Consider the following 95,911-nt stretch of genomic DNA (forward strand, 5'->3'; position numbering starts at 1 on the left):
TACTCACAAGCACCCACACGAATTGCTTGATTCGATTTGTTAAAGAGCGTTTGGTTAAGAGCTTTTCGTCTCAACCGAGGCGCGCATTTTACGCTTTCCTCAGAGCCTGTCAAGCGTTTATTTTGAAGTTTTTTGCGAGAAACTCGTTTAGCTTCAAACACTTGGCTCGCTGCGATCTCTCGTAGCGGGAGGCGAATCATACAGCACTTAGAAGCACTGTCAACCACCTTTTCAACCGCTTTCGATCATTTGATCGTAGCCCTTACAGTACCTTCAGAATTGTCTAACTCATTGAATTTCAAGGAGTTTGTCGTTCCGTTGTCGCTGGAAGTGGGGCGCATTATAAGGGGATTCGAGAGGGCGTCAACCTTTAATTTCAAGAAAGTGAAATATAAGGGGGAAAGACCGTATCGGGGCTACCAGTGTTCGCCACAACAGTTTCAGCGCCTGTGAGACCGAGCGCCGCCCGCGCGGCGCTCGATCTCACAGACACCAGAGAAACAAAGGCGGGCCCCTCTACTGCCATTGCTATCTCAAGACAGGCCCTTGGCAGCCCCGCCCCACTCTCAAACCGCCCGACCCTGCTTCCTGGCAACCCTGGGAAGCACCCGCGCAACAGCAGGAATCCGCAACACCATCAACACAGCCCCTATAGACGCATAGATCGCCCACTCCCGAAGGTCCGAGCGCACGATCCACAGGAAATGCAGCAAGCCCAACCCAAGCACCGCATACACCAACCTGTGCAGCTTCTTCCACCGCGCCCCAAGCCGCCGCTGGCTGTACCGGTTAGAGGTAACCGCCAACGCCAGCAAACCCAGGAACCCCAGCGCTCCCACAATAATGTATGGCCGCTTGCTCAGTTCCACCGCCAACTGCCCCCAATCCAGCCCCAGAATGAAAAACAGGTAAGCCAGGATGTGCAGCACTATATAGGCGAACACCCACAACCCCAGCTGCCGGCGAACCACAATCCAGCCAGACCAGCCCGTCAGCTTCTGCAGTGGGGTCATGCTCAAGGTCACCAGCAAAAAGGTGAGCGCCCCAAGCCCAAGGCGGTCCATCATGATCTTCCCGGGATCAGGCCCCAGCAGGTTCATCGCCGCTTCATATAGCCACCACACCGGAAACAGGCAGCCCACGACAAAGATGGCCAAGCGAAACCAGGGGTAACGCATCAGTAGTTCTTCCGCAGATCGAGCCCGGTATACAGCGACGCCACTTCATCCGCATAGCCATTGAACATCTGAGTCTCCCGCACGTTAGGGCTGAACAACCCGCTGGGCAAGCGACGTTCGCGCGCCTGACTCCAGCGCGGGTGGTCGACTGTCGGATTCACATTGGCATAGAAACCATATTCATCCGGCGCCAGCCCTTCCCAGGTAGTACCAGGCTGCTCCGCTACCAGGCTGATGCGCACAATCGACTTGATGCTCTTGAAGCCATACTTCCAAGGCACCACCAGACGCAACGGCGCGCCGTTCTGATTGGGCAGCTCCCGGCCGTACATACCCACCGCGAGAATTGCCAGCGGGTGCATCGCCTCATCCAGGCGCAACCCTTCTCTATAAGGCCAGTCGATCAAGGCAAATCCTGACCGCTGCCCGGGCATATGCTGAGGATCCTTCAGCGTTTCGAAACGCACATAACGCGCCCTCGAGGTCGGCTCGACCTGCTTGAGCACCTGAGCCAAAGGGAACCCCAGCCACGGAATGACCATCGACCACGCCTCTACGCAGCGCAGCCGATAGATCCGCTCCTCAAGCTGATAGGGTTTGACGAAGTCCTCCAGAGCATAGCGTCCGGGTTTGCCAACCTCACCGTCCACCACAATGGACCACGGCTCGGTCTTCAGGCTGTCGCCATTGGCCGCCGGGTCTCCCTTGTCGGGCCCGAACTCGTAAAAGTTGTTGTAGTGGGTGGCATCCTTGAACGGCGTGATCGCCTCGTCCTTCACCGTCACCGCTTGCCAGCGCGTGGCGGAGAGCTTGTCAGTGAACCAGGCCGGCGCGGCCCCAGCCTGCACATCGGCATAACGCGACACTTGCGCCGCGCCCACCCCACCCGGTAATGCGCCTAGCGCCAAGCCAGCCAATGAGCCGCCCAGCAGGGTGCGACGGGAAAGGTAAATGCTTTCGGGGGTGATCTCCGACGCCTTGCACTCGGAAGACCTGGGAAGCTTGATAAGCATGAACGGCTCCATAGCACTGAGTAACGGATGTACCAGTAAGACTATGGAGCCGCGAGGTTATTCCAGCGTTAAGTGATTTTCACACTTTGCGACGGCGCGCCTTCAGCAGGAACTGGATCGGCCCCGATGCTGCATAGGCAAGGAAGATCAGCAGAAGGATGCGTGGTGGGTCGCTGAATACGACGGCAAACACCAGCACCACCGCCAGGATCGCCACGAACGGCACGCGTCCCTTGAGGTCCAGCTCCTTGAAGCTGTTGTACTTGATGTTGCTGACCATCAGCATGCCAGCAGCAGCCACCAGCAGCGCCACCAGGAACGACAGCTTGGAGCCCTGGATGCCATAGTCGCTGAACGCCCATACGGTGCCCGCCACCACACCTGCGGCAGCCGGGCTGGCCAGGCCGATGAAGTAGCGCTTGTCGGCGGTACCGACCTGGGTATTGAAGCGCGCCAGGCGCAACGCGGCACCGGCCACATAGATGAATGCAACCATCCAGCCGACCTTGCCCATGTCACCCAGCGCCCAGCCGAAGGCCAGCAAAGCCGGGGCCACGCCGAAGGCGACCATATCCGACAGCGAGTCATACTCGGCACCGAAGGCACTCTGGGTGTTGGTCATACGCGCAACGCGGCCGTCCAGGCCGTCGAGCACCATGGCCACGAAGATGGCGATAGCGGCAAAAGCGAAGTACTTGCTCGCCTCGCGCGGGTCGCCGGCACTCAGGGCGCTCTGTGCGCTCATCGAGCTGATGATGGAATAGAAACCGGCAAACAGGTTGGCGGTGGTAAACAGGTTGGGCAGCAGGTAGATGCCGCGGTGGCGCACCTTGCGGCCTTCGGCGTCATGCCCTTCTTCAACGTGCTCATCGACAGGTAGCAGGCTTTCGGCGTCGGAGGGCTTGTTCGGCTCTTCGGGACGTTCGCTCATGGAGGGTACCTTGCAACAGGATGGAAAATGTTCGACACGGGCCCGCGAAACAGGTTCTGACAGCGAGCCACTGGTCTGCTTTATACCAGAAGCTGGATGCCAGAACGAAAAAACGCGGCCGAAGCCGCGTTTTTCATCTTTCGATAAGACTCAGTTCTTGGTCTTGTCGACGATTTTGTTAGCCGAGATCCACGGCATCATCGAACGCAGTTGCTCGCCGATGATTTCGATGCCGTGAGCGGCGTTGTTGCGACGCTTGGCGGTCATCGATGGGTAGTTGGTAGCACCTTCGGAGATGAACATCTTCGCGTACTCGCCGTCCTGGATGCGCTTCAGAGCATTGCGCATGGCCTTGCGGGATTCTTCGTTGATGACTTCCGGACCAGTCACGTACTCACCGTATTCGGCGTTGTTGGAGATCGAGTAGTTCATGTTGGCGATGCCGCCTTCGTACATGAGGTCTACGATCAACTTCAGCTCGTGCAGGCACTCGAAGTAGGCCATTTCCGGCGCGTAGCCAGCTTCGACCAGGGTTTCGAAACCGGCTTTGACCAGTTCGACGGTACCGCCACACAGAACAGCCTGCTCACCGAACAGGTCGGTTTCGGTTTCGTCCTTGAAGGTGGTTTCGATGATGCCGGTGCGGCCACCACCCACGCCCGAAGCGTAGGACAGTGCGACGTTCTTGGCGTTGCCGGAAGCGTCCTGGTAGATAGCGATCAGGTCAGGGATACCGCCGCCTTTGACGAACTCGGAGCGAACGGTGTGGCCCGGGGCTTTCGGCGCGATCATGATCACGTCGAGATCGGCACGCGGAACCACCTGGTTGTAGTGGATCGAGAAACCGTGAGAGAAGGCCAGGGTAGCGCCCTTCTTGATGTTCGGCTCGATTTCGTTCTTGTACAGCGTGCCCTGGAACTCGTCCGGGGTCAGGATCATGACCAGGTCAGCCGCAGCGACAGCGGTAGCAACATCAGCAACTTTCAGGCCGTGGGCTTCAGCCTTGGCAACGGTAGCCGAACCTTTACGCAGACCGACGGTAACGTCTACACCGGAGTCTTTCAGGTTGCACGCCTGAGCGTGGCCCTGAGAGCCGTAACCGATGATGGCGACTTTCTTACCCTGGATGATGGAAAGGTCGCAGTCTTTATCGTAGAAAACTTTCATGAAAATACCCCTGGTTATATCTCGGCCCCTGCGGAGCCATCGCTAATTTTTAAATTTAGATGCTGAGCACTTTGTCGCCACGGGCAATGCCGGTAACGCCGCTGCGCACGGTTTCCAGAATCGATGCAGTGCCGATCGCCTGGATGAAGCTGTCCAGTTTGTCGCTGGTACCGCTCAGCTGCACGGTGTACACGCTGGCGGTCACGTCGACGATCTGGCCACGGAAGATATCCGTGGTGCGCTTGATCTCGGCGCGCTGGGCACCGGTGGCCTTGACCTTGACCAGCATCAGTTCACGCTCGATATGAGCGCTTTCCGACAGGTCGACAAGCTTGACCACTTCGACCAGCTTGTTCAGGTTCTTGGTGATCTGTTCGATCACTTCGTCATGGCCAACGGTGGTCAGCGTCAGACGCGACAGGGTCGGGTCTTCGGTCGGCGCTACAGTCAGGCTTTCAATGTTGTAGTTGCGCTGGGAGAACAGGCCGACCACACGGGACAACGCACCGGGTTCGTTTTCCAGCAGCAGGGAAATGATGTGCCGCATATCAGGTACGCTCCGTCTTGCTCAGCCACATGTCACGCATCGAGCCATCCTTGATCTGCATCGGATAGACGTGCTCACTGCGGTCAACCGCGATGTCGATGAACACCAGACGGTCCTTCATCGCAAACGCTTCCTCCAGCTTCGGCTTGAGGTCTTTCAGGCTGGTAATGCGGATACCCACATGGCCATAGGCTTCGGCCAGCTTGATGAAGTCAGGCAGCGACTCGACGTACGAGTGCGAATGACGACCGTTGTAGGCCATGTCCTGCCATTGGCGGACCATGCCCAACACACCGTTGTTCAGGTTGACGATCTTCACCGGCAGGCCGTATTGCATGCAGGTGGACAGCTCCTGGATGTTCATCTGGATGCTGCCTTCGCCGGTCACACAGGCCACGTCCTGATCCGGGAAGTTGAGCTTGATGCCCATCGCCGCCGGGAAGCCGAAGCCCATGGTGCCCAGGCCACCGGAGTTGATCCAGCGGTTTGGCTTGTTGAAGCGGTAGTACTGCGCGGCAAACATCTGGTGTTGGCCCACGTCGGAAGTGACGAAGGCATCGCCATTGGTCACTTCGCACAGTGTCTCGATGACTTTTTGCGGTTTGATGACGTTGCCATCGCCCTTGTCGTAAGGGAACAACTCGCCATTGCCACGCCATTCGTCAATCTGCTTCCACCAGGCATCCAGCGCCGCCTTGTCAGGCTGCTCGCCGATTTCCTTGAGGATGCCGAGCATTTCGCTGAGTACGCTGTCGACCGGGCCGACGATCGGCACGTCGGCCTTGATCATCTTCGAGATCGACGCCGGGTCGATGTCGATGTGGATGATCTTGGCATTCGGGCAGAACTTGGCCGGGCCGTTTACAACGCGGTCGTCGAAACGCGCACCGACGGCAAAGATGACGTCGGCATTGTGCATGGCCATGTTGGCGGTGTAGCTGCCATGCATGCCAAGCATGCCGAGGAACTGGCGGTCGGTACCCGGGAAGCCACCCAGACCCATCAGGGTATTGGTAACCGGCAGGTTCAGCGACTTGGCGATTTCAGTCAGGGCTTCGGAGCCACCGCCGAGGATCACGCCGCCACCGGAGTAGACGACCGGGCGCTTGGCAGCCAGAAGCATCTCGGCAGCCTTGCGGATCTGGCCGGAGTGACCGCGGACCGCCGGGCTGTAGGAGCGCAGCTTGACCTTTTTCGGGTAGACGTATTCGAACTTTTCAGCCGGGTTGGTCATGTCTTTTGGAATGTCGACCACGACTGGACCTGGGCGACCGGATTGCGCCAGGTAAAAAGCTTTCTTCAGAATTTCAGGGATCTCGGTCGGGTTCTTGATCATGAAGCTGTGCTTCACGATCGGCCGCGAGATACCGATCATGTCGGTTTCCTGGAAGGCATCGGTGCCCACCATGGTGCTAGGCACCTGGCCGGACAGGATGACCATCGGAATCGAGTCCATGTAGGCGGTGGCAATGCCGGTAATGGCATTGGTCGCGCCAGGACCGGAGGTTACCAGCACCACACCGGCCTTGCCGGTGGCACGAGCGTAGCCGTCCGCCATATGGGTTGCCGCCTGCTCATGACGAACCAGGATGTGTTCCACTTCCGGTTCTTTGAACAGTGCGTCGTAAACATGCAGGAGAGCACCACCAGGGTACCCGTAGATGTGCTTAACGCCTTCGTCACGCAAGAAGCGGACGACCATCTCAGCGCCAGATAAAAGCTCCACGTTGTTCACCTCTAAAACGCCAGAATACCGCCCTCACTGGACGGGTCTTAATAGGTTTACTGCCAAGCAGAGCATGAGCGAACGTCAGCACTGACTGAGCAAGTATTGGGAGATCCCCAGAGTGTTGCGGGGGTTTCCCACCCAGCGCGAGGTAACGCGTTGCGGGGTGTAACAGGTCGGCGCGGGTGTGCACCTCATGATCTGCTTAGCGGGTCTGCTTCTGGCAGTCCCTCTACAGCGGAAGTTGGATTCTTGTGATTCGGCGCCAACAAGTCAAGAAAAATTATTGCCAATTTTTCCCCAAGATGAATTCCTGCCACCACTAAAAATCGCTTCAGCAGCAGAATTAAGAAGATTTCCAATAAAAAGGGCCACAATCTGCGGCCCTAGAAGGAAAAACTGAAGAAATCAGGCGGAAGGAGCGATCAATTGATCAAAAGCTGCCAACAGGCGCCGTAGCTCACGACTTTGCTCCGGCCGGTCGGTAAACACGGTTTCGGCCATGACAAGGATGCTCGATGCATTGGGCAGCGGGTGACCCAGCTCGATGATGATCTTCATGCGGGGCAGGAAGATCCATTGCAGCCATTGCTCGAAACTGAGGGTATCCACGGCGAACGGCACCGTACTGGCCAGTGCCTCGTCGCTTGGCGGCTCGTCATCCCACCAGCCTTGCACCTGCAGTTCACGCTCGATCAATAGCAGGTGGTCGGCAATATCCAGAATGCGTTGCTCGATCATCACGAATTGACCCGCGCCTTTTGCCGGGCCAGCGCAGCGCCAGCGCTGTCACCCTGCTTTTCACGGGCCTGGGCGATCGTGTTCCATAGCTCAGCCTGCAGGCTTGGGCGGCCGTTGGCGTAGGTCAGGGCGCGGCGCGCCAACTGCTCTGCCTGCGCTGCATCACCTTGCGAGAGGCGCACCTGGGCCAGGCGATACAGCACCTGCGGCTCACGCGGAGCAATGCGCTGGGCACGCTCAAGGCTCGAGGCGGCACCGTTGAAGTCGCCGCTGCCCTGCTGCGTCTGCGCAGTGGTCAGCAATGCCAGCACAGGACCGTCCAGTTGCTCGTCGGCCGACAGGCCACCGGCGGCAGCGCTGCGCGGAATACCGGTTGGCGCGCTGGCGCTTTGCGAAGTGCTGTTCATCGCGGCAATGTCGAAAGGCTCATCGGCAATCGGGTTGGGATTGGTGGTCATCGGTGCCGAGCTGACAGGGCCAGGAGTGATCGGCCCTGGAGTGATCGGTGCTGCGCCATTGTTCGCCGGGAACGTCTGGATGGCCGAAGCGCCTGCGCCCTGCGGGATCATCACGGTGACGCCGGAGTCCTCCGGCAGCGTTTGCGCCTGGGCGGTGCCGGTGTTATAGCCACCCGCCGAGCGGTTGGCCGTCACGCGTTCGCTGTTGGACACACGGGTGCTCGAATCGACCACCGGAATATTGCCACGCGGGACGCTGGAGCACCCCTGGAGCACAGCCAACGCCGTCACGGCAGGAAACAGCCACTTGTTCACGTCACACCTCATCAATGCAGCCTGTGCTTAATTCATCCAGCCCTTGACCCAGTCCATTACCGATTCGACTGGATCCTGCTCACCGCCACAGGTTGCGCCGGCCGGCGGCTCACTCCCGCGAATATACGGCATCTGCACCGCTCCCGGACAGCTGGCATCAGACCCATGGCCAGTGTACGGGTCGATCCAGGCCTGCACCACGTTGTCCGGTTGCGGCATGTCCAGCGGCAGCGGGTCGGCCTTCTTCATGAAGCTGGTCCACACCTGCAAGGCTCCGGTGGCGCCGGTAAAGGGTGTCTTGCCGTTATCGTCACGGCCCATCCACACCACGGCCAGCAGATCCTGACTGAAGCCGGAGAACCAGCTGTCCCGCGAGTCGTTACTGGTACCGGTCTTGCCCGCCAGGGTCAGCGAGCGTGGCAAGGTGTTGTACACCGAGCGCCCTGTACCTTCGCGCATTACGCGCTGCATGGCGTTCTGCACCAGGTAAATGGCACCCGGGTCGAAGGTTTGCTGGATCTGGAACGGGTAACGCTTGAGCGGCTCGCCCTCGGCGGTGAGCACGCTGCGGATACCGCGCATCGGCGTGTTGAAGCCGCCGTTGGCGATGGTCTGATACATGGTTGCCACCTGCATTGGCGACATGCCACCAGCCCCCAGCAACATGGCCGGGAATGCTGGCCAATCGACATTCACCCCCAACCGACCAATGGTCTTGATCACGTTCGGCACACCCACTTCCAGGCCGAGCTTGGCGGTCGACAGGTTGTACGAGTTGGCCAGCCCCTGGTACAGGTAGATAGTGCCGTGCGGGCGACGGTCATAGTTTTGCGGGCGCCAGACCTGGCCGTCAGCCCCCTTGACCGAAAATGGCTCGTCCTGCATCCAACTGGTCAGGGTGTACTTGCTTGGCTGCTCCAGCGCGGTCAGGTATACCGACGGCTTGACCAGCGAGCCGATCGGCCGCACAGCATCGATGGCCCGGTTGAAGCCGGCGAAGCCTGCCTGGCGGCTACCGATCAACGCCTGTACTTCACCTGTCTCAGGGTTGGTCACGACCATTGCCGCTTCCACCTCGTCAGCCCCCTTGCGGCCCGACAGGCGCTTGAAGGTCTCCCTCATCGAGGTTTCGGCCTTCATCTGCAGGATCGGGTCGAAGCTGGTAAAGATGCGCAGGCCTTCTTCGGTCAAGTCTTCGTCGCGGTAGTCCTGACGTAGCTGTCGCTTGACCAGGTCGAGGAAGGCCGGGAACGAGCTGTCGGCCAGGCTGCCACGCTTGGTCACGCCCAGCGGCATCTTCTTCGCCGCATCGACTTCTGCCTGGCTGGCCACACCCTGCTCGGCCACCAGGTCGAGCACCAGGTTGCGGCGCGCCAAAGCGCGCTCGGGGTGACGCCGCGGGTTGTAATAGGACGGGCCTTTGACCATGCCCACCAGCAGGGCGATCTGATGCAGTTTCAGCTCAGACAACGGCTGACTGAAGAAGAACTGGCTAGCCAGGCCAAAGCCGTGCACGGCGCGTTGACCGTCCTGGCCGACGAACACCTCGTTGAGGTAGGCCTCAAGGATTTCGCGCTTGTCGTAGTGCAGTTCGAGCAGTATCGCCATCATCGCCTCGGTCAGCTTACGGCTGAGGCTGCGCTCGCTGCTGAGGTAGAAGTTTTTCACCAACTGCTGGGTCAGGGTACTGCCACCCTGGCGCATAGAGCCGGACGAAGTGTTGACCCACATGGCCCGGGCGATGGACTTGGGCGACACGCCGTGGTGGCTGTAGAAGTCGCGGTCTTCCGTGGCCACCAGGGTCTCAAGCAGATACTTGGGTACCTGATCGATCTTGATCAGGATGCGGTCTTCGAGGTTTTTCGGGTAGATGCCGCCGATCATCAGCGGCTCCAGCCGCACCACGTCAAGCGACTTGCCGTTGGCACCGGAGAGGCCCGCTACGTAGTCGCCCGAGAAGCGCACGCGCACGAACTGTGCCGGTTCCATGCCCTCGTAGAACTGGAAGCCACGGGTATTGAGGTCGACGGTATTGCCGTTGACGGACGCAGCGCCCGGACCGTTGGCCGCGCTTTCGCGACGGTAGCCAAGCGCATCGAGCTCGGTGAGGAAGTCGTTCTTGCTCAACTTCTGGCCGGTGAACAGCTCCAGCGGCCGGGCATACACCTTGGCTGGGATGGTCCAGCGCTTGCCGGAGAACTTTTCCTGAACGACGGCATCGAGGTAAACCGCGAAGCCGGCGACGATCACCAGGCCTACCAGGCTGAGCTTCAAAGCCCAGCCCAGCCAGGCGCGGGAGCGGCCGGTCGGGCGTTTCTGAGGGGTGCGGGAATTTCGGGTTCGGGTCATGGCGGCGGATTATACGCACTTTATAAAGGCTGGGCAGACGGCCCAGCGGTAGGCAGGGACGGCACCATTGACCATAATGACGCATTCGAATTCCCTTGCCCCGGAAGGATTTGCCGTGAGCCAAGCTCTTATTACTGCGTTGCAGAACCCTGCCCTGTACCCTCATCCCGTGGATGGGTTTCAGCTCATCGAGACGCATATCTCCTGGGTCCTGCTCACTGGCGAGTACGCCTACAAGGTCAAGAAACCGATGAATTTCGGTTTCCTGGACTTTACCGGGCTGGACCAGCGCCAGCATTTCTGTAACGAAGAGTTGCGCCTGAACCAACGCCTGACCGAAGGCCTGTACCTGGACGTGTTGCCGATCACCGGTAGCGTCGACGCACCGCAGATCGGTGGCGAAGGCGAAGCCATCGAGTACGTGCTGAAAATGCGCCAGTTCCCCCAGGGACAGATGCTCAACACACTGCAGGCCAATGGCGAGCTGAACGCCACACACATCGACCAGATGGCCCGGCAGATTGCCGAGTTTCACCTGCAGGCCCCACGTGTGCCGATGGAGCACCCGCTGGGCACGCCAGACAGCGTGATGGCCCCGGTGGAGCAGAACTTCGAGCAAATTCGCCCATTCCTCAGCGACAAAGCCGATCTGCAGCAACTCGACGCCCTACAGGCCTGGGCCCGCAGCAGCTTCGAGCGCCTGCACGGCCTGCTGGAAAGGCGCAAGGCCAATGGCTTCATCCGTGAGTGCCACGGTGACATCCACCTGGGCAACGCCACCTTGATCGATGGCAAGGTGGTGATCTTCGATTGCATCGAATTCAACGAGCCTTTCCGACTGACCGACGTCTACGCCGACACCGCCTTCCTGGCCATGGACCTGGAAGACCGCGGCCTGAAGTGCCTGGCCCGGCGCTTCATCAGCCAGTACCTAGAACTGACGGGGGACTACGAAGGCCTGGAACTGCTCAACTTCTACAAAGCCTACCGCGCGCTGGTGCGGGCCAAGGTCGCACTGTTCAGCATGCCGGCCGACGCTGATGGCGTGCAGCGTGCCACCACCCTGCGCACCTACCGCAACTACGCCAACCTGGCCGAAAGCTACAGTGCCATCCCGTCGCGTCTGCTGGCCATCACCCATGGCGTTTCGGCAGTGGGCAAAAGTCACGTGGCCATGCGCCTGGTCGAGGCCTTGGGTGCAGTGCGCGTGCGTTCGGACGTAGAGCGCAAGCGCCTGTTCGGCGAACAACAGCAGGCCGACGCCGGCCAGCTGAGTACGGGCATATACGACCAGGAGGCCAGCGCAGCGACCTACCAGCGCCTGCACGAGGTGGCAGCGACCGTGCTGCGCGCCGGCTTCCCGGTGGTGCTGGACGCCACCTACCTCAAGCGTGAGCAGCGCCAAGCTGCGGCAGACGTTGCCAGCCAGACCGGAGTGCCGTTCCTCATCCTCGACTGCCACGCGCCGGAGGCGGTCATCGCCAGTTGGCTGGAGCAGCGCCAGGCCGAAAACAGCGACCCCTCGGATGCCACGCTGGAGGTGATCAAGGCCCAGCAGGCCAGCCGTGAGGCGCTGGATGCGCAGGAGCTGGTGCACAGCACCCGCGTCGATACCCAGGCTGCCGGCAGCATGGATCAGGTGATCGAGCAGATTCGCCAGCGGTTGCCTGGCCTGTAAGTTCGTCATCTTCCTGTGCCTGCCCGCGAAGGGGCAGGCACAGGCCGCTCACCATCCGATGGCAAAAAGCCGCATATTTCCCAACCCCCGCTACACTCCTCTCAGACCTGCTCGCGATTTATCCCCCCATTCCCGTTCAGCCATCGCAAGGAGGCTCGATGAACGATGAATTGCAGCATCTGAAGAACCTTGGCAAGACTTCTGCGCAGTGGCTGCATGCAGCTGGCATCCACAGTGCATCGGATTTGCGCCGCCTGGGCGCGGTGGGTGCGTACCAGGCCGTGAAGACACGAGGGTTCCGTGCATCGAAGGTGCTGTTGTATGCCATTGAAGGCGCCCTGCTGGACATGCACTGGAACGATTTGCCGCTCGAACGCAAGGAAGCACTCAACCAACAATTGGACGCGAAAAACCCTACGCAAAAAAAACCAAAATAATCGGCGTAAAGGGATTGACGCCTAAATGAGAATTGTTATGATTATCACAACTGGTCGCGAGACTGGTTGGATAAGCTAAGAGCCCCTGGTTCGGACTCTCAGATTATCTCCTCATCAGGCTAATCACGGTTATTGACCCGGCAGTTTGCCGGGTCTTTTTTTGCCTGGGCTTTTTCCGGATCAACGCCGCAATTGCGCACAATAATCCTGCTCCGGCATCGCTGCCGTGTACCACACATAGTCAGCCTCGCCAGGCTCGACTCGCTCGCCCACCTCAGCCAGCAGCAATACCTTGCTCTCGTCCGACGCCCCCAGGTCAGCCAGATGCAAGGGTATGCCCAGGTCCTTGCGCACATGGTAAGCCCCGGCAAACAGCAGTGCCGGTTGCGGTGCCGCCTGCAAACGCTCGGCCATGCGCCGGTCGCGCTGCTGCTGAACGGCCAGCATCGCCGGTAACTGGCTTTCCGGCAGCATCCCGCAATGTCCGGCGCGCACCTGTTCCAGCAAGGCAGCCTTTACTGCGGGTGCATTGGACTTTTCGCCCTGCACCGGAGCCGGCTGTCGATAGGCCTGACGCATCTCGGCGGGCGAAAGGTTGGCTGCCAGCAACGACACCCGTTGCTGCAGGGCTTCGGTGACAATCGGCCCGTACAACTGCCAATCCCAGCCCTCCTGCCAGGCCAGCGCCTTGGGCAAGTCTACCGGCAAAGGCTGCCCCACCAGCTTGTCCACCCGTGATTGCTGGCCGGGCTGCAGCATTTCCAGCAACAGACTGCCCTGAGAGCGCTGGCCTTGAAGAGCGCGCAGCAGCCATAGTTGCAGCGCGTGATGGTCAGGGTTGTCGTGCTTCTCGCCGACAAGCACGCGGGGTGCGACAGCCAGGCGCTGTACCAGCTGTTCAGGGCTAATGACCTGCTCATTGGACAGATCGACAATCTTCCCCAGCTCGGCGTGGGTGCGACCTTCGCTGCTCTGCCAGGCGGGCAACGGCGACAGGCTGGCCTGACAACCGCCTATCGCCAGTACCAGGCACAGCGAGAAACCAGACAGCAGCGCGTGTCGCATCGGCAGTTACTCCATGTCATCCACAATTTGAATGGCCTGCCCCGGGGCGGACCTGTCGCGAGACAAGGCCGCTTCCACAGAGGCCGTGCACGGTTCGAGAATCAACGGGTGATGATCAGCGGATGCCCGCGCTCGGGGTGCGCCTGCACCAGTACGTCGATACCGTACACCGCCCTCAGTGCCGCTGGGGTCAGTACCGCTTCGGGCGTGGCAAACGCGTGGCAGCGCCCCTGCTCCAGCAACAGGATACGATCACAGTACCGCGCCGCCAGGTTCAGGTCATGCAGGATCACCAACACTGCAGCACCGCAGTCGGCAAAGCGGCGAACGGCTTCCAGGGTGGTGTGCTGATGTAGCGGGTCGAGCATCGAGGTCGGTTCGTCGAGCAGCAAAGTGGCACCTTCCTCGCCCGGCCATAGCTGCGCCAGCACGCGGGCAAGGTGTACCCGTTGCCGCTCGCCACCGGAAAGCGCCAGGTAACTGCGCTCTACCAGGTGCCAGGCATCTGCCGCCCGCAACGCCGCTTCGACAATTTCCGCGTCGCGTCGCTGACCGGTGCCATGAGGCATGCGCCCCATGCCCACCACTTCCTCGACCCGAAACGAGAAACCCAGGCTGGACACCTGTGGCAGCACTGCCAGGCGCCTTGCCCGTTCCTGCCCGGCCCAATCGGCCAGGGGGCGGTCCTGCAGCGTCACCCGCCCACGGTCGGGCGCCAGTTCACCGCAAAGCACACTCAGCAGGCTGCTCTTGCCGGCACCGTTGGGACCAAGCACACCCACGACCTGCCCCGGAGGCAACTGCAGGTGAATGTCGTGCAGTACCTCATTGCTGCCCCTGCACAGATACAGGCCCTCTACTTGCAACATCAGCCGCGCCCTCGCATCAGCAGGAACAGGAAGAACGGCGCACCGATGAAGGCCGTAACGATACCAATCGGCAGCTCGGCAGGCGCCAGCAGCAGCCGCGCCGCCAAGTCGGCGAACAACATCAGCACACCGCCGGCCAGCAGCGAGGCTGGCAGCACCACACGGTGATCGGGCCCGGCCAGGAGGCGTACCAGGTGCGGCACTACCAGGCCGATGAAGCCGATCAACCCGGCTGCAGCCACTGCAGCCCCCACCCCCAGCGCCGTGCAGAACACCAACTCACGCTTGAGCCGCTCCACGTCAACGCCCAGGTGACGTGCCTCCGACTCCCCCAGCAACAGGGCATTCAGCGCCTTGGCCCGGCGTGGCAGCCACACCGCCACCGCTACCGCCACCAGCAACAATGGCCACAGCCGCTCATAGCTGGCGCCATTGAGGCTGCCAAGGTTCCAGAATGTCAGCGTACGCAAGGTGGCATCATCGGCCAGGTAAGAGAACAACCCCACGGCCGCGCCACCTAGCGCGGTCATGGCCACGCCAGCCAATAGCATCGTGGCGACGTTGGTCTGGCCATCGCGGCGCCCCAGGCGGTAGACCAGCGCAGTGACCCCAAGCCCGCCGACAAAAGCGCAGAACGACAGCAGATAAGGCGCGAAGGCATCCGGCATGCCACCAAACCAGGCGCCGCCAACTATGGCAACCGCTGCCCCTACTGCGGCACCGGCGGCAACGCCTACCAGCCCGGGGTCAGCCAGCGGGTTGCGGAACAGCCCCTGCATGGCCACCCCGGACAGCGCCAGCACCGCGCCCACCGCCAACCCCAACAGGGTGCGCGGCAGGCGGATCTGGCCAAGGATCATCTCGGCCTGCTGCAGGCCATCTTCGGAAACAGGCAATCCCAAAAGACGCAGCCCAGCGCGCAGCGTATCGAGCATTGGCAGGCTGACTGGCCCCAGCGCCAGTGACAGCCAGATCGCCAACAGGCACAACAGGCTCAGGCTAATGAACAACGTACGTGACTGGACCCGTTGTTTCATTGTGCGAAGCTGGCCTGAGCAGCCGGGTAGAAGGTGGCTGCCAACGACTGCAAGGTCGCCGGTAGCCGAGGCCCGAGCCCGCCGACCAACAGCGTCGGGTCCAGTGAGACCAGGCGTTTCTCACGCACGGCCCGCGAGGCAGCCAGCGCGGGGTTTTCTTTCAACAGCGCCTGCAAGGCCTGCTCACCGGCCAGCGCCCGGTCGGAAAACACGATCACATCCGGGTCAAGCGCCGCCAAGGCTTCGTTGGAGAAGTTCTTGTAGCCCTGGTGCGCGGCCAGGTTTCGCCCACCCGCCTGGCCCAGCAGCCAGTCACCGGCAGTGCCTTGCCCGGCAATCAGCGGCTTGGCCCCGGCATGACCGACCAGCAGCAACACCCCAGGAGCCTGCTCCCCGGCCTGGGCCAGCTTGACGTTGACATGCAACGCATCGAGCCGCTGGCGGTAGTCAGCTACAAGCGCGGACGCTTGCTGCTCTGCACCGAGCAACTGCCCCAGGTGCCTGAGGTTTTCATCTACTGCCGGCAGCTCGGCCTTGCTGGAGAACAACTCGACCCGCACGCCGGCCTTGCGGATTTGCGCCAGTACCGGCGGCGGTCCCATTTCCTCGGTGCCCACCAGCACATCCGGGCGCAAGCTGAGAATGCCTTCGGCCGACAGCTGTCGTTGATAACCCACACTGGGCAACGACTTCAACGAGGCCGGGTGCTGACTGGTAGTGTCCACACCGACCAGGCGTGCTTCGCCGCCCAATGCGGTTATCCACTCGCTCAAGGCGCCACCAGCACTGACCCAGCGTTGCGGCAGTTCGGCTGCCAAGGCTTGGGTTGAGAGCACAAGGCTTGCACACAAAGCGAGAAAAGCAGCTGGACGGCGCATCATCGGGTTCCTTCTGAAGACGGGCTGCACGCCTTGTGGCGAGCGGCGGAACTGCGCACCATATACAGCCGGGCGCAGCGAATGCGGGCAATTTGATAATTATTCGCATTGGAGCGTCAAGCCATCACGTGTCTCACGAGCCATCCTTGCCATGCACTTCCTTTGTCCATCCCTCAGCCTGGCCGAGGGCCAAAGCCGCGCCTTCAGCGTAGACGGCCTCGAACTGTTCGGCGTGCGTCGCCAAGGTCAGGTGTACCTGTACCGCAACCGCTGCCCGCACCGGGACATCCCACTGAACTGGGCAGACGACGCGTTTCTGGATGACAGCGCCAGCCTCATCCACTGCGCCCATCACGGTGCGCTGTTCCTGATAGAAAGCGGCGAATGCGTGGCAGGGCCCTGCGAGGGTGAGCAACTGCAGCCCCTGGGCTGCCACGAAGACAGCCAGGGCATCTGGTTCAAGGGGTAAGCAGCACCGGCAAGCGGCGATCAATGACGATACCCTCGGCGTCCAGCCGGGTGCCATAGGCCAGCACCTCCACCCCGTCCGCTACTGCAGCGCGCAGCGCCTGGGCGTAGGCCATATCGATTTCCTCGGCCGGGCGCACAGCGTCGATACCGGTCAGGTTCACGCAATACAGCTGCACGGCCCGCACGCCCTGCCGGGCCAGCGCTGCCAGCTCGCGCAGGTGTTTCGCACCGCGCTGAGTCACCGCGTCGGGGAAGGCCGCAACAGCAGTGTCGGGGTAGCCCAGCGTCACACTTTTGACCTCGACATAGGCCGGGGCACCCTCGAACTCCAGGCGAAAGTCGATACGGCTGCCTTCCTCGCCATAGGCCACTTCGCGCCTGAGTGCAGTGAAGCCGGCCAGTTCAGTGATAGTGCCGGCGCGCAGGGCCTCTTCGACCAACGCATTTGCCCGCCCGGTATTCACGCAGGCCAACCGCCCCTGGGGGGTTTCGCTGATTTCCCAGGTGCCTGGCAGCTTGCGCTTGGGGTCGTTGGAGCGGCTGAACCACACCTGCCCACCTTCACGCATGCAGTTAAGCATGGAGCCGGTATTCGGGCAGTGGATAGTCATCTGCTCGCCGCTGGCCAGTTCGATATCGGCCAGAAAGCGCTTGTAGCGACGCAGCAGGCGGCCCTGCTCGAGTGACGGAGAGAAACGCATCAGCCTTGCCAGCTCTGCAGGCCACGGGCAATGCGCTGCACCGCTTCTTCCAGGCGCGGCAGGCTCTGGGTATAAGCGAAGCGCACATGGTGCCCGGCCAGGTGGCGACCAAAGTCCAGGCCCGGCGTGAACGCCACGTGCTCGGTTTCCAGGAAGTGTCGGCAGAATGCGAACGCGTCACCGCCAAAAGCGCTGATATCGGCATACAGGTAGAACGCGCCTTGCGGCTCGACGGCAATGCGGAAACCCAGTTCACGCAGGGCGGGCAGCAGGTAGTCGCGACGGCGGGCGAATTCGGCGCGGCGCTCTTCGAAAATGGCCAGCGCCTCGGGCTGGAAACAGGCCAGCGCGGCATGTTGGGCCATGCTCGGCGCACTGATGTACAGGTTCTGCGCCAGTTTCTCCAGGTCGGCCACCGCACCGGGCGGGGCCACCAGCCAGCCAAGGCGCCAACCGGTCATGCCGAAATACTTGGAAAAACTATTCAGGACAAATGCCGAGTCGTCGACTTCCAGCACGCTTGGCGCGTCGATGCCGTAGGTGAGGCCGTGGTAGATCTCGTCCACCACCAGATGACCATGCCGCTCATGGGTGGATTTAGCCAGACGGGCCAACGCTTCGCGCCCCAGCACGGTTCCGGTCGGGTTAGCCGGCGAAGCGACCAGGGCGCCGACGGTGTCCTTGTCCCAGTAGCGCTCAACCAGGTCGGCAGTCAGTTGGTAATTCACGTCCGGGCCCACCGGTACCAATTGGGCCCCGCCCTCGACCAGGCGCAGGAAGTGGCGGTTGCACGGGTAACCCGGATCGGCCAGCAGCCAGTGCTTGCCCGGGTCCACCAGCAGGCTGCTGGCCAGCAGCAGCGCGCCGGAGCCACCCGGGGTAATAAGGATGCGCTCCGGGTCGATATTCAGGCCATAGCGCTGCCCATAAAAGCCGGCAATTGCCTCACGCAGTGCCGGCAGACCGCGTGCGGCGGTGTAGCGAGTGTGCCCGGCGGCCAGCGCGGCCTGGCCGGCAGCGACGATGGGGGCAGCCGTGGTGAAGTCCGGCTCGCCGATTTCCAGGTGAATCACATCGTGCCCGGCCGCCTGCAGCTCGTTGGCACGGGCCAGCAGCGCCATGACGTGGAAAGGTTCGATGGCGCGGCTGCGCGCACTGTAGGGTTGGGCCATGACCTTCTCTCAATTGGGTCTAAACTGGAGATTCTACCTCTGCACACCACCGAACGTACCGCTCAGGCCAGTGTCAATTAGCAGGATCGGGCGGGGTAGCGCACCCCCGATCTATCTGGTAAGTTCGGCGGCTCGCAGTCGCAGGGCCGGCGGTCGCCGGAGATGGAGCATCCTGCGCATTGGATCAGATGAGTGAGAGGCGGTCTATTCATGTCCACCCTAGAAAAGCAAAAAGCCAACCAGAATCTTTATGGGGTTGCACCCTATCAGGAGACCAAGGGTGAGGAGTACATGGGTGAGCCCATGCGCAAGCACTTCACCAAGATCCTCACTGGCTGGAAGCAAGAGCTGATGGTCGGCGTCGACAAGACCGTTGACCATATGAAAGAAGAGGCAGCCAACTTCGCAGATCCCGCAGACCGCGCATCCCAGGAAGAGGAATTCGCCCTCGAACTGCGCAACCGCGACCGCGAGCGCAAGCTGATCAAGAAGATCGATAAAACCCTGCAGAAGATTCAGGACGAGGAGTACGGCTGGTGCGAGTCGTGCGGCATCGAGATCGGCTTGCGCCGCCTGGAAGCCCGCCCGACCGCCGACCTGTGCTTCGACTGCAAGGAAATTGCCGAGAAAAAGGAAAAAACGGTCGGCAAAGGCTGATCTTTCTTCCACCTGAACGGGGCGCATCATGCGCCCCGTTTCATTTATATACCCAGCCTGACCATGACCGACTCCAGCTACATCGGGCGCTTCGCCCCCACCCCCAGCGGCTTCCTGCACTTCGGCTCGCTGGTCGCCGCCCTCGCCTCCTGGCTCGATGCCCGCGCCGTCAACGGCCGCTGGCTGCTGCGCATGGAAGACACCGACCCGCCCCGGGAAATGCCCGGCGCGCGCGATGCCATCCTCCAGACGCTGGAACGTTACGGCCTGCAATGGGATGGCGAGGTGGTATTCCAGAGCCAGCGCCACGATGCCTATGCCGCCGTGGTAGACCGCCTGTTCAACATGGGCCTGGCGTACGCATGCACCTGCTCGCGCAAGCAGCTGGAAAGCTACAACGGCATCTACCCAGGCTTTTGCCGCGACGCCGGGCATGCCCGTGAAGGGGCGGCCATCCGCTTGCGGGTGCCGGAGCTGATCTACCGCTTTACCGATCGAGTGCAGGGTGAGTACCAGCAACACCTGGGGCGTGAGGTGGGCGATTTCGTCATCCAGCGTCGTGACGGGTTGTACGCCTACCAGCTGGCCGTGGTGCTGGACGATGCCTGGCAGGGTGTTACCGACATCGTGCGTGGCGCCGACCTGCTCGACAATACCCCGCGCCAGCTGTACCTGCAGGAACTGTTGGGCTTCTCACAGCCGCGTTACCTGCATATTCCGCTGATCGTGCAGCCAGATGGGCACAAGCTGGGCAAGTCGTACCGTTCCCCGCCACTGCAGGCGGAGCATGCTACCCCCCTGCTGTTGCGGGCATTGCGGGCGCTGGGGCAGGAGACGGACCCGGAACTGCTGTTGGCTACGCCGGCAGAGGTGCTGGCAGTCGCGCGCACGCAGTGGCGGCCAGAAGCGATCGCGCAGCGGACCACGGTGCCGGAGGCTGATTTGCGCTGAACCTTTACCGGTCTCTTCGCGGGCGCGCCCGCTCCCACAGGGTCCTCAATAAACCTAGAGGCAACGCTTTACCTGTAGGAGTGGGTTCACCCGCGAAGAGGCCGGCACATTCATTCCTCCTCTCAAAAACAAAAGCCCAGTAAATTCAAACCCTTGGCTAACGCTGTGGATTCCCGCTAGCATCCCCCCTGCCATTTGCGCCAATAATAAGTTCAAGCCCGCAGCGCCCAACCATCGAGGCCAGCATGTACATCTATCGTTTGGTCCTGCTTCTGGTCGTGGGGATCTACCTGTTCTCCCCGGCCATCATGGACTGGTGGATCGAACCGACCGGAGCCTGGTACCGCCCCTACCTGCTCTGGCTGATCCTGATCGTCGTCACCTTCATCCTGCAGAGCCAACGAGATGCCGATGAGCTTTAGCCTGACCCAGATGATCCTGATCAGCGCCGGGTACCTCATGGTGCTGTTCGGCGTGGCCTGGATCAGCGAGCGTGGGCTGATCCCGCGTTCGATCATTCGCCACCCACTTACCTACACCCTGTCGCTGGGCGTTTACGCCAGTGCCTGGGCTTTCTATGGCTCGGTTGGCCTGGCCTACCAGTATGGTTACGGCTTCCTTGCCTGTTACCTGGGGGTGTCTGGCGCATTCCTGCTGGCGCCGGTGCTGCTCTACCCGATCCTCAAGATCACCCGCACCTACCAGCTGTCATCGCTGGCCGACCTGCTGGCCTTCCGCTTCCGCAGTACCTGGGCCGGAGCCTTGACCACCATCATCATGCTGATTGGCGTGCTGCCGTTGCTGGCCCTGCAGATCCAGGCGGTGGCCGACTCGATAAGCATCCTTACCGGTGAACCGGTCAAGGCCCGGGTGGCCTTTGCCTTTTGCACGCTGATCATTCTGTTCACCATCTTCTTCGGCTCGCGGCACATCGCCACGCGCGAAAAACATGAGGGGTTGGTATTCGCCATCGCCTTCGAGTCGGTGATCAAACTGCTGGCCCTGGGCGGTATCGGCCTGTATGCCTTGTATGGCGTATTCGGCGGCCCGCACGAGCTGGAAGTCTGGCTGTTGCAGAACCAGACCGCCCTTGCCGCCCTGCACACACCCCTGCAGGAAGGCCCATGGCGTACCCTGCTGCTGGTGTTCTTCGCCTCGGCCATCGTCATGCCGCACATGTACCACATGGCCTTTACCGAAAACCTCAACCCGCGCTCGCTGGTCAGCGCCAGTTGGGGCCTGCCGCTGTTCCTGCTGCTGATGAGTCTTGCCGTGCCGCTGGTGCTGTGGGCCGGCCTGCGTCTGGGCGCCAGCACCAACCCCGAGTACTTCACCCTGGGCCTGGGCATCGCCGCCAACAACCAGGCATTGGCACTGCTGGCCTACATTGGCGGCCTGTCGGCAGCCAGCGGCCTGATCATCGTCACCACCCTGGCGCTGTCGGGCATGGCCCTTAACCATCTGGTGCTGCCGCTTTACCAGCCCCCGGCCGAGGGCAACATCTACCGTTGGCTGAAGTGGACCCGCCGTGCACTGATCGTCGCCATCATCACCGCCGGCTTCATGTTCTACCTGAGCCAGAACTACCACCAGAGCCTGGCCAACCTGGGCATCGTCGCTTTCGTCGCCACCTTGCAGTTCCTGCCTGGGGTGCTGTCGGTGCTCTACTGGCCAACCGCCAACCGCCGCGGTTTCATCGCCGGGCTGCTGGCCGGCACCCTGGTGTGGATGGTGACCATGCTGCTGCCGCTTCTCGGCAACTTGCAGGGCTTCTACATCCCGCTGCTGGACATGATCTATGTGCTGGACGATACCAGCTGGCACATGGCAGCCATCGCCTCGCTGGCGGCCAACGTGCTGCTGTTCACCCTGATCTCGCTGTTCACCAACGCCAGCAACGAAGAGGTCAGCGCGGCCGAAGCCTGTGCCGTGGATAACGTGCGCCGCCCGCAACGCCGCGAACTGCATGCCGCTTCGCCGCAGGAGTTCGCCACCCAGCTGGCCAAGCCGCTGGGCGCCAAGGCCGCGCAAAAGGAAGTGGAGCAAGCGCTACGCGATCTCTACCTGCCGTTCGACGAACGCCGCCCCTATGCCCTGCGCCGCCTGCGCGACCGCATCGAGGCCAACCTGTCCGGCCTGATGGGGCCGAGCGTGGCCCAGGACATGGTCGAGACTTTCCTGCCGTACAAGTCCGGTAACGAAAACTACGTGACCGAAGACATCCACTTCATCGAAAGCCGCCTGGAGGACTACCACTCGCGCCTGACCGGGCTGGCCGCCGAACTCGATGCCCTGCGCCGCTACCATCGCCAGACCCTGCAGGAGTTGCCCATGGGCGTCTGCTCGCTGGCCAAGGACCAGGAAATCCTGATGTGGAACAAGGCCATGGAAGAGCTCACCGGCATCGCCGCCAAGCATGTGGTCGGCTCGCGTCTGGTCACCATCGACGAGCCTTGGCGCGGCCTGCTGCAAGGCTTCATCAACGTGCCCGACGAGCACCTGCACAAGCAGCGCCTGGCGCTGGACGGCCAGCCGCGCTGGCTGAACCTGCACAAGGCAGCCATCGACGAGCCACTGGCCCCCGGTAACAGCGGGTTGGTACTGCTGGTGGAAGACCTTACCGAAACCCAGGCACTGGAAGACAAGCTGGTGCACTCCGAGCGCCTGGCCAGCATCGGCCGCCTGGCCGCCGGCGTGGCCCACGAAATCGGCAACCCGATCACCGGTATCGCCTGCCTGGCGCAAAACCTGCGCGAGGAACGCGAAGACGATGGCGAAATCATCGAGTTGTCCAGCCAGATCCTTGACCAGACCAAGCGCGTATCGCGCATCGTCCAGTCGCTGATGAGCTTCGCCCATGCCGGCGGCAGCCACCAGAACAGCGAGGAGCCTGTGTGCCTGGCCGAAGTGGCACAAGATGCCATCGGTCTGCTGGCGTTGAACCGGCGCAATTTCGAAGTACAGTTCTTCAACCTTTGCGACCCGGACCACTGGGCCGAAGGTGACCCGCAGCGCCTGGCCCAGGTACTGATCAACCTGCTCTCCAACGCCCGCGATGCCTCGCCGCCCGGCAGCGCCGTGCGCGTGCGCAGCGAGGTTAACGAGCACACCGTCGACCTGATCGTCGAAGACGAAGGCAGCGGGATTCCGAAGACCATCATGGACCGCCTGTTCGAACCCTTCTTCACCACCAAGGACCCGGGCGAAGGAACCGGACTGGGGCTCGCTCTGGTCTATTCCATCGTGGAAGAGCATTATGGGCAAATCACCATCGACAGCCCGGCCGATATCGAACGGCAACGTGGCACCCGGATCCGCGTGACCCTGCCCCGGCATGTCGTAGCGACGTCCCCTGAAATTCGAGACCGTCGAGAGAATTGAATCAATGCCGCACATTCTGATCGTCGAAGACGAAACCATCATCCGCTCGGCCTTGCGTCGTCTGCTTGAGCGGAACCAGTACCAGGTCAGCGAGGCCGGCTCGGTGCAGGAAGCCCAGGAACGCTTCAGCATTGCCACTTTCGACCTCATCGTCAGCGACCTGCGCCTGCCAGGCGCACCCGGCACCGAGCTGATCAAGCTCGGCCAAGGCACCCCGGTGCTGATCATGACCAGTTACGCCAGCCTGCGCTCAGCGGTGGACTCGATGAAAATGGGCGCGGTGGACTACATCGCCAAGCCCTTCGACCATGACGAGATGCTGCAGGCAGTGGCGCGTATTCTGCGCGACCGGCAAAACGCCCCGGCTGCGGCACCACCTGCCGAGCCACGCGCCAGCAATGGCAAGGTTGCAGCGTCCGACAAAGGCAGCGCAGCAACGGCCAATGGCGAAATCGGCATCATCGGCTCGTGCCAGCCCATGCAGGACATGTACAGCAAGATCCGCAAAGTCGCGCCTACCGACTCCAATGTGCTGATCCAGGGCGAGTCGGGCACAGGTAAAGAGCTGGTGGCCCGCGCCCTGCACAACCTGTCTCGCCGGGCCAAGGCACCGATGATCTCGGTGAACTGCGCAGCCATCCCCGAAACGCTGATCGAATCCGAACTGTTCGGCCACGAAAAAGGCGCGTTCACTGGCGCCAGCGCCGGGCGCGCCGGCTTGGTGGAGGCCGCCGATGGCGGCACGTTGTTCCTCGATGAGATTGGCGAACTGCCGCTGGAAGCCCAGGCTCGCCTGCTACGTGTGCTGCAGGAAGGCGAGATACGCCGGGTAGGTTCGGTGCAGTCGCAAAAGGTCGATGTGCGCCTGATCGCCGCGACCCACCGCGACCTGAAAAACCTGGCCAAGGCCGGCCAGTTCCGTGAAGACCTGTATTACCGCCTGCACGTCATTGCCCTGAAGCTGCCGGCCCTGCGCGAGCGTGGCAGCGACGTCAACGAGATCGCCAGCGTCTTCCTCGCCCGCCAGAGCGCTCGCATCGGCCGCGACGACCTGCACTTCTCGGCCGAGGCCGAGCAAGCCATTCGTCACTACAGCTGGCCCGGTAACGTGCGTGAACTGGAGAACGCCGTGGAGCGCGCGGTGATCCTCAGCGAGAGCGCAGAAATTTCCGCCGAGCTGCTTGGCATCGACATCGAGCTGAGCGACCTGGAAGAGGACGACATCCTCGACAATGCCCTGGTGGTGTCCAGCGCGGCCAATGCGAGCCACGAGCCGACCGAAGACCTGTCGCTGGAAGACTACTTCCAGCACTTCGTGCTTGAACACCAGGACCACATGACCGAGACCGAACTGGCACGCAAGCTCGGCGTCAGCCGCAAGTGCCTGTGGGAACGCCGCCAACGCCTGGGCATCCCACGGCGCAAGAGCAACGCTACCAGCGAATAACCCACCTGCGCACCGCACGCCGTAGCCTATGCGGCGTCGGTGAGATCGAGCGCCGCCCGCGCGGCGCTTCGCGGCTAAAGCCGCTCCTACATTTGTTTCGGGCCAGTCCCTCCTGTGCCACGCGCGCACGACCGCCTTGTTGTACGACGCAATCTCGAGCCATGCGCCAAGGCATTCGCGCGCAAATCCCACAGAAAAAATTGGACCGGACAAATGTAGGAGCGGCTTTAGCCGCGAAGCGCCGCGCGGGCGGCGCTAGGTCTCACAGGCGCAGAACGTGTCACGGCGCCCCGCAGGTAACACATCACCTCCCGTAAAAATCTGTTACCCCAGCCTTCCGCCGTAACAGTCCCCGAGGCGTACGGTAACGAAATCCCGACCTTTTCGACCTGCCAAGAATTGCAAAACCCGCTCAAACCCCTGATTTTGCTGGGCTTTCAAAAGTTGGCACGGCACCTGCTATATCTTTGGTACAAGAACAATAACAAGCACTGCAACTCATAATAAGAACAAGACGAAACGGCTCACGCACAATAAAAACAAGATGGCGGAGGCGCAGCTAACTGATTCTTTTGGAGAGGATGCGTGTTTGGGGCTTGCCCCACAACCAGGCAGAGAACAACAAAAACTGCACTAAAAAGCAGCGCCTGAACTGGTTGGATCGACAGATCAACGTGTCATCAGCGGCCAAAGCAATCCGTTTGCTCTTTACCCCCGGTTTGGGGGTCGTCCACAAGTTTCGAGATTTGTGGACAGGGCGCTCAACAAAAACAAGAAGCCCAGCAAAAAAACAATAAGAGCACGCAATGACTTCTTGGGGAGCTTAGGCTCCCCTTGTCATTTCTACCCTTCTGGCAGGCATCCTGCTACCCGCCTACACCATTCCCCGAGTAAATGCTAGAATCCCCGCCCATCATGCGGCCATTCTCCTATTCTTGGCCGAACATTCCTTCACACAGTGCATCCCATGCTGAAGAAGCTGTTCCAGTCTTTCCGCCCGCCCGTACCGGGCCCGCACCACAGGCGCACCACGCCCGAGGTGATCAACAAGAGCCAGCACTCGCTGCAGCGCCACCAGTTCAGCCGTCATGCGGTTAACATCGTGGAGCGCCTGCAAAGCGCCGGCTACCAGGCTTACCTGGTCGGTGGCTGTGTCCGCGACCTGATGCTGGGCATCACGCCGAAGGACTTCGACGTGGCCACCAGTGCCACCCCCGAACAGGTCCGTGCCGAGTTCCGCAACGCCCGCATCATTGGTCGCCGCTTCAAATTGGTCCACGTGCATTTCGGCCGTGAGATCATTGAAGTCGCCACCTTCCGCGCCCACCACTCCGAGGACGACCAGGGCGATGCCCACCGTTCGTCGCATAACGCCAGTGGTCGCATTCTGCGAGACAACGTGTACGGCACCCTGGAAGAGGACGCGCAGCGCCGCGATTTCACCATCAACGCCCTGTACTACGATCCGGTCAGCGAACGCATTCTCGATTACGCCAACGGTGTGCACGACGTGCGCAATCGCCTGCTGCGGCTGATCGGGGACCCGACCCACCGCTACCAGGAAGACCCGGTGCGCATGCTGCGCGCGGTGCGCTTTGCCGCCAAGCTCGACTTTGGCATCGAAAAGCACACCTTCCTGCCGATCCGCGGTCTGGCCCCGATGCTGCGCGAGATTCCACCCGCACGCCTGTTCGAGGAATGCCTCAAGCTGTTCCTCAGCGGCCAAGGTGCCATGGCCTTCGAAATGCTGGTCGATCTGGAGTTGTTCGAACCGCTGTTCCCGGCCAGTGCCCAAGCGCTGGACGAGCGGCCGACCTACACCCACACGCTGATCAGCCAGGCGCTGAACAACACCGACCTGCGCGTGAAACAGGGCAAGCCGGTGACACCAGCCTTCCTGTTCGCTGCTCTGCTCTGGCCTGCTTTGCCGGCCCGTGTGCTGCACCTGCAGAACCAAGGCGTGCCGCCGATCCCGGCCATGAACGGTGCGGCCCACGACCTGATCGCCGAGCAGTGCGCGCGCATTGCCATCCCCAAGCGTTTCACTCTGCCGATCCGCGAGATCTGGGACATGCAGGAGCGCCTGCCGCGCCGCAGCGGCAAGCGCGCCGACATGCTGCTGGACAACCCGCGTTTCCGCGCCGGTTACGACTTCCTGCTGCTGCGTGAAAGCGCCGGGGAAGAGACCGACGACCTGGGCCAGTGGTGGACCGATTACCAGGACGCAAACGACAGCGAGCGCCGCGAGATGATCCGCGAGCTTGGCAGCCGTGACGAAAGCGCCGGCCCGCGCAAACGCAAGCGCAGCGGCAGCAAACGCAAGCGCAGTGGTGACGAGGCGTTCGAGTGACCATTCGTGCCTACGTAGGCCTGGGCAGCAACCTGGACGCCCCTGCCGAGCAGTTGCGTAGCGCCTTGCAGGCGCTCGACCAGGTCGAAGCCACGCGCCTGGTAGCTGCCTCGGCCCTGTACACCAGCGATTCGCTGCTGCCCGGCCAACCGCGCTACACCAATGCCGTCGCCGCCCTGGACACCGCCCTGGCACCACTGGCATTGCTCGATGCGCTGCAGGCCATCGAAAACGACCAGGGCCGCGTGCGCAAAGAGCGCTGGGGCCCCCGCACGCTGGATTTGGACATCCTGCTGTTCGGTGACCAGGTGCTCGACCAGCCACGCCTGAAAGTGCCGCATTACCACATGCATGCCCGCCCCTTCGTGCTGTATCCGTTGGCCGAACTGGTACCGGGCGATTTCCGCCTGGCCGATGGCCGCATCCTCGCGCAACTGCTTGACGACTGCCCGTTCGTCGGCCTGGAACGCTTGTAAACCGGGCGTTCCAGCCTGCATTGCCAACTCGGTAACGCCAGTAACACCCTGATCGTAACAATGCGGTAACAGGGTGATTGACTTCCCACACCTCGCTCACGACTATAGGCGTCCCGTGTGGCACCAAAGTGCCGCATACCCGTATTTAGGCCCGGACGGACCTGTGCCCGAACATCACGCGCGATGATGTGCCGCTCCGGAAGATGACTACACGCGTTGAATGCAGTCGTTTTTTACAGCGCCTGAACGAGGAATTTCCTACATGCCTGAAGTAACCCTTACCACCCTTAACGGCTTCAAGGCCAAGGGTGAAAAAATCACCATGCTGACCTGCTACGACGCGACCTTCGCCAAGGCCGCCAGCCTGGCCGGCGTTGAAGTGTTGCTGGTGGGCGACTCGCTGGGGATGGTCCTGCAGGGCCACGACAGCACCTTGCCAGTAACCACGGCGGACATGGCCTACCACACCGCCAGCGTCAAACGCGGCAACGACGGCGCGCTGATCCTCACCGACCTGCCGTTCATGGCCCATGCCACTCCGGAGCAAGCCTTTGCCAACAGCGCCACACTGATGCAGGCCGGCGCCCACATGGTCAAGATCGAAGGCGCAGCCTGGCTGGCCGAAACCATCCGCTTGCTGGCCGAACGTGGTGTGCCAGTCTGCGCGCACATGGGCCTGACCCCGCAAACCGTCAACGTGCTGGGCGGCTACAAAGTGCAGGGCCGCCAGGAAGCCCAGGCCCGGCAGATGCGCGCCGACGCCATTGCCCTGGAGCAGGCCGGTGCGGCCATGCTGCTGCTCGAATGCGTACCCAGCGAACTGGCGGCGGAAATCACCAACGCCGTAGGCATCCCGGTAATCGGCATTGGCGCCGGCAGCGCCACCGATGGCCAGGTACTGGTACTGCACGACATGCTCGGCCTGTCGCTGAGCGGCCGGGTACCGAAGTTCGTGAAGAACTTCATGCAGGGCCAACCGGATATCCACAGCGCCCTCGTCGCTTACGTCGAGGCAGTCAAGCAAGTCAGTTTCCCAGGCAGCGAACACGGGTTCAGTGCATGAATACAGTCAAGACCGTCCGCGAACTGCGCGCGGCAGTGGCCCGCGCTCGCGGTGAAGGCAAACGCATCGGTTTTGTGCCGACCATGGGCAACCTGCACAGCGGCCATGCAGCCTTGGTGTCCAAGGCTGCGCAGCGCGCCGATTTCGTGGTCGCCAGCATCTTCGTCAACCCGCTGCAATTTGGTGCCAACGAAGACCTCGACAAATACCCACGCACCCTGGCAGCCGACCAGGAGCGCCTGGTGCAGGCCGGCTGCAACCTGCTGTTCGCGCCCACCGTGGAAGAGATGTACCCCGACGGCATGAGCGTGCAAACCCGCGTCAGCGTGCCCCAGCTTTCCGAAGGCCTGTGCGGCGCCAGCCGACCTGGGCATTTCGAAGGCGTGGCCACCGTAGTGAACAAGCTGTTCAACATGGTCCAGCCAGACCTTGCCGTGTTCGGCGAGAAGGACTATCAGCAGCTGGCGGTGATCCGCGCCATGGTGCGCGACCTGAACGTGCCGATCCAGATCATCGGCGAACCCACCGTGCGTGCCGAGGATGGCTTGGCGCTGTCATCGCGCAATGGTTACCTCACGCCAGAGCAGCGTACTGCTGCGCCAGCGCTGTACCGCACACTGCAGCACATTGCAGCGGGCATCGGCCGTGGCCAGCGGGATTTTGCCGCGCTGGTCGCTGAAGGCCAGGCACAACTGAGCGCAGCGGGTTTCCGTCCGGATTACCTGGAAGTACGCCATGCCGTAAGCCTGCGCCCGGCAGTGATCGATGATCGAGACCTGGTGGTGATTGCGGCGGCTTACCTGGGTAACACGCGGTTGATCGACAACCTCTACCTGCATGTGGAAGAGAAGACCGCATAATGGTCTTGGGCTGCCTTGCAGTCCATTCGCAGACAAGCCCGCCCCTACACGTTCAGCTGTAGGGGCGGACTTGCTTGTAAGCCCCCCCAAAATCCCCCTTCCTTAGCCATTCCCAGCGCGTGGCCTTTGCCTATAATGATGCCAGCCTGAACCCGGCAATGGCTGCCGTGTCCAAGCCCTCACCACGCACCAAGGGAACCCCGCGCAATGGCGTATTACCGTACACCCCACGATGTGACGGCCCTGCCCGCCTGGCAGGCGCTTCAGAAACACCGCGACGCCATGCAAAGCTTCAGCATGCGCGAAGCCTTCGCCGCCGATGCCAAGCGCTTCGACCAGTTTTCCCTTAGCGCTTGCGGCCTGTTCCTCGACTACTCGAAAAACCTGATCACCGAGCAAAGCCGCGATCTGCTGGTCAACCTGGCCAATGAAGTGGGCCTGCAGGACGCCATCAAGTCGATGTTCGGTGGTGAGATCATCAACGCCTCCGAAGGCCGCCCGGTGCTGCACACCGCCTTGCGTCGGCCCGTAGGCGACAAACTCAATGTAAACGGCGTGAACGTCATGCCGGAAGTGCACAAGGTGCTCAACCAGATCACCGAACTGGTCGGCCGCATTCACGATGGCCTGTGGCGCGGCTACAGCGAAAAGCCGATCACCGACGTGGTCAACATTGGTATTGGCGGTTCGTTCCTCGGCCCCGAGCTGGTGTCCGAAGCGCTGCTACCCTACGCCCAGCGCGGCGTACGCTGCCACTACCTGGCCAACATCGACGGCAGTGAGTTCCACGAGCTGTCGGCCAACCTGCGCGCCGAAACCACCTTGTTCATCGTCTCGTCGAAGTCGTTCAACACCCTCGAGACGCTGAAAAACGCCATGGCTGCGCGGACCTGGTACCTGGCCCAAGGCGGCTCGGAAGCCGAGCTGTACCGCCACTTCATTGCAGTGTCCAGCAACAAGGCCGCTGCTGTAGCGTTCGGTATCCGCGAAGAAAACATCTTCCCGATGTGGGATTGGGTGGGCGGGCGCTACTCACTGTGGTCGGCCATCGGCCTGCCGATCGCCCTGGCCATCGGCACTGCCAACTTCAAGGAACTGCTGTCCGGTGCCTACACCATGGACCAGCACTTCCAGACCGCACCGTTCGACAAGAACATGCCGGTGCTACTGGCCCTGTTGGGCGTGTGGTATGGCAACTTCTGGGACGCGAACAGCCACGCGATCCTGCCGTACGACCACTACCTGCGCAACATCACCAAGCACCTGCAGCAGTTGGACATGGAATCCAACGGCAAGAGCGTGCTGCAAGACGGTACCCCGGTGAAGACCGACACCGGGCCGGTGATCTGGGGCGGCGTGGGCTGCAACGGCCAGCATGCCTACCACCAGTTGCTGCACCAGGGCACCCAGCTGATTCCGGCCGATTTCATCGTGCCGGTGGTGAGCTTCAACCCGGTGGCCGACCACCACCAATGGCTGTACGCCAACTGCCTGTCGCAGAGCCAGGCGCTGATGCTGGGCAAGACCCGCGAGGAAGCCGAAGCCGAATTGCGCGGCAAAGGCCTCAACGAAACGGACATCGAAAAGCTGGCCCCGCACAAGGTGATCCCGGGTAACCGCCCGAGCAACACGTTGGTGGTCGAGCGCATCAGCCCGCGCCGCCTAGGTGCGCTGGTGGCCATGTACGAGCACAAGGTGTTCGTCCAGAGCGTTATATGGGGTATCAACGCGTTCGACCAGTGGGGCGTTGAGCTGGGCAAGGAACTGGGCAAGGGCGTTTACCAGCGCCTGGTCGGCAGCCTGGAAGACAGCGCCGAAGACGGTTCCACCCAGGGCCTGATCAACTACTTCCGCGGCCGTCACCGCGGTTGATCCGAAGCTTGTGCCGGCCTCTTCGCGGGTAAACCCGCTCCTACGAGACTATGCATTACCTCGTAGGAGCGGGTTTACCCGCGAAGAGGCCGGCCCAGGTTGAACACCTCTCCCAGCTACACTGTCTTATCGAATAGCCGTTGCAGTCCATCGCCCCTTACAAGAGCAGGACCACCCGCCATGTTCGATATCCGCAATTACCCAAAGGCCCTGGCCGTCAGCCAGTCCGCCACCCTCAGCACCGACGACTACCACCGCCTCTACCGCCAGTCGGTCGAAGACCCTGACACGTTCTGGGCAGAACAAGCCAAACGTCTGGACTGGATCAAGCCCTGGTCGACCGTGCAGCAGTGCGACCTCAAGACCGGCAAGGCCCGCTGGTTCGACGGCGCGCAACTCAATGTCAGCTACAACTGCATCGACCGCCATCTGGCCCAGCGCGGCGAGCAAACGGCCTTGCTGTGGGAGGGCGACGACCCCAAGGACTCCAAGGCCATCACCTACCGCGAACTGCACCGTCAGGTCTGCCGCCTGGCCAATGCAATGAAAGCGCGTGGTGTGAAGAAAGGCGATCGGGTGTGCATCTACATGCCAATGATCCCCGAGGCCGCCTTCGCCATGCTCGCCTGCACCCGCATCGGCGCCATCCACTCGGTGGTGTTCGGCGGTTTTTCCCCCGATGCCCTGCGAGACCGTATCCTCGATGCCGACTGCCGCACCGTGATCACCGCCGATGAAGGCGTGCGTGGTGGCAAACGCATCCCGCTGAAACAGAACGTCGACAAAGCCTTGGCCAACTGCCCGGCGGTCAGTAGCGTCTTGGTGGTGCGCCGCACTGGCGGCGATGTGGCCTGGGTCGAGGGCCGCGACCTCTGGTACCACGAAGCGACGAAGGCCGCCGGCGACGACTGCACTCCTGAGCCGATGGAAGCCGAAGATCCGCTGTTCATCCTCTACACCTCCGGCAGTACCGGCAAACCCAAAGGGGTGTTGCATACCACCGGCGGCTACCTGCTGCAGGCAACGATGACCTTCAAGGTGGTGTTCGATTATCGTGACGGCGAGGTGTTCTGGTGCACCGCCGACGTCGGCTGGGTGACCGGCCACAGCTACATCGTCTATGGCCCACTGGCCAATGGCGCAATCTCGCTGATGTTCGAAGGCGTACCCAACTACCCGGACACCTCGCGCTTCTGGCAGGTGGTGGACAAGCACCAGGTGAACATCTTCTACACCGCCCCGACTGCCCTGCGCGCACTGATGCGCGAGGGCTCTGCGCCGCTGCAGAGCACCTCGCGCAAAAGCCTGCGCCTGCTGGGCAGCGTCGGTGAGCCGATCAACCCGGAAGCCTGGGAATGGTATTTCGAGGAGGTCGGGCAGAAGCGCTGCCCGATTGTGGATACCTGGTGGCAGACCGAAACCGGCGGCATCATGCTCACCCCACTGCCCGGCACGCAGTCGCTCAAACCCGGCTGCGCCACCCAGCCAATGTTCGGCGTGCAACCGGTGCTACTGGATGAAAAAGGCAAACTGATCGAAGGCCCCGGCGCCGGCCTGCTGGCGATCAAGGCCAGCTGGCCCGGGCAGATCCGCAGTGTCTACGGCGACCACCAGCGGATGGTCGATACCTACTTCAAGCCCCTGCCCGGCTACTACTTCACCGGCGACGGTGCCCGCCGCGATGCCGATGGCGACTACTGGATCACCGGGCGCATCGACGATGTGATCAACGTTTCCGGGCACCGCATCGGCACCGCAGAAGTAGAAAGCGCACTGGTGCTGCACGACAGCGTGGCCGAAGCCGCGGTGGTCGGCTACCCCCACGACCTCAAGGGCCAGGGCGTCTACGCCTTCGTCACGACCATGAATGGCGTGTCGCCGGATGACGCACTCAAGGCCGAGCTGCTGGCCCTGGTCAGCAAGGAAATCGGCAGCTTCGCCAAGCCTGAGCTGATTCAGTGGGCGCCAGCACTTCCCAAGACGCGCTCAGGCAAGATCATGCGGCGTATACTGCGCAAAATCGCCTGCAACGAGCTGGAGAATCTGGGCGATACCTCGACCCTGGCCGACCCAAGCGTGGTACAGGGCCTGATCGACAAACGCCTCAACCAGTAACCGGCGGCCGCCAATCATGGCCGCCCTGCACAACAGGTCGCCATGGAAGCCCTTCGTCGCCGCATCGAAACCCAGGTCATGAGCCTCACTGGGCTGGCCCTCGGCCAGCTCGACCTGGAATCGCCCAAGGGCGACCCCGGCCTGTTCGGCCCGCACAGCATCAGCTGGCGGGTACATGGCGACTTCCCGAGCATGCTGGTCGGTGGCATCAGTGCGCTGATGCTGCAGTTGTTGCATCCACTGGCCCTGGCCGGTGTGTGGGACCACTCCAATTTCCGTGAAGACCTGCTCGGCCGCTTGCGCCGTACCAGCCAGTTCATTTCCGGCACCACCTTCGGGGCCACTGGCGATGCCGAGTGGCTGATCGACAAAGTGCGCACCATTCACCTGCAGGTCACCGGCACGGCACCAGATGGCCGCCCCTATGCGGCCAGCGACCCGGACCTGTTGACCTGGGTGCATGTAGCGGAGGTCAGCAGTTTCCTAGCCGCCCACCTGCGTTACCGCAACCCACACCTGCCACGCGCCGAGCAGGATGCCTATTACAACGAAATCGCCCTGATCGCCGAGCGCCTCGGTGCCCGTGACGTGCCGCGCTCGTGCCAGCAAGTTGAAGACTATCTGCAACACATACGCCCGCAGCTGCACTGTGATGCGCGCAGCCATGAGGTGATACGAATCCTGCTCGACGCCCCTGCCCCCAGCCGCCTGGCACAGCCGGTTGGCAAACTGATGCTGCACGCGGGTATCGACTTGCTGCCCGGCTGGGCCCAGGCCATGCTCGGCCTGCAGCACGGGCCCCTGCAGCAGCGCCTGATCCGCCTGGGCCTGCGACGCACCGCGCCCGTCCTGCGCTGGGCAATGCGCGACGGCTCGGCACACCGGGCCAAACGGCGCATGGGCATTGATTGAGCGCAAAAAGGTCGCCCCTGCGGAACTGATTTAACGTGCCATACTCCAAGCACTCCTGCTTAGACAGACGAAGCGACACATGTACAAAGGATTGACTCGCGCCGCTGGCGCAATCGTGGCCCTGGTAGCCCTGTATAGCCTGCTCGGCTTTCTCATTCTTCCCGGTGTCGCACTGCGCATCGCCAACCAGCAGTTGGCCCAATACGCCACCGTGCCGGCCCACCTCGAACGGATCGAACTCAACCCCTTCAGCCTCGAGCTGACGCTGTGGGGCCTGCAGATCGGCGAACCGGGCAAGGAGCAGGTCGGTTTCGAGCGTCTTTACGCTAACGCCTCGCTCGACAGCCTGTGGACCAAAGCCCTGCATCTGGAAGCGGTGGAACTCGACAAACCGCGCAACGAAGTGCGGTTCGCCAAGGACGGTACCCTCAACCTGACCGGGTTGTTCAAACTACCGGCCAGCGAAGCCAAACCCGAAGAACCGCCCAGCGACCCGTTCCCGCTGCGTATTGGCAGCATCAAGCTCGTCCAAGGCTACCTGCACTTCGAGGACCTGCGCCCCAGCGAGCCGATCGAGTTTCTCTACGACAACATGAATCTGGAGCTGAAAAACCTCAGCACCCTGCCCAACGACAGCGCCGACATGACCTTGGTGGCCAGTGGCCCCAACGGCGGACACATCGACTGGAAGGGCACCCTGAGCCTGTCGCCGATCGCCTCCGAAGGCACGCTGAAGGTCACTGACGGCAAGATGAAGCTGTTCTGGCCCTACGTGCGCGATGCCGTGCCACTGGTGCTGGAAGACGGCGTGTTCAACCTCGATACGCATTACACGCTCAACCTCGCCAAACAGACCGAGCTGCTGCTGGATAACGCCTCCGTACACATCGCGCCATTCGCCATCAAGGCGCCGGATGGCCGACCGTTGGTACGTCTGGCCAGCCTGGAGGTTAGCGAAACCTCCATCGATCTGGTCAAACAGCAGGTCACCGTCGGCAAGGTCCGCAGCGAAAAACTCGAAACCTGGGCGGCGCTGGAAAAAGACGGCCAGCTCGACTGGCAGAAGCTGTTCGCCAGCCAACCCGCCAAGGCCACGCCCCAGGAAAAGGCCGAGCCGGCTGCCGCAGAACCTACGCCTGAAGAGAAAGCTGCCAAGGAGCCAAGCAAACCTTGGCAAGTGCTGCTCAAGGACGTGCAGTTGCGCAATTACCTGGTGCACCTGGCAGATCGCAGCCAGAAGGAACCGGTAACGTTGGACATTGGCCCCCTCAACGCCGACCTGCAAGGTTTCGACAGCCTCAACCAGTCGCCCTTCACCGTCAAACTCGACACAGGTGTGGGTAAGCAAGGCAAGCTGCAGGCCGCAGGCCAGGTCAACCTGGCACCGATATGGGCAAAGCTGGATGTGAGCACCCGCGACATCGACCTGCGTGTGGCCCAGGCCTACATCAGCCCGTTCATCCTGCTGGAGCTGCGCAGCGGCATGCTCTCCAGCGACCTCAAGGTCGACCTGAAGAACACCGAGCCGCTGGCCTTCAATGTTACCGGCAAGGCGCAGGTCAGCCAGTTGCATACGCTGGACACCATCAAGAGCCGCGACTTCGTCAAATGGCAGCAGGTGAACGTGGACGGCTTGTCCTACGTGCACGGCGATGCACTGTCGATCGACAAGGTGACCCTGCTGCAGCCCTATGCACGCTTCATCATCAACGAAGACCGTACCACCAACGTCAATGACCTGCTGATCCCCCAACCGGCCGGCACCCCGACGAGCAGCCAGGCCAAGCCGCCCACGGCCAGCAACAGCAAGCCGCTCGGCATTCGCATCGGCCAGATCGACATCAAGGACGGCTCGGCCAACTTTGCCGACCTGTCGCTTACCCCCAACTTCGCCACGGCCATCCAGCAACTCAACGGCCAGATCGGCACCATCGACAACCGCAAGCCGCTGCCGGCCAATGTCGACGTCAAGGGCAAGGTGGACCGCTACGCACCGGTTACCATCAAGGGCGCACTCAACCCGTTCAACCCGCTGGCCAGTCTGGACATTGCCACCAGCTTCAAGCGCGTCGAACTGACCACGTTGACCCCCTACTCCGGCAAGTTCGCCGGCTTCCGCATCCGCAAGGGCCGGCTGAACCTGGACCTGCACTACTTGATCACCAACGGTCAACTCAAGGCCGAGAACAAGGTAGTAGTGGAACAACTGCAACTGGGCGAGAAAGTCGACAGCCCGGATGCGGTCGACCTGCCGATCCGCCTGGCGGTGGCATTGCTGAAGGATACCGAGGGCAAGATCTCGATCGAGCTGCCGGTGTCTGGCGACCTCAACAACCCGCAATTCAGCGTGATGCCGATCGTTTGGCAAACCCTGCGCAACCTGGTACTGCGCGCGGCGCAGGCACCATTCAAATTCATTGGCGGGCTGATCAGCGGCGGCGGCTCGGAAGACCTTGGCAACGTGGCGTTCGCCCCGGGCTCCAGCGAACTCAGCGGCGATGCCCAGGCGTCCCTGGACAAGCTGGCATCCGCGCTGAAAGAGCGCCCGGGACTGCGCCTGGAAATCGAAGGCACCAGCGCCCAGGCCAGCGATGGCCCGCTGATTGCCCAAAAGCGCCTGGAGCGTGAGTACCAGACTATCTGGTACAAGATCCTGCAGCGACGGGGTGACAAGGTGCCGGCCAATGCCTCGATGCTGGTGATCGACGACGACGACAAGCCCGCGATGCTCGAAGGCATTTACCGCACCCGCCTGAAAAAGCAGCCGCCAGCAGAATGGGAGCAACTGAGCCGTGACGAGCGCACCACCAAGCTGCGCGAAGCCGTGATCAAGTCATGGGCTGAGAGTACCGCCTTGCTGCGTACACTGGGCCAGGAGCGGGCCAGCAGTATCAAGGATTACCTGGTGGACAAGGGCAAGCTGGAAGATGACCGGGTGTATTTCATCGATACCAGCCTGGGCCAGCCTGAAAGCGATGGGCGGGTGATTACGCCGATGCACCTGGATGCCGAGTAATCCCCTCTGGCAGGCCTGGCCTCTTCGCGGGCACGCCCGCTCCCACAGAGATGGCGCACAACCTCGGACCTGCGCAATACCTATGGGAGCGGGCGTGCTCGCGAAGAGGCCAGCACGGGTTTCAAACCAACCGCTGCCCCGACACCGCCGGGTGATACAGCGGTTGAACCTTGTTCCCAGCCGGGTCCAGCAGGTGGAAGCTACGCGCGCCGTCACCATGATTGAACGGCCGGTCGAGCAAGGTCACGCCATGAGCCTTGAAGTACTGGTACCAGGCCTCCAACTCCTCCACGCTGTCGACAATGAATCCATAGTGATCCAGGGTCTGTAACCCGTTGGCCGCTCCTGCCCCACGCCCAAGCGACAGGTTGTCGTTACCGCAGGTGAGGTACACCAGGTCCTCATTGGCGCGATTCAGCACTTCCATGCCCAGCACATCGACGTAGAAGCGTTCACATTCTTCCAGGTTGGGCACCAGCAGGGCGATGTGGCGCAGGCCATTCAGGCGGCCAGGGCGTGCAGGCAATTCGGACATTGGCGGAGCTCCACTTTTGTATACAATTCATTATTGAATTTAAAACAAAAGGAGCCATTTGTGTATAGCCTGTTCATCAAGACCCGAGTGAAACCTGGATGCGCCGACGCGTTCCTGAGTGCAATCAAAGTCAATGCCGCAGCTTCCGTGGCGAGTGAGCCAGGCTGCCTGGTGTTCGATGTGTCGCAGGATCGGGTCGACCCGGAGCTGATCTATCTCTACGAAATCTACCGCGATGATGCTGCGTATGATGCGCATACCCAGACCGCGCACTTTCGCGACAGCCGGCCATTGGTGGAACCGCTGATCCTTGAGCAGGAATGCTTCGAAAGCGATGTGATCGCGCGCAACCCGGTGTATTGAGCGCAAGACAAAGCCCTGGCACGGGCCAGGGCTTTGATGGAGGTGGCCAAATCCATTTGGCCGACGGGACATTCCTTATTCGGCTTTCAGGCCGTCAGACATCACGCTCTTGACGCCTTTGATGTTCTTGGTAATGCGTACCGCTTCTTCTTTCTGCGATTCGGTAACCTTCACGTCAGAAGACAGGGACACAACACCTTGGCTGGTCTCGACTTTGATGTCGCTGCCTGGGATACCTTTTTCAGTCAGCAGGTCAGCTTTGACCTTGGTAGTGATCCAAGTGTCGGAGCCCTCTTGCTTGGCGTTGTCAACGGTGTTGGCCGCCAACATGACTGGAGCCTGGGTTGGCTCAGCGGCGAATGCACCGTTAGCCATGGTCAGGGTCAGAGCGGTAGCAGTAGCGGCAGCAATGGCGAACTTCTTCATGTGGGTCACTCCTGTTTTTCGAAAGGTCTGCGCCGTATGTCCTGGCGGCAGGTATGAAGGTAGTTGCACGGGCTGTGCCAGCTTTGCCACTTCTATTATTTCCTTTTAAATCAATAAGTTAGCAAGCGACCATCACTTCGATGGTCGTGCATTTTGCAATCAGCGCGGTAAACCTGCATGCAAGATGCAAGTCCGCAAAAGGTTCCCGTCGCCCATGAAAAAAGGCCCCGAAGGGCCCTTTCTCTGTAGCGTGTGTCGCTTAGACGCCCGAGGCCTTGGCCGCAGCAACGTCCTTGATCGAAAGCTTGATACGGCCGCGGTTGTCCACGTCCAGTACCAACACTTCGACTTCCTGGCCTTCTTTCAGGATGTCGGTGACTTTCTCGACGCGAGCATCGCTCAGCATGGAGATGTGCACCAGGCCGTCCTTGCCAGGCAGGATGTTGACGAAGGCGCCGAAGTCGACAATGCGCTCAACCTTGCCGACGTAGATCTTGCCGATCTCGGCCTCAGCGGTGATGCCCAGGATGCGCTGCTTGGCAGCATCTGCCGCTTCCTTGGTTTCGCCGAAGATCTTGATGGAGCCGTCGTCTTCGATGTCGATCGAAGCCTTGGTCTCTTCACAGATGGCGCGAATGGTGGCGCCGCCTTTACCGATGACGTCGCGGATCTTGTCCGTGTCGATCTTCATCGCGATCATGGTCGGGGCGTTGGCCGACAGTTCGGTACGCGACTGGCCAATGATCTGGTTCATCTGGCCGAGGATGTTCAGGCGCGCTTCCAGGGCTTGGCCCAGGGCGATTTCCATGATCTCTTCGGTGATGCCGTTGATCTTGATGTCCATCTGCAGCGCGGTGACGCCTTTGGCGGTACCGGCTACCTTGAAGTCCATGTCGCCCAGGTGGTCTTCGTCACCCAGGATGTCAGTCAGGACTGCGAACTTGTCGCCTTCCTTGACCAGGCCCATGGCGATACCGGCAACCGGCGCCTTCATCGGCACACCGGCGTCCATCAGGGCCAGGGATGCACCGCAGACCGAAGCCATGGAGCTGGAGCCGTTGGATTCGGTGATTTCCGAAACCACGCGGATGGTGTACGGGAACACGTCAGCAGCAGGCAGCATGGCCTGAACCGAACGGCGGGCCAGACGGCCGTGGCCGATTTCGCGACGGCCAGCACCGCCCATGCGGCCACACTCACCTACCGAGAACGGTGGGAAGTTGTAGTGCAGCATGAAGGGGTCTTTCTTCTCGCCTTCGAGGGTGTCCAGCAACTGGGCATCACGGGCAGTACCCAGGGTCGCAACGACCAGGGCCTGGGTTTCGCCACGGGTGAACAGTGCCGAACCGTGAGTTTTTGGCAGCACACCCACTTCGATGTTCAGCGGGCGTACAGTCTTGGTGTCGCGGCCGTCGATACGAGGCTTGCCGTTGACGATGTTTTCGCGAACGGTGCGGTATTCGATTTCGCCGAAGATGTCTTTTACTTCGGAAGCCGAAGGCTGGCCTTCTTCACCGGAGAACTTGGCAACCGCCTGGTCGCGCAGCTCACCCAGACGCGCGTAGCGGTCGGCTTTGACGGTGATGGTGTAACCCTGCGAAACCGCTTCGCCGAACTCGGCGCGGATAGCATTGAACAGCTCGGTGTTGGCAACGGCAGGTTTCCAGTCCCAAGTCGGCTTGCCAGCTTCGGCAGCCAGCTCTTTGACAGCCTGGATAACAGCCTGGAATTCGTCGTGGGCGAACAGTACGGCACCCAGCATCTGGTCTTCGGTCAGCTCTTGAGCTTCCGACTCAACCATCAGTACAGCATCGGAGGTACCGGCAACGACCATGTCCAGGCTCGAGGCAGCCAGCTGCTCGTAGGTCGGGTTCAGCAGGTAGCCAGTGCTTTCGTGGAAGGCAACGCGGGCAGCGCCGATCGGGCCTTCGAACGGAATACCGGAAATGGCCAGGGCAGCCGAGGTACCGATCATCGCAGCGATGTCCGGATCAGTCTTCTTGCTGGTGGAAACCACGGTGCAGACGACCTGCACTTCGTTCATGAAGCCTTCCGGGAACAGCGGACGGATCGGACGGTCGATCAGGCGCGAGGTCAGCGTCTCTTTCTCGGAAGGACGGCCTTCACGCTTGAAGAAGCCACCTGGGATCTTGCCAGCGGCGTAGGTCTTTTCCTGGTAGTGAACCGACAGCGGGAAGAAACCCTTGCCTGGATCAGCCTGTTTGGCGCCTACCACAGTCACCAGCACGGTGACGTCGTTGTCGACGGTAACCAGCACGGCGCCGGTTGCCTGACGGGCAATACGGCCCGTTTCGAGAGTGACGGTCGATTGACCGAACTGGAAAGTCTTGATTACCGGGTTCACGGTTTCCTACCTTTTTCAGTGGCTCTTGGGGGAACTGGTTTCTTGCGAATTCTTGGGCAGAACGGGGAATCGGCCCCATTGACCGTCCAGATACAACACGAGGCTGGGAGCCTGGCACCAAGCGGAAAAACCGCTCAGCATAGCCAGGCTGCCAACCTCGGAGATACGCGTGGCATGTCCAACGGCAGCGCTGCAAAACAGCCCTGCCGAAGCCTGCGACACCCCACGCACACCACTGACCAGGCCGCTATTAGCGACGCAGGCCCAGGCGACCGATCAGGGCGCTGTAACGAGTGGTGTCTTTGCCCTTCAGGTAATCCAGCAGCTTACGACGCTGGTTGACCATACGGATCAGACCACGACGGGAGTGGTGGTCTTTATCGTTGGCCTTGAAGTGGCCTTGCAGCTTGTTGATGTTGGCGGTCAGCAGAGCAACCTGCACTTCCGGGCTACCGGTATCGCCGGCGGCTTGCTGATATTCGGCAACGATCTGAGCTTTTTCTTCAACGCTGAGGGCCATTTGGCTTCTCCTGATAACGGATCCCGCATGCGGGGTCCAATAGGCCAGGGACAAATCCCTGTATTAATAAAAAAGGTGTGACCGTGCCTACTGACAGCCACCCTTGATGCCGTGGGGCTCGGCAACTGCCTGGCCCCGCGGTTTCGGTCATTCCGACCGAATCAGCCGACGCGGCGCAATGCGCCCGTCTTCGCTCACTTCACCGATACCGATGAAGCGCGCATTGTGATCCTGTACCCGGACCATGCCAAATTGTGGCGCGTCCGGCGCGCGTACCGCCTGCCCATGCAGCCAGTAGAACGCACTGTGTTCCGACAGGCTGACCAGCGGCCAGTCCTGCAGCCCGCTGTCCGATGGCATCAGGAAGCGGTCGAGCGCTTCGTTGCCACCTTCGGCATGGGCCTGTTCGAGTTCCTCGAGGGTGACCGTCTGTGCCAGCGCAAAGGGCCCTGCCTGGGTCCTGCGCAGCTCGGCGACATAGGCGCCGCAACCAAGGGCTTCACCGATATCCTCCACCAGCGTGCGGATATAGGTACCTTTGCTGCATCCTACGCTCAGCCGTGCACGGGTGCCTTCGCACTCGAGCAACTCCAAGCGGTTAATAGTAACAGAACGCGCCTCGCGCTCCACTACCTCTCCTGCACGTGCCAGTTTGTACAACGGCTGGCCATCACGCTTGAGCGCCGAGTACATCGGCGGTATCTGGCTGATCGGGCCGCGAAAACGTGGCAGCAGCGCCTCGATGTCGGCGCGACCAACGGTCACGTCGCGGGTCTGCAGCACCTCACCCTCGGCATCGCCGGTGTTGGTAGTCTGCCCCATCTGCATGACGGTTTCGTAGCCCTTGTCGGAATCGAGCAAGTACTGCGAAAACTTGGTCGCTTCACCGAAGCACAGCGGCAACACGCCGGTCGCCAGCGGGTCGAGGCTACCGGTGTGGCCGGCCTTTTCCGCGTTGAGCAGCCAACGCACCTTCTGCAAGGCGGCATTGGAAGTGAAGCCCAGCGGCTTGTCGAGCAGGATGATGCCGCTGACATTGCGGCGGATACGTTTGACCTGGGCCACCACTTACTCCTTGGTGTCCGACTCGTCGGCTTCCTTGTGCAGGCGGTCTTCGGCCACTGCACGCTCGATCAGCGCCGACAGGTGCACACCACGGCTGACACTTTCATCGAAATGGAAGTGCAGTTGCGGCACGCTGCGCAGTTGCATCGAACGCCCCAGGTGCAGCCGCAGGAAGCTGGCAGCACTGTTCAATGCCTTGAGCGACTGCTGCACGGCATCCGGGGTTTCCTCGCCCATGACGGTGATGAACACCTTGGCATGGCCCAGGTCACGGCTTACGTCCACGGCGGTGATGGTCACCAGACCGACACGCGGGTCCTTGACTTCGCGACGGATCAGCTCGGCCAGCTCGCGCTGCATCTGATCGCCAATACGTTGGGTACGGCTATATTCTTTGGCCATTCTTGCTACCTGTAACTTAAAGCGGCAAACGCCCGGACAGACGAATGCCTGACCGGGCGCTACCTGAAGAGGTACCGCAAGCCGCCCTGTAGCAGGCGCTTGCGGCTCGCTCGCCCTTAAAGGGTACGAGCCACCTGGACTTTCTCGAAGACTTCGATCTTGTCGCCGACCTTGACGTCGTTGTAGCTCTTGACGCCAATACCGCACTCCATGCCCGAACGGACTTCGGAAGCATCGTCCTTGAAGCGACGCAGCGATTCCAGCTCGCCTTCGAAGATCACAACGTCATCGCGCAGTACGCGGATCGGACGGTTGCGGTACACGGTACCCTCGATGACCATACAGCCAGCGATGGCGCCGAACTTCGGCGAACGGAACACGTCACGTACTTCGGCGACACCCAGGATGTTCTCGCGAACATCGCTGCCGAGCATGCCGGTCAGGGCCTTCTTGACGTCTTCGATGATGTCGTAGATCACGTTGTAGTAACGCATATCCAGACCTTCCTGCTCGACGATCTTGCGCGCACCGGCATCGGCACGCACGTTGAAGCCGAACAGTACTGCATTCGAAGCCAGCGCCAGGTTGGCATCGCTCTCGGTGATACCACCGACGCCACCACCAATCACGCGCACTTGCACTTCGTCGTTGCCCAGGCCGCCGAGCGAACCCTGCAGCGCTTCAAGAGAACCACGCACATCGGTCTTGAGAACGATGTTGAGGGTTTTCTTCTCTTCCTGACCCATGGTCTCGAAGATGTTTTCCAGCTTGCCGGCGTGAGCACGGGCCAGCTTGACCTCGCGGTACTTGCCTTGACGGAACAGGGCAACTTCACGGGCTTTCTTCTCGTCGGCAACCACGGACAGCTCGTCACCGGCTTCCGGAGTACCGTCCAGGCCGAGGATCTCGACCGGGATCGACGGGCCGGCTTCCTTCACAGGCTTGCCGTTCTCGTCGAGCATGGCGCGTACGCGGCCATAGTTGGAACCGCACAGGACCATGTCGCCCTGACGCAGGGTACCGTCCTGAACCAGGATGGTCGCCACCGGGCCACGGCCCTTGTCCAGGCGCGATTCGACGACCACACCACGACCTGGCGCGGTCGGGGTAGCGGTAAGTTCGAGGATCTCGGCCTGCAGCAGCACGGCTTCGAGCAGTTCGTCGACACCGGTACCCATCTTCGCCGAAACCTTGACGAACGGCGTGTCACCACCCCAGTCCTCGGAGGTAACGCCTTCGACGGACAGCTCGTTACGGATGCGATCGAGGTCAGCACCTGGCTTGTCGATCTTGTTCACCGCAACGACCAGCGGAACACCGGCTGCCTTGGCATGCTGAACGGCTTCGCGGGTTTGTGGCATCACACCGTCGTCCGCCGCCACCACCAGGATGACAATGTCGGTCGCCTTGGCACCACGGGCACGCATCTGGGTAAACGCAGCGTGACCTGGGGTATCGAGGAAGGTGACCATGCCGCGGTCGGTTTCCACGTGGTAGGCACCGATGTGCTGGGTAATACCACCGGCTTCGCCAGCGGCAACCTTGGCACGACGGATGTAGTCGAGCAGCGAGGTCTTACCATGGTCAACGTGACCCATGACGGTAACCACCGGCGCACGCGACTCGGTCTGGCCTTCGAACTTCAGCGATTCGGCCAGGGAGTCTTCCAGGGCGGTGTCGCTGACCAGCGTGACCTTGTGGCCCAGCTCTTCGGCGATCAACTGAGCGGTTTCCTGGTCGAGCACCTGGTTGATGGTGACCGGGGTACCCATCTTGAACATGAACTTGACCACTTCAGCGCCTTTGACGGACATCTGGTTGGCCAGCTCGGAGACCGTGATGGTCTCGCCGATGGTCACGTCACGGATGACAGGGCCGGTCGGGTTCTGGAAGCCATGCTGGTTACGCTTTTTCAGCTTGCTCTTGCCACCACGACCACGACGAGCGCCATCGCTCTCTTCGTCGGTAGTGCGCGGAGCGGCACGCGGAGTCGGCGCTTTTTCCTTCTCCTTGACCTTGACCTTGATCGACACGCGAGGCGCCTCGCCACGACGACGGTCGTCATCACGGGTACGGCTTTCGTTGCGACGGGTCTCGTCTTTCTTGCGCTCGGCAGCACGGGCTGCGGCGTCTTCAGAAGCCGGGGCGTCTGCGACTACCGGGGCCGGAGCAGCGGCAGGAGCCGGCTCTGGCTTGGCGGCAGGCGCAGGGGCGGCGGCTGCGGAGCCGGCCGCCTGACGGCGAGCCTGCTCTTCGTTGCGCTGGCGAACTTCGGCCTCGACCTTGTCGCGAGCGGCATTTTCAGCCGCACGGCGCTCATCTTGCTCACGCTTCTGCTCAGCCTGGATTTCTTCAGGGCTGCGCTGAACGAAAACTTTCTTCTTGCGTACTTCTACGCTGATGCTTTTGCTACCGGCGACACGCAGGGTGCTGGTGGTTTTGCGCTGCAAGGTAATCTTGCGCGGCTCTTCCGCCTTGCTCTTGTGGCTGCTTTTCAAATGAGTCAGCAGGGTCTGCTTCTCATTGTCGGTCACTACCTGACCGGCGTCGGTGTGCGGCAGACCTGCCTCACGCATCTGCTGCAGCAGGCGCTCTACCGGTGCCTCGACCTCTTGGGCCAGTTCTTTCACCGTGACTTGCGTCATGCACTTCTCTCCTCAGGCCGCGCCTAATTACTCGAACCAGTGGGCTCGGGCGGCCATGATCAACTTGCCGGCACGCTCTTCGTCGATGCCGTCGATGTCGAGCAGATCGTCGATCGACTGCTCGGCCAGGTCTTCGCGGTTAACCACGCCGCGCACCGCCAGTTCAGCCGCCAGGTCTTTGTCCATGCCCTCAAGGGAGAGCAGGTCTTCGGCCGGGTGGGCGTCTGCCAGTTTTTCTTCGGTAGCGATGGCCTTGGTCAACAAACGGTCCTTGGCTCGAGCGCGGAGCTCATTGACGATGTCTTCGTCAAAGCCATCGATGTTGAGCATTTCTTCCAACGGTACGTAGGCAATTTCTTCAAGGCTGGTGAAGCCTTCGTCGACCAGCACTTGGGCCAGCTCCTCGTCGACTTCCAGTTCTTCGATGAAATTGCGCAGGATGTCACCGGTTTCGGCCTGTTGCTTGGCCTGGATGTCCTTTTCGGTCATCACGTTCAGGGTCCAGCCGGTCAACTGACTGGCCAGGCGAACGTTCTGACCGCCACGGCCAATGGCCTGGGCCAGGTTGTCCTCGGCGACGGCGATGTCCATGGCATGGGCATCTTCATCAACGATGATCGCCGCGACTTCAGCCGGCGACATGGCGTTGATGACGAACTGCGCCGGGTTATCGTCCCAAAGGACGATATCCACACGCTCACCACCCAGCTCCCCGGATACGGCCTGGACGCGCGAACCACGCATGCCAATGCAGGCACCTTGCGGATCGATACGCTTGTCCTTGGAGCGGACGGCAATCTTGGCTCGCGAACCCGGATCACGGGAAGCAGCCATGACTTCAATGAGGCCCTCGGCAATTTCCGGCACTTCAATGCGGAAAAGCTCGATCAGCATCTGCGGCGCGGTGCGCGACAGGATCAGCTGTGGGCCACGGTTTTCGGTGCGAATTTCCTTGAGCAGCGCACGCAGGCGCACGCCAACACGGAAGGTTTCGCGCGGAATGATGTCTTCGCGGGCCAGCAAGGCCTCTGCGTTGTTGCCCAGGTCAACGATGACGTTGTCGCGGGTAACCTTTTTTACGGTACCGGAGATGATCTCGCCAACGCGCTCACGGTAGGCATCGACCACCTGGGCACGCTCGGCCTCACGGACCTTCTGCACGATGACCTGCTTGGCGGTCTGGGCGGCAATACGACCGAACTCGATGGACTCGATCTTCTCTTCGATCACGTCACCGACCTTGGCTTCAGGGTGGGTGTCCTTGATCTTGTCCAGCCAGGTCTCGATCGCCGGATCATCAAGATCGGCTTCGTCGACCACGGTCCAGCGACGGAAAGTCTCGTAGCTACCCGTGTGGCGGTTGATTTCCACACGAAGGTCGACTTCGTCTTCAAAACGTTTTTTGGTTGCAGTGGCCAGGGCCACTTCCAGCGCTTCGAAAATGACGCCGGGCGGTACACCTTTTTCGTTGGATACCGATTCAACAACCAGCAGTACTTCTTTGCTCATCGTACGCCTCGCCTTGCGCAAGCCATTGGGCCCGGATAGTCCGCCGGGCCCGGCACGTCTCAGTCAAAACTGGGAATAATATTGGCCTTGTCGATCGAGTCGATCGGTAACAGGAACTCCTGATTGTCCACCTGGACCACCACATCCTGCTCCTCCACACCGCGGAGAAGGCCCTGGAAGTTACGACGACCCTCGAAGGGTGAGCGCAGCTTGATCTTCACTTGTTCGCCGGCATGCGAGGCAAACTGTTCCAGCGTGAACAGTGGGCGATCCATGCCTGGAGAAGACACCTCGAGGGTGTACTCACTGCTGATTGGATCTTCTACATCGAGGATTGCGCTGGCCTGACGGCTGACCGCTTCGCAGTCGTCCACCAGAATACCGCCTTCCTTGTCGATGTAGATGCGCAGTACCGAATGCTTACCCTGGGAAACGTATTCGATCCCCCAGCACTGATAGCCCAGACCCTCGACAACCGGGGCCAACAAGGCCTGCAACTGTTCTAGCTTGCTCGACACCTGAACCCCCTCGTGCATGCTGTGCAAATAAAAAATGGGCGAAGCGCCCATCCCTGAAAGCGCCGTAGGACAACGACGCCGAAACTGTTCGGTTAGCAAAAAGCCCCTGAAAAGGGGCTCCGCTGAAGCTGGTTGCGGGGGCTGGATTTGAACCAACGACCTTCGGGTTATGAGCCCGACGAGCTACCAAGCTGCTCCACCCCGCGACAAAGCTGGGGCAAAAGTATAAGACCGAACCCTGTTGAGGGTCAAATCCAAACATTCACCTACAAGAAAGCCCGCTAAAGCGGGCTCTCAAGCTTTAATTGGTACCGAGAAGGGGACTCGAACCCCTACACCCTATGGGCACAACCACCTCAAGGTTGCGTGTCTACCAATTCCACCACCTCGGCAATACTACTACTTGAAACCCGTTACTTCTGCTCTTGAGCCGGAGGAGGTACATCACCGGTATTATGGGTGGTTTCGCTCTTCTGCTGCTGGAGCACCGGTACATCATCATTAACTGCCGGTTTCTGCGGCTCTTTCACTTCTAGCACTGCTGGATCTGGAAGACCTGCTTGGCTAAGCTGGTGAGCTTGTTGCTTCGCGAAGTATCCTAACCCAAGTGCTGTCAAAAAGAAAGTGGCAGCGAGTATAGCAGTTAATTTACTTAGGAACGTTGCAGAGCCTTGGCTCCCGAACACGGTGTTTGAGGCACCCGCGCCGAAAGATGCACCTGCTTCAGCACCTTTACCCTGTTGCAACAGAACCAGCACTACAAGCGACAGCGCTGCCAACAGATGAAAAACAACGATGACTGTTTCCAGCATTTGTTCAGTTTCCTGCGGCGCGACAAATTGCACCGAATTCGTCTGCGTTCAGGGAAGCCCCACCAATGAGGCCCCCATCGATATCCGGCATGCCGAACAGTTCGGCCGCATTGGCCGCCTTCACGCTGCCGCCGTATAGCAACTGCACCTTCGCAGCCACTTCAGCATCTTCTGCCGCCAGCTGGCTGCGGATGGCGGCGTGCACATCCTGGGCCTGCTGTGGCGTGGCCGTAAGGCCTGTACCGATGGCCCATACAGGCTCATAGGCAATTACTGCATCGGCAAAAGCCTTAACACCGAATGCTTCGATGATACTGCTTAGTTGACGCCCGACAACTTCGAGCGTTTTGCCAGCCTCGCGCTCTTCAAGGGTTTCCCCTATGCAAAGCACTGGCTTCAAGCCTTTGGCCTGAGCTGCTGCAAACTTGCGATTGAGTACTTCGTCGGTTTCACCAATAATCTGGCGACGCTCCGAATGACCAATCAACACCAACTTGCAACCTGCTTCAACCAGCTGCTCGGGAGCAACTTCCCCAGTCAGCGCACCCTGTTCGGGTTGTACAGCAGAATTCTGTGCGCCGATAGTAATTTCTTTACCTGCCAGGCCATCGATCACTTGATTGATGAACAAGGCCGGTGGAAATACGGCGACTTCCACTCCGCTCGGCAAGACGAGATTACTCAAGCCTTTGGTCAGCTCAGCGACGCTAGCGCGGGTACCGTGCATTTTCCAGTTACCAGCTACCATAGGGCGACGCATGCTTTACCTCGTCGGTCAAAGTGGGCGCAGATCTTACCCAACCAGATCTGCGCTGGCAAGCGCCTTCAGACACAAACTTCGCCGACCAGTTTGGCCAGTGCTTCAGCATGGGCCCGCACCTGGGTTTCGTCTTCGCCCTCAACCATGACCCGGACCAACGGTTCGGTACCGGACTTGCGCAACAGCACACGACCACGCCCCGCCAGCGCTTCGGTAACCTTGGCACTGGCTTCCTTGACGGCCGGGTGCTCCAGCGGGTCGACCTTGCTGGCACCAAAGCGCACATTGATCAGCACCTGCGGACACTTGCGCAGGGCCTGGCGGGCCTGGGCCAGGGTTTCGCCACGGCGTTTGAGCGCCATCAGCACCTGCAGCGCGGCAATGATCGCATCGCCGGTGGTAGTGTGGTTGCAGCACACGACGTGACCGGAGTTTTCACCGCCGACCAGCCATTGACGCTCCAACAGCTCGGCCATGACGTAACGGTCGCCGACCTTGGCCCGCACGAACGGGATGTCCAGGTCCTTGAGCGCCAGCTCCAGGCCCAGGTTACTCATCAGCGTGCCGACCACCCCGCCTTGCAGCTTGCCATGCTCCTGCAGGTCGCGCGCAATGATGAACAGCAGTTCGTCACCGTCGACGATGGCACCCGTGTGGTCGACCATCAGCACGCGATCGCCGTCACCGTCAAAGGCAATGCCGAGATCGGCATGCCCGACCAGTACAGCGGCCTGTAGCGATTCGATGTGTGTCGAGCCGCAACCTTCGTTGATGTTCAGGCCATCCGGTTGTGCATGCAGCACGGTCACGTCGGCACCCAGCTCACGGAATACGCTGGGCGCAACCTTGTAGGTAGCACCATGGGCGCAGTCGACCACCAGCTTGAGGCCCTCGAAGCTGGTGCTGCTCGGCACGCTGCTTTTGCAGAATTCGATGTAGCGGCCGGCGGCATCATTGATACGCGAAACCTTGCCCAGCTTGCCCGACTCGACAACGGTCATCGGTTGGTCGAGCAGCTCTTCGATCATCAGCTCGACCTCGTCCGGCAGCTTGGTGCCCTGGCCCGAGAAGAACTTGATGCCGTTGTCGTCGTGCGGGTTGTGCGAGGCACTGATGACGATGCCGGCTTCGGCGTGGAAGGTACGCGTGAGGTAAGCGATGGCCGGGGTCGGCATCGGCCCGAGCAGCATCACATCGGCACCTGCTGCGGACAGGCCGGCTTCAAGTGCGGACTCGAACATGTACCCGGAGATACGGGTGTCCTTGCCCACCAGCACGCGGCAATGGCCTTGCTTGCGGAAGGCCATGCCGGCCGCCCAGCCGAGCTTCAGCATGAAGTCAGGCGTGATCGGGTATTCGCCGACGCGGCCACGAATGCCGTCGGTACCAAAGTATTTTCTGCTCATAGGGACTCCAATGTTCTTATTCGGCGTTTTGCACCGCAGCGATCATGCGCACCACATCAACGGTTTCGGCCACGTCATGTACACGAAGGATGCTCGCCCCTTTGGTCATGGCCAACGCCGCCAGCGCAAGGCTGCCGTACAAGCGCTCGCCGACCGGACGTTCCAGCGTCAGGCCGATCATGCTCTTTCGTGAAACGCCCACCAGCAGTGGGCGCCCAAGGCGATAGAGCGCTTCCATGTGCTTGAACAGGCTCAGATTGTGCGCCAGTGTCTTGGCGAAACCGAAGCCCGGGTCAAGGATGATTCTGTCAGCGTCGATGCCCGCAGCTGCGCAGGCGGCCATCCGCTGTTCAAGATAACGCGTGACGTCGGCAGTCACGTCCTGGTAATGCGGATCGTCCTGCATGTTGCCTGGCTCGCCACGCATGTGCATGAGGCACACCGGCAGACCGGTATCCGCCGCAGCGTCCAGGGCGCCATCGCGCTCCAGGGCCCGCACGTCGTTGATCAGCCCGGCACCAAGGCGTGCAGCTTCGCGCATGACGGCAGGTGTGGAGGTATCGACCGAAATGACCACGTCGAGGCGGCTGTTGACGGCCTCGACCATTGGCGCCACACGTTCCAGCTCCTCGGTCACCGACACTGCACGCGCACCCGGGCGCGTGGACTCGCCACCGATATCGATCAGCGTTGCGCCAGCGGCAACCATCGCTTCGGCATGGCGCAGGGCTTCGTCGCGCTGACTGAAGCGACCGCCATCGGAGAAGGAATCGGGGGTGATATTGAGAATACCCATCACATGGGTATGCGACAAATCAAGAACCCGGCTGCCGCAAGGCAACCGGGTCGGGTACTGCACTGAGCTCATAGATGCCCTTAGTGTTCAGCCGCTGGGCCGCCGATTGGCGATTCCGGACGATCATCCTGGGCCGCAGGCGTGCCGGAGTGCTTGTCGTCGTCCCAATCACGCGGTTCACGTGGTGTGCGCCCAGCCATGATGTCGTCAATCTGATCGGCATCGATGGTCTCGTACTTCATCAGCGCTTCAGTCATCGCCTCGAGCTTGTCACGGTTGTCGATCAGCAACTGCTTGGCAGTGGCATAGCACTGATCGATGATGCTGCGCACCTCGGAGTCGATCAGTTTGGCAGTCTCGCCGGACACACTGGCATGCTGGCTGCCGGCACTACGGCCGAGGAACACTTCGCCCTCTTCCTCTGCATACATCAGCGGGCCGAGCTTCTCGGACAGGCCCCATTTGGTGACCATGTTACGAGCGAGCTGGCTGGCCCGCATGATGTCGTTGGACGCGCCGGTGGTCACGCCATCGAAGCCCAAGGTCATCTCCTCGGCGATACGGCCGCCATACAGCGAGCAGATCTGGCTGATCAGCGCACGCTTGGACAGGCTGTAGCGGTCTTCTTCCGGCAGGAACATGGTCACACCCAAGGCACGACCACGCGGGATGATCGAAACCTTGTAGACCGGGTCGTGCTCAGGCACCAGGCGACCGACAATGGCATGACCGGCCTCGTGATAGGCGGTGTTTCTCTTTTCTTTTTCGGACATGACCATGGTCTTGCGCTCGGCGCCCATCATGATCTTGTCCTTGGCCAGCTCGAACTCTTTCATTTCGACCAGGCGCTTGTTGGAACGCGCGGCAAACAGCGAAGCCTCGTTGACCAGGTTGGCCAGGTCGGCGCCGGAGAAGCCTGGGGTACCACGCGCGATGACCGCCGGATTGACGTTCTCGCCGATCGGTACCTTGCGCATGTGCACCTTGAGGATCTGCTCGCGGCCACGAATGTCCGGCAGGCCAACCACCACCTGGCGGTCGAAGCGGCCCGGGCGCAGCAGCGCCGGGTCGAGCACATCCGGACGGTTGGTGGCGGCGATGACGATGATGCCATCGTTCATCTCGAAGCCGTCCATCTCCACCAGCAACTGGTTGAGGGTTTGTTCACGCTCGTCGTGACCGCCACCCATGCCGGCGCCACGGTGGCGACCAACGGCGTCGATCTCGTCGATGAAGATGATGCACGGGGCGTGCTTCTTGGCCTGCTCGAACATGTCGCGCACACGGCTGGCACCGACACCCACGAACATTTCCACGAAGTCCGAACCGGAAATGGTGAAGAACGGTACTTTCGCTTCGCCCGCAATGGCCTTGGCCAGCAGGGTCTTACCGGTACCGGGCGGGCCAACCATCAGCACACCGCGCGGGATACGGCCACCCAGGCGCTGGAACTTGCCCGGATCGCGCAGGAACTCGACCAGCTCGCCAACCTCTTCCTTGGCCTCGTCGCAGCCGGCAACGTCAGCCAGCGTGGTCTTGACCTGGTCTTCGGACAGCAGGCGGGCCTTGCTCTTGCCGAAGCTCATCGGCCCGCCCTTGCCGCCCGCACCACCTTGCATCTGGCGCATGAAGAACATGAACACGGCAATGATCACCAGGATCGGGAAGCTCGCCACCAGCAACTGTGTCCAGATGCTCTGTTGCTCAGGCTGCTTGCCTTCGACGACCACATGGTTGTCGACCAGATCGCCGATCAGGCCATTGTCGGTGATGGCCGGGCGCACAGTCTTGAAGTTGTCGCCATCGGTGCGCTTGCCAGTAATGATGTAGCCATCGACGGTCACACGCTCGACCTTGCCATCCTTGACCTGCTGGATGAAGTCGGAGTAGTTGAGGGTCTGCGGCTCGTTAGGGCTGGAGAAGTTGTTCATCACTGTCACCAGGACAGCTGCGATGATCAACCACAGGATCAGATTCTTTGCCATGTCGTTCAATTAGCTACCCTCTGAGGCCGGCGCACGACGCAGCCGTGCCTCGCATGATATTCATCGCCCTAACTTACTACATTACCTACGCAGCCGCAGGCACCGTCTGTAACCCTTTGTGAAAGCTAGACTACACGAAGTTCGGACGATCCTGACGCAGCGGCCGATTGGAATTAACTATCGACCACCCCGCTTCACACCTTTCATTACCCTTTGAAGCCCCTGCCCAACAGGTATTGCTCCCGGGAACGGTCCCGCGACGACGACGGCTTGCGCATTTGCACCTTGTCGAACTTGCTGCGCACGTCTTTCAGGTACACGTCAAAACCTTCGCCCTGGAAAATCTTGATCAGGAAGTCGCCCCCGGGCTTGAGTACACGGGTTGCCAGATCGAGGGCCAACTCGCAGAGGAACATGGCACGCGGAATGTCTACCGCGGGCGTACCACTCATATTGGGGGCCATGTCGGAAATCACAAGGTCTACATGCGAATCGCCGACCGCTTCGAGAATGCGCTGCAGCACTTCGTCCTGGGTGAAGTCCCCCTGAATGAAGGTCACGTCGGCGATCGCGTCCATTTCCAGAATGTCCGAAGCGATCAGGCGACCTTGGCCACCAATCAGACGACTGGTCACCTGGGACCAGCCACCAGGGGCCGCGCCGAGATCGATCACGCTCATGCCTGGGCGGATAATGCGGTCCTTCTCCTGGATCTCCAGCAGCTTGTAGCTCGCACGCGAGCGATACCCATCCTTCTGCGCCTGCTTCACAAAAGGGTCGTTGAAATGCTCTCGCAGCCAGTTTGCGCTGCTTTTGGAACGTTGTACCACGGGGCACCTCGATGATATGCGTCGTGATTGACTGGGCGGAGCCGGTGGCCCTCGGGTAAAATGCCGGTCAATTTTACAGAATCAGACGGAAAGGGTCAGATTATGCCGCTCAATAACGAGCAGAAGAAGCAATACAAGTCCATTGGTCATGACCTGAAGCCGGTCCTGATCGTTGCTGGCAACGGTTTGAATGAAGGCGTCATCGCCGAACTGGAGCGCGCGCTGGTCGACCATGAGCTGATCAAGGTCGAGATTCGCTCGGAAGACCGCGAGGAGCGCGCCGAAACCATCGCCGAGCTGTGCAAGGCCGGCCGTGCCGAGCTGGTGCAGACCATCGGCAAGAAAGCCCTGATCTACCGCAAGAACCCACAGCCGAACAAGCAGCTGTCCAACATCCACCGTTACAAGTAACGGTAGCGCCGATCAGTGGCGCGGTGAACGCGCCCTGACCGGTACCGGCTGGGCCACCAGCACGATGCCGGAAAAACCCAGCACCAGGAAGCAGAACATCTGCCAGCGCTCGCCCACGGAAATACCGTAGCGCAAGGTGTAATACCCCACGCAGGCACCGAAGCCGAGCAACAGCATCTGGCCGCGGAACTGCCGCCACCAGGCTGCCAGGCCGTCCACCCTCGCCAGCACTGCCAGCTGAGTCAACAAGCCAAGCAACGCCACGCCGATCAACCAGCGGTCGATCTGCCCGGCAACATCCTGCACCAGCAGCGGCGCCAGGCCACTGACCTTGAGCGCAGGCACCAGCCCAACATGGAACACCCACAGGCCACCGACCCAGAAAACCTGGGCCAGTTGCCAGAGGATCCCCTCGAGGGACGGCGCCCGCAGGCGCCGGTCAGATGTGCTTGACTTCGACAATCTCGTACTCGACCGTGCCGCTAGGCGTCTTGACGACGACAATATCACCTTCTTCCTTGCCGATGATGGCACGGGCGATTGGCGCACTGGCCGAGAGCTTGCCCTTCTTGATGTCGGCTTCGTCCTCGCCAACGATCTGGTAGGTCACCTGATCACCGGTCTCGGTGTTTTCCAGGTCTACAGTGGTACCGAAAATGACCTTGCCGGTGTGGGCAATGGTAGTCACGTCGATCACCACCGAGTTCTGCAGGCGGCCTTCGATATCGCGGATACGCGCTTCGACCATGCCCTGCTCCTCGCGGGCTGCATGGTATTCAGCGTTTTCCTTGAGGTCACCCAGCTCACGTGCCTCACCAATGGCCTGACTCAGGCGCGGGCGCTCGGTCTTGCTCAGGAACAGGTGTTCCTCTTCCAGGGCGCGAGCGCCCTGGACGGTCATCGGGTATTTGGTAATGCTCATGCTTTCAGTCCTGCATGCAGATCTTGCAAGCGACGAACGGTCTTTTCCGGACCGAATTTCAGCGCTTCGCAGATGGCTTCACCAGCCGCAATGGTAGTGGTGCAGTAAATCTTGTGCTGCAACGCATTGCGACGAATCGAATAGGAGTCGGCGATCGACTGGCGACCTTCGGTGGTGTTGATGATCAGCGACACTTCGTCGTTCTTGATCATGTCGACCACGTGTGGGCGACCTTCGGTCACTTTGTTCACACGGCGCACTTTCAGACCGGCCGCCTCGATAACCTTGGCGGTGCCTGCAGTGGCAACCACTTCGAAGCCCAGGGCGATCAGGTCGCGGGCAACGCCAGCCACTTGTGGCTTGTCGTCGTCACGCACGCTGATGAACGCAGTACCACCGGTCGGCAGCACTTCGCTTGCACCCATCTGGGCCTTGGCGAAGGCTTCACCGAAGCTGTCACCGACACCCATGACTTCACCGGTCGATTTCATCTCAGGGCCGAGGATCGGGTCAACCCCTGGGAACTTGGCGAACGGGAAGACGGCTTCCTTGACGCTGTAGAAATTCGGGATAATTTCCTGGGTGAAGCCCAGCTCTTTCAGGGTTTTACCCGCCATGACACGGGCTGCGATCATCGCCAGGGACGTGCCGATGCACTTGGAAACGAATGGCACGGTCCGCGAAGCGCGCGGGTTGACTTCGATCACGTAGATCTTGTCGCCCTGCAGGGCCAGCTGCACGTTCATCAGGCCGACCACGCCCAGCTCCAGGGCCATTTTCTTGACCTGAACGCGGACTTCGTCCTGCACTTCCTTGCTCAGCGAGTAAGGTGGCAGCGAGCACGCCGAGTCACCGGAGTGAACACCGGCCTGTTCGATGTGCTGCATGATTGCGCCGATGACCACGTCGGTGCCGTCGCACACCGCATCCACGTCCATCTCGATGGCGCAGTTGAGGAAGTGGTCGAGCAGTACCGGGCTGTCGTTCGACACTTGTACCGCTTCACGCAGGTAGCGCTTGAGCTCGTCCAGCTCGTAGACGATCTCCATGGCACGGCCGCCCAGTACGTAGGACGGACGCACGACCAGCGGGTAGCCGATGCTGCCCGCAGCACGGATGGCTTCTTCCTCGCTGCGCACGGTAGCGTTTGGCGGCTGCAGCAGGCTCAGGCGCTGAACCATCTGCTGGAAGCGCTCACGGTCTTCGGCGCGGTCGATGGCGTCAGGGCTGGTACCGATGATCGGCACGCCAGCTTCTTCCAGAGCGCGGGCCAGCTTCAGCGGGGTCTGGCCGCCGTAGTGAACGATCACGCCCTTCGGCTTCTCGACGCGGCAGACTTCCAGCACGTCTTCCAGGGTCAGCGGCTCGAAGTACAGGCGGTCGGACGTGTCGTAGTCGGTGGAGACGGTTTCCGGGTTGCAGTTGACCATGATGGTCTCGTAACCGTCTTCACGCAGCGCCAGGGCTGCGTGCACGCAGCAGTAGTCGAACTCGATACCCTGGCCGATACGGTTAGGGCCGCCACCCAGGATCATGATCTTGTCGCGGGTCGACGGGTTGGCCTCGCACTCTTCCTCGTAGGTGGAGTACAGGTAGGCGGTATCGGTGGCGAACTCGGCGGCGCAGGTGTCGACGCGCTTGTACACCGGGAACACTTCCAGCTTGTGACGGTGGCGGCGCAGGTTCTTGTCGGTGATACCCAACAGCACTGCCAGGCGCTGGTCCGAGAAGCCCTTGCGCTTGAGGCGCAGCATGTAGTCCTTGTCGATCGACGACAATGCCAGGGTCTTGACCTTCTCTTCTTCCTTGATCAGGTCTTCCATCTGCACCAGGAACCACATGTCGATGCCGGTCAGATTGAAGATTTCTTCGCAGGTCATGCCCGAACGCATGGCGTCAGCCACGTACCAGATACGCTCGGCACCCGGCACGGTCAGCTCGCGCTTGAGGATGCTGGTGGCTTCCGGGCTGGCCAGGTCGACTTTCGGGTCGAGGCCGCAGGCGCCGACTTCCAGGCCGCGCAGGGCTTTCTGCAGGGATTCCTGGAAAGTACGGCCGATGGCCATGACTTCACCCACGGATTTCATCTGGGTGGTCAGACGGGCGTCGGCTTTCGGGAATTTCTCGAAAGCGAAGCGTGGCAGCTTGGTGACGACGTAGTCGATCGACGGCTCGAAGGACGCCGGGGTGCGACCGCCAGTGATGTCGTTCTGCAGCTCGTCGAGGGTGTAACCAATGGCCAGCTTGGCGGCGATCTTGGCGATCGGGAAGCCGGTAGCCTTGGAAGCCAGGGCGGACGAACGCGATACGCGCGGGTTCATCTCGATGACGACCATGCGGCCGGTGTTCGGGCAAATGCCGAACTGGACGTTGGAACCGCCGGTTTCCACACCGATTTCACGCAGCACCGCCAGCGAGGCGTTGCGCATGATCTGGTATTCCTTGTCGGTCAGGGTCTGTGCCGGGGCAACAGTGATCGAGTCACCGGTGTGCACACCCATCGGGTCGAAGTTCTCGATCGAGCAGACGATGATGCAGTTGTCCTTTTTGTCGCGGACCACTTCCATCTCGTACTCTTTCCAGCCGATCAGCGACTCGTCGATCAGCAGCTCTTTGGTCGGCGACAGGTCCAGACCGCGAGTGCAGATTTCTTCGAACTCTTCACGGTTGTACGCGATACCGCCGCCGGTGCCGCCCATGGTGAACGACGGGCGAATGATGCAGGGGAAGCCAAGCTTCTCGAGGACCGCATTGGCCTCTTCCATGCTGTGGGCGATACCGGAGCGTGGGCACTCCAGGCCGATATCCTTCATCGCCTTGTCGAAGCGCGAGCGGTCTTCAGCCTTGTCGATGGTGTCGGCGTTGGCACCGATCATCTCTACGCCGAACTTCTCCAGAACGCCATGGCGCTCCAGGTCCAGGGCGCAGTTCAGCGCAGTCTGGCCACCCATGGTCGGCAAAACGGCGTCCGGGCGCTCTTTTTCGATGATCTTGGCCACCGACTGCCACTTGATCGGCTCGATGTAGGTGGCGTCGGCCATGGCCGGGTCGGTCATGATGGTGGCTGGGTTGGAGTTCACCAGGATGACGCGGAAACCTTCCTCGCGCAGGGCTTTACAGGCCTGGGCGCCGGAGTAGTCGAATTCGCAGGCCTGGCCGATCACGATCGGGCCAGCGCCGAGAATCAGGATGCTTTTGATGTCTGTACGTTTTGGCATGGTGGTCACTCAAATCCGGGGTCAGTCGGCAAGCCGCTTTGAACAATCTGGGTCAGGCGCTTCCGGGCACGGCAGGTGCCGGCCCGGGGCCTTGAAGCAGGATGCTCAGCGGCGCTTGGCCATGGCATCGGTGAAACGATCGAACAGAGGCGCGACGTCGGTCGGGCCCGGGCTCGCTTCAGGGTGGCCCTGGAAGCTGAACGCGCTCTTGTCGGTACGCTCGATACCCTGCAGGGTGCCGTCGAACAGCGACTTGTGAATGGCGCGAACGTTACCCGGCAGGGTCGCTTCGTCAACGGCAAAGCCGTGGTTCTGGCTGGTGATCATGACCACGCCGGTATCCAGGTCCTGGACCGGGTGGTTGGCACCGTGGTGGCCGTGGCCCATTTTCACGGTCTTGGCACCGGAGGCCAGGGCCAGCAGCTGGTGGCCGAGGCAGATGCCGAATACCGGAATCTCGGTTTCGAGGATTTCCTTGATCGCCTGGATCGCGTAGTCGCACGGCTCGGGGTCACCAGGGCCGTTGGACAGGAACACGCCGTCCGGGTTGAGTGCCAGCACTTCGCTGGCCGGGGTCTGGGCTGGCACCACGGTCACGCGGCAGCCACGGGCTACCAGCATGCGCAGGATGTTCAGCTTGACGCCGTAGTCGAAGGCAACCACGTGGTACGGCAGGTCGGCAGCCTCGATGGTCGGGTGGCTGTCGGTTTTCAGCTCCCACACACTGGAGCGCCACTCGTAACGCTCCTTGGTGGAGACGACCTTGGCCAGGTCCATGCCCTTCAGGCCCGGGAAGCCGCGGGCAGCAGCGATGGCGGCTTCTTCGCTGATGTTGTCACCCGCCAGAATGCAGCCGTTCTGGGCGCCCTTTTCACGCAGGATACGGGTCAGGCGACGAGTGTCGATGCCGGCGATGGCAACTACGTTGTTGGCCTTGAGGTACTCAGGCAGCGACTGGGTGTTGCGCCAGTTGCTGGCCAGCAGCGGCAGGTCACGGATGACCAGGCCAGCGGACCAGACGCGGTTCGACTCGGCGTCTTCCGGGGTAGTACCGGTGTTGCCGATGTGCGGGTAGGTCAGGGTAACGATTTGCTGCGCGTAGGAAGGGTCTGTAAGGATTTCCTGGTAGCCGGTCATAGCGGTGTTGAATACCACCTCACCAACGGTCTGACCGTCGGCACCGATGGCTTCACCGCGGAAAATACTGCCGTCGGCAAGGGCGAGTATGGCTGGCTTTGTCAAGAAGACCTCCCGTAAATCAAGCATGAAAGGGCGATCGCAGGTTGCAAAAAAGCGGAGTGACGTATGGACACGTCACCCCGCTTTCATGTGCTGAATTCAATTCGCTGCGCGCTTTTAGTGGACACACTAAAGCTGTAGCTTACAGAAAAGTGTGTTTTCGGTCTACCGCGGATGTGCCTCTAAAACACATCAATGCGACAGACTGACATCTGTGTTGGCTTCTTCGCGGGCTCGCCCGCTCCCACAGGGATCGCACCAGCCCAAGAGCAACGCCGCACCTGTGAGAGCGGGCAAGCTCGCGAAGCAGCCAACACCGCCAGAACGGCTTAACGCAGCTCGAGCACATCCTGCATGTCGTACAGCCCCGGCTCACGCCCATCCAGCCACAGCGCCGCACGCACGGCACCCTTGGCGAAGGTCATGCGGCTGGAGGCCTTGTGGGTGATTTCCAGGCGCTCGCCTTCGGCAGCGAACAACACAGTGTGATCGCCCACCACATCGCCGGCACGCACGGTGGCGAAACCGATGGTTTTGCGATCCCGCGCGCCAGTCTGCCCTTCACGGCCATACACGGCCACTTCCTGCAGGTCACGGCCCAGCGCATTGGCAACCACTTCACCCATGCGCAGTGCAGTACCCGACGGGGCATCGACCTTGTGCCGGTGGTGCGCCTCGATGATTTCGATATCGACATCATCGCCCAGCACCCGCGCAGCCATATCCAGCAGCTTGAGGCTAAGGTTGACACCCACGCTGAAGTTGGCGGCGAACACGATTGGAATGTCCTTGCCAGCCTCAGCCAACAACTGCTTCTCTTCGACTGTAAAACCGGTCGTGCCGATGATCATCGCCTTGCCGTGCTTGCGGCAGAACGCCAGGTTTTTCAGGGTCACCGAGGGGTGAGTGAAATCGATCAGCACATCGAACTCGTCGGCAACCTTGGCAAGGTCGTCGGACAACAGCACGCCAATTCGGCCAAGTGCCGCCAGCTCTCCGGCATCAGCCCCGACCAACGAGCTGTCAGGGCGATCAATTGCCGCAGTCAGCCCTGCACCCGGGGTTTGTTGCACGGCTTCGATGAGGGTTTTACCCATCCGCCCCGCCGCGCCCATCACTGCAATACGTCGCATAACCTGTTCCTTGTCAGAGATCGCCGAAGAAGCGCTTCACACCATCGAACCAGCCGCTGGCCTTGGGCGAGTGGGAACTGTCGCCTTCCAGCGAATCACGCAGCTCTTCGAGCAACTCGCGCTGGCGACGGCTGAGGTTGACCGGGGTTTCTACGGCCACACGGCACAGCAGGTCACCCGCACCACCGCCACGCACCGGGGCAACACCCTTGCCACGCAGACGGAACTGCTTACCAGTCTGGGTGCCTTCCGGAATCCTCAGTTTCACACGACCATCCAGGGTCGGCACTTCCAGCTCGCCGCCCAGGGCAGCATCGGTGTAGCTGATCGGCACCTCACAGTACAGGTGCTTGCCATCACGCTGGAAGATTTCGTGCTCACGCACGCTGATCACCACGTACAGGTCGCCAGTCGGGCCACCATGAGTACCCGCCTCGCCCTCACCCGACAGACGGATGCGGTCGCCGGTATCAACACCTGCCGGCACCTTGACCGACAGCGTCTTGTATTCCTCGACACGCCCTTCACCGTGGCACGAAGTGCACGGGTCGGTAATGATCTTGCCTTGGCCATGGCAGCGCGGGCAGGTCTGCTGCACCGAGAAGAAGCCTTGCTGCATGCGCACCTGGCCGATGCCGCCGCAGGTCGGGCAGGTCGACGGGGTCGAGCCCTTCTTGGCACCGGAACCGTCGCAAGGCTGGCAGTTGACCAGGGTAGGCACGCGGATGCTGACCGTGGTGCCACGCACCGCTTCTTCCAGGTTCAGTTCCAGGGTGTAGCGCAGGTCGCTGCCGCGCTGGGCACCGCCTCGACCACCACCGCGGCCGCCGCCACCGAAGAAGTCGCTGAACACATCACCGAAGATGTCGGAGAAGTTGGCACCACCAAAGCCGGCACCACCGCCACCCATGCTTGGGTCGACACCCGCATGGCCATACTGGTCGAAGGCCGCACGCTTGCTCGCGTCCGACAGCACTTCGTAGGCCTCGTTGGCCTCCTTGAACTTGTCTTCCGATTCTTTATCGCCCGGATTGCGGTCCGGGTGATACTTCATCGCCAAACGGCGGTAAGCCTTCTTGAGGTCCGCTTCAGTGGCGCCGCGCTCGACACCCAGGACCTCATAATAATCACGCTTGGACATAGGTCATTTGCACCTTGTTGGGCGTCTGGCATCTGCGCCACGCCATCAGCACCCGCCCGCTACCCATAAGAGCCACTGACAGATGCTGTAAAAATTCTCGAATTCCAGATACGCCAACGCGGGAGCAAGCCCCCGCGCGGCGACATCCTACCAGCTCACCGGCAAACGACGGTGAACTGGCCGACAACATGCAGGGATTACTGCTTGTTGTTGTCTTTCACTTCTTCGAACTCGGCGTCAACCACGTCATCGTGCTTGGCTTCCGGCTCGGCCTGCTGCGCGCCACCCTGAGGCTGTTCAGCCGACTGCTCGGCGTACATCTTCTGGGCAACCGGGGCAGAGACCTTGGACAGCTCTTCAACCTTGGCGTCGATGGCAGCCTTGTCGTCGCCTTTGACAGCGGCTTCCAGGGCAACAACGGCGGCCTCGATGGCGGCTTTCTCTTCAGCGGTAACCTTGTCACCTGCGTCAGCGACCATCTTGCGGGTCGAGTGCACCAGCGCGTCACCCTGGTTACGGGCAGCGGCCAGCTCTTCGAACTTGCGGTCTTCCTCGGCGTTGGCCTCGGCGTCACGCACCATGCGCTCGATTTCTTCGTCCGACAGGCCGGAGTTGGCCTTGATCACGATCGACTGAGTCTTGCCGGTGGCCTTGTCTTTCGCACCTACGTGCAGAATGCCGTTGGCGTCGATGTCGAAGGTCACTTCGATTTGCGGCACGCCACGCGGTGCTGGCGGAATGTCAGCCAGGTCGAACTTGCCCAGCGACTTGTTCTGCGCAGCCTGCTTACGCTCACCCTGCAGCACGTGAATGGTCACGGCGCTCTGGTTGTCGTCGGCAGTCGAGAACACCTGCGACTTCTTGGTCGGGATGGTGGTGTTCTTCTCGATCAGCGCGGTCATCACGCCGCCCATGGTTTCGATACCCAGGGTCAGCGGGCTGACGTCCAGCAGCAGTACGTCTTTCACGTCACCGGCCAGTACCGCACCCTGGATGGCAGCACCCATGGCAACCGCTTCGTCCGGGTTCACGTCCTTGCGCGCTTCCTTACCGAAGAAGTCGGCCACTTCTTTCTGCACCAGCGGCATGCGGGTCTGACCGCCGACCAGGATCACGTCGTCGATCTTGCTGGCGTCGATGCCGGCGTCTTTCAGGGCGATGCGGCAAGGCTCGATGGTACGTTTGACCAGGTCTTCGACCAGCGACTCCAGCTTGGCGCGGGAGATCTTCACGTTCAGGTGCTTAGGACCGGTGGCATCTGCAGTGATGTACGGCAGGTTGACGTCGGTCGACTGAGCGGACGACAGCTCGATCTTGGCCTTTTCTGCAGCTTCTTTCAGGCGCTGCAGGGCCAGAGGATCGTTCTTCAGGTCCATGCCCGACTCTTTCTTGAACTCGTCGACAAGGTAGTCGATCAGGCGCATGTCGAAGTCTTCGCCACCCAGGAAGGTGTCGCCGTTGGTAGCCAGTACTTCGAACTGGTGCTCACCGTCGACTTCGGCGATTTCGATGACCGAAACGTCGAAGGTACCACCACCCAGGTCATAAACGATGACGGTGTGGTCGCCCTTGGCCTTGTCCATACCGTAGGCCAGCGCAGCGGCAGTCGGCTCGTTGATGATGCGTTTTACGTCCAGGCCAGCGATGCGGCCGGCGTCTTTGGTCGCCTGACGCTGGCTGTCGTTGAAGTAGGCCGGAACGGTGATGACCGCTTCGGTGACTGGCTCGCCGAGGTAGTCTTCGGCGGTCTTCTTCATTTTCTTCAGGACTTCGGCGCTGATCTGCGGCGGAGCCATTTCCTTGCCAGCAGCCTCGACCCAGGCGTCACCGTTGTTCGCCTTGACGATCTTGTACGGCACCAGCTTGATGTCTTTCTGCACGACATCTTCTTCGAAGCGGCGGCCAATCAGGCGCTTCACTGCGAACAGGGTGTTGTGCGGGTTGGTGACGGCCTGGCGCTTGGCCGACTGGCCAACCAGGATTTCGCCATCGTTGGCGTAGGCCACGATCGAAGGGGTAGTACGCGCACCTTCGGCGTTTTCGATGACTTTGACGTTACCGTTTTCCAGAATGGAGACGCACGAGTTGGTGGTCCCCAGGTCGATACCGATGATTTTGCCCATGTTAACTCTCCCGAAACTTGAATTTGGTAGCAGCGACTACTTTGGCCAACTGCGGTAATACTTGAAGGCTTGACACCTAGATGGGGATGCCCGGAAGGATTTCAAGCCTTTTCATTGATCGAGGGTTGCGCCGCGCTCGGCGCCTTGCTGACCACCACCATGGCGGGGCGCAGCAGGCGGCCGTTCAGCAGGTAACCCTTCTGGAACACGTTCAGCACGCTGTTTGGCTCGACCTCGGCGTTTTCCTGCATGGCCATGGCCTGGTGGTGCTCAGGGTTGAACGGCTGGCCGTGCGGGTCGACCGCTTCAAGGTTGTAGCGCTTGAGCGTGTCCTGGAACATCTTCAGGGTCAGCTCGACACCTTCGCGGATCTGCTTGACGTGCTCATCCTCGGCACTGGAGTGAGCCAGGGCCAGCTCCAGGCTGTCGATCACCGGCAGCAAGTCGCTGGAGAACTTCTCCAGGGCGAACTTGTGGGCTTTTTCCACGTCCTGCTCGGCACGACGGCGTACGTTCTGCAGGTCGGCAACGGCGCGCAGCGCCTGGTCCTTGGCTGCGGCCAGCTGTTCCTCGAGCTCCAGAACACGGGTATCAGCTGCATTGCCTGCACCGGTTTCTTCCACGTTAAGGTCTTTCTCGTTCAGCTGCTCATCAGCCATGGGGTCTCTCCTGCGCAATTTTGTGGACTGCGAGCCAGGCTCGCCTTGGATGACGGCTATATGGGGCCGGAAAAACCAGGTTCAAGGGGCAAGGTGGTTTTCAAGGCTGCAACAGAATCTGCGAAGGGGCATTGGCAGGCCTAAAAAAAGTACTGTATAAATAACCAGACCTGACTTTCGGGAGCCGTCCCCATGCTGGTGCACCTGTCCATTCACAACTACGCCATCGTCGAGCACCTCGACCTCGAAATCGCCCGTGGCATGTCCGTCATCACCGGCGAGACCGGTGCCGGCAAATCGATCATGCTCGACGCCCTCGGCCTGGCCCTGGGCGACCGTGCCGACAGCGGCGTGGTGCGCCCCGGCACCGACAAGGCAGACATCCTGGCCACCTTCGACCTGGTGGACATTCCCGAAGCGCATACCTGGCTGGCCGAGCGCGACCTGAACAACGAAGGCCTGTGCATCTTGCGCCGGGTGATCACCGCCGAAGGCCGCAGCCGCGGCTACATCAACGGCACGCCCTGCCCGCTCGGCGACCTCAAGGCGCTGGGCGAACTGCTGATCGATATCCACAGCCAGCACGAGCACCAGTCCCTGCTCAAGACCGACACCCATCGTCGCCTGCTTGACGAGTATGCCGGTGCCGTCGACCTGGCACGCCAGGTACAGCTTGCAGCCAAGCGCTGGAACCAGACCCGCCTGGAGCTGGAGCGCCTGTCCAACTCGGGCGACGAGCAGCGCGCCCGCCACCAGTTGCTCAGTTACCAGTTGGAAGAACTGGACAACCTCGGCCTGGGCGAGCACGAACTGGAGCAGCTGGAACAGGAACACAAGAACCTGACCAGCGCCGAAGCCCTGTTCGGCATCTGCCGCCAGGTCATCGACCAGTGCAGCGAGAGCGATTCGGGCAATGTGCTCAGCGCCCTCACCTCCAGTCTCAACCGCCTGGGTGCCGCCACCAACTCGCCCAAGGCACTGAGCGAAGCGGCCAACCTGATCGCCAGCGCACAGATCCAGGTCGAAGAAGCCGTGGGCGAACTCAACCGCTTCCTCGACAACTTCGACGCCGACCCGATGCGCCTGCAAGCCCTGGAAGAGCGCCTGGACACCATCTATACCCTGGCGCGCAAACACCGGGTGCACCCCACCGAACTGCCCCACCTGCAACAGCAGCTGATGGAAGAGCTGGAAGGCCTTAACGCCAGCGACGAGTCGATCGAGCGGCTGGGCGAAGAGCTTGCCGCCTTTGCCCAGCACTATAAAGAGAAGGCGCGCGAACTCAGCGGCCTGCGTCAGCAAGCGGCGCAGCAACTGGCAGGCGCGGTAGAGCAGGAAATCCAGCGCCTGGGCATGCCTGGCGGGCGCTTCTGCATAGAGCTGACACCCAACGAAGGCACAGACCTGTCACCCCATGGCCTGGAGCAGATCGAACTGCTGGTCAGCGCCAACCCTGGCCAGCCACTCAAGGGCCTGGCGAAGGTGGCGTCGGGCGGTGAACTGTCACGTATCAGCCTGGCGATCCAGGTGATCACGGCGCAGACCTCGCGCATTCCTACCCTGGTGTTCGACGAAGTCGACGTGGGTATTGGCGGGCCAACGGCAGAAATCGTCGGCCAATTGCTGCGGCGCCTGGGCGAGCGCGGCCAGGTACTGACGGTGACCCACCTGCCGCAGGTGGCGGCGCAGGGGCATCACCATCTGTTCGTGCACAAGGTGCGCAACAGCGACACCACCCACACCACCGTGGCTAGCCTTGGCAAGCGTGAGCGCGTGGAAGAAGTGGCGCGGATGCTCGGCGGCATCGACCTGACCAAGGAGTCCCTGGCCCACGCACGCAAGATGGTGGTGAGCGGCAAGGCCTGAGCCTTGCTTTTCCAGGACGATTCGCGGGCACGCCCGCTCCCACAGGGTGGTCACAGGATCTGAAACCTGAGGTGTACCTGTGGGAGCGGGCGCGCCCGCGAAGAGGCCGGCACGGACAACAAATCTTTTAGCCCCAGAATGCACAAAGGCGACCCGAAGGTCGCCTTTGCCATCCATAACGAAAAATCGTTACTTCTTCTTACGCACATACAGGACCAGATTGTGGTCCACCAGCTCGAAGCCATGCTCGGCCACGATTTCGCGCTGGCGCTTCTCGATTTCAGCATCCATGAATTCGATGACTTCACTGGTATCCACGTTCACCATGTGGTCGTGGTGACCGCCGTCGGCCAGCTCGAACACTGCATGACCGCCGTCGAAGTTGTGGCGAACCACCAGACCCGCCGCCTCGAACTGGGTCAGCACGCGATAGACGGTGGCCAGGCCTACATCCTCGCCAGCCTCCATCAGCGCCTTGTAGACATCCTCTGCACTCATGTGACGCTGCTCGGTAGAGTCGAGCATCTGAAGGATCTTGACTCGAGGCAGGGTCACCTTGAGACCGGCTTTGCGCAATTCGCTATTTTCAACCATGGTCAGCTTTCTCGCCGATGCTGCTTCGCAGCTTCTCTTAATACGGGTATGATCGGGGTTTACGTTGTCCAGCCAAGATAGTGGAAGTCGCCCACCGATGCAAAACACCAAGCTCTTGCTAACCAGCCTCACCCTAGTGGGACTGCTCGCACTCGCCGGTTGCTCGTTTCCCGGGGTTTACAAAATCGACATCCAGCAGGGCAATGTCGTCACGCAAGACATGATAGACCAATTACGCCCGGGAATGACCCGCCGGCAAGTAAGGTTTATCATGGGCAACCCGCTGATTCAGGATACCTTCAACACCAATCGCTGGGATTACCTGTACAGCCTGCAGCCTGGTGGCGGTAAGCGCCAGCAAGAACGCATGAGTGTATTTTTCAACGAAAGCGATCAACTGGTCAGCCTGTCTGGCGACTTCATGCCAGGCGTCAGCCGCGATCAGGAAATCCTCGGTGGCAGCAGCGACACCACCATCAGCCCGGCCACCGAGCCAGGCCAGACCGAGCAGCCGGCAGCGCAGCTTGAAGAAAAACCGGCCAAGCCAGGTTCGACCGAAGAGGCCATCCAGCGCGAGATCGACACCATCGAGACCACCCCGGTCCCGACCCCCGCACCGCTGGAAACCCGGTAGCCGGGAAGCAGGTGCAAAAAAGCCCGGACGTGTTCCGGGCTTTTTATTGCCGCCCGTTCAGTCAGGCATTCAGTTGCTTGGCACGCTGGCAGAACGCATCGACCAGCGTGTTGGCCGCCTGATTGAATAGCGGGCCCAACGTGGCACGCACAATCGGCCCGGCGTAATCGAAGGACAGGTCCAGGCTGATCTTGCAGGCCTTTTCACCCAGCGGCTTGAACACCCAAACACCATGCAGCTGGGTGAATGGCCCTTCTTCGAGATTCATCTCGATGGACTGCCCCGGCACCAGCACGTTACGCGTAACGAAGTGCTGGCTCATGCCACCCTTGGCCACTTCGAGCTTGGCACGCATGTGTGTATCGCTGGTTTCGATCACCGTCGAGGCCGAGCACCACGGCAAAAACTCAGGGTAGCTGGCTACATCGTTGACCAGATCGTAAAGCGCCTGGGCGGGGTATGGCAGCAGGGCGGAGCGTTGAATATGGGTAGTCATCCAGGCGTCACTTCCAAGGCTGGGTGGCGACGCTTCGCAGCGTGCCGAAAACAGGTTCTGTGCGTATGACAGGGTTTGTATTGTCCGGTATTCATTCCAGTGGCTCAAGCACACCGAAATCCCATAGCGGACGACGCGCGGACTTGCCTATAATGCCGCCCCTATGGCTAAGCAAAAAAAACATCCGACCGGGACCATCGCGCAAAACAAGAAAGCGCGACACGATTACTTCATCGAACACAAGTTCGAGGCCGGGCTGGTCCTGTCCGGCTGGGAAGTAAAAAGCCTGCGAGCCGGCAAGGCGCACCTGACTGACAGCTACGTGCTGCTCAAGGACGGTGAGGCCTGGCTGTTCGGCAGCCACATCACCCCGCTGACCACGGCCAGCACCCACGTCATCGCCGACCCTACACGCACCCGCAAGCTGCTGCTGAACAAGCGCGAGCTAGAGCGCGTGGAAGCGGCTGTGGCGCAAAAAGGCTACACCTGCGTGGCTTTGGCGCTGTACTGGAGCAAGCACCTGATCAAGTGCGAAATCGCACTGGGCAAGGGCAAGAAGGAATTCGACAAGCGCGACACCATGCGCGAGCGCGATTCCAACCGCGAGCTGCAGCGGGCTGTGCGGAACAAGGGCAAGGAAGACTAGTCGGTCTTTAGCCTGTTCCGGCCTCTTCGCGGGTAAACCCGCTCCCACAGGAAGGGCACCAGATTCAAACCCGGTGCCTATCCTGTGGAGCAGCCTCTTCGCGGGCACGCCCGCTCCCACAGGAAGGGCACCAGATTCAAGCCCGGCACCTATCCTGTGGGAGCGGGCTTGCCCGCGAAGAGGCAGGTACTGCCCATAAAAGTCTCAGCGCCCGCTGCGCCGCTCCGCCCGCGCCACCCGCTGAGCTTCCTCGTGCGCCTCTTCCAGCACCTCCTGCACATACAAAATGTGCCGGCTGGACACCTCTCGCGCATCCTCCGCCCTGCCCTCGACAATCGCCAGGTACAGTTCCCGGTGCTGACTGATCAGCATGTCCCGGGTTTCGGTGCGCTGCTGGTACATGCCGCCGATGTTGGTCACCACGTTGCGCTTGAGCAGGTCGAACAACCCCCGGATGGTGTGCAGCAACACCGCGTTATGGCTGGCCTCGGCGATCGCCAGGTGGAAGCGCGCATCAGCCGCGCCCTCCTCCGCACGGGTTACCTCGTCGAACCTGGCATAGCAGTCCTGCAGCGTATCGAAGGCCGCCTTCAAGCGCACCCGGTCCGGTTCGGTGGCACGCTGGGCAGCGTAGTAGGCACAGGACGCCTCCAGGGTATGGCGGAACTCGAGCAGGTCACGCTGCGCTTCGGCACTGTGCTCGAGCAACTGCAGCAACGGGTCGCTGAAGGTGGACCCCAACGACTCCGCCACAAAATTGCCCCCGCCCTGACGGCTGACCAACAGCCCCTTGGCCACCAGCTTCTGGATCGCCTCACGCAGTGACGGGCGGGACACACCAAACTGCTCGGCCAGGACGCGCTCGGCCGGCAGCCGCTGCCCCGAGGTCAGCGTGCCTTCCAGAATCATCCCCTCCAGCCGATCGACAATGTCGTCGGACAGGCGCCGCTGGCGTACCTGATCAAAAACCATCACATGCTCTCCACAAACCCCCGGCAAATTTCAGGGGGTGTCTATTCTCGCCGATCCAGGCCACGCAAACACCCATCAAGCCGCGATTTTCCCACCACATCAGATGCCCGCTCATCGGTACACGACCAAAGTTTTGCACAGGACAAATTGACACACCCACGACAGCGCTTTTAACCTAGCGTCCAGCCATTGTAAATTGGTCTTACCAATTATCCAATGCCAGTGCCTGACCAACAACAATTAGGGGCCACCCCATATGCAAACCTGGCAACAACTCTATACCCCGCTTGGTAGTCTCGGCCTGTCCGCACTGGCGGCGGTCATCCCTATCGTGTTCTTCTTCCTGGCCCTCGCCGTGTTCCGCCTCAAGGGCCACGTAGCGGGCAGCATCACCCTCGCGCTGTCGATCCTGGTGGCGATCTTCGCCTTCCAGATGCCTGTCGACATGGCCCTCGCCGCCGCGGGTTACGGCTTCCTCTACGGCCTCTGGCCAATTGCCTGGATCATCGTTGCCGCGGTGTTCCTGTACAAACTCACGGTCAAGAGCGGCCAGTTCGAAGTGATCCGCAGCTCGGTGCTGTCGATTACCGACGACCAGCGCCTGCAAGTGCTGTTGATCGGCTTCTGCTTCGGCGCCTTCCTCGAAGGTGCGGCGGGCTTTGGCGCACCGGTGGCCATCACTGCCGCACTGCTGGTGGGCCTGGGCTTCAACCCGCTGTACGCTGCCGGCCTGTGCCTGATCGCCAACACCGCGCCAGTGGCCTTCGGCGCCCTGGGCATCCCGATCATCGTGGCCGGCCAGGTGACCGGTATCGACGCCTTCCACATCGGCGCCATGACCGGCCGCCAGTTGCCGCTGCTGTCGCTGTTCGTGCCGTTCTGGCTGGTGTTCATGATGGACGGCCTGCGTGGCGTGAAGGAAACCTGGCCTGCCGCCCTGGTCGCCGGCCTGAGCTTTGCCGTCACCCAGTACTTCACCTCGAACTTCATCGGCCCGGAACTGCCAGACATCACCTCGGCCCTGGCCAGCCTGATCTGCCTCACCCTGTTCCTGAAAGTCTGGCAGCCCAAGCGTGCGTTCAGCGAGGCCAAAGGCAGTGTCGGCGCAGCCGTTGTGCAGCCAAGCGGCAGCCAGCCTAGCCCGTACAGCTTTGGCGAGATCTTCAAGGCCTGGTCGCCGTTCCTGATCCTCACCGTGCTGGTCACCATCTGGACCCTGAAGCCGTTCAAGGCGGCTTTCGCGCCGGGCGGCGCGATGTACAACTTCGTGTTCAACTTCGCCATCCCGCACCTCGACCAGCTGGTGATCAAGACCGCACCGATCGTTGCCGCGCCGACCGCCATGCCAGCGGTGTTCAAGCTCGACCCGATCTCCGCCACCGGCACCGCGATCTTCCTCTCGGCGCTGATCTCGATGGCAGTGCTGAAGATCAACTTCAAAACTGGTCTTACCACTTTCAAAGAAACCTTCTGGGAACTGCGCTGGCCGATTCTGTCGATCGGCATGGTGTTGGCCTTCGCCTTCGTCACCAACTACTCGGGCATGTCCTCGACCATGGCCCTGGTGCTGGCCGGTACCGGCGCCGCGTTCCCGTTCTTCTCGCCGTTCCTCGGCTGGCTGGGCGTGTTCCTGACCGGCTCGGACACCTCGTCCAACGCCCTGTTCAGCTCGCTGCAGGCCACCACCGCGCACCAGATCGGGGTCAACGACACCCTGCTGGTGGCGGCCAACACCAGCGGTGGCGTAACCGGCAAGATGATCTCGCCGCAATCGATCGCCGTGGCCTGCGCCGCTACCGGCCTGGTCGGCAAGGAATCCGACCTGTTCCGCTTCACCGTCAAGCACAGCCTGTTCTTCGCCACCATCGTCGGCCTGATCACCCTGGTCCAGGCTTACTGGCTGACCGGCATGCTGGTTCATCACTAAAGTGAAAGGGGCCGGGCGCCGTCGTGCGCCCGGCACACCCACAAGCAACGCTGCGAGAATCCATGATCATTTCTGCCTCTACCGACTATCGCGCCGCGGCCCAACGCAAGCTGCCCCCCTTCCTGTTCCACTACGCTGACGGCGGCGCCTACGCCGAGCACACCCTGCGCCACAACGTGTCGGACCTGGCCGGCATCGCCCTGCGCCAGCGCGTGTTGAACAACATGTCCGAGCTCAGCCTGGAAACCAAGCTGTTCGACGAAACCCTGAGCATGCCGGTGGCCCTGGCCCCGGTCGGCCTCACCGGCATGTATGCCCGCCGTGGCGAAGTGCAGGCAGCGCGCGCGGCAGCCGCCCATGGCATCCCGTTCACGATGTCTACCGTGTCGGTGTGCCCGATCGAAGAAGTGGCGCCCGCCATCGACCGGCCGATGTGGTTCCAGCTGTATGTGCTCAAGGATCGCGGCTTCATGCGCAATGCCCTGGAGCGGGCCAAGGCCGCCGGCGTGAAGACCCTGGTGTTCACCGTGGACATGCCCGTACCCGGTGCCCGCTACCGCGACGCCCACTCTGGCATGAGCGGCAGGAACGGCCCGCTGCGCCGCGTGCTGCAAGCCATGACCCACCCCGAGTGGGCATGGGACGTGGGCGTGATGGGCCGCCCGCATGACTTGGGCAACATCTCCAAATACCGTGGCAACCCCACCGGCCTTGCCGACTACATCGGCTGGCTGGGCAACAACTTCGACCCGTCCATTTCCTGGAAGGACCTGGAGTGGATCCGTGAGTTCTGGGACGGCCCGATGATCATCAAGGGCATCCTCGATGCCGATGACGCCCGCGATGCGGTCAAGTTCGGTGCCGACGGTATCGTGGTGTCCAACCACGGCGGCCGCCAGCTCGACGGCGTGCTGTCCAGTGCCCGCGCCCTGCCGGCCATTGCCGACGCGGTCAAAGGCGACCTGAAGATTCTGGCCGACTCGGGCATTCGCAGTGGCCTGGACGTGGTGCGCATGATCGCCCTGGGTGCCGATACCGTACTGATCGGCCGCGCCTTCCTCTACGCCCTTGCCGTGCATGGCCAGGCCGGCGTGAAAAACCTGCTTGAGCTGTTCGAAAAGGAAATGCGCGTGGCCATGGTGCTGACCGGTGCCAAGTCGATCAGCGAGATCACCCGCGACTCGCTGGTACGCGAACTGGGCGCCTGAACGCCTGCAAGAACCACCGCCTGAATGACCCGGGGCATGTAGCGCACAGACGCCACAGCCCCGCGAGGAGACTGCATGAGCCTGCCCGCCGCGTTCCTGCGTGATGCCGAGCGCCTGATCCCCGCCGAACGCCGCTTCGACGACCCCACCTCCACCCTGGCCTTCGGCACCGACGCCAGCTTCTACCGCTTGATCCCCAAGCTGGTGGTGCGCGTCGAGTCCGAGGACGAAGTGGTCGGCCTGATCAAACTGGCCCAGCGCGAGCGGGTACCGGTCACCTTCCGCGCTGCCGGCACCAGCCTGTCTGGCCAGGCCATCAGCGATTCGGTGCTGATCGTGCTCGGCGATAACTGGAACGGCCGCGAAATCCGACGCCAGGGCGAGCAGATTCGCCTGCAACCCGGCGTGATCGGCGCCCAGGCCAACGCCTGGCTGGCCCCCTTCGGGCGCAAGATCGGCCCCGACCCCGCCTCGATCAACGCCTGCAAGATCGGCGGCATCGTCGCCAACAACGCCAGCGGCATGTGCTGCGGCACCGCGCAAAACACCTACCACACCCTGGCGGGCCTGCGCCTGGTGCTGGCTGACGGCACCCGCCTGGACAGCGAAGACCCGGCCAGCGTCGCCGCCTTCGAACGCAGCCACGCCGAACTGCTGGAAGCACTGGCCCGCCTGGGCCGCGAAACCCGCGCCAACACCGCGCTGGCCGAACGCATCCGGCACAAATACCGGCTGAAGAACACCACGGGCCTGTCACTGAACGCACTGGTGGACTACGACCAGCCGCTGGACATTTTGCAGCACCTGCTGGTCGGCTCCGAAGGCACCCTGGGCTTCATCAGCGCCGTCACCTACGACACCGTACCCGACCACCCGCACAAGGCCAGCGCCCTGCTGGTGTTCCCCAGCGTCGAAAGCTGCTGCCGCGCGGTACCCGTGCTCAAGCAGCAGCCGGTCTCGGCCGTGGAACTGCTCGACCGCCGCAGCCTGCGCTCGGTGCAGAACATGCCCGGCATGCCGCTGTGGGTAAAAGGCCTGTCGGACAATGCCTGCGCCCTGCTGATCGAATCCCGCGCCGCCAGCCAGAGCCTGCTGCACGAGCAACTGCAGCAGGTGATGGCCTCGATCGCCGACTTCCCACTGGAACAGCAAGTGGACTTCAGCGAAGACCCGGCCGTGTACAACCAGCTGTGGAAAATCCGCAAGGACACCTTCCCAGCCGTCGGTGCCGTGCGCCAGACCGGCACCACGGTCATCATCGAAGACGTGACCTTCCCCGTCGAGCAACTGGCCGAAGGCGTCAACCGCCTGATCCAGCTGTTCGACAAGCATCACTATGACGAAGCGATCATTTTCGGCCACGCGCTGGAAGGCAACCTGCACTTCGTCTTTACCCAGGGGTTCAACAGCGCCGAAGAAGTCGCCCGTTACCAGGCGTTCATGGACGACGTGGCGCAACTGGTGGCGGTGGAGTTTGGCGGCTCGCTCAAGGCCGAGCACGGCACCGGGCGCAACATGGCGCCTTTCGTGGAGCTGGAGTGGGGGCACGACGCCTACCAGCTGATGTGGAAGCTCAAGCGCCTGCTCGACCCCAACGGCATCCTCAACCCCGACGTGGTATTGAGCGACGACCCGGATATCCACCTGAAAAACCTCAAGCCGCTGCCTGCCGCCGACGAAATCGTCGACAAGTGCATCGAGTGCGGCTTCTGCGAACCGGTGTGCCCGTCCAAGGGCCTGACCCTCAGCCCGCGCCAGCGCATCGTCATGTGGCGTGACATCCAGGCCAAGCAGCGCGCCGGCATCGATACCCGTGAACTGATGCAAAGCTACCAGTACCAGGGCATCGACACCTGCGCCGCTACTGGCCTGTGCGCCCAGCGCTGCCCGGTCGGCATCAACACCGGCGAGCTGGTGAAGAAACTGCGCAGCCAGGCCGCCGACCACGCTAAAACCGCTGACTGGCTGGCCGAGCATTTCCACACCGCCCTAAGCGGTGCGCGCCTGACCCTGACCGCCGCCAATACCGCACGCAAGCTGCTAGGCGCCCCGCGCCTGGGCCGCCTGAGCGCCTCGCTGAGCAAAGCCAGCAAAGGCCGCCTGCCCCAATGGACCCCGGCCATGCCGCAACCGCTGCGCCCGCTGGCCTTCGGCGCGACCAGCAACGACGCCCGCCCCCGCGTGGTGTACCTGGCCGCCTGCGTCTCCCGGGTAATGGGCCCGGCCTATGCCGACCGCGAGCAAAGCTCGCTGCTGGACAAAACCCGCGCCCTGCTGGAAAAGGCCGGTTACCAGGTGGTGTTTCCCGACAACGCCGACAGCCTGTGCTGCGGCCAACCGTTCGCCTCCAAGGGCTACCCCGAGCAGGCCGAACACAAGCGCCAGGAGCTGATCACCGCCCTGCTGCACGCCAGCCGCGGCGGCCTCGACCCGATCTATTGCGACACCAGCCCCTGCACCCTGCGCCTGGTGCAGGACCTGGGCGACACCCGGCTGGACCTGTACGACCCGGTGCGCTTCATCCGCACCCACCTGCTTGACCGACTGGAGTTCACCCCCCAGGACGAACCGGTAGCCGTGCACGTGACCTGCAGCACCCAGCACCTGGGCGAAAGCCAGGCCTTGATCGACCTGGCGCGGCGTTGCAGCAAACAGGTGGTGATCCCGGAAGGTATTCATTGCTGCGGGTTTGCCGGTGACAAAGGCTTTACCACCCCCGAGTTGAACGCCCACTCGCTGCGCAGCCTGAAGGACGCCGTGCAATATTGCAGCGAAGGCATTTCCACCAGCCGCACCTGCGAGATAGGCCTGTCGAGCCACAGCGGCATCGACTACCACGGCCTGGTGTACCTGGTAGACCGCGTCACCCGACCACGCAGCCTCTAACGCGTTGATATAGGTGGGGAACGCTGTAGGATCTGTGTAGGAGCGGGTTCACCCGCGAAAGGGCCGGCCCTGCTGGCCAATCCCCACCCGCCGTCCACCGTCACAGCCGCCTACACAGATCGGTGGTGGACACACATCGGGCGCCAGACACAGCCCCCGTAGGAGCGGGTTCACCCACGAACACCGGCAACGCCGGTGCCATCCCCACCTCAATATCGCCCGCCACCATCCCGATTGAACCCCCGCCAATCCCCCGCAGTCCACCTTACAGGCCCACCTTCCAGAGGCCCCAGAGGAGACACCCATGAAAGGTACCGCACTTTCGGCCCTGTTCGCGGCCGCCACCCTGCTGGCTTCGCCGGTGTTCGCCGCCGATGACCTCTGCACCACCAACCTGCAAAAGATCGACAACAGCATGGCCACCGCCGGCGCCACCTCCGAGGGCCTGGACAAGGCCATCACCGAGCACGTCGACAAAGCCAAGGCCGCCCAGGCCTCGGGCGACACCAAGGAGTGCATCGCCATTACCAGCAAAGTGCTGGAGCGCCTGGAAAAAACCGAGAAAGGCAGCAGTAGCGGCAACGGCGGCGCATAAGCCCCAAAGCGGGCGACTGGACCGGCTGTCGACGTCGCCCGCGCAATGGCGTATACTCCGTCTGACGTACCGTAAGGTGCGGTAGCGTAACGCTAGCGTGGGGCCGATTAGGATTCGACGCCGGTAGCGAAACTCTAGGTGCATGCCGAGTTGGTAACAGAACTCGTAAATCCACTGTTGCAACTTTTATAGTTGCCAATGACGAAAACTACGGCGCGGAGTACAAGCTGGCTGCGTAAGCAGTCCTCTTGACCCGTTGCTTCTGGTAGCTTCGGCTCCAGCAATCACTAGGGGATGCCTGTAAACCCGAACTGATTGTCATACAGAACAGGATCGTCGCGTAGCACGTTGTGGGCGAAGTGACTAAAACTTACACAACTCATCCAAAGCACCCTGCCCGTCGGGCGGCTGCGGATTAAATCAGTAGACACGGCTAAGCATGTAGTACCGACAGCGGAGTACTGGCGGACGGGGGTTCAAATCCCCCCGGCTCCACCAAATCCAAAGAAGAAGACGCCCTCGGGCGTCTTTTTTTGTGCCTGGCATTTGGGCGCTGCGGGTCGAAAAAACGGATTTTACCCCTTTCTTGTAGGGCGTTTCCCAAACCGCATCGAAGCCGGCATTCCTTGCCAAAACGCCCGCGAACAGGCGTCGGAACTGATGGGCGATGAATAGGGTAGGCAACGCGTTGAGATCAGCAATCTGACTCACCAAAGCGCAGTCGCCCTCACCCCACCAGAGACAATTCCCTACCCACCCCACCACGCGGCAGATCCTCGAGCCCGTCGATACCATTGGCCAGGTACCGACTACGCCACTTGAACACCACCGGCGCGGTAACGTTCAGCCGCAAGCTGACCTCCTTCGGTGTCAGTCCACTGTCCAGCAACAGCAGAATCGAGGCCCGGGTAACGCTACGATAGGGCATTCGCCCGGAACGGGCAGTCTTCCTCAGATGTACGCGGTCGTCATCCGACAGCAGGAATTCCAGTGCCTTCCTGGCCATGCAGCCTCCTGGTTACATTCAAAACGGTTCATTTGCTGGCCGACGCCATCAGCATGCCAAAACAGAAGAAAGTGACGCCCGAAAGCTTGCCGACAATCCGCGCGCCGCGGTTGGTCGACAACCAGCCCCTGGCGCCGTTGGCCATCAGCGCATAGCCAGTGTGCACCAGCACCACCAGCAGGGCGTAGGACGACACCAGTATGAAGAACTGGCTGTAGTAGCTGTCCTGCGCACGGATGAATTGCGGGAAAACCGCCAGGAAGAAAAATCCTGCTTTGGGGTTGAGCAACTGGATCGACAGCGCCTCGACAAAACGGCGCCAGGGTTGCGTGGCGGTCACTGTGAGCTCGGAGATAAAGCGCTGCGTGCGCCACATCTTGACCCCCAGGTACAGCAGGTACAGGGCACCAACATACTTGAGCACGGTGAACGCCATCGCAGAGGTCGCCAGGATCAACCCGACACTGCTGGCCGAGAGTCCGGCGACGATGAAGGCGCCCAGGGCGATGCCGAGGATCCCGGGCAGCGCGCCGCTCCATCCATGGCGCAGGGCGTTGGAAAGTGTCAGCACCACTCCGGGGCCAGGGCTGAGTACGGTAAGCGTCGCGAGAATGAGGAACAGTCCATAACTAGCCATGCAGCATGCCTCCTGGCAGCAGGTTCAACAACGTCCGCGCCGCCCAGAGCAGGTATTGCCCCAGCAGCCCGGTGAACAGCAGGCCGGCACCGACCACATAGAGGTACGGTTGCAAGCCTTGATAACGCCTCCACCCCCGCTCGCCACACAGCGCCTGAATGCAGGTGGCGCCATCCAGCGGTTGCACCGGCAGCAGGTTGACCACGCAGAGCAGCAGGTTGAGCGAGGCGCTGGTCTCGAGAAACACCACCCAGGCGCCCTGCCCATCGGCCGGACGCAACGCTAGACACGCCGCCGCCAGCAGCAGGTTCGCCAGCGGGCCGGCCAGCGCGGTGCACAACAGTCCCAGGCGGCGCTGGGCCAGTTGCGGCCCGATCGGTACCGCCCGCCCCCAGCCCACCAGCATCCCCGGCAGGTTCGTCAGCACGGTGATGGCAAACACCGAGCACGGCACCAGCGCCGTGCCCAGCAACGAGCAGTGCCGGAGCGGATTGATCGACACCCGCCCGCTGACCAGCGCCTGGCGGTCACCGAACAGCGCGGCCACCAGCGCGTGGGCGGCCTCGTGCACGGTCACCGCCAGGATCAACGCCGGCAGCAACTGTGCGAGACCTTGCACGACGTCGAGCATGACTCACCTCACCTGCCGCGCCAGTTCGTTACCCACCGGCGCCTCGGCACCGCGCCCGATCAACGGCATGATGGCCTGCATGATCGGTCCGGCGGCATGGCCGAAGTTGACCACGTACTCGTCGCGCAAGGCACGGATATTGCGTTGGTAGCGCTCGTCCTCGGCGACTTGCGGCAGGTACTCGGTCAGGCGGGGGATCTCTTGCTCGCTCAGGCGCAGGCCGATGTCGTTGAGCACCGTCAGCTCCCAGGGGTCGTAGGGCAGGTCGCTGGCCTCGGTGCCTTCGCGCACCGGTTCGATGCCGACAGTGATGACCGGTTTCTCGAACAGGAAGGCGTAGTCGAAGATCACCCCGGAAATGTCCGAGACCATCACGTCGCTGCGGCTCATGGCGGCGAAAGGCGAAGGCGAGAAATCCCACGCCAGTCGCGCCCCCTCGGGGAACAGCACCTGCAGTTGCTGGATCAGCTCCGGCTCGGAAACCAGGCTCTGTGGGTGCGGGCGGATCAGCAGGGTGATGTCCTGGGCGGCCAGCGCGCCGAGCAGCTTACTGCCGTGCAAGCGTAACAGGCCGTTGCGCCCCCAGGTGGGGGCCAGCAGGACGGTCTTGCCTGGGATGACGCGCTCGGGGAATGGGTTGCGCAGTTGCTCAAGCAGGTCGTCGTAGTACAGGCAGCCTCCCATGATCAGCGTCTTGGCCGGCGAGCCGCGCAATTGCTCCAGGTAGCGCAGGGTGCGCGCCTGATGCGGGCCGTTGATCACTACCGAGTCGAAGTAGTCGAACGAGTAAGGCCGGTTGAAGGCCTTGTCGGTTGGCGCATGGACCAGGTGCATGTAGTGCCGGACCCGCTTCGAGCGCTTGAACTGCATCACGTCCAGGCCCGGGGTGGTGGAAATGCACAGGTCGGCGCGCAACCGTGCCAGCAGCGCCCAGGCTTTGTGACCGCTGCCGATGAAGCACGCCGTCACCTGGCCCTGATGGCGCAGCCCGGGGTCCTCGCTGTCGGAGCTCAGGAACAGGGTCCTGACACCGGCCTTGTCCAGCGCCTCGAGCAATGGCCGGAAGGTGCCGTAGTACTGCCGGCCTTCGGAGTAGATCACCACCGGCCAGGCTTCCAGCACGCTGCGCTCCGCAGTGCCGGCGGCGCCCTTGCCGCCCCCGCCGAAGCGGTAGTACAAGCCCTTGGCCGAGTAGAACAGCGTGGTCACCACACCGGCGATCAGCGAGAACAGCAGGCTGCCCGTGCCTGGGTCGAGGTACAGGCCGACGTAGGGAACGGCAACCGCATGTTCCAGCAGACCGGTCATTGCAGCTTGCTCCAGTTGCCTGGGACCGAGACGTCGTCCTTCACCTCATACGTGCTGAGGATCTTGTAGGAGTCGGCGTTCTGTCCCTGGGGTTGCCATGGGGTTTCATACAACTGCACCGGCTCCGTAAGAGGCTGGTAGCGCACGTGCTTGCCAGTGCTGCGGTCCACGCAGCCACCGATCACCTCGCAGACGATGCCGGGCACGCTGGCGTTGGAGATGAACTCGCGGCTCTCCCGTGGTGCCCCCTTGGCCGCGAACGGCTTGATCATCAGCAGGTTCTGGAACTGCGAGTACAGTTCCTGCTGCTCGGCATTAGCGACCGCCTTGAGCAACGGGTTGCGCGACGGCCAGCCATGGTCGGAAACCAGCACGAACATCGTGTTGTCGTAGATGCCTTGTTGCCTAAACCAGTCGAGGTAGCGGGTCACGCCGTTCATCGCGCAGTAGAAGGTGTCGTAGATCTCCACGGTGTCCTGGCTGTGCAGTTGCGACAGCTCCTGCGCGGTGGTTCCCAACTGCTTGTTGGGCACGCAGCTCTCGTCGAGCTTGAGCACCGCACGGGTAATGTTGTTGGCCATGAACGTGAAGGTCGGGCCTGGCGCCTGGGTGTCGGACAGCGCCGGCAAGGCCAGCAGCGAGAAGTAGTTCTCGAGGAACTTGTCCTCGCGCTTCCACCACGACAGCGAGGCGCCCTGCCAGTTGCCGGCATCATACACCTGGCCCTTGAGGCTGTTGGGGGCGGCCTTGTACAGCGAGATCGCCAGGTACTGCTTGAGCACGCCCCAAAGGTACTCGGCGTGCTTGGCCGACATGTGCTCATTGGTCTGCTGCCGGCCGACGGTGTCGATCAAATGGATGCAGTCGCCGGCGCCCTTGGCAATGAACTTGTCGCAGTCGCCGCGGCGGGCGAAGCCATACCAGAACGGGTCGACGTAGCGGACCCCATAGCCCTTGGCGGTGAAGTTGTCCGGATACAACATGTAAGCCTGGTCGACCTTTTCCTCCAGACTGTCGCCCGGGAGCTTGTTGATGTTGCCAGCGGTGTAGTCGAAGCCGCCAAACACCGCGGGCAGGGCATTGAAGGTACGGTTGCCGGTGGACACTACATTGGAATACCAGGTGAAGCCGCTGAGGCGCTCGGCGGCCTGCGCATCGTGCTCGAGCAGGCGCGGAATGTAGCCAGCCATGGATCCATCGATCATCAGCACGACGATGTTTTGCTCGGTCTTCGAGAACGAGAGGGTCTGCTTGCCATCGTTGCCCGGCAGCGGGATCACGGCGATCTTCGAGGCCAGGGTAACGCCGCTGAACAAGGCATAGGCAGCGCAGATCAGCACGAACAAGGTCAGCGCCTTACCAGCCTGCTCGGCGAAACGGCGTACCAGCAACAACGCCACGCCTAACGTGGCAACGGCCACTGCCAGGTCGAGCAGCAGGCGCGGGTCCGAAACGGTCATGGCCTGGGGCTCGGAAAAGCGGAAGTTGTCGATCATCCCGGCATCCAGCGGCAGCAGGAAGCTGTAAACGCCGGCCACCAGCAGGGCCCATAGCCCGAGCACGCTGAGCATCTGCAGCAGCCCGCGGGGCGCGAACCTGGCCAGCAGTGCCAGCAGCGCCAGGTAAGCGACGAACACCACGGCATGGGTCGTCGCGTAGAGGGTCAGGTAGCCATCGAGCCCGCTGGCGTCATCCTCGAAGCTGGTCAGCGCCAGCGGAGTCGCCAGCACCAGCAGCAAGTACAGCGCCACGAACGAGAGCAGAAACAGTTTCAGCGGTTTGTCCGCTTTGGCCACCGCACTTGCCGGCACGGCGAAGGCGGGGCTGGTCGAATTAGGCATTGGAAGTCCTTCGAAGGGGCGAGCTGGAGCGGGCCAGCCGATACACCAGGTTCTTGATCAGCGAGAAAAGGTTGTTGCAGATCCAGTACAGGACCAGCCCGGCGGGCGAGCCATACAGCAGCACGAAGAACAGCATCGCCACGATCCAGGTTTGCAGGCGCTCCCGCGCGGACAGGTCGCGACTGTAGACGTGGGCCGCCAGCAGGTTGACCCCGGTCATGACGATGGGCAGCAGGTTGACCCCGCCCAGCAGGCCGTCGGGCGCCCCCAGGTTGGCGATACCGAACAGGTGCTCGTCGCGCAGCGGCGGGTAGTCGCTGAGCAGGCCGTAGGCCGCGATGAACACCGGGACCTGGATCAGCAGCGGCACCAGGCCACGCAGGGCGTACACCGGGTGATAGCGGTGCTGGCGATACAGGGCAGCGATCATCATGTGCCGTTCGTGGCCCTTGAAGCAGCGCTTGAACTCATCGAGCTTGGCCTGTATCGCCGCCCGCGCCGCGCGTTCGCGGCCCTGCACCTTCTCGGCGAAGTGGTAGGCCGGCAACAGCACCAGGTTGAACACCAGGCTCAGCAACAGGATCGCCAGGCCAAAATCGTGGGTGTGTTGGTAACTGCTTTCTAGCACCCACTGGAAACAGTGGGCGATGGGCAGGATCAGCCATTCATGCAGAGCAGCAAACATGGCGCACCTCAGGCCTGGACCAGCGCCGGCGCGCTGAAGATGTCGTTGGCGATGTCCAGGTCCTCGGCCGTGTCGACCTCGAACCATTTCTCCGCGTCGACCAGCAGCGCATCGATCTGGTAGCCATGGTCGATCAGGCTGTCCATGGCGTACTCCAGCGGTGCCTTCACGCCCTTGTTGGCCACCGTCTGGCGGATGTGCCGCTGCAGGATCACCGCGGCGGCCGGGGTCATCGCGGTGATGTTCACCGTCTTGAACGACGCAGTGAGGGGGAACTCGGCATCGCGCACCGACTCATGGCGCCAGGCGCTCACCCGAGCGCCGTCGACCAGCGCGAAGGTACCGCTCAGCTCGCTGGACCAGGGTGCCAGCACGGTGGCGAAGCCTTCTTCGCCGAGGTTTTGCAGCGACGCCAGGGCACGTTCCACCAGGCGGTCCTCGACCACTACGTCACCCTCGAAGATCACCACGTCGTGGCCTTCGGGCACGGCTTCCAGGCACAGACTCAGCGAATGCACCGAACCTGAACGGGCATAGATCGGGTTGGTCACGAACACGCTGTTGATACCCGGGTGGTTGCTGCGGATGTAGCTCTCGAGCACATCACTGAGGTATCCGACGCCGACGATGACGTTGGCCACCTGATGCGCCTGTAGTTGTTCGAGCAGGCGGCTGATGATGGTCTTGCCGGCCACCTCGACCAGGCACTTGTTCTTCGCCAGGGTCTGGTCTTCCAGGCGCGAGCCCAGGCCTGCCGCGAGGACGATCACCGAAACGGGGTTTTCCTTTCTCATTGCCAGACGCTCCTCAGTTGAATCGGGCGAAGAATTCACGCAGACGCTGCATGCCGGTGGCGACATCGGCATCACTCACCGCATAGGAAATACGGATACCGCTCGGGTCGCCGAAACCGGCGCCGGACACCACTGCCACCTTGGCCTCGGCCAGGATCAGTTCGACCAGTTCGTCGGTGCTGCGCACTTGCTGCCTGCCGGCATACTGCCGACCGATGAACCACTGGATATCGGCGAACACGTAGAACGCCCCGGCTGCCGGGGCCACCTGCAGATGGTCGATGCCGGCCAGGGCTTCGTGGATCACCTGCAGGCGACGGTCGAGGATGGCGTTGGCGGTGGCGATGAAGTCTGCCGAATCGTCCAGCGCCCGGGATACCGCCACCTGCGCCACCACGTTGGGGTTGGAAGTGGTGTGCCCCTGGAGGTTTTCCATGGCTTTGATCACCTGTTCCGGCGCGCTGACATAACCCAGTCGCCAGCCGGTCAGCGCCATGCTCTTGGAGAACGAGTTGATCACCACCGTACGCGCCTTGAGCGCTGGCATCAGGGTGACGATGCTGTGGTGCTGGCCCCCCTTGCGGATCAGCCGCGAATAGCACTCGTCGAAGATAATCCACAGGTCGTGACGGATCGCCAGCTCGCCGATGCGGCGCAGGGTCTCCTCGCTGTAGACCGCGCCGGTCGGGTTGTTCGGTGTGTTGATCAGGATCGCCCGGGTGTTCGGGGTAATGGCGGCGGCGACCCGTTCGGCACTGAGCTGGTAGTGATCGACACGGGTGTCGACCAGCACCGGCTTGCCGCCGGCCAGCTCGATCTGAGTCGGGAAGGTCACCCAGTAAGGGATCGGGATGATCACCTCATCCCCCGGATTGACCAACACCATAGCCGTGTTGTAGAGCGCCTGCTTGGCACCAGCGGTCATGCCCACTTCGTTCCAGGCATAGTCCACGCCCAGCTGAGCGCTGACATGACCGGCCAGTTGCTCGCGAATCTTCTTCTCGCCGAGGGCCGGGGTATAGGTGTTGCATTTACCCTTGATGGCCTCGATGGCCGCCTGCTTGACGCTGTCGAGGGTGTCGAAGTCGAGTTCACCGGCGGCGAAGTTGATCACCGATTCACCGCGCTCTTTCAGTTCGTTGGCAATGCTACGCATACGCGAAGTGCTAGGCGCGACCACCAGGTCGTTGCGCTGGGCCAGGGATGGGCTGCTCATTATTTGGTACCCGGAATCAGTTCGAGGATTTCCTTGATCGACAGGCAGCTGGGTTCAACTTCCAGCGTGCGGCCTGACAACAGAATAGTTTCGGCAACTTGTTTCATCGCCATATATGCCGAGCGCAACATATGGTTGGCATAAATCACCACATTGAAACCCTCAGCCTCGAGTGTTTCGAACGGAATACTTGAATAACTGGTCGGCACGCACACCAGTGGCACATACGAGTGCCGTTCGCGGAAACGCCGGGCAAATGCGAATATCTCGTCCGGGGTGCTCTGCCGGCTATGAATCATTATCCCGTCCGCCCCTGCTGCAACATAAGCGTCGGCGCGGTTCAGGGCATCGTCCAGGCCGGCATCGAGAATAAGGCTCTCAATACGCGCGATGATCATGAAGTCAGTGGAAATCTGCGCGTTTTTACCCACGCGGATCTTGTTGCAGAAGTCCTCAATCGTTTCCTGTTGCTGGAATACTTCATTGCCGAACAACGAATTCTTCTTCAGCCCGGTCTTGTCTTCGATGATCACCGCCGACACCCCCAGGCGCTCCAGCGAGCGCACATCGAAGGCAAAGTGCTCGGGTTTGCCGCCGGTATCGCCGTCCATGATCAGCGGCTTGCTGGTGACTTCGAAGATATCGTTGACGTTGGCCAGACGGTCCTTGATCGCCAGCACTTCGATGTCCGGCTTGCCGCGCGCGGTGGAGTCGGTCAGCGAACTGGACCAGAAGCCATCGTAGACCCGGGTCTGGCCATCGACGGTTTGCGCGGCATGCTCGGCGAGGATCGCGGAAATCGGATTATGGGCTTCGAGAAAACGCAGGCAACGTTTAGTCGACAATAAAGTTCTAAGTGAGGCGGCACGGTGATCCGCAGAGATAAACTTGAAGGCAGCTTGAGCACTCATTATTTTCTCCAGACAACAGTCGGCTATTATGTCGACTATTAAAGTTCGACATTCCCTATGGACTGACAGTTATTGTTTTCGCGCGCAACGGACTGCGCACCCGAACAATTCGGTAACTCCCTTCAAAGATAGCCTTGCCCACCCGGCATAGCCGAAGGCCACTATAAAAAAGCACAGCCCCGACTCGAAAGCAACAAATTATTACAACATGACTACACTGTATTCATTCACCTGAAACATATAACTCCTGACACTCACCCCGATTCGTTTACTTATTATTTTTACAGTACCCAGCACTGCGCCCCCTGCCCGCCTAAAGGTTCACTGGGTAGGGCGCCTGGCAGTCAGCCCGCGCCCCCCTGGCCATAAGTCAACGTATTGCTTTCCCCTGCCATTTATCGCTCGACCGACGACTACGGCGTCACCCCGACCAACGCGGTACGCCGCTGGGCACACGCCAGGGCACTGACCGCCAAGGCCAGCGCCGCCAGCGAATACACCCAGGCCGACGCCACCAAGGGCAGCAACAGCGCCGCCAGCAATGGCCCGACACCCGCCCCGATATCGCGCCACACCGCATTGGCGGCCAGGGCCTGGAGCCGTTGCTGGCCGGGATTGCGCTCGGCAATCACCGGTACCACCAGTGGCAGTTGCAAGGCCCGCAGTACCAATACCAGACCACCGCCAAGTACCAGCCAGTGGCAACCGAACGCCACCAGGGCCAGAGCGGTCAGCAGCGAAAAGCCGATCAGCATGCGCGTCGCGCCCCAACGTTGCGCCGCTAATCCCCCCAACGGGCTGAGCACCAGTTCCGACAGGTAGCGCAACGCCAGCAACCCTCCCGCGACCAGCACCGCGTTGCCCCCCAGCAACTGCTGCGCCAGCAGAGAAAGCCCCACGATGAACAGGCCGTCGAGGGTCAGGCCCTCGATAAAGGACCAGATCGCCACACTGTCCGGGCTGCGCAGTCGCCGGCCGGCAGGGGCCAGAGGATGCCCGGCGGCCGGCAGCCCCCTGGCCAGCCAGGCCGCCAGCAACGAACTGGCGACCATCGCCAGGAAAATCACGCGCGGCCCGTGCGCCTGGCTCAGTAACGCGCCCAGTGGCAATGCCAGCATTGGACCGATGGCGATCACCGCTCGGGAGCGGCCGCTACGCCGCGCCGAACCCGCGGCCTGGGCCGTGGCCATGACTTGGGTAGACAGGTTCAACGCCGCGTAGCACAACCCCCAGACCAGGCGCAGCAGCAACAGGGCCCAGAACCCCGAAAGCGTGGCGTAGCCCAGCGCGCACAGGGCGGCGCTGCCGGCGGCCAGCATCACGCTGGGGCGATCCCCCCAGCGCGCGTAGGCACTCATCACAGGGCGATAGCCGACGATCCGCACCAGCCGGTTGGTCGCCAGCAGCAGCCCGGCCTCGGCCAAGGTGATGTCAAACGCCTCCGGCTGCATCGGCAGCAGCAGATACAGCAGGACATCGCCGGGCAGGCACAGGCCAAGTATCACGGCAGCGCGCAGCGAATCCCGATCGGCAGCTTGGGTGGTGTTCACAGTCATGGGGCGGTGGCCAAGGCAGAAACAGCGGCCTTAAGGGTGGCGCGAAGCGCGACTGCTGACAAACGCTTTAATTGCACCTCTGATGTGACTAAATTAGACAGATGATCGCCGACCTCCCGCCCTTGAACGCCGTCCGTGCCTTTGCCTCGGCTGCGCGTCACCAGAGCTTCAGCCGTGCCGCCGAAGAGCTGCACGTTACCCACAGCGCCGTCAGCCGCCATATCCGGCTGCTCGAGGAACACCTGGGGGTGGTGCTGTTCGAACGCCGCAACCGGCAATCGCTGCTGACCCCGATCGGCCAGGCCTATTTCGAACAGATCAGCCAGGGCCTGGCGCAGATCGCCAACGCCACCCACGCCCTGACCCGCGGCAGTGCGCCGCGCAAGGTAGTGATCAATGTCCGACCGTCTTTCGCGGTGCGCTGGCTGATCCCGCGCCTGCCCGATTTCATGGCGCAGCATCCGGACATCCAGCCTGAGGTGGTCACCAGCACCCTGGCCCCGGACCAGTCACGGGAAGCCTTCGACGTGGTGGTACGCCGTGGCAGCTCGGGCTGGGCGGCCAACGTGGAACCGCACGTCTTGCTCGAGGACGACATGCTGCTGGTCGCCTCGCCCGCCCTGCTGCAGGCGATACCGGTAATTGCACCGAGCGATGTGCTGCGCCATACCCTGCTCTCGGGCCGCACCCGCAGTGGCGACTGGGCGGCCTGGTGCAAAATCGCCGGCATCAGCCAGCCGCAGCGCCAGCCAAGACTGCAGTTCGACCACATGCACCTGGTGCTGCAGGCCGCCGTCGATGGACTTGGCGTGGCGCTGTGTCCGGCCTCGCTGCTGGGCAAGGACCTGGCCACCGGTCGCCTGCACAGCCCACTGCCACACCTGCGCCTGCCACTGACACGCTACTACTACGGGGTATCCCAGGATGCGGTCGCCGAGACCCAGGTGTTCATCGACTGGATGTTCTCGCAGTTCAGCCCAGGCAGCGACCCGTTGCCGTTATGAGCGCCACTGACACGCAGCGCGCCGTCCTGCACCGGTAACGGCGTATCGAGAAGACACCTGCAGTGTTATCGAAGGGGGCCTCGGGCGTCTTTTTTTGTGCCTGCCATTTGGGCGCTGCGGGTCGAAAAAATCGGATTTAACCCCTTTCTTGTAGGGCGTTTCCCAAAGATACTGCCTGCGCCTGTTTTTCGTTGCGGTCATTTTTTCAGGGTTTTAGTCTCGGTGGGTCGTTGCTCATCAACGACCGGCTTTGACAGGCCGCAACGATACACAGCGCGCATAACCGTTCATGGCGGTTGTGCATGGGGCACGCTCGCGTGCGCCGGTTTCTGTGTTCGCCGGTCTGTCAACCCATGCACAGCTGCCACCATTCCGTTTGACAGCGGGTTGGCGGTGGCCCCTATCGAGAACACAGTAAAATGCTAAAGATCGTTCCTGACCCGCCTCACCACCTCCACTCCCTGGAAGACACGATCATGATGGCCTCGGACTACGCGCTCTGTGCAGAAGCCGTAGCCCAGCAGGCAATACTGATGCAGCCCAAGTCACCCGCATCGGTTTTGATCATGGCCTCGATGCACGAGCTAGAAGCCCTGCGGCGGCTACTCGAATCCGCGCTGACGCAAATACAGCAAACAGCCAACCCGCAACCGATGCATTGATTCGCATACTGAGCGAAAAGCCTGTGCCAGCCAGGCTTACCGGCGCATCAGCAGAACCTGGGAGATTGATCAATGACAACCGAAGACACCCAATGCACAGTTGGTAAAACCATCTTCTTTCAAGGCGAGAACCAGACCCACCCACTGTTTCGCATCGAAGCCGGCATTCCTTGCCAGAACGCCCGCGAACAGGCCTCGGAACTAATGGGCTATGCGCGGGACCTGACCATCGACGGGCTGATGGAAGACAAACCCAAGCTGATCTGGGCGGCGCACTACCTCTGTGCTTTGGGCAAAGCGCTACTGGATGATGCAGAACTCGGCATGATGCGTTGAATCACGCACCCCGATGCTTCAAGGGGTCAGCGTCAGCCGCTTGACCCCTGTTACTCCAAATCGATCAACGCCGAGGGATGCGGTCTTCCTCCGCAACCGTCGCATTGATGCGCCGCAACATCGCCATCAACCCACCATGCACCCCGGTACGCGTCGGCTTACGTCCCGCCAGTTGCTGCTGGATTAGCGCTCCCGGTCCGTTGTAGATCTCTTCGAATGTACCTTCACGGTTCATTCGAATGCCCAGGTAATAGTCAGGCACATGGTGCACCGGGAAAGTCAGGCTCGTGCCAAACGTGGTCTTGATCTGGACATTCCACCCCTCGTCGCAGACAGCATCGTGGTGCTTTGTGAGTCCTTCGTTCAGCGTCAACTTGTAAGCCAAGCTGGCGACTACTTCCCCGATATCACCGACTAAACGGCCATCCAGGGTGAATGGTTTGCCAGGGGGCAGATTGTAGCTGGGAGACGGCTGCGAACAGCCCCTCCAAAGCGTTTTGGATTTGCGACTCAATCTTTGGGTCCATGTAATCCCTTGATGCTTACCGAATCTTTGCGCCATACCGACAAGATCGGCGCCATGGAAGAAAGAACCGGCAAAGCAGGCGGTTGCTTTAGCTCAATACCCATCTGCACACGTACCACTTCATCCTTGGTAAATTGATGCCGCTTTCGATGACGGATCCAAACATACAAGCTCTGGTTGCAGACCTCCAAGAACGAATGGGTTGGCCAGTGGGTAAAATGACCATCCTTAGCTCACGAATGCATCCAGGATGCTTTCAGTTACGCGTAAAGGGCGCACGAACGGAGTGGGCTACCCTAAGCGGTTAGTTTAGGGTGATTTTCTGCACAGCAGGCCTAATCAGCAGCGTTCTTTTTCAATAGGTACGTGGAAATTTTCCAGAGTCATGTTTTACTACAGATCTCGTCTGATCCGCCTCAGGTAGTAGGCACCCAGATGAGAGAATCGCCACCTCGTCTCACGCAGGTCGCACAAGGTCGCGAAATTTCAGGACTCAGCGCGAATGAGTAAACCAAATACAACGAACGGCAACGAAAAAGCCAAAACTATACGTACTCCGAAATTACGATTTCCTGAGTTTAGGAATTCGAAGGGGTGGAAAAAGACAGAGCTCAGGATGATTGCCGACCCTGTTTTAGACAAAGCTAGTTCTGGCGAGAAGAATAATACCCTGAGTCTCTCTTCTGATAAAAGCATAGTGCTTCAAAGTGAAATACTGGAAGGCAATGAGGCAAATAAATACTCCGAGCGCTATATTAAAGTTATTCGCGATGACTTTATTTACATCGACAGAAACACAAGAATGCCTTTCTCAGGCACTATAAAAAGATTGTCCAATCACTCTGTCGGATTAGTCCCTTCAGCTTACAAGTGCTTCCGCTTTCACGCAAATGAACACCCAGGCTTTTGGGAGGGGTATTTTGAATCAGGCGCGCACAAAACTCAACTTACTAGACTTGCAAACAGAGGTACTGGGGAGGGGCAACTTAACACTCCAGTCAATAAATTTTTCGCCTTAAACATATGGCGCCCGTGCGAATCGGAACAGAAAAAAATCGCGGACTGCCTGAAGTCATTGGAAAGCCTAATTTCGGCCCAATCTCAGAAAATAAAGGTGCTCAGAGTCCATAAGATCGGTCTGACCCTGCAGCTATTTCCACGCAAAGGTGAATCCAAGCCTCGGTTACGCTTTCCAAAATTCCAGAATACCGGCGAATGGAAAAAACTCCCATTCATCAGTGTAATGAAGGTAACTTCAGGAAAAGAGTTCAAGCCATCTGAGTACTCATCCGAGGGAATTAGATTAATACAATCAAAAAATATTGGATATAGTTCATTAAATTGGAGCGATGATTCACTTCACCTCCCTATGACCTACGCAGACAAGCATCCTGAATTACTACTACAAGCTAATGACATTGCCTTTGCGCTCTATCGACCAATACGTGATGAAGAAATAAAGATCACCAAAATTAGCAAAAGTTATGAGAAATCTATTCTCAGCCACCATCTAGCCAAGTTGGAAATCATAACCGATTTGCTTTATGCAAATTTTGCATTTCATTTTTGTCGACATTTCTTATCAGATTACGCACAAAGCAACTCTATCGGCCTCGGACAGACTAGGATATCGCTAAGGGAATTGAATAAACAGAGCATTACACTCCCATCGTTGCCCGAACAAATATGCATTGCAAGCTGCCTAGACTCACTCGACAATTTAATCATTTCGAACACACAAAAGCTTGAATCTATGAAAAAACATAAGGCGGCGCTTTTACAAAAGCTTTTCCCGTGGTCGGATGAGGCAAATTAATGAACAAACCGTTAGCACAATCAAATTTCAGATCTCTGAAATCGCTGGCCAGAAAGTTGCGCAAGGATTTGACAGGAGTTCGAGGAAGAAAAAAAGCAGGCGCACGAAAAGCACCCGCACCAATAAAAGGAAACGACTTTGTTCTGCTTTTTGCTCACAACGGCGTAGGCAAGACTCGTTTATCCATGGAATTTAAAGATCTTGGAAGAAAAGAGGACAAGAGAGACACCCTATACTTCAACGCTTTCACTGAAGACCTTTTTGACTGGGATAACGATTTCGACGAGGATAGAGAAAGAAGAATAAAATTCAAATCCCACTCTCAGTTCTTTAATGGACTTGACGGCATTGGCATTGAAAGTCGAATTCGCCCCCACTTACACCGCCATACTGACTTTGATTTCACAATAAACTACGACGATGCAGAGATTAGCTTTTTTCGAGAAGAAATCATCGCAGGCAAAATCGAGACCCTTGAAGATATAAAAATATCACGTGGGGAAGAAAACATTTTTATTTGGTGTTTTTTTCTCGCCATACTTGAACTGGCCAGCTTAGCCGAACCAGGAGACCCATATTATTGGGTGAAATTTGTTTACATTGACGATCCTATTTCATCCCTTGACGAACACAACACAATTGCTGTTGCCTCCGGACTTTGCGCCCTTTTAAAAGAAGCCAGAAGCAATATAAAAATTATAATATCCACACACCACGGACTATTCTTTAATGTTCTTTTCAATGAACTTAAAGGGAAAAATGAGAAATCCTCTCGAAATGAGGATATCAGGAAAAAATCTTATATCCTGAACCGTCCCAATAAGTCCCAAAGCTACACGCTCCAAGACACAGGAGAGTCTCCATTCCTGAATCATGTAGCATCATTGCTAGAATTGCAGGCTGCAGCAAAGTCAGGCAACATTTCGCAGCACCATTTCAACTCTCTTCGAAGCATCTTAGAGAAAACGGCTATATTTTTCGGCCGACAGCATATATCTACTTGCTTTGATGGCAACCCAAATAAAAATTTATATGTCCGCTTCTTAAATATCCGCAGCCATTCAAAGTACTCCGTCTTTGAACCCGAGGCTCTGAGTCGCTCTGAGAAAAGAATGTTCCGAGATATTCTTAGCACATATATTAACCTTCACCCGTTCAACACAGCACTATTCCCGAAGTCACTAGCAACAGGCCCTGCACCATAATTGTCTCGAATGTCTACCAAATCCCTTTTTTTGTTCTGAATCTCACTATAGCCAAGCACTCAAAATCACACCTTTCGCTCCCCTTTCATCGAGAAACCTTGATATCCTACCTACCAGGAGGTGAAAAATGACAGAATCAAATAAAACAATGCTTGGCAAGAGCCTCTGGAGCATTGCCGACCAACTGCGCGGACTAATGAATGCAGACGACTTCCGAGATTACATACTTTCACTCTTTCTCCTGCGTTACTTGTCAGACAATTATGAAAATGCAGCGAAGATAGAGCTTGGCGAGGATCACCCAAAAGTCGAAGATAAAGACTTTTGCGCACCACTTACGCTTTGGTACGCCAACAACCCGGAAGGTATTACCGAATTCGAAAACCACATGCGCAAGAAAATCCATTATGTGTTACACCCGCAATACATATGGAGCAACATTGCGAACATGGCTAGAACTCAAAAAATCGAACTGCTCAGCACACTGCAAGGTGCCTTCCAATGCATCGAGCTTGAATCTTTTGAGCACACATTCCAAGGCCTATTTACAGCAATCAACCTCGACTCTGAAAAACTAGGCCGCACTTACGCTGAACGTAATAATAAACTATCTATCCTCATTCAGAAAATTTCTGAAGCATTAGCTGAGTTCTCCACTGACATCGATACATTTGGTGATGTGTATGAGTACTTGATAGGGCAGTTTGCCGCAGCTTCAGGTAAGAAAGCTGGTGAGTTCTATACACCACAGCATATTTCCGACATCCTTTCTTCCATTGTTACACTCGACAGCCAGGACCCCAAAAGAGGGTCAATACAGAGCTTGGGAAGTGTGATGGACTTTGCCTGCGGCTCTGGCTCGTTGCTGCTTAATATACGAAAACACGTCAAATCACGTCATACCGGAATTATATACGGACAAGAAAAGACCCTTACCACCTATAATTTAGCGCGCATGAACATGCTAATACATGGACTACATGACACTGAGTTTCAAATTCACCATGGCGATACATTGGCGAATGACTGGGCCATACTGCGGGAGATGAACCCCGGAAAGAAACCAGCTTTTGATATCGTAGTTGCTAATCCGCCCTTGAGCCTCAGGTGGGAGCCAACCGATTCCCTAAACGAAGATATACGCTTCAAAAACTATGAAGTCCCCCCTAAATCTTCCGCAGATCTTGCTTTTCTGCTGCATGGACTTCATTATCTAAAAAATGAAGGTGTGATGGCAATCGTTCAGCCGCATGGCGTCCTCTTCCGCAGCGGTGCCGAGGAGCGTATTCGGACTAAACTGCTGAAGGATGGCCACATTGATACGGTAATTGGGCTACCCTCAAACCTCCTTTATTCTTCAGGCATCCCAGTTTGCATTTTGATCCTTAAGAAATCTACTCGCCCGGATGATGTACTTATTATCGATGCCACTGAAAGCTTCGTTAAAGGCAAGCGACAGAATCAGCTATCCCACGAGCAAATAACCAAAATCATTGACACTTATAGGTTCCGTAGGGAAGAGTCCCGCTATGCCCGCAGAGTTACGATGGAGGAAATCAAGGAGAATGGCTATAACCTTAACATTCCTCGTTATATAAGCACGGCCAGTATCGAAGCCGAGGTTGACTTACAAAGCGTAAGTTGCGAACTAGCAACCCTGGAAAAAACCATTAAATCGGCCAGAGACAAACATAATGCTTTCCTTAAAGACCTAGGACTTCCGCCATTAGCTTGAATTTAAAAATAGCAGGCTATAAGTCCCGTCGAGCTGCCTCTCTTCAAGCAAGTGGCCCAAGACCTCAACCTTGCAAAAAAGGGCGTAGCAATTCGCTACGGTAATTGAGGCGTGCAGTTTTATGAATAACTCATCGTAATATTTTACCGAGGATGCCTGCGGCAGGCATTTCCAATGCGTGGTGCACACCACGCATAAAGCTCTCTGGCGGAGGCCGGAAGGCTGTCAGGTTCTAACTCCATCCAGCTAATGACCTACTCAATATTACTTAGCCCAGATTCTAGCTCGCGTAAGTAGGTAAAGTCGATCAAAGACAAGATTCGTAGCCCAACGCGACCTGATGTCTAACGGATCAGCCACGGCCGAGCCCTCGGCTACAACCAGATACGCTGGGTGCGGTGAAGTGCTTCCTCAATGATTAGACGTAAGTGCTCCATGAACCCCACATTCAAAGCGCTTACCTGATGCCCGATGCTGTGCTCCCGATTTCCTTCTGGAGCCAGCCCTGCATGATGCGCCCCGACAGCAAAGTCGAAAAAGTCTACCTCTACCCCAAGCCTGTGGACTTTCGAAAGTCCATCGACGGCCTTACTGCCTTGGTA

Annotated in this window: 82 protein-coding genes, 2 tRNA genes, 1 other RNA gene and 1 pseudogene; 32 read left to right on the forward strand and 54 right to left on the reverse strand. The window is 60.7% G+C overall.

Going from position 1 to position 95,911, the window contains the following annotated elements; translation table 11 throughout:
* Window positions 1-566: 566 nt before the first annotated feature.
* The 9 genes from msrQ to mrcB all read right to left on the reverse strand — a co-directional run bounded on the left by msrQ (window position 567) and on the right by mrcB (window position 10,425).
* A complete protein-coding gene (msrQ, locus tag ACF8GF_RS21790) occupies window positions 567-1,178 on the reverse strand; it encodes a protein-methionine-sulfoxide reductase heme-binding subunit MsrQ (RefSeq protein ID WP_176685353.1) in 612 nt (203 codons plus the stop codon).
* Window positions 1,178-2,191, reverse strand: a complete 1,014-nt coding sequence (msrP, locus tag ACF8GF_RS21795; protein WP_209963438.1) for a protein-methionine-sulfoxide reductase catalytic subunit MsrP — start codon at window positions 2,189-2,191, stop codon at window positions 1,178-1,180. Before msrP ends, msrQ begins: the two co-directional genes overlap by 1 nt.
* A 79-nt stretch (window positions 2,192-2,270) precedes the next feature.
* Entirely contained in the window at window positions 2,271-3,122 is an 852-nt protein-coding gene (pssA, locus tag ACF8GF_RS21800; protein WP_021784770.1) for a CDP-diacylglycerol--serine O-phosphatidyltransferase, read from the reverse strand.
* Between the two features lie 150 nt (window positions 3,123-3,272).
* A complete protein-coding gene (gene ilvC / locus ACF8GF_RS21805) occupies window positions 3,273-4,289 on the reverse strand; it encodes a ketol-acid reductoisomerase (protein ID WP_021784771.1) in 1,017 nt (338 codons plus the stop codon).
* 55 nt (window positions 4,290-4,344) lie between these two features.
* Window positions 4,345-4,836 carry an acetolactate synthase small subunit gene (ilvN, locus tag ACF8GF_RS21810; protein ID WP_003250040.1) on the reverse strand — a complete coding sequence of 164 codons (492 nt, stop codon included), beginning with the start codon at window positions 4,834-4,836 and terminating at the stop codon, window positions 4,345-4,347.
* A 1-nt stretch (window position 4,837) separates the two neighbouring features.
* Window positions 4,838-6,562: an acetolactate synthase 3 large subunit gene (locus ACF8GF_RS21815; RefSeq protein ID WP_028697593.1), complete on the reverse strand. Its 1,725-nt coding sequence runs from the start codon at window positions 6,560-6,562 to the stop codon at window positions 4,838-4,840.
* A gap of 408 nt (window positions 6,563-6,970) precedes the next feature.
* Complete coding sequence (locus tag ACF8GF_RS21820) at window positions 6,971-7,303, reverse strand: YqcC family protein (RefSeq protein ID WP_019099850.1); 333 nt, start codon at window positions 7,301-7,303, stop codon at window positions 6,971-6,973.
* Window positions 7,303-8,088 carry a M48 family metallopeptidase gene (locus ACF8GF_RS21825; protein ID WP_176685355.1) on the reverse strand — a complete coding sequence of 262 codons (786 nt, stop codon included), beginning with the start codon at window positions 8,086-8,088 and terminating at the stop codon, window positions 7,303-7,305. The genes ACF8GF_RS21820 and ACF8GF_RS21825 overlap by 1 nt, the downstream gene beginning before the upstream one ends.
* A gap of 15 nt (window positions 8,089-8,103) precedes the next feature.
* Window positions 8,104-10,425 (reverse strand): penicillin-binding protein 1B, encoded by a 2,322-nt coding sequence (gene mrcB, locus ACF8GF_RS21830; protein ID WP_176685356.1) that lies wholly within the window; start codon window positions 10,423-10,425, stop codon window positions 8,104-8,106.
* 115 nt (window positions 10,426-10,540) lie between these two features.
* On the opposite strand from mrcB, the gene ACF8GF_RS21835 reads away from it, so the two are divergent.
* On the forward strand, window positions 10,541-12,103 hold the full coding sequence (locus tag ACF8GF_RS21835; RefSeq protein WP_339443708.1) for an AAA family ATPase: 1,563 nt from the start codon (window positions 10,541-10,543) through the stop codon (window positions 12,101-12,103).
* A 158-nt stretch (window positions 12,104-12,261) separates the two neighbouring features.
* Entirely contained in the window at window positions 12,262-12,540 is a 279-nt protein-coding gene (locus ACF8GF_RS21840; protein WP_010955337.1) for a TfoX/Sxy family protein, read from the forward strand.
* Window positions 12,541-12,720: 180 nt separating this feature from the next.
* On the opposite strand, the gene ACF8GF_RS21845 is transcribed toward ACF8GF_RS21840, so the two are convergent.
* From ACF8GF_RS21845 to ACF8GF_RS21860, 4 genes are all read right to left on the reverse strand, one after another.
* On the reverse strand, window positions 12,721-13,605 hold the full coding sequence (locus ACF8GF_RS21845; protein ID WP_392488533.1) for a ChaN family lipoprotein: 885 nt from the start codon (window positions 13,603-13,605) through the stop codon (window positions 12,721-12,723).
* A 101-nt stretch (window positions 13,606-13,706) separates the two neighbouring features.
* On the reverse strand, window positions 13,707-14,474 hold the full coding sequence (locus ACF8GF_RS21850; RefSeq protein WP_209963420.1) for a heme ABC transporter ATP-binding protein: 768 nt from the start codon (window positions 14,472-14,474) through the stop codon (window positions 13,707-13,709).
* Entirely contained in the window at window positions 14,474-15,457 is a 984-nt protein-coding gene (locus tag ACF8GF_RS21855; protein ID WP_176685385.1) for an iron ABC transporter permease, read from the reverse strand. The genes ACF8GF_RS21850 and ACF8GF_RS21855 overlap by 1 nt, the downstream gene beginning before the upstream one ends.
* Before the next feature lie 50 nt (window positions 15,458-15,507).
* Complete coding sequence (locus ACF8GF_RS21860; protein WP_392462319.1) at window positions 15,508-16,392, reverse strand: hemin ABC transporter substrate-binding protein; 885 nt, start codon at window positions 16,390-16,392, stop codon at window positions 15,508-15,510.
* 148 nt (window positions 16,393-16,540) lie between these two features.
* Here ACF8GF_RS21860 and ACF8GF_RS21865 point away from each other — a divergent pair, with 148 nt between their 5' ends.
* Complete coding sequence (locus tag ACF8GF_RS21865; protein ID WP_021784782.1) at window positions 16,541-16,858, forward strand: Rieske (2Fe-2S) protein; 318 nt, start codon at window positions 16,541-16,543, stop codon at window positions 16,856-16,858.
* Here the strand turns inward: ACF8GF_RS21865 and sfsA are convergent.
* Together sfsA and ACF8GF_RS21875 are read right to left on the reverse strand one after the other, a co-directional pair.
* Window positions 16,848-17,561: a DNA/RNA nuclease SfsA gene (sfsA, locus tag ACF8GF_RS21870; protein WP_176685361.1), complete on the reverse strand. Its 714-nt coding sequence runs from the start codon at window positions 17,559-17,561 to the stop codon at window positions 16,848-16,850. The genes ACF8GF_RS21865 and sfsA overlap by 11 nt on opposite strands.
* Window positions 17,561-18,733: a pyridoxal phosphate-dependent aminotransferase gene (locus ACF8GF_RS21875; RefSeq protein ID WP_176685362.1), complete on the reverse strand. Its 1,173-nt coding sequence runs from the start codon at window positions 18,731-18,733 to the stop codon at window positions 17,561-17,563. The genes sfsA and ACF8GF_RS21875 overlap by 1 nt, the downstream gene beginning before the upstream one ends.
* A 210-nt stretch (window positions 18,734-18,943) precedes the next feature.
* Between ACF8GF_RS21875 and dksA the strand changes: the two genes are divergently transcribed.
* From dksA to ACF8GF_RS21940, 13 genes are all read left to right on the forward strand, one after another.
* Window positions 18,944-19,390, forward strand: coding sequence for an RNA polymerase-binding protein DksA (gene dksA, locus ACF8GF_RS21880; RefSeq protein ID WP_003250009.1), 447 nt, complete (start codon window positions 18,944-18,946; stop codon window positions 19,388-19,390).
* Between the two features lie 63 nt (window positions 19,391-19,453).
* Window positions 19,454-20,341, forward strand: a complete 888-nt coding sequence (gluQRS, locus tag ACF8GF_RS21885; protein WP_176685363.1) for a tRNA glutamyl-Q(34) synthetase GluQRS — start codon at window positions 19,454-19,456, stop codon at window positions 20,339-20,341.
* A 245-nt stretch (window positions 20,342-20,586) separates the two neighbouring features.
* Window positions 20,587-20,763: a hypothetical protein gene (locus tag ACF8GF_RS21890; RefSeq protein WP_003250005.1), complete on the forward strand. Its 177-nt coding sequence runs from the start codon at window positions 20,587-20,589 to the stop codon at window positions 20,761-20,763.
* Complete coding sequence (locus ACF8GF_RS21895) at window positions 20,747-23,722, forward strand: sensor histidine kinase (RefSeq protein ID WP_176685364.1); 2,976 nt, start codon at window positions 20,747-20,749, stop codon at window positions 23,720-23,722. The genes ACF8GF_RS21890 and ACF8GF_RS21895 overlap by 17 nt, the downstream gene beginning before the upstream one ends.
* Window positions 23,723-23,726: 4 nt before the next feature.
* On the forward strand, window positions 23,727-25,169 hold the full coding sequence (locus ACF8GF_RS21900) for a sigma-54-dependent transcriptional regulator (protein ID WP_392462321.1): 1,443 nt from the start codon (window positions 23,727-23,729) through the stop codon (window positions 25,167-25,169).
* Window positions 25,170-26,136: 967 nt separating this feature from the next.
* Window positions 26,137-27,519, forward strand: a complete 1,383-nt coding sequence (locus tag ACF8GF_RS21905) for a polynucleotide adenylyltransferase PcnB (RefSeq protein ID WP_176685366.1) — start codon at window positions 26,137-26,139, stop codon at window positions 27,517-27,519.
* Window positions 27,516-27,995: a 2-amino-4-hydroxy-6-hydroxymethyldihydropteridine diphosphokinase gene (gene folK / locus ACF8GF_RS21910; protein WP_176685367.1), complete on the forward strand. Its 480-nt coding sequence runs from the start codon at window positions 27,516-27,518 to the stop codon at window positions 27,993-27,995. Before ACF8GF_RS21905 ends, folK begins: the two co-directional genes overlap by 4 nt.
* 262 nt (window positions 27,996-28,257) lie before the next feature.
* Complete coding sequence (panB, locus tag ACF8GF_RS21915; protein ID WP_392488534.1) at window positions 28,258-29,058, forward strand: 3-methyl-2-oxobutanoate hydroxymethyltransferase; 801 nt, start codon at window positions 28,258-28,260, stop codon at window positions 29,056-29,058.
* Window positions 29,055-29,918 carry a pantoate--beta-alanine ligase gene (gene panC, locus ACF8GF_RS21920; protein WP_392488535.1) on the forward strand — a complete coding sequence of 288 codons (864 nt, stop codon included), beginning with the start codon at window positions 29,055-29,057 and terminating at the stop codon, window positions 29,916-29,918. Before panB ends, panC begins: the two co-directional genes overlap by 4 nt.
* Before the next feature lie 207 nt (window positions 29,919-30,125).
* Window positions 30,126-31,790 (forward strand): glucose-6-phosphate isomerase, encoded by a 1,665-nt coding sequence (gene pgi / locus ACF8GF_RS21925; protein WP_176685370.1) that lies wholly within the window; start codon window positions 30,126-30,128, stop codon window positions 31,788-31,790.
* 180 nt (window positions 31,791-31,970) lie between these two features.
* Window positions 31,971-33,905 carry an acetate--CoA ligase gene (gene acs, locus ACF8GF_RS21930; protein WP_392488729.1) on the forward strand — a complete coding sequence of 645 codons (1,935 nt, stop codon included), beginning with the start codon at window positions 31,971-31,973 and terminating at the stop codon, window positions 33,903-33,905.
* Window positions 33,906-33,947: 42 nt separating this feature from the next.
* Window positions 33,948-34,817, forward strand: coding sequence for an oxygenase MpaB family protein (locus ACF8GF_RS21935; protein WP_209963401.1), 870 nt, complete (start codon window positions 33,948-33,950; stop codon window positions 34,815-34,817).
* 79 nt (window positions 34,818-34,896) lie between these two features.
* The gene (locus ACF8GF_RS21940; protein WP_392488730.1) at window positions 34,897-37,833 is read left to right on the forward strand and encodes a DUF748 domain-containing protein; all 2,937 of its coding nucleotides are present in this window, start codon (window positions 34,897-34,899) and stop codon (window positions 37,831-37,833) included.
* Between the two features lie 121 nt (window positions 37,834-37,954).
* On the opposite strand, the gene ACF8GF_RS21945 is transcribed toward ACF8GF_RS21940, so the two are convergent.
* Complete coding sequence (locus ACF8GF_RS21945; RefSeq protein WP_010955354.1) at window positions 37,955-38,368, reverse strand: VOC family protein; 414 nt, start codon at window positions 38,366-38,368, stop codon at window positions 37,955-37,957.
* Window positions 38,369-38,428: 60 nt separating this feature from the next.
* Here ACF8GF_RS21945 and ACF8GF_RS21950 point away from each other — a divergent pair, with 60 nt between their 5' ends.
* Window positions 38,429-38,731 (forward strand): putative quinol monooxygenase, encoded by a 303-nt coding sequence (locus tag ACF8GF_RS21950; protein ID WP_176685374.1) that lies wholly within the window; start codon window positions 38,429-38,431, stop codon window positions 38,729-38,731.
* 75 nt (window positions 38,732-38,806) lie between these two features.
* Here the strand turns inward: ACF8GF_RS21950 and ACF8GF_RS21955 are convergent, their stop codons facing one another.
* From ACF8GF_RS21955 to rlmE, 16 genes are all read right to left on the reverse strand, one after another.
* Entirely contained in the window at window positions 38,807-39,157 is a 351-nt protein-coding gene (locus ACF8GF_RS21955; protein ID WP_021784324.1) for a BON domain-containing protein, read from the reverse strand.
* Window positions 39,158-39,416: 259 nt separating this feature from the next.
* Window positions 39,417-41,522, reverse strand: a complete 2,106-nt coding sequence (gene pnp / locus ACF8GF_RS21960) for a polyribonucleotide nucleotidyltransferase (protein ID WP_014859357.1) — start codon at window positions 41,520-41,522, stop codon at window positions 39,417-39,419.
* Between the two features lie 250 nt (window positions 41,523-41,772).
* Window positions 41,773-42,042, reverse strand: a complete 270-nt coding sequence (gene rpsO / locus ACF8GF_RS21965) for a 30S ribosomal protein S15 (RefSeq protein WP_003249971.1) — start codon at window positions 42,040-42,042, stop codon at window positions 41,773-41,775.
* 147 nt (window positions 42,043-42,189) lie between these two features.
* Window positions 42,190-43,107 (reverse strand): tRNA pseudouridine(55) synthase TruB, encoded by a 918-nt coding sequence (truB, locus tag ACF8GF_RS21970; protein WP_003249968.1) that lies wholly within the window; start codon window positions 43,105-43,107, stop codon window positions 42,190-42,192.
* Window positions 43,108-43,110: 3 nt separating this feature from the next.
* Window positions 43,111-43,509 carry a 30S ribosome-binding factor RbfA gene (gene rbfA / locus ACF8GF_RS21975; RefSeq protein WP_252460792.1) on the reverse strand — a complete coding sequence of 133 codons (399 nt, stop codon included), beginning with the start codon at window positions 43,507-43,509 and terminating at the stop codon, window positions 43,111-43,113.
* A gap of 116 nt (window positions 43,510-43,625) precedes the next feature.
* Window positions 43,626-46,154, reverse strand: coding sequence for a translation initiation factor IF-2 (infB, locus tag ACF8GF_RS21980; protein ID WP_021784326.1), 2,529 nt, complete (start codon window positions 46,152-46,154; stop codon window positions 43,626-43,628).
* 27 nt (window positions 46,155-46,181) lie between these two features.
* Window positions 46,182-47,663, reverse strand: coding sequence for a transcription termination factor NusA (nusA, locus tag ACF8GF_RS21985; RefSeq protein WP_003249963.1), 1,482 nt, complete (start codon window positions 47,661-47,663; stop codon window positions 46,182-46,184).
* Window positions 47,664-47,722: 59 nt separating this feature from the next.
* A complete protein-coding gene (rimP, locus tag ACF8GF_RS21990) occupies window positions 47,723-48,181 on the reverse strand; it encodes a ribosome maturation factor RimP (RefSeq protein WP_003249960.1) in 459 nt (152 codons plus the stop codon).
* 129 nt (window positions 48,182-48,310) lie between these two features.
* Window positions 48,311-48,387 (reverse strand) — tRNA-Met (locus tag ACF8GF_RS21995).
* Between the two features lie 100 nt (window positions 48,388-48,487).
* A tRNA-Leu gene (locus ACF8GF_RS22000) sits at window positions 48,488-48,573 on the reverse strand.
* 21 nt (window positions 48,574-48,594) lie between these two features.
* Window positions 48,595-48,993, reverse strand: a complete 399-nt coding sequence (secG, locus tag ACF8GF_RS22005; protein ID WP_176685376.1) for a preprotein translocase subunit SecG — start codon at window positions 48,991-48,993, stop codon at window positions 48,595-48,597.
* Between the two features lie 4 nt (window positions 48,994-48,997).
* Entirely contained in the window at window positions 48,998-49,753 is a 756-nt protein-coding gene (tpiA, locus tag ACF8GF_RS22010) for a triose-phosphate isomerase (RefSeq protein WP_392488731.1), read from the reverse strand.
* 65 nt (window positions 49,754-49,818) lie between these two features.
* Window positions 49,819-51,159 carry a phosphoglucosamine mutase gene (gene glmM, locus ACF8GF_RS22015; RefSeq protein ID WP_176685378.1) on the reverse strand — a complete coding sequence of 447 codons (1,341 nt, stop codon included), beginning with the start codon at window positions 51,157-51,159 and terminating at the stop codon, window positions 49,819-49,821.
* Window positions 51,160-51,175: 16 nt separating this feature from the next.
* Window positions 51,176-52,027, reverse strand: coding sequence for a dihydropteroate synthase (gene folP, locus ACF8GF_RS22020; RefSeq protein WP_392488732.1), 852 nt, complete (start codon window positions 52,025-52,027; stop codon window positions 51,176-51,178).
* Between the two features lie 8 nt (window positions 52,028-52,035).
* On the reverse strand, window positions 52,036-53,940 hold the full coding sequence (gene ftsH / locus ACF8GF_RS22025) for an ATP-dependent zinc metalloprotease FtsH (RefSeq protein ID WP_021784330.1): 1,905 nt from the start codon (window positions 53,938-53,940) through the stop codon (window positions 52,036-52,038).
* A 206-nt stretch (window positions 53,941-54,146) separates the two neighbouring features.
* The gene (rlmE, locus tag ACF8GF_RS22030) at window positions 54,147-54,770 is read right to left on the reverse strand and encodes a 23S rRNA (uridine(2552)-2'-O)-methyltransferase RlmE (RefSeq protein WP_176685379.1); all 624 of its coding nucleotides are present in this window, start codon (window positions 54,768-54,770) and stop codon (window positions 54,147-54,149) included.
* A gap of 102 nt (window positions 54,771-54,872) precedes the next feature.
* On the opposite strand from rlmE, the gene yhbY reads away from it, so the two are divergent.
* Window positions 54,873-55,181: a ribosome assembly RNA-binding protein YhbY gene (yhbY, locus tag ACF8GF_RS22035; protein ID WP_003249945.1), complete on the forward strand. Its 309-nt coding sequence runs from the start codon at window positions 54,873-54,875 to the stop codon at window positions 55,179-55,181.
* Window positions 55,182-55,193: 12 nt separating this feature from the next.
* Here yhbY and ACF8GF_RS22040 read toward each other — a convergent pair whose 3' ends face one another.
* The 8 genes from ACF8GF_RS22040 to grpE form a co-directional block, all read right to left on the reverse strand.
* Complete coding sequence (locus tag ACF8GF_RS22040) at window positions 55,194-55,643, reverse strand: MFS transporter (RefSeq protein ID WP_176685380.1); 450 nt, start codon at window positions 55,641-55,643, stop codon at window positions 55,194-55,196.
* Window positions 55,621-56,103 (reverse strand): transcription elongation factor GreA, encoded by a 483-nt coding sequence (gene greA, locus ACF8GF_RS22045; RefSeq protein WP_082056730.1) that lies wholly within the window; start codon window positions 56,101-56,103, stop codon window positions 55,621-55,623. The genes ACF8GF_RS22040 and greA overlap by 23 nt, the downstream gene beginning before the upstream one ends.
* Window positions 56,100-59,321 carry a carbamoyl-phosphate synthase large subunit gene (carB, locus tag ACF8GF_RS22050; RefSeq protein WP_392461265.1) on the reverse strand — a complete coding sequence of 1,074 codons (3,222 nt, stop codon included), beginning with the start codon at window positions 59,319-59,321 and terminating at the stop codon, window positions 56,100-56,102. Before carB ends, greA begins: the two co-directional genes overlap by 4 nt.
* Window positions 59,322-59,426: 105 nt before the next feature.
* Window positions 59,427-60,563 carry a glutamine-hydrolyzing carbamoyl-phosphate synthase small subunit gene (carA, locus tag ACF8GF_RS22055; RefSeq protein WP_016391781.1) on the reverse strand — a complete coding sequence of 379 codons (1,137 nt, stop codon included), beginning with the start codon at window positions 60,561-60,563 and terminating at the stop codon, window positions 59,427-59,429.
* A gap of 326 nt (window positions 60,564-60,889) precedes the next feature.
* Entirely contained in the window at window positions 60,890-61,693 is an 804-nt protein-coding gene (gene dapB / locus ACF8GF_RS22060) for a 4-hydroxy-tetrahydrodipicolinate reductase (protein WP_003249933.1), read from the reverse strand.
* A gap of 13 nt (window positions 61,694-61,706) precedes the next feature.
* A complete protein-coding gene (gene dnaJ, locus ACF8GF_RS22065; RefSeq protein WP_176685382.1) occupies window positions 61,707-62,834 on the reverse strand; it encodes a molecular chaperone DnaJ in 1,128 nt (375 codons plus the stop codon).
* A gap of 197 nt (window positions 62,835-63,031) precedes the next feature.
* Window positions 63,032-64,957 (reverse strand): molecular chaperone DnaK, encoded by a 1,926-nt coding sequence (gene dnaK, locus ACF8GF_RS22070; RefSeq protein WP_392488733.1) that lies wholly within the window; start codon window positions 64,955-64,957, stop codon window positions 63,032-63,034.
* A gap of 101 nt (window positions 64,958-65,058) precedes the next feature.
* Window positions 65,059-65,616, reverse strand: a complete 558-nt coding sequence (gene grpE / locus ACF8GF_RS22075) for a nucleotide exchange factor GrpE (protein ID WP_012053755.1) — start codon at window positions 65,614-65,616, stop codon at window positions 65,059-65,061.
* Window positions 65,617-65,808: 192 nt separating this feature from the next.
* Between grpE and recN the strand changes: the two genes are divergently transcribed.
* Window positions 65,809-67,482, forward strand: coding sequence for a DNA repair protein RecN (gene recN, locus ACF8GF_RS22080; RefSeq protein WP_392488734.1), 1,674 nt, complete (start codon window positions 65,809-65,811; stop codon window positions 67,480-67,482).
* Window positions 67,483-67,671: 189 nt separating this feature from the next.
* Here recN and fur read toward each other — a convergent pair whose 3' ends face one another.
* A complete protein-coding gene (fur, locus tag ACF8GF_RS22085) occupies window positions 67,672-68,076 on the reverse strand; it encodes a ferric iron uptake transcriptional regulator (RefSeq protein WP_003249922.1) in 405 nt (134 codons plus the stop codon).
* A gap of 97 nt (window positions 68,077-68,173) precedes the next feature.
* Here fur and ACF8GF_RS22090 point away from each other — a divergent pair, with 97 nt between their 5' ends.
* A complete protein-coding gene (locus ACF8GF_RS22090; RefSeq protein ID WP_392488735.1) occupies window positions 68,174-68,710 on the forward strand; it encodes an outer membrane protein assembly factor BamE in 537 nt (178 codons plus the stop codon).
* A 61-nt stretch (window positions 68,711-68,771) separates the two neighbouring features.
* On the opposite strand, the gene ACF8GF_RS22095 is transcribed toward ACF8GF_RS22090, so the two are convergent.
* Window positions 68,772-69,206 carry a type II toxin-antitoxin system RatA family toxin gene (locus ACF8GF_RS22095; RefSeq protein ID WP_003249916.1) on the reverse strand — a complete coding sequence of 145 codons (435 nt, stop codon included), beginning with the start codon at window positions 69,204-69,206 and terminating at the stop codon, window positions 68,772-68,774.
* A gap of 163 nt (window positions 69,207-69,369) precedes the next feature.
* Between ACF8GF_RS22095 and smpB the strand changes: the two genes are divergently transcribed.
* Window positions 69,370-69,852, forward strand: a complete 483-nt coding sequence (gene smpB / locus ACF8GF_RS22100) for an SsrA-binding protein SmpB (RefSeq protein WP_014592415.1) — start codon at window positions 69,370-69,372, stop codon at window positions 69,850-69,852.
* A gap of 204 nt (window positions 69,853-70,056) precedes the next feature.
* On the opposite strand, the gene ACF8GF_RS22105 is transcribed toward smpB, so the two are convergent.
* Window positions 70,057-70,824 (reverse strand): FCD domain-containing protein, encoded by a 768-nt coding sequence (locus ACF8GF_RS22105; RefSeq protein ID WP_392488736.1) that lies wholly within the window; start codon window positions 70,822-70,824, stop codon window positions 70,057-70,059.
* 256 nt (window positions 70,825-71,080) lie between these two features.
* Between ACF8GF_RS22105 and ACF8GF_RS22110 the strand changes: the two genes are divergently transcribed.
* From ACF8GF_RS22110 to ssrA, 5 genes are all read left to right on the forward strand, one after another.
* Entirely contained in the window at window positions 71,081-72,751 is a 1,671-nt protein-coding gene (locus ACF8GF_RS22110) for a lactate permease LctP family transporter (protein WP_084850164.1), read from the forward strand.
* Between the two features lie 62 nt (window positions 72,752-72,813).
* Complete coding sequence (gene lldD / locus ACF8GF_RS22115) at window positions 72,814-73,959, forward strand: FMN-dependent L-lactate dehydrogenase LldD (protein ID WP_339534277.1); 1,146 nt, start codon at window positions 72,814-72,816, stop codon at window positions 73,957-73,959.
* A gap of 75 nt (window positions 73,960-74,034) precedes the next feature.
* The gene (locus ACF8GF_RS22120) at window positions 74,035-76,845 is read left to right on the forward strand and encodes an FAD-binding and (Fe-S)-binding domain-containing protein (protein ID WP_392488737.1); all 2,811 of its coding nucleotides are present in this window, start codon (window positions 74,035-74,037) and stop codon (window positions 76,843-76,845) included.
* A 304-nt stretch (window positions 76,846-77,149) separates the two neighbouring features.
* Window positions 77,150-77,440, forward strand: coding sequence for a hypothetical protein (locus tag ACF8GF_RS22125; protein WP_103469000.1), 291 nt, complete (start codon window positions 77,150-77,152; stop codon window positions 77,438-77,440).
* A 99-nt stretch (window positions 77,441-77,539) separates the two neighbouring features.
* Window positions 77,540-77,938: a transfer-messenger RNA gene (gene ssrA, locus ACF8GF_RS22130) on the forward strand.
* A 259-nt stretch (window positions 77,939-78,197) separates the two neighbouring features.
* Here the strand turns inward: ssrA and ACF8GF_RS22135 are convergent.
* From ACF8GF_RS22135 to ACF8GF_RS22180, 10 genes and pseudogenes are all read right to left on the reverse strand, one after another.
* A pseudogene (locus tag ACF8GF_RS22135) lies at window positions 78,198-78,347 on the reverse strand (helix-turn-helix domain-containing protein); the annotation flags it as partial.
* Between the two features lie 127 nt (window positions 78,348-78,474).
* Window positions 78,475-79,083, reverse strand: coding sequence for a LysE family translocator (locus ACF8GF_RS22140; RefSeq protein WP_198747859.1), 609 nt, complete (start codon window positions 79,081-79,083; stop codon window positions 78,475-78,477).
* On the reverse strand, window positions 79,076-79,714 hold the full coding sequence (locus ACF8GF_RS22145) for a site-2 protease family protein (RefSeq protein WP_392488738.1): 639 nt from the start codon (window positions 79,712-79,714) through the stop codon (window positions 79,076-79,078). Before ACF8GF_RS22145 ends, ACF8GF_RS22140 begins: the two co-directional genes overlap by 8 nt.
* A gap of 3 nt (window positions 79,715-79,717) precedes the next feature.
* Window positions 79,718-81,022, reverse strand: coding sequence for a CDP-glycerol glycerophosphotransferase family protein (locus tag ACF8GF_RS22150; RefSeq protein WP_209963374.1), 1,305 nt, complete (start codon window positions 81,020-81,022; stop codon window positions 79,718-79,720).
* On the reverse strand, window positions 81,019-82,863 hold the full coding sequence (locus ACF8GF_RS22155) for a sulfatase-like hydrolase/transferase (RefSeq protein ID WP_392488739.1): 1,845 nt from the start codon (window positions 82,861-82,863) through the stop codon (window positions 81,019-81,021). Before ACF8GF_RS22155 ends, ACF8GF_RS22150 begins: the two co-directional genes overlap by 4 nt.
* Window positions 82,856-83,548: a membrane protein insertase YidC gene (locus ACF8GF_RS22160; protein WP_267273615.1), complete on the reverse strand. Its 693-nt coding sequence runs from the start codon at window positions 83,546-83,548 to the stop codon at window positions 82,856-82,858. Before ACF8GF_RS22160 ends, ACF8GF_RS22155 begins: the two co-directional genes overlap by 8 nt.
* An 8-nt stretch (window positions 83,549-83,556) precedes the next feature.
* Window positions 83,557-84,342: an NTP transferase domain-containing protein gene (locus ACF8GF_RS22165; protein WP_392488740.1), complete on the reverse strand. Its 786-nt coding sequence runs from the start codon at window positions 84,340-84,342 to the stop codon at window positions 83,557-83,559.
* A 13-nt stretch (window positions 84,343-84,355) separates the two neighbouring features.
* Window positions 84,356-85,558, reverse strand: a complete 1,203-nt coding sequence (locus tag ACF8GF_RS22170) for a pyridoxal phosphate-dependent aminotransferase (RefSeq protein ID WP_209963358.1) — start codon at window positions 85,556-85,558, stop codon at window positions 84,356-84,358.
* A complete protein-coding gene (aepX, locus tag ACF8GF_RS22175) occupies window positions 85,558-86,403 on the reverse strand; it encodes a phosphoenolpyruvate mutase (protein ID WP_392519794.1) in 846 nt (281 codons plus the stop codon). The genes ACF8GF_RS22170 and aepX overlap by 1 nt, the downstream gene beginning before the upstream one ends.
* 479 nt (window positions 86,404-86,882) lie before the next feature.
* Window positions 86,883-88,025 (reverse strand): MFS transporter, encoded by a 1,143-nt coding sequence (locus ACF8GF_RS22180; RefSeq protein ID WP_392488741.1) that lies wholly within the window; start codon window positions 88,023-88,025, stop codon window positions 86,883-86,885.
* A gap of 101 nt (window positions 88,026-88,126) precedes the next feature.
* Here ACF8GF_RS22180 and gcvA point away from each other — a divergent pair, with 101 nt between their 5' ends.
* The 3 genes from gcvA to ACF8GF_RS22195 all read left to right on the forward strand — a co-directional run bounded on the left by gcvA (window position 88,127) and on the right by ACF8GF_RS22195 (window position 90,027).
* Window positions 88,127-89,029: a transcriptional regulator GcvA gene (gene gcvA, locus ACF8GF_RS22185; RefSeq protein ID WP_392488742.1), complete on the forward strand. Its 903-nt coding sequence runs from the start codon at window positions 88,127-88,129 to the stop codon at window positions 89,027-89,029.
* A 419-nt stretch (window positions 89,030-89,448) separates the two neighbouring features.
* Complete coding sequence (locus tag ACF8GF_RS22190; RefSeq protein ID WP_143495241.1) at window positions 89,449-89,691, forward strand: hypothetical protein; 243 nt, start codon at window positions 89,449-89,451, stop codon at window positions 89,689-89,691.
* 72 nt (window positions 89,692-89,763) lie between these two features.
* Window positions 89,764-90,027, forward strand: a complete 264-nt coding sequence (locus ACF8GF_RS22195; protein ID WP_003249898.1) for a DUF3077 domain-containing protein — start codon at window positions 89,764-89,766, stop codon at window positions 90,025-90,027.
* A 64-nt stretch (window positions 90,028-90,091) separates the two neighbouring features.
* Here ACF8GF_RS22195 and ACF8GF_RS22200 read toward each other — a convergent pair whose 3' ends face one another.
* Entirely contained in the window at window positions 90,092-90,541 is a 450-nt protein-coding gene (locus ACF8GF_RS22200) for a DUF6998 domain-containing protein (RefSeq protein WP_392519795.1), read from the reverse strand.
* Between the two features lie 514 nt (window positions 90,542-91,055).
* Between ACF8GF_RS22200 and ACF8GF_RS22205 the strand changes: the two genes are divergently transcribed.
* The 3 genes from ACF8GF_RS22205 to ACF8GF_RS22215 all read left to right on the forward strand — a co-directional run bounded on the left by ACF8GF_RS22205 (window position 91,056) and on the right by ACF8GF_RS22215 (window position 95,309).
* Window positions 91,056-92,369 carry a restriction endonuclease subunit S gene (locus ACF8GF_RS22205; RefSeq protein WP_392488744.1) on the forward strand — a complete coding sequence of 438 codons (1,314 nt, stop codon included), beginning with the start codon at window positions 91,056-91,058 and terminating at the stop codon, window positions 92,367-92,369.
* The gene (locus ACF8GF_RS22210; RefSeq protein ID WP_392488745.1) at window positions 92,369-93,574 is read left to right on the forward strand and encodes an AAA family ATPase; all 1,206 of its coding nucleotides are present in this window, start codon (window positions 92,369-92,371) and stop codon (window positions 93,572-93,574) included. The genes ACF8GF_RS22205 and ACF8GF_RS22210 overlap by 1 nt, the downstream gene beginning before the upstream one ends.
* Before the next feature lie 127 nt (window positions 93,575-93,701).
* A complete protein-coding gene (locus ACF8GF_RS22215) occupies window positions 93,702-95,309 on the forward strand; it encodes a type I restriction-modification system subunit M (protein WP_392488746.1) in 1,608 nt (535 codons plus the stop codon).
* Window positions 95,310-95,911 lie beyond the last annotated feature (602 nt).

The organism is Pseudomonas sp. yb_5 (genome assembly GCF_043103865.1).
Lineage (GTDB): Bacteria > Pseudomonadota > Gammaproteobacteria > Pseudomonadales > Pseudomonadaceae > Aquipseudomonas > Aquipseudomonas putida_Y.

What these genes read in the sequence shown, in the direction of transcription:
- ACF8GF_RS22095 (WP_003249916.1), bottom strand. Translation starts at nt 69,206, where the DNA reads ATGACTACCCATATTCAACGCTCCGCCCTGCTGCCATACCCCGCCCAG.
- mrcB (WP_176685356.1), bottom strand. Translation starts at nt 10,425, where the DNA reads ATGACCCGAACCCGAAATTCCCGCACCCCTCAGAAACGCCCGACCGGC.
- ACF8GF_RS22205 (WP_392488744.1), top strand. Translation starts at nt 91,056, where the DNA reads ATGAGTAAACCAAATACAACGAACGGCAACGAAAAAGCCAAAACTATA.
- tpiA (WP_392488731.1), bottom strand. Translation starts at nt 49,753, where the DNA reads ATGCGTCGCCCTATGGTAGCTGGTAACTGGAAAATGCACGGTACCCGC.
- ACF8GF_RS22150 (WP_209963374.1), bottom strand. Translation starts at nt 81,022, where the DNA reads ATGACCGGTCTGCTGGAACATGCGGTTGCCGTTCCCTACGTCGGCCTG.
- ACF8GF_RS21850 (WP_209963420.1), bottom strand. Translation starts at nt 14,474, where the DNA reads ATGTTGCAAGTAGAGGGCCTGTATCTGTGCAGGGGCAGCAATGAGGTA.
- folP (WP_392488732.1), bottom strand. Translation starts at nt 52,027, where the DNA reads ATGAGCTCAGTGCAGTACCCGACCCGGTTGCCTTGCGGCAGCCGGGTT.
- ACF8GF_RS22125 (WP_103469000.1), top strand. Translation starts at nt 77,150, where the DNA reads ATGAAAGGTACCGCACTTTCGGCCCTGTTCGCGGCCGCCACCCTGCTG.
- ACF8GF_RS21825 (WP_176685355.1), bottom strand. Translation starts at nt 8,088, where the DNA reads ATGAGGTGTGACGTGAACAAGTGGCTGTTTCCTGCCGTGACGGCGTTG.
- ACF8GF_RS22140 (WP_198747859.1), bottom strand. Translation starts at nt 79,083, where the DNA reads ATGGCTAGTTATGGACTGTTCCTCATTCTCGCGACGCTTACCGTACTC.
- dksA (WP_003250009.1), top strand. Translation starts at nt 18,944, where the DNA reads ATGTCCACCCTAGAAAAGCAAAAAGCCAACCAGAATCTTTATGGGGTT.
- rpsO (WP_003249971.1), bottom strand. Translation starts at nt 42,042, where the DNA reads ATGGCCCTCAGCGTTGAAGAAAAAGCTCAGATCGTTGCCGAATATCAG.
- yhbY (WP_003249945.1), top strand. Translation starts at nt 54,873, where the DNA reads ATGCCGCTCAATAACGAGCAGAAGAAGCAATACAAGTCCATTGGTCAT.
- pgi (WP_176685370.1), top strand. Translation starts at nt 30,126, where the DNA reads ATGGCGTATTACCGTACACCCCACGATGTGACGGCCCTGCCCGCCTGG.
- ACF8GF_RS21860 (WP_392462319.1), bottom strand. Translation starts at nt 16,392, where the DNA reads ATGATGCGCCGTCCAGCTGCTTTTCTCGCTTTGTGTGCAAGCCTTGTG.
- rbfA (WP_252460792.1), bottom strand. Translation starts at nt 43,509, where the DNA reads ATGGCCAAAGAATATAGCCGTACCCAACGTATTGGCGATCAGATGCAG.
- ACF8GF_RS21940 (WP_392488730.1), top strand. Translation starts at nt 34,897, where the DNA reads ATGTACAAAGGATTGACTCGCGCCGCTGGCGCAATCGTGGCCCTGGTA.
- ftsH (WP_021784330.1), bottom strand. Translation starts at nt 53,940, where the DNA reads ATGGCAAAGAATCTGATCCTGTGGTTGATCATCGCAGCTGTCCTGGTG.
- ACF8GF_RS21945 (WP_010955354.1), bottom strand. Translation starts at nt 38,368, where the DNA reads ATGTCCGAATTGCCTGCACGCCCTGGCCGCCTGAATGGCCTGCGCCAC.
- ACF8GF_RS21840 (WP_010955337.1), top strand. Translation starts at nt 12,262, where the DNA reads ATGAACGATGAATTGCAGCATCTGAAGAACCTTGGCAAGACTTCTGCG.
- lldD (WP_339534277.1), top strand. Translation starts at nt 72,814, where the DNA reads ATGATCATTTCTGCCTCTACCGACTATCGCGCCGCGGCCCAACGCAAG.
- ACF8GF_RS21935 (WP_209963401.1), top strand. Translation starts at nt 33,948, where the DNA reads ATGGAAGCCCTTCGTCGCCGCATCGAAACCCAGGTCATGAGCCTCACT.
- ACF8GF_RS22180 (WP_392488741.1), bottom strand. Translation starts at nt 88,025, where the DNA reads ATGACTGTGAACACCACCCAAGCTGCCGATCGGGATTCGCTGCGCGCT.
- infB (WP_021784326.1), bottom strand. Translation starts at nt 46,154, where the DNA reads ATGACGCAAGTCACGGTGAAAGAACTGGCCCAAGAGGTCGAGGCACCG.
- ACF8GF_RS21905 (WP_176685366.1), top strand. Translation starts at nt 26,137, where the DNA reads ATGCTGAAGAAGCTGTTCCAGTCTTTCCGCCCGCCCGTACCGGGCCCG.
- carB (WP_392461265.1), bottom strand. Translation starts at nt 59,321, where the DNA reads ATGCCAAAACGTACAGACATCAAAAGCATCCTGATTCTCGGCGCTGGC.
- ACF8GF_RS22105 (WP_392488736.1), bottom strand. Translation starts at nt 70,824, where the DNA reads ATGGTTTTTGATCAGGTACGCCAGCGGCGCCTGTCCGACGACATTGTC.
- panB (WP_392488534.1), top strand. Translation starts at nt 28,258, where the DNA reads ATGCCTGAAGTAACCCTTACCACCCTTAACGGCTTCAAGGCCAAGGGT.
- ACF8GF_RS21875 (WP_176685362.1), bottom strand. Translation starts at nt 18,733, where the DNA reads ATGGCCCAACCCTACAGTGCGCGCAGCCGCGCCATCGAACCTTTCCAC.
- ACF8GF_RS22090 (WP_392488735.1), top strand. Translation starts at nt 68,174, where the DNA reads ATGCAAAACACCAAGCTCTTGCTAACCAGCCTCACCCTAGTGGGACTG.
- gcvA (WP_392488742.1), top strand. Translation starts at nt 88,127, where the DNA reads ATGATCGCCGACCTCCCGCCCTTGAACGCCGTCCGTGCCTTTGCCTCG.
- greA (WP_082056730.1), bottom strand. Translation starts at nt 56,103, where the DNA reads ATGAGCATTACCAAATACCCGATGACCGTCCAGGGCGCTCGCGCCCTG.
- secG (WP_176685376.1), bottom strand. Translation starts at nt 48,993, where the DNA reads ATGCTGGAAACAGTCATCGTTGTTTTTCATCTGTTGGCAGCGCTGTCG.
- ACF8GF_RS22145 (WP_392488738.1), bottom strand. Translation starts at nt 79,714, where the DNA reads ATGCTCGACGTCGTGCAAGGTCTCGCACAGTTGCTGCCGGCGTTGATC.
- smpB (WP_014592415.1), top strand. Translation starts at nt 69,370, where the DNA reads ATGGCTAAGCAAAAAAAACATCCGACCGGGACCATCGCGCAAAACAAG.
- nusA (WP_003249963.1), bottom strand. Translation starts at nt 47,663, where the DNA reads ATGAGCAAAGAAGTACTGCTGGTTGTTGAATCGGTATCCAACGAAAAA.
- ACF8GF_RS22120 (WP_392488737.1), top strand. Translation starts at nt 74,035, where the DNA reads ATGAGCCTGCCCGCCGCGTTCCTGCGTGATGCCGAGCGCCTGATCCCC.
- ACF8GF_RS22190 (WP_143495241.1), top strand. Translation starts at nt 89,449, where the DNA reads ATGCTAAAGATCGTTCCTGACCCGCCTCACCACCTCCACTCCCTGGAA.
- glmM (WP_176685378.1), bottom strand. Translation starts at nt 51,159, where the DNA reads ATGAGCAGAAAATACTTTGGTACCGACGGCATTCGTGGCCGCGTCGGC.
- ilvN (WP_003250040.1), bottom strand. Translation starts at nt 4,836, where the DNA reads ATGCGGCACATCATTTCCCTGCTGCTGGAAAACGAACCCGGTGCGTTG.
- dnaJ (WP_176685382.1), bottom strand. Translation starts at nt 62,834, where the DNA reads ATGTCCAAGCGTGATTATTATGAGGTCCTGGGTGTCGAGCGCGGCGCC.
- ACF8GF_RS22110 (WP_084850164.1), top strand. Translation starts at nt 71,081, where the DNA reads ATGCAAACCTGGCAACAACTCTATACCCCGCTTGGTAGTCTCGGCCTG.
- dnaK (WP_392488733.1), bottom strand. Translation starts at nt 64,957, where the DNA reads ATGGGCAAAATCATCGGTATCGACCTGGGGACCACCAACTCGTGCGTC.
- panC (WP_392488535.1), top strand. Translation starts at nt 29,055, where the DNA reads ATGAATACAGTCAAGACCGTCCGCGAACTGCGCGCGGCAGTGGCCCGC.
- ACF8GF_RS22195 (WP_003249898.1), top strand. Translation starts at nt 89,764, where the DNA reads ATGACAACCGAAGACACCCAATGCACAGTTGGTAAAACCATCTTCTTT.
- ACF8GF_RS21820 (WP_019099850.1), bottom strand. Translation starts at nt 7,303, where the DNA reads ATGATCGAGCAACGCATTCTGGATATTGCCGACCACCTGCTATTGATC.
- ACF8GF_RS22155 (WP_392488739.1), bottom strand. Translation starts at nt 82,863, where the DNA reads ATGCCTAATTCGACCAGCCCCGCCTTCGCCGTGCCGGCAAGTGCGGTG.
- ACF8GF_RS21895 (WP_176685364.1), top strand. Translation starts at nt 20,747, where the DNA reads ATGCCGATGAGCTTTAGCCTGACCCAGATGATCCTGATCAGCGCCGGG.
- ACF8GF_RS22160 (WP_267273615.1), bottom strand. Translation starts at nt 83,548, where the DNA reads ATGTTTGCTGCTCTGCATGAATGGCTGATCCTGCCCATCGCCCACTGT.
- dapB (WP_003249933.1), bottom strand. Translation starts at nt 61,693, where the DNA reads ATGCGACGTATTGCAGTGATGGGCGCGGCGGGGCGGATGGGTAAAACC.
- recN (WP_392488734.1), top strand. Translation starts at nt 65,809, where the DNA reads ATGCTGGTGCACCTGTCCATTCACAACTACGCCATCGTCGAGCACCTC.
- msrP (WP_209963438.1), bottom strand. Translation starts at nt 2,191, where the DNA reads ATGCTTATCAAGCTTCCCAGGTCTTCCGAGTGCAAGGCGTCGGAGATC.
- ACF8GF_RS22170 (WP_209963358.1), bottom strand. Translation starts at nt 85,558, where the DNA reads ATGAGCAGCCCATCCCTGGCCCAGCGCAACGACCTGGTGGTCGCGCCT.
- grpE (WP_012053755.1), bottom strand. Translation starts at nt 65,616, where the DNA reads ATGGCTGATGAGCAGCTGAACGAGAAAGACCTTAACGTGGAAGAAACC.
- acs (WP_392488729.1), top strand. Translation starts at nt 31,971, where the DNA reads ATGTTCGATATCCGCAATTACCCAAAGGCCCTGGCCGTCAGCCAGTCC.
- ACF8GF_RS21900 (WP_392462321.1), top strand. Translation starts at nt 23,727, where the DNA reads ATGCCGCACATTCTGATCGTCGAAGACGAAACCATCATCCGCTCGGCC.
- msrQ (WP_176685353.1), bottom strand. Translation starts at nt 1,178, where the DNA reads ATGCGTTACCCCTGGTTTCGCTTGGCCATCTTTGTCGTGGGCTGCCTG.
- ACF8GF_RS22210 (WP_392488745.1), top strand. Translation starts at nt 92,369, where the DNA reads ATGAACAAACCGTTAGCACAATCAAATTTCAGATCTCTGAAATCGCTG.
- ACF8GF_RS21865 (WP_021784782.1), top strand. Translation starts at nt 16,541, where the DNA reads ATGCACTTCCTTTGTCCATCCCTCAGCCTGGCCGAGGGCCAAAGCCGC.
- ACF8GF_RS22215 (WP_392488746.1), top strand. Translation starts at nt 93,702, where the DNA reads ATGACAGAATCAAATAAAACAATGCTTGGCAAGAGCCTCTGGAGCATT.
- fur (WP_003249922.1), bottom strand. Translation starts at nt 68,076, where the DNA reads ATGGTTGAAAATAGCGAATTGCGCAAAGCCGGTCTCAAGGTGACCCTG.
- ilvC (WP_021784771.1), bottom strand. Translation starts at nt 4,289, where the DNA reads ATGAAAGTTTTCTACGATAAAGACTGCGACCTTTCCATCATCCAGGGT.
- sfsA (WP_176685361.1), bottom strand. Translation starts at nt 17,561, where the DNA reads ATGCGTTTCTCTCCGTCACTCGAGCAGGGCCGCCTGCTGCGTCGCTAC.
- ACF8GF_RS22165 (WP_392488740.1), bottom strand. Translation starts at nt 84,342, where the DNA reads ATGAGAAAGGAAAACCCCGTTTCGGTGATCGTCCTCGCGGCAGGCCTG.
- pssA (WP_021784770.1), bottom strand. Translation starts at nt 3,122, where the DNA reads ATGAGCGAACGTCCCGAAGAGCCGAACAAGCCCTCCGACGCCGAAAGC.
- gluQRS (WP_176685363.1), top strand. Translation starts at nt 19,454, where the DNA reads ATGACCGACTCCAGCTACATCGGGCGCTTCGCCCCCACCCCCAGCGGC.
- ACF8GF_RS21955 (WP_021784324.1), bottom strand. Translation starts at nt 39,157, where the DNA reads ATGAAGAAGTTCGCCATTGCTGCCGCTACTGCTACCGCTCTGACCCTG.
- ACF8GF_RS21845 (WP_392488533.1), bottom strand. Translation starts at nt 13,605, where the DNA reads ATGCGACACGCGCTGCTGTCTGGTTTCTCGCTGTGCCTGGTACTGGCG.
- ACF8GF_RS21890 (WP_003250005.1), top strand. Translation starts at nt 20,587, where the DNA reads ATGTACATCTATCGTTTGGTCCTGCTTCTGGTCGTGGGGATCTACCTG.